The sequence below is a fragment of the Streptomyces sp. NPDC019937 genome, from assembly GCF_040631655.1.
Classification (GTDB): Bacteria; Actinomycetota; Actinomycetes; order Streptomycetales; family Streptomycetaceae; genus Streptomyces.
Genome location: NZ_JBEYAL010000008.1, coordinates 1 through 111133, shown reverse-complemented (window position 1 = coordinate 111133; position 111133 = coordinate 1). Strand labels below are relative to the sequence as shown.

Genomic DNA, 111133 nt, shown 5'->3' with positions numbered 1-111133 from the left:
CCGGTGTGGGGGTGGGTGGTCATGGTGGGTCCTCCTCGGGTGGGTCCGTGTTCAGGTCAACGCTTGCCCTCGGCCGGGGATTCCGTCTCCTCGCGGGGCCAGGGTCGGCCGTCCTGGGCTTCGACCTCGCGGTTGAAGCGGGTCAGGACCTCGCCGAAGCGGGACAGGTCCTCCGGGGTCCAGTCCTCGAGCAGCCGGGCCAGGCTGGTGCGGCGGCGGTCGCGTTCGGCGGTGAGGCATTCGGTGCCCAGGGCGGTGACGCGGAGCTTGCGGGCGAGGCCGCCGTCGGGGTCGGGGATGCGCTCGACCAGGCCGCCGCGGAGCAGGGTGCCGGTCTGGCGGTTGACGGTGGAGACGTCGAGCTGGAACGCGTCGGCGAGCTGGCCGATCGACATCGCGCCCTCCGTGTCCAGGCGGGTGAGGAGGAGGTAGGCCGAGCGGTCCAGGCGGTCGGCGCACGACTCGCCACCGGACGCCTTGCGGTCCCGGGGTGTCAGGACGTGACACCTGGCGACCAGCATCAGCTCGCGTTCCAGCCGCTCCAGCACGCTTCCTCCTCGTCGCCCCCGCTCCATGCAACAGAAGTGTGCACGATACACATCATGTGTAGGATGCACATCTCCTACTCATCCCAGTTGTACCGCTTGGAGGCCGCATCCGCATGGCCCAGTCAGCCCCACCCCGTGTCGAGGAGCCCTTGAGCGCCGCGCCGCCCGGCACGTCGCTCCCGCAGCGCGAGGTCGGTGGCGGTTTCGTGGCGGTGCTCGCGTTCTGCGGCATCGCCGTTTCGGTGATGCAGACGCTGGTCGTCCCGCTCGTGAGCGAACTGCCGCAGCTGCTGCACACCACCAGCTCGAACGCGTCCTGGGTGGTCACCGCGACCCTGCTCGCGGGGGCCGTCTCGACTCCCGTCATGGGGCGGCTCGGGGACATGTTCGGCAAGCGCCGGATGCTGATGGTCGCGTTGACGCTGCTCGTCGTCGGCTCGCTGACCTGCGCCGTCACCTCCGATCTGGTGGTGATGGTGGTCGGCCGGGCCATTCAGGGCGGGGCGATGGGCGCCATTCCGCTCGGCATCAGCATCATGCGGGACGAGCTGCCGCCGGAGAAGCTGGGCTCGGCGATGGCCCTGATGAGCTCATCGCTCGGCATCGGCGGTGCGCTGGGACTGCCGGCCGCCGCGTTCGTCGCGCAGCACACCAGCTGGCACGTGCTGTTCTACGGGGCCGCCGGGCTGGGCGCGATATCGATCGCGCTGGTGCTCGCCGTCGTCCCGGAGTCCGCCGTACGCACCCCCAGCCGCTTCGACCTGATCGGCGCGGTCGGGCTGACGGCCGGGCTGGTGTGTCTGCTGCTGCCCATCACCAAGGGCGGCGACTGGGGCTGGGCGAGCGGTACGACGCTCGGGCTGTTCGGCGCGGCCGTGGTGATCCTGGTCCTGTGGGGACTGTTCGAGCTGCGCACCGCCGAACCGCTGGTCGACCTGCGGACCACCGCGCGCCGTCAGGTGCTGCTGACCAACCTCGCCTCGATCATGGTCGGCTTCTCGTTCTACGCGATGTCGCTGATCCTGCCGCAGCTGCTGCAGCTGCCGGAGGCCACCGGCTACGGGCTCGGTCAGTCGATGGTCATGGCGGGGCTGTACTTCGCCCCGATGGGCGTGGCGATGATGCTGGTATCGCCGCTGTCCGCGCGCATCAACGCCGCCCGCGGCCCCAAGGTCTCGCTGGTCAGCGGCATCATCGTGATCGGCGCGACGTACGGCGCGGGCCTGGTGATGATCGACCACATCTGGCAGATCGTGGTGCTCTCCACCGCGCTCGGCATCGGCATCGGCATCGCGTACTCGGCCATGCCGACCCTGATCGTCAGCGCCGTCCCCGCCCGGGAGACGGGCGCGGCGAACGGTCTGAACACCCTGATGCGGTCCATCGGCATGTCCACCTCCAGCGCGGTGGTGGGGGTGATCCTGGCCCACCGGACGACGGACTTCGGCGGGGTCGCGCTGCCGAGCAAGGAGGGCTTCCAGACGTCGTTCATGGTGGCGTGCGCCGCCTCGATCGTGGGTCTGCTGATCGCCTTCTGTCTGCCCGCGCGGCGCCGGGTCTCCTCGGGGAGCGTTTCGTCCGCGCCGGCCGCGAGTGTTTCCGTGCCGGAGGAGCACGACGTCGCGGAGGACGTTCCCGCTCTCACCGGCAGCGTCATCCACGGCCGGGTCCTCGGCGCCGACGGCACCCCGCTGGCCGACGCCGCCGTCACCCTGATCGACACCGGCGGCCGCCAGCTGGGCCGTACGGTCAGCGGGAGCGACGGCGGCTACACCGTGACCGCGCCCGGCAGCGCGAGCGTCGTCCTCATCGGCTCGGCGCCCGGCCACCGGCCGCAGGCCGCCACGCTGCTGGTGTCGGACGTTCCCGTCCTGTGCGACCTGCGGCTCGCCGGAGGCGGCGGGCTGACCGGGTCCGTCCGGGCCGAGGGCGGTGGGCCGCTGGCCGGGGCCACCGCGACCGCGACCGGCGCGGACGGCGAGGTGGCGGGCTCGGCGACGGCCGACGAGAAGGGTGAGTTCGCGCTTCCGGAGCTGGCCTCCGGCACGTACGCGCTGACGCTCAGCGCCGACGGGCACCGGCCGCACGCCACCCAGGTCGAGCTGACCGCCGGTGAGCCGGTGCGGGTCGATGTGTCGCTGCGGCCCGCCGCCCGGGTCCGGGGGACCGTACGTGACCAGGGCGGACAGCCGCTGGAGGACGCACGCGTGGCGCTGCTGGACGCCTCCGGCGATGTCGTCGGGCAGTCCATCACGGGCGCGGACGGGGCCTTCGCCTTCGAGGGGCTGACCGGTGAGCACTACACGGTCGTCGCCAGCGGTTACGCCCCGGCCACCCGGCCGGTCACGGTCGGCGGCGACACCCCGGAGGCCCGGGACGTGGACCTGCTGCTGAGCCACGGCTGAGGACCGAGTCGATACGTCCGGCCGGGCCCCGGAACACGGGCCCGGCCGGACGGGCACAGCGGGCCGGACGGGCACAGCGGGCTGGACGGGCACAGCACGCATCCGCCCCCGGCGGTGCTGCTCCCGCTCTCATTCCTCGGGCAGGCTCTCCCACGCCTCACCCTTGCGGAACAGCTCGTATCCCTCCGCGTCCGCGATCGACTCCGCCTCCGCGCGGCTGCGGACGGAGATCTCGTAGGTGTGGCTGTCGACCGTCGCGTGGACACCCTTGCCGTCGGTGATCGTTTCGATCGAGTGCGTCTCGTAGATGACGCGCCCCGGCTCGGCCTTGCTCCAGACCACGTGCATGCTCACTGCCATCGGATCACTCCCGAAGACGAGCCCCCTGGTTTCAGGGTCTCACGGTGCGCGGCTACCGCCTTCCGAAGATCGCCACATGTGCCAGGGCCAGCAGCGCGAGCGCTCCGCCGAACCACATCACGCCGACGAGCGCGATCCCGTCCGCCGCCCGGCCGCCGAGCAGCGCGCCGAGCGATATCGCGATGTTGAAGACGCCGACGAACAGCGCCGAGGCGGCCTCCCGCGCGTCCGGTGCCGCGTGCAGCACCCAGGTCTGCGAGGTCACCGACACCCCGCCGTACGCCAGCCCCCACAGCACCAGCAGCGTGACCGCCCCGCCGAGGGTGCCGCCCGCCACGGGGACGAGCAGGACCGCGGTGGCCAGCACGGTGAAGATGACCATGAGGGTGCGGCGCGGGGCGCGGTGGGCGGTGGCGCCCGCCAGGAAGTTCCCGGCGATGCCCGCCACGCCGTACGCCAGCAGCAGGGTGCTGATCAGCCCCGCCCGTACGCCCGAGACGTCCTCCAGCACCGGGCGGATATAGGTGTACGCGCCGAAGTGGCCGGTGACCAGCAGCAGCGTGGTGATCAGCGCGACCCGTAGCCGGGCGTTGCGGAACAGCCCCGGCACCTCGCGCAGCCGGATGGTCTCGGTGGCGGGCAGCGGCGGCAGGGTGACGGCGAGGGCCGCGGCGATCGCCAGCGCGAGCGCGCCCATCCCGGCGAACGCGGCGCGCCAGTGGACCAGGTCGCCGATGAACGTGCCGACCGGTACGCCGAGGACGGAGGCGACGGCGATCCCGCTGAAGACCAGCGAGGTGGCGGGGCCCGCGGACTTCTCCGGTACGAGCCGTACGGCGAGCCCCGCGGCCAGGGACCACACCCCGCCGATGCACACCCCGACCAGCACCCGGGCCAGCAGCAGCACGGCGAAGCCGGGCGCGAGGGCGGAGGCCAGGTTGGCCACCGCGAGGAGCACCATCAGGCCACACAGCACCAGCCGCCGGTCGAGGCGGCCGACGGTGACGGTCAGCAGGGGCGCAGCCACGGCGGCGACCAGGCCGGGCACGGTCATGGCCAGGCCCGCCGTACCGGGCGAGACGCCCAGCGCGGAGCCGACGGAGGTGAGCAGGCCGACGGGGAGCATTTCGGTGGTGACGACGGAGAAGGTGCCGAACGCCACGGCGACGACGGCGAGCCAGGCTCTGAGCGGCGAGTGCGCGGGGGCGGCTGACCCGGATGCACCTGCCGGAGCGGTGAGTTCCGTGGTAGTGGGCGTGGTATTCGACATGACTCAAATGAACCGCCGCGCCCGGCCGGGAACAACGCCGAAGTCCTCAGTCTTCTATGAGCGGGACTCATGGATCGGTGGAGCGGCCGGCCGGGAGGAACGGGAAGGGACGGGAAGGAACGGGCCGATGGCAGGGCTGGAGATCCGCGAGCTGGAGTGTTTTCTCGCGCTCAGCGAGGAGTTGCACTTCGGCCGTGCGGCGGAGCGGCTGTACGTGTCGCAGAGCAGGGTCAGCCAGTTGCTGCGCGCGCTGGAGGGGCGGATCGGCGCCCGGCTGGTGGACCGCACCAGCCGACGGGTGCGGCTGACCCCGCTGGGCGAGCGGTTCCTGGCCGAACTCCGGCCCGCATACGACGCGCTGTACGGGGCGGTCGAGGGGGCCCGGGGCGCGGCGCGCGGTCTCACGGGGGTGCTGCGGGTCGGCTTCCAAGGGGCCGCCGACGAGCGGGTGATGGCCGCGCTGGCCGCCTTTCGGGAGCGCCATCCGGGCTGCGAACCGGAGACCGTGGAGATCCCGATGGCGGATCCGTTCGGCGCGGTGCGGGACGGTGTGGTGGACGCGGCGATCGTCTGTCTGCCGGTCGGGGAACCGGACCTGGTCCTCGGCCCGGTGTTCTCCCGGCAGCCGCAGACGCTGGTGGTCCGCGCCGGGCACCGGCTCGCGGGGGCGGCGCGGCGGGGCCGGGGCGCGGTGGACGCCGAGGAGCTGGCCGACTGCCCGCTCGTCGCCCCGTCCGGGCCCGCGCCCCGCTACTGGCGGGAGTTCATGGCCCCGCCCGTCACCCCCGGCGGCCGCCCGATCCCCCGCGGCCCGCGGGTGCGCACCCTCCAGGAGGGGCTGACGGCGGTCGCGGCGGGCCGGGGCGGGATGCTGCTGTGCGCGCCGACCGCCGCGTACCACGGCCGCCGCGACATCACGACCGTCCCGGTGGCGGGGCTGCCGGACTCGATGCTCGGCCTGGTGTGGCGGCGGGGTGGTGAGACGGCGCGGATACGGGCGCTGCGGCGGGCCGTGGACGAGCTGTGCGGGCCCACCGTCTCAGGTCACCCAGATCCGCTGGAGTGCCCGGTAGCCGACCACGGCGATGCCCTCCTCACGGAGGATGGCGCGGGCCCGCGGTGAGGTCAGGAACGCGTGGTCGGTGCTGCGGACCCGCCAGCCGCCGGGGTCGGCCGCCCGGGCGTGCGGGTCGTCCAGCCCCGGGTGTACGGCCCATTCGCTGAGGCCGGGCGGCAGGTCGCGCAGCAGCCGGGCGTAGTGGGCCGCCTTGTCGTCGAGGCCGAGGGCGAAGCTGTCCAGGAACGGATGGTCGAGGGCGGGCAGTCCGCGCCGCCGCAGCGCGCGCCGCCCGGGGTCGAGCCAGATCCGTACCGCCAGGCCGTATTCGGCGGCCAGCGCGAGCGTCAGGTCGCGGATGTCCTCGCGGCCGCCGTCGGCCAGACAGTGCCAGTCCAGGTGGGCGGGGGCGAGCCCGGCGTCCAGTACGGTCTCGATCTGGGCGCGGAACTCGCGTTCGACCTCCGCCGGTCGGGCCCGGGCCAGCAGCTCCGGTATCCCGGCGTGGTCGTACAGCTCCCCCGCCGCGTTCAGCAGCGACGGCACCCGCTCCGGCGGCGACAGCGGCCCCCAGGGGAGGCGGGGCAGGTCGCGGACGAGGGTGAGATGGACCCCGAACGGGATGTGCGGCCGCTCGCGCAGCAGTTCCCTCGCGTGCGGCGCCGCCGGGCACGGCACCATCAGGCTGCACGACGCCGCGATGCCGTGCTCGACGGCCTCGACGACCGCGGTGTTCACGGCCGAGTAGATCCCGAAGTCGTCGGCGTTGACCAGGAGCGCGCGGGCGTCTACGGCCAGGCCCAGCAGCTCGGTGGACGTGGCCCGGGGCGCGGGGTCCGTGGGCTCGGTGAGGTCCATCAGCGGGTCTCCCTGCGCATGCACACCCGTGGCCACCGGTCCAGCCCGTGTCCGGCCTCGCTGCGGCGGATCTCCCACAGCCCGGGGGTCAGTTCGTCCTCCGCCAGGGTCCGGAAGCCGCAGCGGGCCGCGTAGTAGGGGGCGTTCCACGCCACGTCCACGAAGGTGGTCAGGGTCAGCGCGGGCACACCGTCCGCGGCGGCCCGCGCCGCGACGTGTTCGATCAGCGCCCGGCCCACCCCGCGGCGGGCGCTGTCCGGGTGCACCGAGATCTGCTCGATGTGCGTGTTCCCGTCGACGGGGTCGGTGATCACGTAGGCCACGGCCCGGTCCGTGCCGTCCACCGCCACCCAGGCCCGCCCGGCGCGCTGATAGCGCCCCAGCTCCGCCAGGGTCAGGGGCTCGTCATCGGCGATTTCGTCCATCCCGATGTCACGGAAGCACCGTCCGGCGGCGCGCTCTATGTCCTGGAGACGGTGAAGTTCCTCGGTGGTGCTCGTTCGAATCCGCACCCCACCATCATCCTCCGGTGCCGTGCGGTGTCCGAGCGCCGTCCGGGATCCGACCGGAAACCCACCGGGTGGCGCATCAACTGCTCAGGTCAGCATGGGGTGTTGAGGGGCGGCGGTGTAGTCGGGGCGGTACTGGCCTGGTTGGTAGGGGCGTGGGTCCTTGTAGGGGGGCGTCGCAGTGGGCAATCACCCGTTCGGGGGATTCAATGGTTGACGCAGGAAACCACTGCCGCACAACCCTCCACGTGAAAGGCCCAGTTCCACCATGAGCGCGAACCCTCGCGACCCTGTCATGCCCGTACCGCCGGAGGACACCGACCGCACGCTGCGCTTCGCGGGGCCCGCGACGTTCGGGCGGGTGCCTCGGCTGGATCAGGTCGGGGCCGCGGATATCGCGGTGGTGGGGGTGCCGTTCGACGCCGGGGTGTCCTATCGGCCGGGTGCGCGGTTCGGCGGGAACGCGATCCGGGAGGCGTCGCGCCAGCTGCGGCCGTACAACCCGGCCCAGGACGCGTATCCGTTCCACTACGTCCAGGTCGCGGACGCCGGGGACATCACCGCCAACCCGCACAACCTCCATGAGGCCGTCGAGAACATCGAGGCGGGCGCGGAGGAGCTGCTGGCCGCGGGCACGCAGCTGATGACGCTGGGCGGCGATCACACCATCGCGCTGCCGGTCCTGCGCGCGGTGGCCCGGCGACACGGCCCGGTGGCGCTGCTGCACTTCGACGCGCATCTGGACACCTGGGACACCTACTTCGGCGCCGAATACACCCACGGCACACCGTTCCGCCGCGCGGTCGAGGAGGGCATCCTCGACACCGCAGCCCTCTCGCACGTCGGCACCCGCGGCCCGCTGTACAGCAAGGAGGACCTGGACGAGGACACCAAGCTGGGCTTCGGCATCGTCACCTCGGCCGATGTGATGCGGCGCGGGGTGGACGAGGTGGTGCAGCAGCTCAAGGAGCGGATCGGCAAGCGGCCGCTGTACATCTCGGTGGACATCGACGTCCTGGACCCCGCGCACGCCCCCGGCACCGGCACCCCCGAGGCGGGCGGGCTCACCTCGCGGGAACTGCTGGAGATCGTGCGCGGGCTGGCCGACTGCCATCTGGTCTCCGCCGATCTGGTGGAGGTGGCCCCGGCGTACGACCACGCCGACATCACCTCCGTGGCCGCCTCGCACACCGCGTACGAGCTGGTCACCCTCATGTCCCGGCAGATCGCCTTCCTGCGGTGGGTGGAGGAGCAGCAGCGGTGGTGAGTCAGCCGAGGCGGTCGCGGGCGAACAGCTCGTTCAGCTCGCCCTGCGGGATCTGGGCGTCGGCGAACGTCAGCGTCCCGCGCTCCAGCAGCTCCCGGGCGCTGTCCCGTACGAAGCCCAGCGCGGCGCGCGCGATGCTGCCGCCGAGGCTGAGGCGGGCGACGCCGGCGGAGCGCAGGGCGTCGGCGGTGAGGCTGGTGGCGCCGAGGCCCATGACCACGTTGAGCGGGCCGTCGACCTCGGCCACCAGGGTGGTGATGCTCGCGAGGTCGTTGACGCCCGGTACGTAGAGGCAGTCCGCGCCCGCCTCCCGGTACCGGTTGGCGCGCCGGATCGCGTCGGCGAGCGGGGCCGGGGAGCGCAGCATCAGGCCGTCGGTACGGGCGGTGAGCACGAAGCCGCCGCCCGCGTCCGCGGCCTCGCGGGCGGCGGCGATCCGGGCGACGGCCAGCTCCTCGTCGTACAGCCGCCCGTCCGCGAAGTCCTCGATGTTGCCGCCTGCGAGGCCCGCGTCGACGGCCAGCCGGACGGTCTCGGCGACCGCCTCGGGCTCCGCCCCGTACCCGTCCTCCAGGTCGCCGTTGACGGGCAGGTCCACGGCCGCGGTGATCTGGCGGACGCGGTCGAACATCTCGGCCCGGGAGACCGCCTTGCCGCCCTCCGGGATGGTGTGGTCGGGCCTGCCCAGGGAGAAGGCGATCCCGGCGCTGGTCGTCGCCAGCGCCTGGAACCCCGCCTCGGCCAGCACGATCGCGCTCCCGGCGTCCCAGGCGTTCGGCATCAGGAAGCCGGTGCGGTCGTCGTGGAGACGGCGGAAGGCGGTGGCGTGGCGGGTGACCATGGGGCGGTTCCTCTCCGGCGGGACGGCTCGCGCCCGTGCTCGGCGTACGTGTGCTCGGCGTGCTCGTGCTCGGCGTGCTCGTGCACTGAGGGAACCACACCGCACCGACAACGCGTCGCAGTGATCATGAATGAGGATGTGCGGGATCTGATCGACGACTGGGACTCCATCTACCAGGGCTATTACCTGGGCGATGAGGAGGAGATCGACGCGGTGGTGACGCGTTGCGCGGACCGGCTCGAAGAGGCCCGCGCCACGCACGGCGCCGGCTCTCCCGAAGTGGCGTTTCCGGCCCTCGGCCTGGTGCTCATGTACGGCCATGTGATGTGGCATTCGGCCCCCGGCGTCGCGGACCGGGCCGCCGCCTCGCTGCGCGCCGTCGCGGCGGACGGGGCCGGAGCCCCCTGTGACCATGCGGGCCACCCGAGCGACCAGGGGCTGGGCATCGGGCCGTTGGAGGCCTTTCCCACGGCTCTCGAACTGTTCGCAGACCCCGGCAGCGAGGACGTGTCCTGGGACGAACTCCACCAGTGGCCCGGCCCGGACGGGGACGAACTGCCGCTGTCCGAGCTGGAGGCCCACTGGCGCTGTCCGCGCACCGTCGCCGGATTCGCCTCGGCGGCCGCCGAAGCCATCCGTCCGGCCACCCCTGCGGACGCCTGATCCGGACGCCGCAGCCGCCTCAGTCGCCGGCCGCGCCCTGCGCGATGGCCGCCTCGACCTCGCCGGTCCGGGCGGCCTCCTCGGCGGCGAACCGCTCGGCGTCCAGGCGCTGCGCCACCTCCTCGTCCTCGTGCATCAGCAGGTCCAGGTTGCTGTCGCCGAGCTCCAGCACGCCCATGTCGACGTAGGCGCGCTGCAGGCGTTCGCCCCACAGGCCGATGTCCTTCACGCACGGCACGATGCGGCTGAAGAGCAGCTTGCGGAACATGTGGAGGTACGGGGAGCGCTCGGCGTACTCCTCGGCCTCGGCCTTCGGGATGCCCAGGTTCTCCAGGACCTCGACGCCGCGCAGCCGGTCGCGCATGAGGTAGCAGCCCTCGATGACGAACTCCTCGCGCTCGCGCAGCTCCGCGTCGCTCAGGTCGCGGTAGTAGTCGCGCAGCGCCATCCGGCCGAACGCGACGTGGCGGGCCTCGTCCTGCATGACGTACGCGAGGAGCTGCTTCGGCAGGGGCTTGTCGGTGGTGTCGCGGATGAGGCCGAACGCGGCGAGGGCCAGGCCCTCGATGAGGACCTGCATGCCCAGGTAGGCCATGTCCCAGCGGGAGTCGCGGAGGGTGTCGCCGAGCAGCGCCTGGAGGTTGTCGTTGATCGGGTAGACCATGCCGACCTTCTCGTGCAGGAAGCGGCCGTACAGCTCGGCGTGGCGGGCCTCGTCCATGGTCTGGGTGGCGGAGTAGAACTTGGCGTCGAGGTCGGGCGCCGATTCGACGATGCGGGCGGCGCACACCATCGCGCCCTGTTCGCCGTGCAGGAACTGGCTGAACTGCCAGGAGGCGGCGTGGCGGCGCGCCTCGGCCCGCTCCCGCTCGGACATCCGGTCCCAGTGGGGCGTGCCGTAGAGGGCCAGGGCCTCGTCGGGGGTGCCGAGCGGGTCGTACGGGTCGACCTCCAGGTCCCAGTCGATCCGCTTGGCCGCGTCCCACTGCTTGTCCTTGCCCTTCTGGTACAGGGCGAGCAGCCGGGCCCGGTGGTCGTCGTACTCCCAGGCGAACCGGGCGGCGCCGGCGGCGGGCACCTGCCACATCGGGTCGCCGGGATCCATGGCGTAGAGCTCCTGCGTCGACACGGCGTCTCCTTCGCCTCGCTGCGCTCCCCCGCTCGCGGCAGGCTCACACGGCCGTCGCACGGGGGTCAACAACCGGTCCGCGGGGGATTGACGGGCTTGCTGACACAGAGTCTCATAAGGGATGTCCAGCCGCGACCACTTCGACGAGGTGCCTCCAGCCATGACGACCGCGACCGAATCAGCCGCGCCCCGGGACGCGCTCGGGCTCCTCAAGGACCGGGAACGGGTGGCGGAGCGGCTGCTGCGGGCCTCCGCCCGGCACTCGTTCGACCCCGACACCGAGCTGGACTGGGACGCGCCGCTCGAACCGGACAAGTGGTTCTGGCCACCGGAGCTGGTCTCCCTCTACGGCACCCCGATGTGGCGGCGGATGTCCGAGGAGCAGCGGATGCTGCTGGCGCGGCACGAGGCGGCGGCGCTGGCCTCGCTCGGCATCTGGTTCGAGATCATCCTGATCCAGCTGCTCACCCGGCACATCTACGACAAGTCCCCGACCAGCGCCCACGTCCGCTACGCGCTCACCGAAATCGCCGACGAGTGCCGCCACTCCCGGATGTTCGCCCGGCTGATCGCCAAGGGCGGCACCACCGCGTATCCGGTCGCCCGGCTCCACCAGAACCTGGGCCGGTTCTTCAAGACGTTCTCCACCACGCCCGGTTCGTTCACCGCCACCCTGCTCGGCGAGGAGGTCCTGGACTGGATGCAGCGGCTGACGTTCCCCGATGAGCGCGTCCAGCCGCTGGTGCGCGGCGTGACCCGGATCCACGTGGTGGAGGAGGCGCGCCACGTGCGGTACGCCCGGGAGGAGCTGCGCCGCCAGATGGCGCGGGCGCCGCGCTGGGAGAAGGAGGTGACCCGCGTCGGCTCGGGCGAGTTCGCCCGGGTGTTCTCGCTCGCCTTCGTCAACCCCCAGGTGTACACGGACGTCGGCCTCGACCGGCGGGCGGCCGTGCTCCAGGTGCGGGCGAGCGGCCACCGCCGCGAGGTGATGCGCGGCGGCGCCCGGCGGCTGACCGAATTCCTCGACGACGTCGGGGTGCTGCGCGGCGTGGGCCGCAAACTGTGGCAGAGCAGCGGGCTGCTGTAGCCCCCTCGCGCACCGGGCCGCCCCTCGCCACCTGCCCGGGTGCGGTTACGCTGCCAGGCATGACGACGACCAGTGGCACCGCCCCGGCGGACGCGGACCGGGCCACCGCGGCGCCTCCGGCCACCGCGCGCCGCGGGGCGTACCGCAGGCTCAGCGTCGAGGCGCGGCGCGCCGAACTGATCACCGCCGCGCTCGGCCTGTTCGCCCACCGCGCGCCGGAGGACGTGTCGCTGGACGATGTCGCCTCGGCCGCCGGGGCCTCCCGCCCGCTCGTCTACCGCTACTTCCCCGGCGGCAAGCAGCAGTTGTACGAGGCGGCGCTGCGCAGCGCCGCCGACGAGCTGGAGGGGTGCTTCGGGGAGCCGCGGACCGGTCCGCTCAGCGGCCGGCTGGGCAACGTACTGGACCGCTATCTCACCTTCGTGGACGAGCACGACGCGGGGTTCAGCGCGCTGCTGCACGGCGGCAGCGTGGCCGAGACCTCGCGGACGAGCGCCATCGTGGACGAGGTGCGGCGGGCCGCGGCCGAGGAGATCCTGCTGCACCTGACGGCCGAGGAACCCGCCGAGAAGCCCGGCGCCCGGCTGCGGATGATGGTGCGCACCTGGATCACGGCGGTCGAGGCGGCCTCGCTGATCTGGCTGGACGAGAACAAGCAGCCGCCGGCCCGGGAGCTGCGGGACTGGCTGGTGGACCACTTCGTGGCGCTGCTGACCGCCACCGCGGCGACCGATCCGCAGGCGGCCCGGGTGATACGGGCGGCACTGGCCGCGGAGCCCGCGCACGGCCCGGTGGGCGCGCTGGTGCGGCGCGTCGCGCCGGTGTTCGACGAGGCGCGGCACCTGCTGTGAAGCCCCGGACACGGTGAGGGTGGTGGCGCGGTGAGGAGCGAGGAGACGCCGTTCGTCGGCGGGCCGCTGGACGGCCGGGTGCTGCCGGTGCTGGTCGGCGCCACGGGGCAGCCGCCGAAGACGTACGAGGTGCCGGTCCCGGACGAGGACGGCGGGCCGCCGGCCGTGTACGTCTACCGCCGCGTCCCGGCGGGCACCTCCCGGCGGCTGGGGCTGATCCGGGGGTGGGCCTACGAGTACGACCCGGAGGGCAGGCCGGGCAGCGGGCCGAAGTGGCCGTGGTCCAAGCCGGGCTGAGCGGCGCGCCCGAAGGGCGTTCCCTCGCCCGCGATCGCCCTCCACACGGGTGACCGTATTGGGCCGACTTGCCCATCATTCCCCAGAAGATACGACTGTCACGCCGCGTTCCTGCTGAGGTGGTCGTCGGACCCCGTTCCCTCAGCCGGAGGTATGAGCCCGTGTCAGGACGGATCGTAGGCTCGGTCTGCGCGGCAGCGATCACCGCCGCCGCCGCGCTCGTCCCGCCCGTCCCGGCGGCCACGGCCGCCCCCGCCCAGCCTTCCGCCCGGCCCGCCGACCGGTCGGTCGCCGGGCTGCTCACGCAGCTCAAAACGCTGTACCGGAAGGCGGAGGAGGCGACCGAGGCGTACAACGCGACCGAGGAGAAGCTGCGCAGGCAGCGGGCGAAGACCCGGGAGCTGACCGACGACCTCGCCCGCAGCCGCACCGACCTGGCCGCCAGCCGGGAGGACGCGGGGCGGCTGGCCCGTCAGCAGTACCAGGGCCACACCCAGCTCTCCGCGTACACCTTCCTGCTGACGCTGCTCACCCCGCATCCGGAGGACGCCGTCGACCAGGCGCGCGAGCTGGACCGGGCGGCGGGCCGGGAGGCCGCCGTGGTGGAGCGGCTGACCAAGGGCGAGCGGCACGCCGACGCCCTCGCCACCCGGGCCCGGGCCGCCCTGGACAAGCAGCTGTCGCTGAGCGCGAAGAAGAAGAAACAGCGCGACAAGGTCAAGAAGCGGCTCACGAAGATCGAGAAGATGCTCGCCTCGCTGACCGCCCGCCAGATCACCCAGGTGGCGGAGAAGGAGCGCGAGGAGACCGAGAAGCGGCAGCGCAAGCTGCTCGCCTCCGGGGCGCTGGGCGGGGCCACCCGCCGGGCCCAGGGCGCCGCGGCCCCGCCGCCCCTCCCGGACCCCGGCCAGGACCAGAGCCAGAACCAGGGCCAGAGCCAGGGTCAGGACCAGGGTCAGGACCAGGGCACGGGCAGCGGCACGGGCGGCGGTCAGGACACCGGCGGCGGTCAGGGCGCGGGCACCGCTCAGCCCCCGGGCAACCCGGCCGGGGACACGGGCGGCGGCGGCACGCCCACCACCCCCGTGGTGCCGAAGACCCCCGGGCGGCTCCCGATGGCCTCGGCGTCGGCCGGACAGCGGGCGCTGCAGTGGGCGCTCAACCAGATCGGCAAGCCGTATGTGTGGGGCGCCGAGGGGCCGAACGCCTTCGACTGCTCGGGGCTGACCTCCCAGGCGTGGGCGCACGCGGGCCGCACCATTCCGCGCACCAGCCAGGAGCAGTGGCGACGGCTGCCGAGGATCTCGCTCAGCCAGATCCGCCCCGGCGACCTGGTGATCTACAACAAGGGCGCGAGCCATGTGGCGATCTACGCGGGAGGCGGCCAGGTGGTGCAGGCGCCCCGGCCCGGCACCACGGTGCGGCTCTCCCCGCTGGCGTCCAATCCGGTGCAGGGCGTGGTCCGTCCGGGGCCGGCCCGGGGCTAGAGGGTCAGGAGGCTTCGGCGTCCGCCTCGTCAGGGGAGGTCAGGGAGGTGAGATAGGCCGCCGCCTTCTCCGGTTCGTAGAAGAAGTCCTCGAAGTCGGCCGGGTCGTCGAAGCCGTTGGCGATCCGGTCGGCCACCGGTGGCAGGTCGCCGCCCGCGCCGAGCAGTTCCATGATGTGCCCGGGCGGCGGGGCCAGCATCGTGTTGGTCCACTTGGTGACGTACCGGGCGGTCGCCCAGTAGCGGTCGAAGGTCTCCCTCATCCATGCCGCGTCGAACGGCCGATCGCCGTGGGCGACGATGCTGTCCAGGTAGGAGGCGGCGCACTTGGCGGCCGAGTTGGAGCCCTGGCCGGTGATCGGGTCGTTGGCGACCACCACATCGGCGACGCCGAGCACCAGGCCGCCGCCGGGCAGCTCGCCGATCGGGTCACGTACGGTCGGGGCGTACCGCCCGGCGAGCGTGCCGCCCGCGTCGGTCAGCTCGACCTTGGTGGCCCGCGCGTACTCCCAGGGGGTGAACCGCTCCATCAGCTCCAGCGTGGTGGCCAGGTGGTCGGACGGGTCGGTGACGCCGTGGAAGGCATCGGCCGGGCCGCCCGGGACGGCTTCCCAGAAGAGGATGTCGGCGCGTCCGCTGATGGTGAGGGTCGGCATGACGAACAGCTCGCCGACGCCGGGGACCAGATTGCAGCGCACCGCCTCGACGTCCGGGTGCTCGGGGCGCGGGCCGAGACCGTGCACATAGCTGACGGCCAGCGCGCGCTGCGGGGTGTCGTACGGGGAACGGGCGGCGTCGCGGCCGAAGAGCGCGACCAGTTCGCCCTTGCCCGCGGCCACCAGCACCAGATCGTGGCTCTGGGTGAAGAAGTCCAGGTCGGAGACGGCCACACCGTGGATGACCAGTTGGCCGCCGCGCTGTTCGAACAGCTCCATCCAGCCCGCCATCTTGATCCGCTGGTCGACGGACTGGGCGTACCCGCCGAGCCGGCCGACCCAGTTGATGGCGCGGGAGTGGGGCCCCTGAGGTGTCGGCGGTCCGGCGACGGACATGCCGAGGCCCTCGATGCGCGGCGCCTGCTCGTCCCAGAAGTTGAGCTTCAGGTCGCGCTCGTGCTGGAGCGCGGTACGGAACATGCATTGCGTGGACATGACGCGTCCGGAGCGGATCTCATCAGCGGTGCGGGCCGCCAGCAGGGTGACCTCGTAGCCCTCGGCCTGGAGGCCGAGGGCGAGCTGGAGGCCGGACTGACCGGCTCCGACGATGAGTATCTTCCGCATGGAGTGACTCTCTCTCAGGCTCAGGACAGGAAAAGGAACAGAGCATTCCATTCCGCGAGCGGAGCCGAGATTAGTTCACTCGGGCGAAACGTCAACGGCGTGACGTACCAACGCCAGCAGCGCGTCCACCACCGTGACCCGCCGCCGGGCGTCCATCGTCACCACCGGCACCTTCGGCGATACGGAGAGCGCGTCCCGGACGTCCTCGGGGCCGTAGAGCGGGGTCCCCTCGAAGTGGTTGACCGCGACCACGTACGGCAGGCCGAGGCTTTCGAAGTAGTCCAGCGCCGGGAAGCTGTCCTCAAGACGCCGGGTGTCGGTCATCACGACCGCCCCGATCGCCCCGCGCATCAGGTCGTCCCACATGAACCAGAACCGCTGCTGGCCCGGGGTGCCGAAGAGATAGAGCACCAGATCGGATTCGAGCGTGATCCGCCCGAAGTCCATCGCGACGGTCGTGGTCAGCTTCTCGGGCGTCGCGCCGAGGTCGTCCACGTCCTCGCTGGCCTGCGTCATCAGGGCCTCGGTCTGCAGCGGAGTGATCTCCGAGACCGAGCCCACGAACGTCGTCTTCCCGACGCCGAAACCCCCCGCTATCACTATCTTGGTGGCGATCGGCGCCCGTGAGCGGTCCGTCTGCCAGCTTTGGAGCCGTTCTTCGGCGCCGGGTATACCGGCGCCGGGTATCTCCGACACATGCGGCGGCGTCACCGTCATCGTCTCAGAGTCTGCGAAGTCCAACGAGCACCCTTTCGAGCAACGCGCGATCCGGCTGTCCGGGGCCCCGCCCGGTGCCGTACACACGGATCTTTCCCTGGTCGGCGAGGTCACTGAGCAGGACGCGCACCACGCCCAGCGGAATCTTGAGCATCGCGGAGACCTCCGCGACCGAACGCATTCTGCGGCACAGCTCGATGATGGCCCGTATCTCCGGCAGCATCCGCGCGCCAGGCGTGTTCGGTGCCGGGTCCAGTGGCCCGTCCACCGGCCCGTCCGCGGGCTCCAGCGACGCCACGAACGTCTCCACCAGCAGCACGTGTCCCGAGCGGGTGCGGCCGCCGGTGAGCGAGTACGGGCGCACCCGGGCCGGTCTGCGAGCGGCCCGGCCGGACCCTGCCGTCACTGCGCCGACTCCAGCGACCTCCGTAGTTCCGAACGCAGTTCGGGGGTGAGCACATGCCCGGCCCGGCCCACGAACAGCGCCATGTGGTACGCGACGACGGACATGTCGCAGTCCGGCGTGGCGTGCACCCCCAGCAGCGAACCGTCGCTGATCGACATGACGAAGAGACTGCCCTCGTCCATCGCCACCACCGTCTGCTTGACGCCGCCGCCGTCCATCAGCTTCGCCGCGCCGAGCGTCAGGCTGCCCAGCCCCGACACGATCGTCGCGAGGTCCGCGGTGGAGCCCTTCGGGCCGTCCTGGGTCGCCGGGCCCGCGGGGGCGGCGGTGTGCCGCGCGTCGGAGGACAGCAGCATCAGCCCGTCGGACGAGACGACCGCCACCGAGCGGACGCCGGGCACCTCCTCGACCAGGCTCGACAGCAGCCAGTGCAGATTACGGGCCTGGGAACTCAACCCGTAGGTACTACTGGGCGCATTCACCCGCGTGCCTCCTCAACCGTGCCGCCCCCGTCCTGCGCCCCCGTTTGCGCCGTGCCGCGCTGCCCGTCCGTTCCCCTCTGCCCGTCCGTGCCGCGCTGTCCGGCCGTACCCCGTGCGGCGGCCTCGGCCTCCGCGTCCCGGCGGCCGTCCCGCGCACCGCGCTGAAACCCGCCCAGCCTACGCCGCAATTCCTCCGCGTTCACCGACCCCGTGCGCTCCTGCGGGTCGGGGTCGCGGCGGGCCACGTTCCGCGGTGTCCGCTTGGGAAGTCCCTTGCCCGTGCGGGGCAGTTGGCCGGTCGCCTCCGGGGCGTGGGAGTGCTCGTCGGGGCCGATGGCGTACGGGTCGCGGGGCTGATCCCGCGGCTCCGTCGGCTCCGGCTCCTCCCGCCGCTCCGGCCGCGGCCCGGCGGGGCCGGCCGGGCCCCAGGCGTCCGCGCCCGCGGGCCGCACGGCGCGGCTGTCGAACGGCTGCTCACCGCCCGGCACGGTCAGCTCCATCGTGCGCTCGACGACGGGGTCGGCGGGGTCGGCCGGTTCGTCGGCCCTGGACGCCTTCGGGGTGCGCTTCGGCAGTACCGGCAGCTCCTCCCCCGCGTCGGGGGCCGGATGCCCGCGCGGCGGCGTGGGCTCCATGAGGTATGGGTCCTCGTCCTCGGCGCCCGCCCAGGCCTCGCCGGGGGCCGCCCACGACACCGCCTCGGGGCCCGCGTCCACGCCCGTGGCGGACGGCTCGCCGGGGGCCGGCTCCGGCTCGGGCTCTCGCTCCGTACGGTCCGTACGCTCCGCGTCGCCGACGTCCGCCGCGGCGGCCGCCGCACGGCGCTGGCCCGGTACGGCCGGTGCGGGCGCGCCCTCCGCCTCGGCGGCCGGGGCGGGGACGGACGGGCGGCCGTGGGACGGGAGGGTGTTGCCGTTCGCCTCGGCCGCGGCGCCCGGGAAGGCGGGCAGGCCGGCGCCGCCGGGCGCGCCGCCCGCGGCGGCGGGCGGGGCGGGCGGGAGTCCGGCGCCGGGCGGGCCCGCCGGGAGGATCTTGACGGGCAGGACGACGATGGCGGCCACCCCGCCCGGCTGCTGCTCGCGCAGCGACACCCGTACGCCGTGCCGTGCGGCGAGCCGGGTCACCACGTACAGGCCGAGCCCCAGCGGATCGTCCGGCTGCGGGCCCTGGCAGTACTCGGGGACCGGGTCGGCGAGCCGTTCGTTCAGCTCCGTGAGCCGCTCGGGCGTCATGCCGATGCCCTCGTCCTGGACGGAGAGCATGACCTCACCGCTCTCCAGCAGCCAGCCGGAGACCTGCACCGCCGCGTCCGGCGGCGAGAAGGTCGTGGCGTTCTCCAGCAGTTCGGCGATCAGGTGGCTGATGCTGTCCGCGGCGAACCCGGCGACCTGGGCGTGCGGCGGCAGCGACTGGATGTGCACCCGGTCGTACCGCTCGACCTCGCTGATCGAGGCGCGCAGCACGTCCAGCAGCGGCACCGGGCCCGGGTGGTTCGCCTGGTGCTCGGAACCCGCGACGATCAGCAGGTTCTCGCCGTAGCGGCGCATGCCGGTGGCGAGGTGGTCGAGCTGGAAGAGCGTTTCGAGGCGGTCGGGGTCCTGCTCCCGCTCCTCCATGGACTCGATGATCGCCAGCTGGCGTTCGATCAGCCCGAGGCTGCGCAGCGCCAGGTTGACGAAGCTGCTGTGGACCCGGGCGCGCAGCCCCTCCAGCCGGGTGGCGACCGCGTCCCGTTCGGCGCGCAGCCCGGCCGCCTCGTCCGCGAGCCGCTGCCGCTCGCCGATCAGCCGGGTGCGGTCGCCGTCGAGCCGGGTCAGCCGCTCGTGGTGGCGCAGCGCGGCCTGGTGGAGTTCGTTGACGGCCCGTACGGCGTCGGCGAACTCGTCGTCGCGGCCCTTGTAGGCGATCGGTTCCTGGGCGGCCGGGTCGGCGGCGACCCGGCGGGCGCCGCGCCGCAGCGCGGCCAGCGGGCGGGTCATCGAGCGGGCGCTGTGGATGCTGGTGCCGAGGGCGAGCAGCAGACAGGCACCGGCCAGGGCGATGCTGACTTCGAGGGCGGTGACGTCGTCGTCGCGCAGCTGTCCGAGCCGGGTGATCTCGGTGGAGGCGAGCGCGGACTCGGCCCCGCGCATCCGGTCGATGCGGGCGGTCAGGGCCGCTTCGAGGCGGCTCTTGTCGATGAACAGCTCCTGCCCGGAGAGCTGGGGCTGATCGGTGAGCCGGTCGAGGTAGCGCTCGGCGGTGGTGACCTCGGTGCCGTTGACGGTGCGGTCGTAGGCGTCGCGCGCGGAGGCCGGGGCGAGCTGGTGGAAGTCGGCGAGCGCGGACTGCTCGCGCACCCGGGTGCGCTGGGCGGCCGCGGTCAGCGGGGCCCGGTCGCCGCGGTCGGCGAGCGCGGCGAGCAGCAGCCCGCGGGTGGCGGACGCCTCCTCCACGGCGCGGCCGAGCGGGGCCAGCGCGGGGGCGGGGCCGGTGTCGGCGTCGGCCGGGAGCTTGCGGGCGAGGGTGTCGGCGACCCGGTTCAGCGCCTGGACGGCCTCGGTGTACGCGTCGAAGACGTCGAGGGACGAGCCCTTGCCGGTCAGGGCCTGCTGACGGATCTCGGGGAGGGTGCTCAAGCGCGCGGCGAGGGCGGCCGGGACCTCTCCGCGCACCTCGGCGACCTGCCGGTCGACGCGGGCGCGCTGGTCCTCGGAGACGCCGCCGCCGGCGGTGGTGGTTCGGCCCGCGGCGACGAAGGCGGTCATGGCGTCGCGTTCGTCGGCGAGGGAGTGCGCGAGGGCCACCGTGCCCCGGTTGGCCTCGGCGAGGTCGACCAGCTTCTGGGCCTCGGTGGCGTCGTCGAGGGCGCTGAGGACGGCGGGGGCACCGGCGGCGAGGACGGCGATGGAGACGAGGGCGACGGACGCGGTCAGCCGGTTGCGGACGCGCGCGGGGCGCCCCCGGGGCGGCTGCGGGGCCGGGGCCGCGGGCGGGGCGCCCACGGCTAAGGAGGCCCCGGCTGCCGGAGGGGGTCCTGCCGCCGGGGGGAGCCCGCCGGTCAGCTGCTCGTGCCCCTGCTCACGCTGATCGCGAGGCTCGCTGATGTGCTCGTGCTCGGTGCCCCGAAGCCGCTTCTTCCGCACCGGTGCTCACCATCTTTTCTCGCCCGACCGCTGTGGTTCCAGACCGCTGTGGTGCCAGAGGTGACGACACATCAACTCCTGCGTTTCCCCACCTCTGGCGGGGATTCCGACCCTTCCAGGGACGGCTCCGGGGCGGGTGCGCATCACCCACCCGGCCCACCCGAACGAGTGAACCGCATTGCGTAGTTGAGCACCAACTTTCGTCACGGACCATACCCGGCGGTCGATTTTCCCGGGCTGGAAAACGCTTGCCCGTCCTGGCAGGATGCGCATCCCCCTGCCCACCTTCCCGCGTGCCCCGTGGACCGCGCCCCGGAGCGGGAGCGACCTGCGGCCGTCCGGCAGACTGACCGCATGCGCATCGAACTCGCGACCGCCCCCGGCGATCCGCGGCGCCCCAACGAGGACTACGCCTCCGTGGCCCTGCCCGCGTCCGGGCACGGCGGCGCGCTCGTCCTGCTGGACGGGGTGACGCCGCCCGAGGGTGACGCCGGATGCGCCCACGGCGTGCCCTGGTACACCGCCCGGCTCGGTGGCGCACTGCTCGAACTGGCGGGTTCGCGGTGGGACACGGCCCTGGCCGACTGCCTCGCGTACGCGATCGCGCGTACCGCCGAGGCACATCGTTCAACTTGTGACCTTTCTCACCCCCTCACCCCGCAGGCGACCGCGGTCGCGGCGCGCTGGGACGCGGACCGGGTCGAGTACCTGGTGCTCTCCGACTCCGCCCTGCTCATCGAGCGGACCGGGGGCGGGGTGACGGCCGTGCTCGACGACCGCATCGACCGGCTGCGCGCCGAGGGGCGGCGGGTCGCCCCGCTGCGCAACGTCGAGGGCGGCTTCTTCACCGCCGCGGCCGATCCGGCCGTCGCCGCCAAGGCGGTCACCGGCAGCCTGCCGCGTACGGAGGTACGGGCGCTGGCGGCCCTCACCGACGGGGCGTCGCGCTGGGTCGAGGTGTTCCGCGAGGGCGACTGGGCCGCCTGCCTCGGGCTGCTGCGAAAGGAGGGGCCGCAGGAGCTGATCGACCGGGTGCGGGCGGCGGAGCGCGCCGACCCGGACCGGACGGCCTTCCCACGCGGCAAGGCCCACGACGACGCGGCGGCCGTCCTCGTCGAGCCGTAGCCGGAAGCCGGAAGCCGGAAGCCGCAGCCGGAGCCGTCGAACCGCGCGGGCTGACACCGGCCCATCCGGGGGCCGGGTACCGCAGTCGCCACGTCCACGTCGCCGGATCGGCGCGGCTCGCCGATCCTGACGTACATGAGCGCCCTACTGGTCCCGCTCCGCGCGGGTCGTCTGCCCGGGCTCGTCGGCTTCCTGCGTACTGTTCAGCCGGTGCAGCAGCCGCGCGAGTTCGGCGACCTCGCTGCGCTCCCAGGCGGCGAGCCGACGGGCGTACCGCGCGCGCCGCGCGATCCGGACCCGCCGGAAGCGGGCCCGGCCCTCGTCCGTCAGCTGCACCAGGAAGGCCCGGCCGTCCGCCGGGTCGGGCGCGCGGGTCACCAGCCCGAGCCCTTCCAGGGCGCGCAGCTGACGGCTCATCGTCGCCTTGCCCACACCGATGTAGGCCGCGAGGTCCGTCGCACGCTGCTCCCCCGCGTCCTCCAGGCGCATCAGCAGCCCGTACGCGGCGGATTCCAGGTCGGGGTGGACCTCGCGGGCCAATTCGCCCGAGGAGGCGCGGGCGCGGCGGAGGAAGACCGCCAATTCCCGCTCCAGCGCCAGGAACGCGTGGTCCACACCAATTCCGCCCACGGTGCCGCCCTCACCCTCCTCGGGGGGCGTTGCCCCGTTGTTGTGCACGTCAGAGCCCTCTCCGGGTTTTCACATCGTGAAAGTTTCTTGCACGCACGGCTGTTACCGCAGCTCCATCAGTATTTCGCAGGATTAGACCAACGGCAGCCCGCTCCAGCCCTTCCCCCTCGCTATCTACGCCCGTAGCGTCATTCGTGACATGGCCATTCCAATATCACCCCCCACCGCAGGTCTTCCCCGCTCCCCCCACCGAGGCTTCGGAGGCACGCCATGCCTGTGCACAGACCCGGCCCCACCCGGCGCACCCCCAGCGCGCTGATCGGCCTGCTCGCCGCCCTCCTCACCACTCTCCTCACCGCGACCCTCGCCCTGTCCGGTCCCGCGTTCGCCGACGACGACCCGGCCGTGGACGGCGGTACGAAGGCCATCCCCCACCCCGAGGACGACTGGGCGGGCTCACAGATCCTCAAGCACGAGGGCGGCTCCACGACCGGCGAACCGCCGTCCGATCTGCTCGCCACCGTAGAAGGCGTGGACGTCAGCAGCCACCAGGGCAATGTCGCCTGGTCGACCCTCTGGAGCAGCGGGGTCAAGTTCGCCTACGTCAAGGCGACCGAGGGCACCAGCTATACCAACCCGTACTTCGCCCAGCAGTACAACGGCTCGTACGACGTCGGCATGATCCGTGGCGCGTACCACTTCGCCCTGCCGGACAACTCCTCCGGCGCCGCCCAGGCCGACTACTTCGTCGACCACGGCGGCGGCTGGTCCAAGGACGGCAAGACGCTGCCGGGCGCGCTGGACATGGAGTACAACCCCTACGGCGCCACCTGCTACGGCAAGAGCGCCAGCGCGATGGTCAGCTGGATCAAGGACTTCACCAGCACCTACAAGGCGCGCACCGGCCGCGACCCGGTCATCTACACCTCCACCAGCTGGTGGACGAGCTGCACCGGCAACTCCAGCGCCTTCGGCGCCGTCAACCCGCTGTGGATCCCGCGCTACGGCTCCTCCGTCGGTGAGCTGCCGGCGGGCTGGGACTTCCACACCATCTGGCAGTACACCTCCTCCGGCCCGACGGTCGGCGACCACAACCTGTTCAACGGCGCGCTGGACCGGCTGAAGGCGCTCGCCAACGGCTGAGCCGCCGCTTTGCCCCGCGGTGCCCCTTCGCCCTCCAGTGCACGGACCGGTCTGTCTGTACGCTGGAGGGCACCGGCACCACCCGAGGAGCATGACCATGAGCGGCACCCGGCCCTCCGCCCGCGAGCGGATCCTGTCCACCGCGACCGAGCTGTTCGACGCCCACGGCGCACGGGGTGTCGGGGTGGACCGGATCATCGCCGAGTCGGGCGTGGCCAAGGCGACGCTGTACTCCCACTTCCGCTGCAAGGACGAACTCGTCCAGGCCTATCTGCGCGCGACGGACACCCACTGGCGCGGGGCCCTGACCGAGGCCGCCGAGGCGGCCGGGCCCGATCCGCGCGACCAGCTCACCGGCCTCTTCGACGCGCTGGTCGCGGCGACCGTACGGGACGGCTTCCGCGGCTGCGCGTTCGTCAGGACCGGGAGCGAGTCGGAGCCGGGCACCGACACCCACGCCGCGACGACCGAGCACAAGCAGGCCGTACGAGCCTGGCTGACCGAGCTGGCCCGGGCGGCCGGGGCCGCCGACCCCGCGCGGCTCGCCCTCCAGATCTCGCTCCTCGTCGACGGGGCGATGGCCGCGGCGGCGCTGGAGCCCCGGCCGGAGTTCGCGGAGGCGGCCCGGGAAGCCGCGGGGGCGCTGGTCGCCCAGGCGTGCCCGGCGCGGGTGTAGCACCCCGGATGCGAGAGAAGGGCCCGGCCGCGCGCGAGGCGGCCGGGCCCTTGCCGTACGTCTGTTACGCGAGGGCGAGGTCACGCTCCCGCGGCACCCCGGACGCCAGCAGCGCGCGGTAGCGCTCCTGGTGCGCGGCGAGCGCCGCGTCGTCCAGCCCGTGCGTGCCGTGGACGACGAACGGCTCCTCGTACGCCATGCCGGAGATGTTCGCGGTCGCGTCGAAGGGCTTGAGCAGCTCGGTGACCGTGAAGCGGTTGAACCCGTCGGGCCGGTACAGCTCCTCCGCACCGCCCACCGTGGTGGCGACGAGCAGCGCCTTGCCGCGCAGCGAGGTGCCGTTCGAGCCGTACGCGAAGCCGTGCAGGAGCACCTCGTCCAGCCACTTCTTCAGCAGCGGCGGCGCCGAGTACCAGTAGAAGGGGAACTGGAGCACGATCCGGTCGTGCTCGAGCAGCAGCCGCTGCTCCCGCTCGACGTCGATGACCAGGTCCGGGTAGGTGGCGTACAGGTCGTGCAGCGTCACACCGTCCACCGGCCGGGCGGCCTCGGCGAGGGCGGCGTTGACACGGGAGGCGGCGAGGTCGGGATGGGCGAGGACGACGAGGGTGGGCACGGCTTTCCTCCGCGAGGCGACACATGGGGCGGCATGCGAGGCATGCGAACAGACAGGTCTGTCTGATTCGGCGCCCACGCTACCAGACAGACCTGTCTGGTAGCCAAGGGTGTTCTCAGTCGCGGGGGAACTCGTCGGTCTTGAGCGTCAGCCCCACGACGGTGTCGGTCAGATCGAGTTCCCTGCCGAAGGACGCGGACAACTCGGTGAGGTACTCGCCGTCCTTGGGCTCGGTGAAGACGTGGCACCTGCCGATGTAGGCGTCGACGATCAGGTAGACGGGCACCTCGGCCGCCGCGTAGGCCAGCTTCTTCGGTCCGTAGTCGTTCGCGGCCGTGTCCTTGGAGATCACCTCGGCGACGAATTCGACGTCCTCGTGCCGCCAGCCGCCCTGGGGGGACATCTCGGCGCCATCCGCGATCTTGACGACGTCGGGAGCGAAGCCGTTCCCCTCTCCGGGGAAGTCGATCCGCACGTCCGACAGCACGTTCACATCCACGCCGAAACGGTCTTCAATAGCCCGCACGATGCGACGGATGATGCGCCAGTGCACAGTGCGTTGTGGTGACATGAAGACGGCCCCTTCGACGACCTCGACCTTGTAGCCCTCGGGGACGTGGCTCCGCTCCAACCAGTCGAACAGCTCGTCCAGGCTGAGTTCGTCGCTGTCGGCCATCTCGATCCTGTCAATCGGCATGACGGTCACTGTGCCGCTCCTCCCCGCCGCACACCGAAACCCGTGCGACCGGTTAGTCCAACGATACGCACGGCCGACAGGTCACGCGTGGCCCGGAACCCCGTTCGACACGGGGTCCCGGGCCACGGTCACCGGCGGCGTCCGTCACGCCGCCACCGGGACCTCCGGGGCGCTCGCCGAGGCGGGCTGGAGGGCCAGATCCAGGACCTGGCGGACGTCCGAGACGGGGTGGACGTCGAGCTTCTCCAGGACCTCGGCCGGCACGTCGTCCAGATCCGGCTCGTTCCGCTTGGGGATGATCACGGTGGTCACCCCGGCCCGGTGCGCCGCCAGCAGCTTCTGCTTGACGCCGCCGATCGGCAGCACCCGCCCGGTCAGCGAGACCTCGCCCGTCATCGCCACGTCCGGCCGCACCTGGCGGCCCGACAGCAGCGAGGCCAGGGCGGTGGTCATGGTGATGCCCGCGCTCGGTCCGTCCTTGGGCACCGCGCCGGCCGGTACGTGGAGGTGGATGCCGCGCTCCTTCAGGTCACCGACCGGCAGCTCCAGCTCCGCGCCGTGGGAGCGCAGGAAGGACAGGGCGATCTGGGCGGACTCCTTCATGACGTCGCCCAGCTGGCCGGTGAGGGTCAGCCCCGCGCCGCCCGTCTCGGCGTCCGCGAGCGACGCCTCCACGTACAGCACGTCGCCGCCCGCGCCCGTCACCGCGAGCCCGGTCGCCACTCCGGGGACGGCGGTGCGGCGCTCGGCCGGATCCTGCGCGGACTCCGGGGTGTGGTGGGGCCGCCCGATCAGCGGACGCAGCTCCTCCACGCCGACCTCGAACGGCAGCTCGCGCGTCCCCAGCTCGTGCTGGGCCGCGACCTTGCGCAGCAGCCGCGCGATGGAGCGCTCCAGGGTCCGTACGCCCGCCTCCCGGGTGTACTCCCCGGCGAGCTTGCGCAGCGCCTCGTCCGTCACCGCGACCTCGCCCGGCTCCAGACCGGAGCGCTCCAGCTGACGGGGCAGCAGGTGGTCGCGGGCGATGGTGACCTTCTCGTCCTCGGTGTACCCGTCCAGGCGCACCAGCTCCATGCGGTCCAGCAGCGCCTCGGGGATGGCCTCCAGGACGTTGGCCGTGGCCAGGAAGACCACGTCGGACAGGTCGAGTTCGACCTCCAGGTAGTGGTCCCGGAAGGTGTGGTTCTGCGCCGGGTCCAGGACCTCCAGCAGGGCCGCGGCCGGGTCGCCGCGGTAGTCGGAGCCGACCTTGTCGACCTCGTCCAGGAGGACCACCGGGTTCATCGAGCCGGCCTCCTTGATGGCCCGTACGACCCGGCCGGGCAGCGCGCCCACGTACGTACGCCGGTGGCCGCGGATCTCCGCCTCGTCGCGGACGCCGCCCAGCGCGACCCGGACGAACTTCCGCCCCATCGCGCGGGCCACGCTCTCGCCCAGGCTGGTCTTTCCGACGCCGGGCGGGCCGACGAGCGCCAGCACGGCCCCGCCGCGCCGGCCGCCCACGATCCCGAGGCCGCGGTCGGTGCGGCGCTTGCGCACCGCCAGGTACTCGGTGATCCGCTCCTTCACGTCCTCCAGACCCGCGTGGTCGGCGTCGAGCACCGCCTTGGCGCCCTGGATGTCGTACGCGTCCTCGGTGCGCTCGTTCCACGGCAGCTCCAGGACGGTGTCCAGCCAGGTGCGGATCCAGCTGCCCTCGGGGCTCTGGTCGCTGGCCCGCTCCAGCTTGTCGACCTCCTTCAGCGCCGCCTCGCGCACCTTCTCGGGCAGCTCGGCGGCCTCGACCCGGGCCCGGTAGTCATCGGACTCGTCCTCGGGATCGCCGTTCAGCTCGGCCAGCTCCTTGCGCACGGCCTCCAGCTGCCGCCGCAGCAGGAACTCCCGCTGCTGCTTGTCCACACCCTCCTGGACGTCCTTGGCGATCGACTCCGCCACGTCCTGCTCGGCGAGGTGGTCGCTCAGCCAGGTGACGGCCAGCTTCAGCCGGGCCACCGGGTCGGTGGTCTCCAGCAGCTCCACCCGCTGGGCGACGCTGAGGAAGGGCGAGTAACCGGAGTTGTCGGCGAGCTGCGAGACATCGTCGATCTGCTGCACCCGGTCCACGACCTGCCAGGCGCCGCGCTTGCGCAGCCAGCTGGTGGCCAGCGCCTTGTACTCCTTCATCAGCTCGGTGACGGCACCGGGCAGCGGATCGGGCACGATCTCCTCGACCGTGGTGCCCTCGATCCACAGCGCGGCCCCGGGCCCGGTCGTCCCGGCCCCGACCCGCACGCGCCGCACCCCACGGATGAGCGCCCCGGGATCACCATCGGACAACCGGCCCACCTGCTCGACGGTGCCGAGCGTGCCGATGCCCGCGTACGTGCCGTCGACACGCGGCACCAGCAGCACCCGTGGTTTCCCGCCATCGGACCGCGCGGCGGCCTGCGCGGCCTCCACCGCGGCCCGTACATCGTTATCGGAAAGGTCCAGCGGCACCACCATGCCGGGCAGCACGACCTCGTCATCGAGAGGCAACACGGGCAGGGTGAGCGGTGTGGACAGCGAAGCCATGATCTCCCCTTCGGCAGGCAAGTTGAGCTATGCAGACTCAATGCCTGTGAGCCCCCAGGTGTTCCCGACCCGGTGTTCGCTGTGAGCGATCACGGACTCCGGCTGCCGTGAACCGCCGAAGCGCTCCCGGGCGATAGAGGGAGCGTGAGACCGTTACGCCCCCTGGGGGCCGACCCAAGCGACGCGGAACTCCTGCGCGCGGTCGCGCGAGGCGACACCGACGCGCTCGCCACGCTGTACGACCGGCACGGCGGCTGGCTGCACGCCCGGCTCACCCGGCGCTGCGCCGACCCCGAGACCGTGCAGGAAGTCCTCCAGGACACCTTCGTCACCGTCTGGCGGTCCGCCGCCTCGCACAGCGGCGGCGAGGCGGGCGGCTGGCTGTGGACCATCGCGGCCCGGCGCCTCGTCGACGCCCGGCGCACCGCCGCCCGCACCGCCGAGGCGCGGTCCGCGCACGCCCACCACGACCCCGCCGCGGCGCGTGCGACCACGCCCTCGGCGGAGGACCGGGTGCTCGACGCGCTGGAGTACGGCACCGTCGGCGCCGCCCTGGACCGGCTCTCCCCCGAACTGCGCGCCGTCCTGCGCGCCACGGTGGTGGACGGGCTCACCACGCGCGAGGCCGCGCAGCTCCTCGGCATCCCCGAGGGCACCGTCAAGTCCCGGGCCCGGCGCGCCCGCCGCGAGCTGCGCTCCCTGCTCGCCCAGCTGTCCCCGCTCCCCACGCCGCACCCGCTGGGAGGCACCCCATGACCCATGCCTGGCACGTCACCGCCACCCAGGCCGCGTCGTACGCCGACGGCTCGCTGCCGGAACTCGACGCCTGGTCGGTCGACAAGCACCTGGAGGCGTGCACACCCTGTGCCGCCCGCGTCTCGGCCGCTGCGCGTGGCGGCACGGCGGCACCCGCCCTGGCGGCCGTACGGACCGCTCTGCTGGCCACCGCGACGGCACCGGACGGGGTGCCTCCCGTCCACCCGCCGCCCCCACGCCCCCTCCGGCCGACGGGGCGGGCCCGGCTCGCCTGGGCCGCGGGCCCCGCCCTTCGGGGGCCCTGGCTGGTCTCGCTGCTGGTCATGGCCGTCGGAGCGGTGTGTGCCGCCCGGGTCACCGGGGCCGGCGGGGTACGGCCGCTCCTGCTGCTGCTCGCACCCGTCCTGCCGTCTCTCGGCGTCGCCGTGTCGTACGGGCGGCACGCCGACCCGATGCACGAAATCGTCGTCTCCACACCGTCCGGCGGGCTGCGGCTGCTGCTGACCCGTACGGCAGCCGTGCTGGCGGTGTCCGTACCGCTGCTCACCCTCGCCGGACTGCTGCTGCCCGACGGCTCCGGGGGCCCCGGGGCCGCGGCCTGGCTGCTGCCGGGGCTCGCGCTCACGCTCGCCGCGCTCGCCCTGGGCTCGTACGTCGGCTGCCGCGCCGCCACCGGGACGGTCTCCGCGGGCTGGCTGCTCGCCATCGGCGCACCGGCGGCCGCGGAGCCCGGCGGCCCACCGGGGTCCCTGCCCAGCGGCGCCCTGGCCGACTCCCTCGCCACCGTGCTGTCCGGCCCCGCCGCACAGGGCTGCTGGGCCGCCGCCGCGGCCGGGTGCGCCGGGCTGCTGGTGCTGCGCCGCACCTCCTACGACCGCTTGGAGCGCTCATGACGACCACCGTGTCCGTCGGCGGGCTGACGGTCCGGCACCGCCGGACCACCGCCCTCGACGCCGTCGACCTCGACCTCGGCACCGGAGTGCACGGCCTGCTCGGCCCCAACGGCGCGGGCAAGACCTCCCTGATCCGCGTCCTGGCGACGGTCGCCGCGCCCACCACGGGCCGGGTGGAACTGCTCGGCCACGATGCCTCCGCGCACGCGGGGCGCACCGCCGTGCGGCGCCGGCTCGGCTATCTGCCGCAGGAGTTCGGCCACTACCCGGGCTTCACGGTGCGCGACTTCGTCGGGTACGTGGCCTGGCTGAAGGAGATGTCCGGCGCGGCCGCCGCGACGGCCGTGGAGCGGGCCGTCGCCCGCGTCGGGCTCGCCGACCGCATCGACACCAAGGTGCGCCGCCTGTCCGGCGGCATGGTCCGGCGCGTCGGCATCGCCCAGGCCATCGTCAACGAACCGGACGTGCTGCTGCTCGACGAGCCCACGGCCGGTCTCGACCCCGAGCAGCGGGTGGACTTCCGGGCCCTGCTGCGGGAGCTGGGCACCACCTCCACGGTGATCGTCTCCACCCATCTGGTGGAGGACGTCGCCGCCGCGTGTACCGAGGTGACGCTGCTGGAGTCCGGCCGGGTGGCCTACCGCGGCACCCCGTCCGCGCTGGCGGAGCTGGGCGAGGCGGCGGAGGCGGCGGACGTCGGCGGCAACCCGATCGAGCGCGGCTACGCCACGGTCCTGCGGCGTCACCGCGCCGGGGACGGGGCCGGAGCGGCGACGGGGCTGTCCCGATGAGCGGCCGGCACTTCCGCAATCCGCTGCGGGCCGAACTCACCCGCTGGTCCGGGCCCGTGGTGGGGGCGACGGTGCTGGTCACGCTGCTGGTCGCCATGGACGACAAGGCGGACCTCTGGCTCACCACCTGGATGTCCACCGCCGACCACCTGCGCACGGCCGGGCTGCTGCTCGGTGGTCCCCTGACTGCCGCCGCCGCGTGCTGGCAGGGCGGGCGGGAGCGGCGGCGGGGCACTACGGACCTGCTCGCCACCATGCCCCGTACGCCCCTGCGCCGGGCGCTGGTCGCCGCGGCACCGACCATCCTGTGGCCGGTCGCCGGGTATCTGCTCACCACGGCCGTCTGCCTGGTCGCGACCTGGCGGTACGCGAGCTACGGCCACCCCTGGCCGTCCCTGATCGCGGCGGACGCCACAGCGCTCGGGGCCCTCGGGGTGCTCGGCTTCCTCGCGGGCCGCGTCGTACCGTGGCGGCTCGCTCCGCCCGTGGTGGCCGTGGGCACGTATCTCGTCCTGGGGCTGCCTGGGTACTCCGAATCGGCTGTCACCTGGCTGTCCCCCGTCCTGGCAGACTCCTTCTTCGGGGACCGCCCGCTGTGGTGGTGCGCCCCGGTCTCCATGATGTGGACGGCCGGGCTGGCGGGCGCGGCCCTGCTGGCGTACGCCGCCCGCCGCCGCGTCACCGCGCTCGTGCCGCTCGTGGCCGCCGCCACCGCCGCGGCGCTGCTGACACAGCTGGGCACCGACGGCCCCTGGCGGCCCGACCCGGCTGCCTCGGCGCTCGTGTGCGACGACGGAACACCCCAGGTGTGCGCGTCGCGGGTGCACACCCGGATGCTGCCCGGCGCGTCGGCGGCGCTGGCGGGCCTGTCGGCGAAGCTGCGGGGCGTGCCGAACGCACCCGCCCGCGTCGTGGAGAAAGACACCTCGGCCGCCCGCGATACCGACGCGCCGGTGTCCGGCTGGGACACCTACTTCCGGCTCAACCGGATCACCGAACCGGAGCTGTTCGCGCACAACGCGGCCGCGGCCACGGCGGCTCCCGTCTCCTGTCCGGCCCCCGGCCCTCACACCCCGGCCGACGACATCAGCACGGCCGTCGCCGACTGGCTGGCGCCGATGCCGGTGTGGGACGACCCGCTCCCGGGGCCGCCGCCCCCACCGCTCTACGCCCGCACCCTCACCAGGCTGCGGACCATGACCGAGCCGGAACGCACCCGCTGGCTCGGCGGCTACCTCGCCGACGCCCGCTCCTGTCACCTGGAGCGGGTGACGGCCCCATGAGCGTGCTGCTCTACGCACGGTCGCGGGCCCTGCCGCTGACCGCCGCGTCCCTGGTCATGGCCGCCGTGGCGACCGCCTGGTGCGCCGACTGGCTGATGGCTCGACCCGCGTTCGGCGCGGGGGCGCGGCTACCGGTCGTCGTCCTCGCGCCGCTGCTCGCCTCGGCGGCGATCGGGACGAGCCTGTACGCCCACTCCGAGGAGCTGGACCGCACCGCCGTGCACCCCTGGTGGCCCCGCCGCCTGTGCCATCTTCTGCTGCTCACGGCGCTGGCGGCGGCACTGCTCGCGGCGGGGGTGCGGGGCCACCCGGAGCGGTTCGGCGCGCCCGCGATGGTCCGCAACACCGTGGCCGCGACGGGGGTGACGGCCCTCGCCGCCGCCCTGCTCGGCGCGCGGCTGAGCTGGCTGCCGGTGCTGGCGCACACCAGCGCGGTCTATCTGACGGCGGGACGCGCGCCGGACGGCCGGCGGGCGGTCTGGGCCTGGTCGGTGCAGCCGGGTCCGGAGCGGGCGGCGTGGTGGACGGCGGGCGTGTTGTTCGCCGTGGGCACGGTCGTCTACGCGGTGCGGGGCGCCCGCCCGGAGGGTCCGGCTCCGCGCCGCTGAGCCATCCGGCGGACGTACGGCCCGCAGGCGGTGCCGGTGAGCAGGGCCAGGGCGTGGCCCCAGTCCGTGAGGGGGTCGAAGTACAGCAGGCTCCCGGCGGTCAGGGCCGCGCCGATGCCGCCGATCAGGGCCCAGCGCTGCCGGGGCGGGAGCAGGCCGGCGAGGGCGCCGGCGCAGGCGATCAGGCCGTAGCTGACGCCGTAGTCGAGGCGGCGCAGCGAGCTGTCGGGGAGGTGGCCGATGGCGACGGACGCGGCGACCGGGATCTCGGTGAGCAGCGTCGCGAGGACGTGGCCGAGCACGAAGACGCCGGCGGTGCGCAGTCCGCCGACGCGGTGTTCGAGCGCGGACAGCACGAGGAGGAGGGCGACGAGATACGGCGAGGTGATGCCGCCCACCACCCACAGCGCGCTGGCCAGCAGGGTGAGCAGGGGCCGCTGGGAGAGGTTGGAGACGTCGGTGCTGGAGCCGGTGAGCAGGTCGTGGACGGTGTGGGGGTCGCCGAGGTGGGTGTAGAGGCCGGTGCCGAGGAGGATCAGGGAGTAGCAGAGGGCGAACGGGGTCCCGGTGGGGGTGGGCAGGAGGTCCCGGAGCCGGGGCCGCCACCAGGGGGCGCGGCGGGGCCCGTGGTCCGGTATCCGGGGGGTGGCGGCGTCCGGGGCGACCGGGCCCGGCCCCGCTGGGCGGGGCGCCCCCGCGACCGGTCCCGCCCCGGCCGGGCGGGCGGGGCGGGGTACCGGGCGGCCCGGGCCGTGGCGGGGGGACGTCACGTCTGCGGGCGCCCCGGTCCGTTCCACCGATGTCGTCACCACGGGCTCCTTCCTCGCCGCCGGCCGCTCCCGGCCGTATGCCGCGTATGTCCGCGCAGACGTCTCAACAATCATCGGTCCGTGAGTCATCTCACCGGTCCCGCGATGTGAAGGCCGCCACATCCGGTCCGTTGGACCGGCGGCCCGCCGCGGCGCGAGGATGGGCCGGTCAGCTCATGCGAGGTAGCCCGGGAGGACCCACCCCATGCAGTCGCCCTACGACATCGCCGACGCCCGGCCGGTCACCGTCGACCGCCGCGAGGGCCCCCATGGCGAGGTCGTGTTGCGGCGGCGGGGAGGGGACGGCGCGGCCGGCGGCGGCACGGTCGGTGAGGGCGGCCGAGGGGGCGGGGCCGTCTTCGAGATCATCGCCAATGGGTGCTTCCTCATGGACACCTCCGACGGCCGCTCCGAGCGCCTGCTGATCCGCGCCGCGCTCGGCGCGCTGCCGGCAGGGCGCCGCTCCCCCGCGCTGCTCATCGGCGGGCTCGGCGTCGGGTTTTCGCTGGTCGAGGCGGTGTCCGAGCCCCGCTGGGGGCGGATAGCGGTGGTCGAGCGGGAGGCCGCGGTGATCGACTGGCATCGGGACGGGCCGCTGGCCGCGGTGTCCGGCGAGGCCCTGGCCGATCCGCGGACGGAGATCGTCCATGCCGATCTGGTCGACCGGCTACGGGCCGGTGCGGAGGGCGCGGAGTCCTACGACGCGCTGTGTCTGGACATCGACAACGGCCCCGACTGGACCGTCACCGAGGACAACGACGGGCTGTACTCCCCCGCCGGGCTCGCCGCCTGCGCGGCCCGCCTCACCCCCGGCGGAGTACTGGCCGTGTGGTCGGCCCAGCCGTCGTCCGCATTCGAGCAAGCTCTCCGGAATGCCGGGTTCACAGGGGTGCGTACGGAAGAGATCGCCGTTGCCCGGGGTGTTCCCGACGTGGTGCATCTCGGGATTCGAGGCGCGTAGCCGAGCCGCGTAGGCTGCCCTTACGCTTGCTTGCCTACGAAAAGTGGCCGGGCAATGACCAGGCGCGGAGCGTCAGGTTTCGACACACGTGTGATGGTAGGCGGCCGCGGATTCATGGGAACGACGCAGGGGCGGGCGTATGGAGCAGATGCACAACGGCCACAACGGGGGCGCCACGACCACCCCGGGCGCACAACGCCGGATCCTCGTCGTCGAGGATGACCCGACCATAGTGGACGCCATCGCGGCCCGGCTGCGCGCCGAGGGATTCCAGGTGCAGACGGCCTCGGACGGCCCGGCGGCCGTGGACACGGCCGAGGCGTGGCAGCCCGATCTGCTGGTCCTCGACGTGATGCTGCCGGGCTTCGACGGCCTGGAGGTCTGCCGCCGGGTGCAGGCGCGGCGGCCGGTGCCGGTCCTGATGCTGACCGCGCGGGACGACGAGACCGACATGCTGGTCGGGCTCGGGGTCGGCGCCGACGACTACATGACCAAGCCGTTCTCGATGCGCGAGGTGGCGGCCCGGGTGCACGTGCTGCTGCGCCGGGTCGAGCGGGCGGCGCTGGCCGCGAACACCCCGCGCAGCGGGATCCTGCGGCTGGGTGAACTGGAGATCGACCACGCCCAGCGGCGGGTGCGGGTGCGCGGCTCGGACGTGCACCTGACGCCGACCGAGTTCGACCTGCTGGTCTGTCTGGCGAACACCCCGCGCGCGGTGCTCTCGCGGGAACAGCTGCTGGCCGAGGTGTGGGACTGGGCGGACGCCTCCGGCACCCGGACCGTGGACAGCCACATCAAGGCGCTGCGCCGGAAGATCGGCGCGGAGCGGATCCGTACGGTGCACGGCGTCGGCTACGCCCTGGAGACGCCCGCGGCATGAGGAAGCCTCCCGGGACCCCGTGGGCTCTGGACCGGCACCTCCGGCGGGTCCGGAGCCTCCCCCGGAGCGAGCGGATCCGCGCCACCTGGACCCAGGTGTGGGAGGCGCTGCGGCCGTTCGACCCGTACCGCTCGGTCAAGGCGGCGCTGGGCGCGCTGGTCATCGGGTCGGTCATCATCACGACCCTGCTGGTGTTCGCGGCGATGCACTCGGACACCGAGCTGCGCGTGATCACGGTCTTCTCGATCATCGCCTCGCTGCTGATCACGCAGTTCGTGGCGCACGGGCTGACCGCCCCGCTGGACGAGATGACCCTGGTCACCAAGGCGATGGCGCACGGCGACTACACCCAGCGGGTGCGGGCGGCCCAGCGCCGGGACGAGTTCGGCGACCTGGCCAGTTCGTTCAACCGGATGGCGGCCGATCTGGAGGCGGTGGACACCCACCGCAAGGAGCTGGTCGCCAACGTCTCGCACGAGCTGCGCACGCCGATCGCGGCGCTGCGGGCGGTGCTGGAGAACGTCGTGGACGGCGTCTCGGAGGCGGACCCGGAGACGATGCGGGTCGCGCTGCGCCAGACCGAGCGGCTCGGCCGGCTGGTCGAGCAGCTGCTGGATCTGTCGCGGCTGGACAACGGGGTGGTGCCGCTGCACGCGCGCAGCTTCGAGGTCTGGCCGTATCTGGCCGGGATCCTCAAGGAGGCCAGCATGGCCAAGGGGGCGGACGCGGGCTCGGGCAAGCACACCCGTAAGGACGTCCATCTCGACCTGGACGTCTCGCCGCCGGAGCTGTCCGCGTACGCGGACGCCGAGCGGCTGCACCAGGTCATGGCCAACCTGATCGACAACGCGATGAAGCACAGCCCGGCGCACGGCCGGGTCAGCGTGCGGGCGCGGCGCGGTGAGGGGCCCGGGAGCCTGGTGCTGGAGGTGCAGGACGAGGGCCCGGGCATTCCGGAGGCGGAGCGGCACCGGGTGTTCGAACGCTTCAACCGGGGCAGCCTCTCGCCGAACCCGGCAGGTCCGGCGGGCCCGGCGCCCGGCGCCCGGCCGCGGCCCGGTCAGGGGAGCGACGGGGGGACCGGTCTGGGTCTGGCCATCGCGCGCTGGGCGGTCGATCTGCACGGCGGCCGCATCGGGGTGGCCGAATCGTCTCGGGGCTGCCGGATCAAAGTCACCCTTCCGGGGGACGTCCAGAGATCAAAATTGACGTAAAGTCGAAGTCGGAAGCGCACATCTGAGCGGTGTGGGTGCACTTTTGCGTTCCCACATCCCGGACGGTCACAGCGGAACCACGTGTGTTTCCCGCCACGCCATGCGCTGAAACCCGCCGATGAGTGTGACTTAGACGACGATGACCAGTGCGGCCTGCACGTAAGGGGTCAAGGGGCGTAGCCTTTATTCCCGCTGTCCACCACCTTGTGAAGCGGAAGAGGGCGGTTACCGCCGTGTCGCCACAGTCCCCCAACACCTCGAGCGTCTCGACCGACGAGCAGGACGGGCAGGGCACCAGCCCTGCCGCTGCCTTCGGCCCCAATGAGTGGCTCGTCGACGAGATCTACCAGCAGTACCTCCAGGACCCGAACTCGGTCGACCGAGCCTGGTGGGACTTCTTCGCCGACTACAAGCCGGGCCAGGACACCGGTTCCGCGGTGGCCACGCCACCACAGGGAGTGACCGGAGGCTCTGCCCCGGCTCCCGCCGCTGCCCCGGCGCCCGCAAAGGCCCCGGCCGCGCCCGCGAAGCCCGCCGAGGCCAAGCCCGCGGACGCCAAGCCGGCCGCCGCCGCTCCGGCCCCCGCGAAGCCCGCCGCGGCCCCCGCGGCGAAGGCCCCGGCCCCGGCCAGGCCCGCGCCGGCCAAGCCGACCCCCGCCGAGCCCACGGCCTCCGCCAAGCCGGCGAAGGCCGAGCCGGCCGCCGGTCCCGAGCTGGTCACGTTGCGCGGCCCGTCCGCCGCCGTCGCGAAGAACATGAACGCGTCGCTGGAGCTGCCGACGGCCACCTCGGTCCGCGCGGTCCCGGTGAAGCTGCTGTTCGACCAGCGCATCGTGATCAACAACCACCTCAAGCGCGCCCGCGGCGGCAAGGTGTCCTTCACGCACCTCATCGGCTACGCCATGGTGCAGGCGCTGAAGGCGATGCCCTCGATGAACTACTCGTTCACCGAGAAGGACGGCAAGCCGACCCTGGTCAAGCCGGAGCACATCAACCTCGGCCTCGCCATCGACCTGGTCAAGCCCAACGGCGACCGCCAGCTCGTCGTCGCGGCGATCAAGAAGGCCGAGACGCTGAACTTCTTCGAGTTCTGGCAGGCCTACGAGGACATCGTCCGCCGCGCCCGCGCGAACAAGCTGACGATGGAGGACTTCACCGGCGTCACCGCCTCCCTCACCAACCCCGGCGGCATCGGCACCGTGCACTCGGTGCCGCGGCTGATGCCCGGCCAGGGCCTGATCGTGGGCGTCGGCGCGATGGAGTACCCGGCCGAGTTCCAGGGCACCTCCCAGGACACCCTGAACAAGCTGGGCGTCTCCAAGGTCATGACGCTGACCAGCACCTATGACCACCGGGTGATCCAGGGCGCCGCCTCCGGCGAGTTCCTGCGGATCATGAACCAGCTGCTGCTCGGCGAGAACGACTTCTACGACGAGATCTTCAAGGCGCTGCGCATTCCGTACGAGCCGGTCCGCTGGCTCAAGGACATCGACGTCAGCCACGACGACGACGTCACCAAGGCGGCCCGGGTCTTCGACCTGATCCACGCCTACCGGGTCCGCGGCCACGTCATGGCCGACACCGACCCGCTGGAGTACCGCCAGCGCAAGCACCCCGACCTCGACATCATCGAGCACGGGCTCACCCTGTGGGACCTGGAGCGCGAGTTCGCGGTCGGCGGCTTCGCGGGCAAGTCCATGATGAAGCTGCGCGACATCCTCGGCGTGCTGCGCGACTCGTACTGCCGCACCACCGGCATCGAGTTCATGCACATCCAGGACCCGAAGCAGCGCAAGTGGATCCAGGACCGCGTGGAGCGCAGCCACGACAAGCCGGAGCGCGAGGAGCAGCTGCGCATCCTGCGCCGGCTCAACGCGGCCGAGGCGTTCGAGACCTTCCTGCAGACGAAGTACGTCGGCCAGAAGCGGTTCTCCCTGGAGGGCGGCGAGTCCGTCATCCCGCTGCTGGACGCCGTGCTGGACGCGGCCGCCGAGTCGCGCCTGGACGAGGTCGTCATCGGCATGGCCCACCGCGGCCGGCTCAACGTCCTGGCCAACATCGTCGGCAAGTCGTACGCGCAGATCTTCCGCGAGTTCGAGGGCAACCTCGACCCGAAGTCGATGCACGGCTCCGGCGACGTCAAGTACCACCTGGGCGCCGAGGGCACCTTCACCGGCCTCGACGGTGAGCAGATCCAGGTCTCGCTGACCGCCAACCCCTCCCACCTGGAGGCGGTGGACCCGGTCCTGGAGGGCGTCGCCCGCGCCAAGCAGGACATCATCGGCAAGGCCGGCACGGACTTCACCGTCCTGCCCGTCGCCCTCCACGGCGACGCCGCCTTCGCCGGCCAGGGCGTGGTCGCCGAGACGCTGAACATGTCGCAGCTGCGCGGCTACCGCACCGGCGGCACCGTGCACATCGTCATCAACAACCAGGTCGGCTTCACCGCCGCCCCGGCCGCGTCCCGCTCCTCGATGTACGCCACCGACGTGGCGCGCATGATCGAGGCGCCGATCTTCCACGTCAACGGCGACGACCCCGAGGCCGTCGTCCGCGTCGCCCGGCTGGCCTTCGAGTTCCGCCAGGCGTTCAACAAGGACGTGGTCATCGACCTCATCTGCTACCGCCGCCGCGGCCACAACGAGACCGACAACCCCGGTTTCACCCAGCCGCTGATGTACGACCTGATCGACAAGAAGCGCTCGGTGCGCAAGCTCTACACCGAGTCGCTGATCGGGCGCGGCGACATCACCCTGGAAGAGGCCGAGCAGGCGCTGCAGGACTTCCAGGGCCAGCTGGAGAAGGTCTTCACCGAGGTCCGCGACGCCGTCTCGGCCCCGGCCCAGCCCGAGGTCCCCGAGCCGCAGCCGGAGTTCCCGGTCGCGGTGAACACGGCGGTCTCCCAGGAGGTCGTCAAGCGGATCGCCGAGTCCCAGGTCAACGTCCCCGACCGGATCACCGTCCACCCGCGGCTGCTCCCGCAGCTGCAGCGGCGCGCGGCGATGATCGAGGACGACACGATCGACTGGGGCATGGGCGAGACCCTCGCCATCGGCTCGCTGCTCATGGAGGGCACCCCGGTCCGGCTCGCCGGACAGGACTCCCGCCGCGGCACCTTCGGCCAGCGCCACGCGGTGCTCGTCGACCGCGAGACCGGTGACGACTTCACGCCGCTGCTCTACCTCTCCGACGACCAGGCCCGCTACAACGTCTACGACTCGCTGCTCAGCGAGTACGCGGCGATGGGCTTCGAGTACGGCTACTCGCTGGCCCGCCCGGAGTCGCTGGTCATGTGGGAGGCGCAGTTCGGCGACTTCGTCAACGGCGCGCAGACCATCGTCGACGAGTTCATCTCGTCCGCCGAGCAGAAGTGGAACCAGACCTCCGGCGTCACGCTGCTGCTGCCGCACGGCTACGAGGGCCAGGGGCCGGACCACTCGTCCGCCCGCATCGAGCGCTTCCTCCAGCTGTGCGCGCAGAACAACATGACGGTCGCCATGCCGACCCTGCCGTCGAACTACTTCCACCTGCTGCGCTGGCAGGTCCACAACCCGCACCACAGGCCGCTGGTCGTCTTCACCCCGAAGTCGATGCTGCGCCTGAAGGCCGCGGCCTCGAAGACCGAGGAGTTCACCACCGGTGCCTTCCGTCCCGTCATCGGCGACGAGACGGTGGACCCGGCCGCGGTCCGCAAGGTGATCTTCTGCTCCGGCAAGGTCTACTACGACCTGGACGCGGAGCGTCAGAAGCGCGGTGTGACGGACACGGCCATCATCCGGCTGGAGCGGCTGTACCCGCTGCCGGGCGCCGAGGTCCAGGCCGAGATCGCCAAGTTCTCGGGCGTCGAGAAGTTCGTCTGGGCGCAGGAGGAACCGGCCAACCAGGGCGGCTGGCCGTTCATGGCCCTCAACCTGATCGACCACCTGGAGCTGGCGGTCGGCGAGGACGTCCCCGCCGCCGAGCGGCTGGTCCGCGTGTCGCGCCCGCACTCGTCCTCGCCCGCGGTGGGGTCGAACAAGCGGCACCAGACGGAGCAGCAGGCGCTGGTGAGCGAGGCCTTCGACCTCTGACGGTCCCGTACCGCGTACGGAGGGCCCGGCTCCCGCTTCACGCGGGGCCGGGCCCTCCGGCGTACAGGTACTCAGATCGGCAGCGGTTCGAAGTCCCAGAGCGGCCGGATACGCTCACGGGCCGCTACGGCCTCGGGGTGGTGCAGCCCCAGGACGGTGGCCAGCGCCCGCCCAGCGGCCGCTTCGATCATCCCCGCCTCGTCCCGTCCGTCGCGGATCGCGAGCAGGTCGGCGGCCAGCGCGACCTGCGCGAGCAAGGTCAGCGGATGGCTCTCCCCGAGCACCTTGGCAGCTCGCCGCACGGTCTCCCGGTTCATCGCACAAGCGTCCGTGGGCCGCTGGACCGCCGACGCGTTGAGTGCGATGCCAAGCGTCCAAGGATGGCGCGGGCCAAGCGCGGAGGCCATGTCCGTCAGGGCCCCTTCCAGCTCCCGTGCCCTTTCGTCCGCTTCCGTCAGGACGAGCGCGCGATTTGCCCTGGCACCGATGGTGTACGGGTGCTGGGCCCCCAACCATGTGTCGTAGTGGACCACCAATCGCTCGCCGATCTGCGCCGCCCGGCCCGGGTCGCCTGATCGCCGCAGGGCGCGGGCAAGGCCCGAGGCGATCATCAGGGTTGGCGGGGCGTCAGCACCGAGCACCCGCCCCGCGCGCCGGCACACGTCGTGGATCCTTTCCAGTCCGGTGGACAGGTGCCCGAACGACCAGTGGCACAGCGCATGATGGTAGGCGGCCACCAGCGTCCACGGGTGGTCGTCGCCCAGGACCTCGTGATGCCGTTCGGCGCTGGATTCCTGGAGAATCAGGGCGTCCTCGTAACGGCCCGACAGCCGCAGGTCGTAGGCGAATTCGGTCTCGGACGACAGGGTCGCCAGCGCCAACGGGCCCAGCGCTTCCCGGGCGCTCTCCACCGTCCTGCGGGACATCTCCACGGCCTCGGCGTAGCGGCCGAGCATCCGCAGCGAGCGGGACAGGCTCCGCTGGACGTTGCGCGCCTCGGGGCCCTCGTCCGGGAAACGCACGGCGCACAGGTCGCGCTGCTGACAGGCCAGCGTATGGGCGTCCTCATAGCGGCCCAGTCCCCGCAGGTCATCGCCGAGCCGGGCCATGGCGAGGGGTGCGCCCGGCGCGTCGGCCTCGACGAGGTCCACCAGCACCGACCGGTCCAGCGCCTCCGCCATGGCGTAGCCGCCGCTCTCGCGCAGCAGCGTGGCGCGGCACATCAGGAGTTCTGGATCGGTGCCCACCGCGCGTTCGGCCAGGCGCAGGCCCGTCGCGTAGTCGCCGCTCAGGGTCAGATACCGCAGGAAGCCGAGCACGAGCCGGCGTGACGTGGCATCCGACGACTCCAGGGCGCCCGAGGACTCCAGGTGCGGCACGAGTTCGGCGTACCGCGGCCAGGTGGCGGGGTCATCGGGGCGGCCCGGGTCCGCAATGGCGAGGGCTGTACGTACCAACCCGCGCCGCTCCTCCGGCGCGCGCCGCCGTACCGCGTCCCGTACGAAGCGGCTCATCCACACGGCGTCGTCCGCCACCTGTACCACCGACCGCTGCACCAGCTTGCCCACGGCCAGATCCAGCTGGCTCGGGTTGTCCAGCAGCGCCGCCACCGCCGGGGAGACCTGGTCGGCCGGGACGGCGCGCAGCAGGGCGAGCGGGACCGGACCGGGGTCGAAGAGGGCGCACAGGCTCAGCAGTTCGGCCGCGGCCTTGGTGGTCTCGCGCAGCTGGGTGATCAGGTCCTTGAAGGCGGAGTGGTACGGCATCGGGTAGTCCGCCGCGGCCCGTACCGGGTTCGGCTCGCCGTCGCTCACCATGCGCACGTACTCCGCCACCGGCGTGGACGAGCCGTCCAGCCAGGCCGCCGTCTGGTCCAGCGGCAGCGGCAGGTCCTCCACGGCCGCCGCCAGTCCGTCCGCGTCCTCCGCCCCGATGCGGGGCGCCCGGCGGCGGACGAACGCGACGCTCTCCTCCCGGCTCAGCGGCGGGACGTCCAGCAGTTCGGCGTAGTGGTCGGCCCAGGCCCGGTTGCGCGAGGTGACCAGCACGTGGCCGCGCCCGGCGGGCAGCAGGTCGGCGATGGCATCCGGGTCGTCGGCACCGTCGAGGACCAGCAGCCAGCGTTCGTACGGATCGCCCCGACGCAGGGCGTCCAGCGCGCCACGGGCGGAACCGTTGTCCGGGGCGAGAGTGACCAGACGCGCCTCCAGCGTGGGCCGGTCGTTCCCGGAGGCCCACCAGACGACGTCGTACCGGCCCGCGTAACGGTGCGCGTACTCGGCGGCGAGCTGCGTCTTGCCGACGCCCGGCGGCCCGACGAGCGCCACCACCGCCGTATCGGCGGGGGTGGCCTCCAGACGGTCGTGCACGGCGACGAGCAGCGCGGCGCGCCCGGTGAAGCGCGGATTGCGGCGCGGGACTCCGTCCCAGATGGCGGGCACGCTGCCGGGGAAGCGCGGGCTGTAGGCAGCGGCCCCGGACCCCGTGGGCAGGGGCACCACCGCCAGCCAGCGCAGCAGGGCCCGTTCCGCCGCGTCCGCGCCCAGCCGCCGCAGATCGAGGGTTGCGATCGGGTCCACGCCGGATGGCGGCGCGCAGTCACCCGCCATCACGGCCATGGGGAGGTGGGCGCTGCGGAGCAGCGTGGCGATGGTGTCCTCCCAGTCGATGCCCGCGCGGGCCCCGGCGGCGAAGAAGTGCTCGCTGAACAACAGGATCTGGGTGACGTCGTCGGTGGAACGCTTCTGGAGGGCCCCGGAGGAGGCGGGGTCCCAGCGCCGTGGCACCACCCGCTGCCCGTTCGATCGCAGCACGTGCGCGATCCAGTCCGCCCAGAGACGGTCCTCGGCCGCGTGGACGACGACGAAGGGAGGGGGAGCCTGCGGAAGCGAGTCCGCCACGAGGTCGGGCCGGGCGCCGGAGCCGCCCTCCCGGGCCCGCAACCGCGCCAGCTCCTCCTCCAGCTGCCGGGCCCGCTCATACGCGAGCCGCACCCGCTGCTCCACCGGATCCTCGGCCTCAACCTGCTCCGCGGCCGCCTCCTCCTCCGTCTGCAGCTGATGCTCCAGTGCCTCGCACCGCCGCTCGGCCTCCAGCGCCTGCCGCCGCGCCTGGGTCAGTTCGCCCTGCAGGCGGGCGACTTCCTCGCGCAACCGGTCCCGTTCGGCGCGTAACCCCTCCTGCTCGCCGCGCAGCCGCTCGACCTCCGCCTCCCGCTCATCGCGCTCCAGCGAGGCCGAGAGCGCCGCCTGCCGCTGGTCGACCTCCATCTCGGCGATGCGCTGTTGCCGTACCAGCAACGCCTCCGACAGCGCCTCCGCCCGCACCTCGGCCTGCTGCCGCTGCCGGTCGGCGTCGGCGAGCTGGTCACGCAGCCGCTGCAGCTCCCAGCCCACCTTGTTGGTGACCTGCAACGCCCGCCGTTGCAGGGCGTGCACATGGGCCATCACCTCGACCGAGGAGGCCCGCCCGGTGGCCTTGGCCGCATGGGTGAGCAGCTGGTCCACGAACTCGGCGGGCGGCACGACGGTCCCGTTGAGATAGCGCGAGACGGTCCCCGCGTCGTAGTGCACCCGTACGGCGAAGACCCGCAGCGACACCCCCAGCGCGCCGAACAGCTCCCGCAGGCTCCGGGCCAGCTCCCGGCACTCCGGCTTCACCTGCTCGGGGATCGGCTTCAGATCCCCGATCCGCCGCGGCTCCGACACCAGCTCCCCGCCGACCGCCTCGTCCGTCATGGGTCCCTCCCCCGTTGCGGCCCTCTGCAACGCGTGCGGCCTGCCGCAACACCCCGGGCCCCACACATCGTGAACGTACCGCCCGGCGCCCTCGCCGGTCTCACGAAAGCAGGTCAACGATGCCGAACCGCCGCCCCACCACCCTCCTCACCCTGACCGCCGCCGCCCTCACCGGCGCCGTGCGGGCGGTGGTGTCCTGGCTCCTCAGCCGGACGGTGGAATGACCGCGCCGGGATCGCCGAGCCAGGCGGCCTGGCCGCCGGCGGTGACGGTGAGGCCGAAGTCGTACAGCTCCGGCGAACCGGCCTCCAGCCACCACCGATACGCCCGCTCCAGTTCGTCGAACAGGTCACGGGGCCCCCATTGGTACACACCGCCCTCCCGCACATACGCCCAGGAGTCGGCGGTGGCGAGCCATCCGTCGCCGTCCCAGTGGACGCCGGGCAGCAGAAGCCCGAGGGCGAAACGGGCGTGGAAGTCGATGTCCAGGAAGGACAGGTCGAGGTCGGTCCGGCTGTCGCGGCTCTCCTCCCAGGAGACGGGGGTGTACACCTCGCGGAGCGGATTGTCCGGCCGGCGCTGGCCACGCAGATCCATGAACGACATGGGCTGCCCGAAGTGGCCGCTAGCCGAAGCGCCGTCATCCGAGACGCACAGGCGCACCATCCCATGCGGCTGCAGCGTCGTCTTCCACGGGGTGACGATGAGCCCGCCGGGGCGCGTCTGCTCCACCCAGGCGAAGGGGACGCGATGGAGCGAAGCCGTGCACAGCACCCGGTCGTACGGGGCGTCGGGCGGCCAGCCGCCCTCGCCGTCCGCGGCCACCACGCGGGGGTGGTACCCGGCCTCGGCGAGCCGCCGGGTGGCCGCCTCCGCGAGCCCTGCGTCGACCTCCACGGACGTCACATTTGCTGCACCGGCGCGCTCGCACAGCAGGGCGGCGTTGTATCCCGTGCCGGTGCCGATCTCCAACGCCCGCATGCCGGGGCGCACGTCGGCGGCGGCGAGCATGGTGAACACGGCGTCGGGCGCGCTGATGGAACTGGTGGGCAGCACACCTTCGGTTTCGGCCGCCCCGTCGTCGACCTGGGTGACGACGGACGCCAGCGGATCGTGCACCAACGCGGCCCATGCTCCGCGGTCATTGGCGGCACACAGCGGGCGATAGGCATCGTCCCGCCAGATCCACACCATGTCGGGGACGAACGCATGACGCGGCACCTTGAGGAAAGCCTCCCGCATCCACGGCTCGGCGAACCCCTCCAGGCCGTCGAGCGCCTCGGCGGCCTGTGCCCGCAACTCATCGGGGCTCATTTCCGGTGCGTCCCACCTCCAGGCTTCGACACATCCGGATGCTGACCATCGCTGTCCCGTGGCGACGGCGGCTGAGGTTGCGGGTTCGGCGCCGACGGCTTCCCGCGATTGCCCATGGAGTTGGTTCCCCTTCGATTGCCCCGTGTGACCAGCGTGCCACTGCAGGGAAGGCCCCGATTCCCCATCAGGAGTATCCCCATGATAGGTACAATCCGGCTTGAGACTGTTGATATCCCCCTGTCGTCACCGAAACTTGGGAATCACATGTCCAGCGACCTCTCACCCGCCGCGCTTCCTCCCCACGTCCTCGACCGATCCGACGTACGGAGGGCTCTGGAGCGCCATGATTTCGGCGCCGTCTTCAAACTGGTCCGGCAATGGGGCGGGATCAGCTTCTCGAAGATCGCGGATGCCTGCGACATCAAGCCCGAACGCGTGGGCAAATTGGCCCGGGGCGAGGGTTCGATCACGACGTACGAAAAAATCACCCAGATCGCCGACGCATTACGCATCCCAGGACACCTGGTGGGCCTCAGCCCCCGCCCATGGGAAAGCGACCAGCCGCGAGCGGTGGCTGACGAAGCGACTCCCATCGCCTCGCTCGAACTGCTCTCCCTCGCCCCGGATCCCGATCTGCTCGACCGGTTGACGAAGACCGTGCGTGGCGCCATCCGCGCCGACAGCGCGACCCTCGACTGGCTCGACCGGCTCCTCGCCGAGCACCGCAAGGCCGAGGACGACATCGGCTCTCGCCCACTCGTCGGGATCATGCGCCAGCAGTTGAGTACGGTGGTCGGCCTCCATCCCGCGGCCTCGAGCGGTTTGGCCACCCGGGTCGTACGGCTCGCCTCCGAGCACGCGCAATTCCTCGCCTGGATGGCGCAGGACCAGGGGAACTCATCGGCTGCTCTGGCCTGGTACGACCGTTCTCACGAATGGGCCATGGAAGCGGCCGACGCCGACATGGCGGCCACGACGCTCAGCATGAAGGCACACCTGGCCTGGTCGGCGGGTGACAGCGACCGCTGCACCCGGCTGGCGCACGCCGCCCGCTGGGCATCCCCCAAGACCTCACTGGGTGTCCAGGGCATGGCGGCCCAGATGGAGGCTCGCGGATACGCGCTGCGCGGCGAGGCCGACGCGGCCCATCGCCTCCTTGACGAGGCACAACAACTCATCGCCCGCGCCGCCGAGCGACCGGAGGACGAGCCGCCGTGGATGTACTTCTACGGTGAGAACTGGTTCACCCTCCAGCGCGGCATGGCCGAGATGCATCTGCGCCGCTGGGACACCGCCGTTGATCTGCTGCGCACTGGGGTCGGCGCACTTCCCACCCAGTACCGGCGCGATCGGTCCTGGTACGGCGCGTGCCTCGCACACGCGCTCGCCGCGGCCGGGCACGCCGACGCGGCCGCGCACACCGCGCTCGGTTGCACGGCCGACGCCTCGGACGTGGGCCGACCCCACGCCTGGAACGAGTTGCACACCACCGCCGCGCTCCTCCTCCGGCGCGGGGCGCCCCAGGCGCGGGGCCTGATCGACGCACTGGGCAGCTACGGCTGAGCGGTCGCCGCGGGACGCATATCCTGGGCCGGTAGATCCACCACACCCACCCCGGAGCGACCCTTGTACTTCACCGACCGCGGCATCGAGGAGCTGGCGCAGCGACGCGGCGAGGAGGAGGTCACGTTCGAGTGGCTCGCCGAGCAGCTGCGGACGTTCGTCGACCTGAACCCGGACTTCGAGGTTCCGGTGGAGCGGCTGGCGACCTGGCTGGCCCGGCTCGAGGACGAGGACGACGACATCTGACGAGGAGTGCGGGCGGCCTCAGGCCGCGTAGCCCCCGTCGACGTCGAGGGTGGCGCCGGTGATGTACGCGGCGTCGGGGCCCGCCAGATGGGCGACGAGCCCGGCCACCTCGTCGGCCGTGCCGTAGCGGCCCACCGCGAGGTGGGGGAGGGCGGACGCCGCCCACGGGCCGTCGGCCGGGTTCATGTCGGTGTCGACGGGGCCGGGCTGGACGGTGTTGACAGTGATTCCGCGGCCGCCGACCTCGCGGGCCAGAGCGCGGGTGAAGCCCGCCACGCCCGCCTTGGTCAGCGCGTAGAGGCTGCCGCCGGCGAAGGGGACGCGGTCGGCGTTGATGCTGCCGATCGTGATGATGCGGCCGCCGTCGCCGATATGGCGCAGGGCCTCCTGGGTGGCGGTGAAGACGGCGCGCAGGTTCACGGCGGCGACGTGGTCGTAGTCCGCGTCGGTCAGGTCCTCGATCGGCCGCATGGCGGCGACTCCCGCGTTGTTGACCAGGATGTCGAGGCGCCCGAGCCGGTCGGCGACCTCCGTGACGGCCGTACGGAGGGACGTGCGGTCCGCGGCGTCGGCCCGGACGGCCAGCGCCTGCCCTCCGTCCGCGACGATCTCCTTCACCAGGGCCTCCGCGCGGTCCGCGGAGGCGTTGTAGGTGACCGCGACCGCGGCGCCCTCCCGGGCGAGACGGCGCGCGATGCCCTCGCCGATTCCCCGCGAACCGCCCGTGACGAGCGCGACCTTGCCCTGTAGCGACATCATGTCCTCCTGCTCGCTTTCTTGAATGCTCGTTCAAGATGTCACGCCCGCCGCCACCGCGGCAACTGTTATCTTGAACGCACGCTAAAAAACCAGGAGGCCCCGGCATGGCGAAGGGACGACCCCGCGAGTTCGACGCCGAGGAAGCCCTGTCGGCGGCGCTCGGCGTCTTCTGGGCCAAGGGGTACGAGGGCGCCACGATGGCGGATCTGTCCGCCGCCACCGGCCTCAAGCCGGGCAGCATCTACGGCGCCTTCGGCTCGAAGGCGGGCCTGTTCGGGCAGGTCGTCGACCACTACGCCCGCACGGTCTTCGCGTACGGCCCGAAGGCCCTGGAGGCCGGCACCGTGCGGGAGGTCGTGCGCCGGTGGCTGACGGGCGCGGTCGAGGCCACGACCGGCGCCGACACCCCGGCCGGGTGCCTGATGGTCCACGGCGCGCTGGCCACCGGGGACGCGGGGACCGAGGCGAAGGCGGAGGTGCGCACCCGCCGTCAGGCGGGGGAGGTCATGCTGACCGAGCGCTTCGCCGACGCCCGCCGGTCCGGCGATCTGCCCGGCAACGCCGAGCCGCGGGACGCGGCGCGCTACGTCCTCGCCCTCACCGAGGGGATCGCGGTGCAGGCCGCGTACGGCGCCTCCCGCGCCGATCTGGAACGGCTCGCGGAGCTGGCCCTGACCCGGCTGCCCTGGGAGCCCGAGGCGTAGCCGGAACCGGAGGCGTAGCCGTTACGCGACCACCGGGCCGCGGCCCGGGGTGCCCGCTTCGTGGTCGAGGCGGGGGTCGGAGACCAGGACGGCCTGCTGGAGGCGCTGGAGCTTGGCGGAGGGCTCCAGACCCAGTTCCTCGGTCATGGTCATGCGCAGCCGGTGGTAGACGCCGAGGGCACGGGTGCGCTGGCCGGAGCGGTGGAGGGCCAGCATGTACTGGCTGTGCAGGCCCTCGTGGAAGCGGTGCTCGACGACGAGCGAGGCGAGGTCGCTCAGCACCTCCAGATGGCCGCCGAGCCGCAGCCGGGTCTCGATGCCGCGCTCGATGACGGTGAGCCGGGACTGCTCCAGCCGGGCGACCTCGGCCTGCAGCGGGCGGCCGTGCGGGGAGACGTCGACCAGGGCGGGGCCCTGCCAGAGGGTGAGGGCCTGCCGGAAGGCGGTGTCGGCGGACCGTTCGTCGCCGACCTCCAGGGCGCATTCGGCCCGGGCGACGAGGGTGCGGTAGTCGTGGACGTCGAGCTGGCCGGGGCGCACCACTAACGCGTAGCCGCCGGGCCTGGTCTGCAGGACGTCGCGGGTGACCGTGGCGGAGGACGTACCGAGCACCTGGGCGAGCAGTTTGCGCAGGTGCAGGATGTACGTCTGCAGGGTGGTGAGCCCCGTGCGCGGCGGCTGATCCCCCCACAGCTCGGCCATCAGCGACTGCACCGGCACCATGCGGCCGTCGTTGAGGAGCAGCAGGGACAGGACTTTGCGCGGTTTCATCGCGCTGGGGACTCCGGACAGAGCGCCGTGGCGCAGGGTCAGCGGTCCGAGAACGTTCGCACGCATGGGTGCCACCTCCTCGCACGTCATGTGCGGTACGCGCGGACAATCAGGTCGGCGGCCTTCTCGCAGATGGCCGTGGCGTCGACGGCGGCGATGGGGCGGGTGCCGTACATCGACTGGTACAGGCCCTGCTGGACGATGAGGGCCACGAACTGCTGGGCGGCGGAGGCGGGGTCGGGGACGTCCAGCTCGCCCCGGTCGGTGCGGCGGCCGAGCATCTCGGCCAGGTACTTCACCAGTTGCTGGGGCTCGCCCTCGGCGCATGCGGGGCGCAGCGCGGGGTGGCGGGCGACTTCGGCGATGACCAGGCGGCGCAGCGCGGAGGCGCGTTCGTCGAGGAGTACGTCGAGGACGCGGTGGCCGAAGGCGGTGAGGGCCGCGCGGACGTCCCTCCCGTCGTCCTCCGCGGAGGGGGTGCGCAGCGAGTCGGGCGCGAAGCCCGCGGCGACCCGCTCCCGCTCACCGTCGACGGCGGCGAGGAACAGCCGTTCCTTGTCGCCGAAGTGGTTGTAGACGGTCTGCTTGGAGACCCGCGCCCGGTCCGCGATGACGTCGACGCCGGCCCGGGTGTAGCCCTCGCGCAGGAAGACGGCGACGGCCGCCTCCAGTATCGCCTGGCGCTTGGCGGGCTGCGGCCCCGCCGGCCGTCCCGCGGCGCCGCGCCGCGGACCGTTGTCCGTCCGCAACGGTCCAACCTCCTCGCTGTGAGCCGGTCTTGCCTTGATGGACCTGCGAGTCTAGCCTTCCCTCACCACGATGGACTAGGCCGTCCAGTCCATTTAATTCACCATCGCGTACGCGTCCACGCGCCGTGCACCAGTCATGAGGAGAGAGCTCGATGAGCACACCGGAGAACAGCGATGCCCTGCGGCACCTCACCCTCGCGCCGGAGGCGCAGAACCAGCTGTTCCTGGAGGCCCGCACGGCCAACACCTTCACCGACGAGCCGGTGGCCGAGGAGCAGGTCCGCGCCATCTACGAGCTGGTGAAGTACGCGCCCACCTCGATGAACCAGCAGCCGCTGCGCATCGTCATCGTGCGGTCGGAGGAGGCCCGCGGCCGGCTGGTGCCGCACATGATGGGAATGAACCAGGAGAAGACCGCGAAGGCGCCCCTGGTGGCGATCCTCGCCGCGGACCTGGACTTCCACGAGGAGCTGCCGAAGCTCGTTCCGTTCATGGAGAACCCGCAGGCCATCTTCGCGGAGCCGGGCTTCCGGGAGGCGTCGGCGAAGTTCAACACGGCGCTGCAGGTGGGCTACTTCATCCTGGGCGTGCGCGCCGCCGGGCTCGCGGCCGGGCCCATGACCGGCTTCGACCCGGTCGCCGTCTCCAAGGAGTTCTTCGGCGACGGCCGCCACCAGGCGGTCTGCGTCGTCAACATCGGCAAGCCGGGGCCGAACTCCTGGATGGGCCGTCTGCCGCGGCTGGAGTACGACGAGGTCGTCACCACCGTCTGACCAGTCCTGACCCTGGCCCCCCACAGGCGGTCGCCCGCCCTCGCGGCAACGGGGGCGGGCGGCCTGGGGATCCGCGCCGATGGCCGGTGTCAGCTGTCGATCACGTCAGCTTTCGCTCCGGTCAGCCTTCGCTCACATCAGCTTTCGCTCACGTCAGCTTCGATCAGGTCGTGGAAGGCCACGGTGTCGAAGATGTCCTCCATCCTCGTCGCCCTGCCGTCCCGCATCGTCCACGAGTGGACGAAGTCCAGGGTGGCGGTTCTGCCGCCGCGCGACGTCACCTCCCGGGTGCCGAACACCACGACCCGGTCGCCCTGCTCGATGAACTCCTGCGGGGCGAGTCTCATCCCGCCCAGCACGCTCGGAACGTGCGCCAGGAACTCCTTGATCCCCGCGTGGCCCAGCTTGGTGCCGCCGAGGCCGTACTTCGCCATCCCGGCCGGGTGGACCCACTCGACGTCCGGGTGCATGGCCGACAGGATCCCCTCGACGTCGCGGTCCCGGAACCCCGCGTAGGCGGCGCGGATGGCCTCGATGTTGCGTGATGCCACGGTCTTCGTCCCTCCTCAGGCGGCGTAGGCCGGCTTGATGTGCTCGGGATGGAGGGCCTGGAGCGTGCGGCGTACGCCCTCGCGCCAGGGCACCCGGCAGGGGCCGGTGATCTCCCGGCGGCGCGTGGGGGCGAACTGGTACGTCTCCCGCGTCACCTCACTCGGTACGAGCCGCGCCTCGATCCCGCTCAGCTCCTCCAGGTACCGCACCAGATCGGTCATCCCGACCGGTTCATCGCCGCCCCAGTTGACCAGGGTGGCGGGGGACGCCGCGGCCGCCCACAGCGCGGGCACCTGGGCGACCAGGTCGTCGGTGTGCAGCAGCGAGCACCAGTTCTGGCCCTCGACGGGCACCGGGATGGGCTCGCCCGCGAGCATCCGCTTGAAGTACAGCATCGGCACCCCGCCGTAGCCGCCCGGACCGTAGGCGATGTTGAGCCGGGCGATGGTGGTCGGCAGGTTCAGCACCCCGGCGAACGCCCGCACCGCGCCCTCGGCGGCGATCTTGCCCACGGGGTAGCAGGGCAGCCAGTCGGCCACGCCGTCGACGGGGTCGTCCTCGGCGTACGGATGGTCGAGGGTCTGCCGCTTGTAGAGCGCGCCGGTCGAGACGAACAGGAACGACTCGGCGGTGCGGCAGTGGGTCATCAGCCGTCCGCAGGCGATGGAGTTGACCTCAGCGGCGGCGTTGAAGTCGCCGTCCTCGCCGCGCCGCACCGCCGAGTGGAAGACATGGGTGAAGTCGTCCGGCAGCCCCTCGTAGCCGGACTCCCCCAGGTCGTTCATGTCCCAGCGGAAGGTGGTGATGCCCCGGGCGCGCAGCTCCTCCTCGACGCCGGGACTGCCGAACCGGCCCAGGCACCACACCTCGTTGTCCGCCGCCAGGGCCTCCGCCACCGGCCGGGCGACCTGCCCGGTGCCGCCGGTGACCAGGATCTTCTTGCCTTCCACCGTGCTCTTCTCCTCTTCCGTGGTCCTGGTCATCCGTCGCCCAGCGCGCGGTCCAGCTCCTTGCGGAGGATGGCCTGGAAGGCCGCGACGTGCTGGGGACCCATGAGGGTGTAGTGCTCACCGGGGACGTCGACATACCGGTTCGGCTCCGTGGTGTGCTCGTCCCATCGGCGGAGTTCGTTGTTCAGCCAGTCCTCCTTGGTGCCGCGCAGCGGGATGGCGTAGAAGACGGTCATGGAGCGGGTGGTGCCGCTGGGCTGGTAGGTGCGGCCCAGGCCGGTGAGCCCGTGGGCCAGCTCCGCCCAGGCGGCGAACTTGTCCATGTCCAGGTCGAGTTCGGCCAGCCGGCGCTGTGGGGCGATCCGCAGCAGGTGTGCGAGCTGTTCCCGCTGGGGCAGGGCGCGCAGCTCGTCCGGGAGGTCGAGGGACTGCTTCTTGTTGATCAGGTCGAGGAAGAAGGCGAGATTGACGGCGGTCTCGATGAAGTCGAGTTCGTCCATGCGGTACTTGATGTGCGGCGGCAGGTTGAAGCTGCCGGTGAAGTCGACGCGCTCGCCCTCCGCCTCCAGGGCCTTGGCGATCTCGAAGGCCACGGCGCCGCCGTACGAATACCCGGCGACCGCGTACGGGCCGTGCGGCTGCCGGGCGCGGATCGCCCGCACGTAAGCGTCCACCATCTCCTGGAAGCTCTCGAAGGGCTTCTCGCCCTCGTTGAACCCGCGGGCGCGCAGCGCGTAGAACGGCCGGTCGCCGACGAAGTACTTGGCGAGGTTGACGAAGACCAGGACCTCGCCGACCCCCGGGTGCACACAGAACAGCGGGGTCTTCGCGCCGCCCGTCTGCAGCGGCACGACCGGGTCGTACGCCTCGGGCGCGGACGGGCCGCCCCCGGTCAGCCGGGCGGCGAGCTGCCGTACCGAGGGCGAGGTGAGCACGGTGATGATCGGCAGATCCGCCACCCCGAGCCGCCGGGTGACCTGGTGCCGCAGCCGCAGGATGTCCAGTGAGGTGCCGCCGAGGTCGAAGAAGCTCGCCGTCGCGCTGATCCGCTCCGGGGTGGTGTCGAACATCTCGGCGTAGATTTCGGCGAGGACCCGTTCCGTCTCGCCCTCCGGCGGGGTGTGGCCGCCCAGCCGCCGGGTGGTCAGCTCCGCCACCCGCTCGATGACCTCGTCGAAGCCGCCGGACTCCAGCCGCTTCCGCATCCGCCGGCGCAGCGTCTTGCCCAGGCTGGTCTTGGGGAACGCCTCCCGGGGCAGCGGCAGGATGAGGGACGGCCGGAAGCCCCAGTGGATCACCACGGTGGAGCGCACGGCGGTGATCAGACGGTGGAGTCCGGGCTCGTCGTCGTCCGCGAGTTCGGGGTGGAGCGCGATCACCAGCTGCTCGGTGTCGCTGCCCGGGCGGCGGGTGGGGAACGCCGCGACATAGCCGCCCGCCACCCCGTCGAGCTGCTCCAGCGCGGCCTCGATCTCATGGCTGAAGTAGTTGACGCCGTTGACGATGATGCTGTCCTTGCTGCGTCCGACGAGGGTCAGCCGGCCGTCGTCGATGCGGCCGAGGTCGCCGCTGCGGAACCAGCCGTCGGGGGTGAAGGCCTCCTTGGTGGCGGCCTCGTCGTTGTAGTAGCCACCGGTGATCATCGGCCCGTTGAGCTGGAGTTCCCCGACCTCGCCCGCAGGCAGTGGCCGGTGGTCGTCGTCGGCGACCCGGATGCTCAGCCCCTCGACGGGGGTGCCGAGGTTGGCGAACTCCTGGCCCACGTCGGTGACGGGAAAGGCACGGTTGTAGATGGACCCGGCGCAGGTCTCGGTCATCCCGAAGGCGGGCCAGAGGGCGGAGGCCCGCAGTCCGTACGGGGCGTAGTGGGCGAGGAACGCCTCGCCGGTGGCGACGACATTGGCCTCGCCGCCGCTCACGATATGCCGCAGCGAGCCGAGGTCGAGTCCTTCACCGCCCGCCGATATCTCCTCGGCCAGCTCCCGGGCCGATGCGTTCAGCGGGCCGAGGAGGAAATTCGGGGTGAAGGTCATCGTGACCTTGTGGCGGGAGATGATACGGAGAAAGTTCAGCGGTTCCCCGAGGACGACCGACGCCTCCGTATGCAGTTGTTCGGCGCCGACGTACAGCGGCAGCATATGCGCTTCCAGGAGCGCGGCGACATGGTCGTAGGAAATCCAGTTGAAGGTGGTGTCGGCGTCCGTGAGTTGCTGCTTCCCGGCCTTTCCGGCCATGGCAGCGAGAATATTTCCATGGGTGAGCATGACCGCTTTGGAATTTCCGGTGGAGCCGGAGGTCAGCACCAGCAGGGCAAGGTCCTCCGGTGCGGCGATATGCGTCTCGGCCGGCGCCCCGCCGTCCGCGCCGGGCGCGCTGTCCGCGTCCCGCAGACGCTCCACCGTGGCCACGGCGAGCCCGGGCACATCGGGCAGTTCGGCGCCCATCGCGTCGGTGGTGACCAGCAGCGGACGGTCCAGAAGCCGGCCTATGTGGGAAAGCTGGGCGGCCCAGCGGGCCGGGTCGCCGGTGATCGGCACCATCGGGCACGGTACGAACCCGCCCAGCAGACAGGCCCAGAAGACCGTCAGGAATTCCCGCTGGTCCTCCAGCAGCAGGGCCACCTTGTCGCCCGGCCGCAGCCCGCACTCGCGCAGCGGGGTGAGGAGTTGGCGCGCGGAACGCAGAAGTTCCGGGTAGGTCTGGCGCGTTGCCGCGCGCTCCGCCTCGGCCGTCACGTAACGTACCCCGGAATCGGGGTGGTGGTGGGCCGCCCGCAAGAGTAACTGGGCAACAGAGCGCAGATCCTGAGAATCGCGTGGCACCGAGTATTTGAAGGGTTGTGACGCCATTACCTTCACTGCCCTCTTTCTTCCCGATTCTGGGGGCACGAAGGTAACAGTCTCGAACATTCGTACTCCATGATGCTCCACCAACGCTCTAGCGATGCTCTAGCGGAAATCCGGATACCTCCGCGCGACAAAGGCATCCGGGCCGAGGTGCCCCACCCCGGTCCGGGACGGGCTTGACTCCAGCGAACCGCGATATATCGTGTGTAGTCAGACGCGATATGTTGCGTGACCGCATCCAGCCAGGGAGGCCAGGGATGTCAGCCCGGTCAGAGTGGTCGTTCGGCGAACCACAGAAGCTCACCTTCGACGAGCCCGTCTCCGCGCTCCACGTGCGCATCGTGGACGGCACGGTCAACGTGGTCGGGACCGACGGCGGCCCCGCCCGGCTGGAGCTCTCCGACATCGAGGGCCCACCGCTGAAGGTGACCCTGCGGGACGGCACCCTGAGCGTCGCGTACGACGACCTCCCGTGGAAGGGCCTGCTCAAATGGCTCGACCGCAAGGGCTACCACCGCACCGCCCACGTCACCCTCGCCGTGCCCACCTCCGCCGCCGCCTCGATCGGGGTCGTCAGCGCCTCCGCCGTCGCCTCCGGGCTGGGCGGCCGGACGGATGTGCGCGGCGTGTCGGGCGACGCCACCCTCGTCGGGCTGACCGGCCCGGTGCGCGCGGACACCGTCTCCGGCCGGGTCGAGGCCCAGGCCGTCACCGGCGATCTGCTCTTCAACTCCGTCTCAGGCGACCTCACCGTCATCGAGGGCTCGGGCCCGGTCGTCAAGGCCGACTCCGTCAGCGGCAACATGGTGCTCGACCTCGCCCCGAGCGCGGAGCGCGCGGACATCAGCCTCACCACCGTCTCCGGTGAGATCGCCATCCGGCTGCCGCACCCCGCCGACGCCAGGATCGAGGCCAACACCGCGAGCGGGCCCGTCTCCAACGCCTTCGAGGATCTGCGGATCACCGGCCAGTGGGGCGCCAAGCGGATCACCGGGAACCTGGGCGCGGGCCGGGGCAGCCTCAAGGCCACCACCGTCTCCGGCGCGATAGCGCTGTTGCGGCGCCCGCCCATCGAGGGGGACGGGGACGGGGACGGCTTCCGTGACGGGCCGCCCGGCGGTGGCACCGAGAGCACGGCGGGAAGCCCGGCCACCACCGACGGCTCCGGCACCACCGGCGGTCCGCAGGGAAGGGTCCTCTGATGCCCCCCGTATTCGCCCACGGCCGACTCCGCCTGTACCTGCTCAAGCTGCTCGACGAGGCCCCGCGCCACGGCTACGAGGTCATCCGGCTGCTGGAGGAGCGCTTCCAGGGGCTGTACGCGCCCTCCGCGGGCACCGTCTACCCGCGCCTGGCCAAGCTGGAGGCCGAAGGCCTGGTCACCCACACCACCGAAGGCGGCCGCAAGGTCTACTCCATCACCGACGCCGGACGCGCCGAACTCGCCGACCGCAGTGGCGAACTGGCCGACCTGGAGCTGGAGATCCGCGAATCCATGGCCGAACTCGCCGCCGAGATCCGCGAGGACGTCCGCGGCTCCGCCGACGATCTGCGGCGGGAGATGCGGGAGGCGGCCCGGCAGGCCCGCACCTCCGAAGGCGGCGCGGGCGCACAGGGCCCCTGGGACGGCCCCTGGGACGGCGGCGAGAGCTGGCGGCAGGCGAAGGAGGAGATGCGGCGCGCCAAGGAGGAGTGGAAGGAACAGGCCCGCCGCGCCAAGGAGGAGAGCCGCCGCGCCCGGCAGGACGCCCAGCGCGCCCGTAAGCAGGCCAAGGACGCCCAGGAGTTCGCGCTCGAAGAGGTCCAGCGGGTCGCCCGGCGGGTCCAGGAGCAGACGCAGGAGCACATCCGGGCGGGCGACTGGCAGCGGGCGGTACGGGACGGGCTCGGCGAGGTGTCCCGCAGCATGAGCCGGCTCTCCCGGCAGGGCGTGTTCCCGCCGGGGTGGACGGGCCCGGACGAGGGGACGAGGACCGCCGCCCCGCACGCGGACGCACCGGAACCGGCGCCCGGCGCCGCCCGGCACGACGGCGGCGAGGGTGGCGGTAGCGGTGACGGGGGCGGCGCACCGGCCGAACCCGCCTGGGCCGCGGAGTTCACGCCGTCGGACAACCCCGCCCGCGATCTGGACCGGCTGCTCGACCGCTTCCGCGACGACATCCGCGACGCCGCCCGGGACCACGGGGTGACCGATGCCCAACTGGCCGACGCCCGCCGCCGGCTGGCTCAGACGGCGGCCCGGATCACCGGTCGGCTGCGCGGCCCGGTTGGCGAGTAGCCCCCGGGCGCGCGTCCGGCCGCGGGACGGGGCGCCGCAGTAGCCTCGCCGGTATGCGACTGGAGACCCCCGAGGCGCGGCGGCGCTTCGCTCGCGCCCGGGTGCTGCGGCTGGCCACCACCGACGAGGGCGGCCGGCCGCATCTCGTGCCCGCCACCTTCGCGCTCACCACCCCGGACGGCGCGGACGCCCCGGACACCCTGAGCGGCGGCCCGGACACCGTGGTCACCGCCGTGGACCACAAGCCCAAGCGGCACCAGGACCTGAAGCGGCTGCGCAACATCCACACCAACCCGGCGGTCTCCCTCCTGGTCGACCACTACGACGAGGACTGGCGGCAGCTGTGGTGGGTGCGGGCCGACGGCCGGGCGCGGATCGTTCCTGCCGAGGCGGCGCCCGAACGGGCGGACCCGGTGCGACGGCTGGTGGAAAAATACCCGCAGTACGCCGACCAGCCGCCGCGCGGACCGGTGATCGCCATCGAGGTCACCCGCTGGTCGGGCTGGGCGTACGCCGAGGAACCGGCGGCCCGCTGATCAGCCCTCTCCCTCTCCGCCCCCTTCACCGTCTTCGTCCTGGTCGCGCGGGCAGTCGAACGCACCGCTCGGCCCCCAGGTCTTCGCCTCGTCGCCGCTGTCCCGTATGCCGCACTCCAGCGCGATCTCCGGTGAGGTGCCCCTGGTGTCGTGCAGGATGAGCAGCCTCTTGTTGACGGGCGTCTTGTCGCCCTTGCCGAAGATCAGCGAACCGGTGGCCCCGCGCAGCCCCTCCGCTCCGCCCACCCCTTGCTCCAGCGCCGACTGCACCCCTCCCCGCCCGAAGGGCGCCGTGCCCGCGCTCTGGTACGCCGCGTTGATCCCCTCGGACAGCACAGCGAGCGCGTCCGCGGCGAGCGGCACCCGGGCGTCGTTGCTCCACAGGTCGCTCCCGTAGGCGGCGGCGTACCTGCGGCGGAAGTCGTCGCCCTTCACATTGGGCGAGCTGTCCTTCGCCAGCCCCTGCGCCGCGTAGTACAGCCGCAGCCTGGGGTGCTTCTCGCTGGGGCGCTGCTGCTCGACCACCGCGTTGTCGAGGTCGTTGCCGCCGAGCACGGTCGATTGGCCGTTGCAGCCGGTACGGCCGTCGAAATCGTCGAGGAAGTTCTCGAATTCATGGGCGCGGGCCGCCCAGTACACCACCGTGCGGGGCTCCTCCTTGAGCCTCCGGCAGATGCTGTCGGCCATCTGGGAGGTGTGGGAGACCCATTCGTCCCCTTGACCCGTGCGCTCCGGGGGCGGCGCGGCGGAGGGCCGCTGGACCGGATACCAGATGCGGTGGACGTCCTGGAATTCCTCGGCGAACCGGTCGCTGAGATTCGCGCTGTAGATGTCGGTCGGATCCCCGATCACCACCGCCTTCTTGGCGGGGGCGCAGGTCCCGGGCGCGGTCTGCACGATATTGGCGTGCCGCGCGAAGTCCGCCGCCACGCGCGCCTCCCGGCGGTTGTCGGGAGCGACCTGGCGGTACATCGGCGAACGCTGCATCTCCTCGGCGGTGGCCGCGGTGCCGATCATGGGCAGCCCGGCCCCGGCGAGGATGTTCCGGGCGCGGAGGGTGCCCGGGCGGCTCTGGCCGAGGCCGACCACGCCCAGGAACTCCTCACCCTGCCCGGCGCGCTCGGCGGCCTTGATCTCCTTCGCGAGTGCCGTGGCCGCCCCGGGCGCCCGGGAGAAGCCCTCGCCCGCGTCCATCAGCCGGACCTTCAGCCAGACCTTGCCGCTCTTCTGCTGATCCGCCTGTTCGTTGATCTCCTCCTGGGCCAGCGCGATGCCGCGCACCTCGGGGATGGCGCCGCTGTACATGGCCTCGCCCCAGTCGTCGGCGGTCACCGGCACCCCCAGATAGCCGACCGTCCGGACCGTGTCGCCCGACCGGGCCGCCTTGTCGGCTCGCCCGTTCTCCCGGGTGATGGCGGCCACCGCATCGCCATAGACGGCCCGCGGGCTCCGGTCCGGTGGGCGGCTCCGCCCGCCGCCGTCCCCACCGGTCCCGGACCCGGCCGGGGCCGCCGACGCGCCGCTGCCGCCGAGGCAGGCGGTGTCGCTGCTCGCCGTCACCACGGCCACGCCGTACCCGCCGAGCAGCCCGAGCACGGTGACACCCGCCACCGCCGCGACAGCGGCCTCCACCCGCGGCGCCGCGTCGGAACGGCTGCCGCCGACGGCGATCTCCGGATAGCGGCCGAGCCAGCGCGCCGCGTCCTCGTCGTCCGCATGCGGCTCCACGCCCACCCGGACCACCCGGGCGCCGCCCGCGCCGGTGGTCCCGATCCACGACTTCAGCGTGATGGCGGCCTCGGCGAAGCTCTCCGTGCGCTCCCGGCCCGGGCTCACCGCGGCCAGCAGCATCACCCCGGTGCACCCCGTCTCCTCGACCGCATGGGGGAACTGCTCCAGCAGCCGGCCGGTGTCGTCGCCGGTGGCCGGCGGCTGCGGAAAGACGAGCACGACGCGATGGCGGCGGCGCCGCCCCCAGGGCGAGAGCCGGGGGTGGCGGAAGGCCCGCTCGAGGTCGGCGAGCAGCGCCCGCAGCAGCACATCCACGATCGGCTCGCGCCGCGCGGCGCCGGGCGTGCCCACGGTCAGCCGACAGGCGTCGGCGAAGAAGCCGGGCCCGCCCTCGGGCAGTTGGGCCCAGCTGCGGTACCAGCTGCCCTTGCGGGTCATCCGGCGGCCATGGCGCCGCCCGTACCACCAGCGCGGCAGCAGGCCGAACAGCGGCCGGCGCAGCCAGTACCAGGCGGTGCCCGGGATGGTCGGCGGCGGCACCTCCCCGCCGCTCACGGCCTGCAGGGCGCGCAGGATGACCGAGTCGGCGCTGCGCGCCTCGTAGCTCCGGTTCCGCAGCTCCGTGGCCTGGGTGCCGGGCAGGCATCCGGCGAGGTCGGTCTCGACGATGCCGCGCATCAGCCGGAACTGGGGCAGTCTCAGTCTGCCGAAGCCGCCGGGCCGGTTGCGCAGCAGCTCCTCCTCGATCTTCTGGAAGGTGACCCCCACGTGCTCCTGACGCGGGGCCTCGGCCTCGCCCGCCACCTGGGCGAACGGAACGCGGGCGCGGCCGCCCGCACTGAAGCGCGCACACAGGCCGTCGGCGATCCGCCCGGCCTCGGGCCCCTCCGTCAGCTGGGTGAGCAGGATCTGCGGAGCCGGGCCGCGATGGCCCGGCGGCAGAGTGATGAGCTGTTCGAGCGCGTCGATCAGCAACTCGATTTTCGGCAACGGCGGTACTGAAGCAGTCATGTGCATCCCCCCGGCACGATTATCCGCGCCCGCTCCGGAGAGCACCAGACTCTTTACCGAGAGTGATGACAAGTCATCGCTCTCGACCGTGACCGATCGAACAGGAGTGCAATCTGCGCCAGATGTGACCGCCGGTCAGGCCGCCATGCCCCCCATGGGGGTCATGGGGGGCATGGCACCCATGACCGTCAGACCGTCAGACCGTCAGACCGTCAGCACGACCTTGCCGAACAGATCGCCGCCCGCCATCTTCTCGAACCCCTCCCGCGCCCGGTCCAGCGGCAGCACCGAGTCGATCACCGGCCGCACCCCCCGCGCCGCGCAGAAGCTCAGCAGGTCCTCCAGCTCGTCCTTGCCGCCCATCGTCGACCCGACGACCTTCAGCTCCAGGAAGAAGATCCTGTTCAGCTCGGCGGCCGGCGGGTTGGGGCCGCTGGTGGCGCCCGAGATGACGAGCGTGCCCCCGGGCTTGAGGGACTTCACCGAATGCGACCAGGTCGCGGCGCCGACCGTCTCGATCACCGCGTCCACCCTCCGCGGCAGCCGCTCCCCCGGCTCGTACGCCCCCTCGGCGCCGAGTTCGACCGCCCGCTTGCGCTTGGCCTCGTCCCGGCTGGTGGCGAGCATCCGCAGCCCGGCGGCGGCACCCAGCACGATCGCGGCGGTGGCCACGCCGCCGCCCGCGCCCTGCACCAGCACGCTGTCGCCGGGCCGTACGCCCGCGTTGGTGAACAGCATGCGGTAGGCGGTCAGCCAGGCCGTCGGGAGGCACGCGGCCTCCTCGAAGGACAGCTCCTCGGGCTTGGGCAGCAGGTTCCAGGTGGGGACGGTGACCTTCTCCGCGAAGGTGCCCTGGTAGCGCTCGGTGAGGATGGTGCGGGGCTCGCGCGGTCCGACGCCGTGGCCGCTCTGGCCGATGACCGAGTGGAGGACGACCTCGTTGCCGTCCTCGTCGACCCCGGCGGCGTCACAGCCGAGGATCATCGGCAGCGCCTCCTCGCCGAGTCCGACCCCGCGCAGCGACCACAGGTCGTGGTGGTTGAGCGAGGCGGCCTTGACGCTGACGGTCGTCCAGCCGGGCCGCGCCTCCGGCTCGGGGCGCTCGCCCAGTTCGAGGCCGCTGAGCGGCTGGTCGCGGTCGATACGTGCGGCGTAGGCAGCGAACATGATCCCGACCATAAGGCGCGGCGGGAGACGACGGAACCACGCCGCGATGTGAGTCACACCGCCCCGCCCGCGAAAAAGCGGGGCCGGGCCGCCCCGTGGGCGGCCCGGCCCTGTCAAGCCGGTCGGCGAAGGCTCAGCGGCGCGCCACGCCCTCCGCGCGGGCGGCGGCGGCCACGGCCGCGGTCACGGCCGGGGCGACCCGCTCGTCGAACGGCGAGGGGATCACCTTGTCCGCGCTCAGCTCGTCGGCCACGACGGAGGCCAGGGCCTCGGCGGCGGCGAGCTTCATGCCCTCGGTGATCCGGGAGGCCCGGACCTGGAGGGCGCCGGCGAAGATGCCGGGGAAGGCGAGCACGTTGTTGATCTGGTTCGGGAAGTCGCTGCGCCCGGTGGCGACCACGGCCGCGTGCTGGTGCGCGACCTCGGGGTGGATCTCCGGGTTGGGGTTGGCCATCGCGAAGATGAAGGCGCCGGGCGCCATCTTCGCCACCGCCTCCTCCGGCACCGTGCCGCCGCTGACGCCGATGAAGACGTCGGCGCCGTCCAGCGCGTTCTCCAGCGAACCGGTGAGTCCCGCCTTGTTGGTGAAGCCGGCCAGCTCGCGCTTGACCTCGGTGAGGTCCTCGCGGTCCGGGGAGACGACGCCCTTGCGGTCGCAGACCGCGACGTCTCCGATGCCCGCCTCGGTGAGGATCCGGGCGATGGCCACACCGGCGGCGCCCGCGCCGGAGATGACGGCGCGCAGCTGGCCGAGCGCGCGGTCGGTCAGCTTGGCCGCGTTGCGCAGGGCGGCCAGGGTGACGACCGCCGTGCCGTGCTGGTCATCGTGGAAGATCGGGATGTCGACGCGCTCCTGGAGCTTGCGCTCGATCTCGAAGCAGCGGGGCGCGGAGATGTCCTCCAGATTGACGCCGCCGAACGAGGGCGCGAGCCGGACGACGGTCTCGACGATCTCGTCCACATCCCGGCAGTCGAGCGCGATGGGCACCGCGTCCACGCCGCCGAACTGCTTGAAGAGGATCGCCTTGCCCTCCATCACCGGCAGGGACGCCTCCGGGCCGATGTCGCCGAGCCCGAGCACCGCGCTGCCGTCCGTCACCACGGCCACGACCTGGGACTTCCAGGTGTAGTCATGGACGAGTTCGGGCTGCTCGGCGATCGCGCTGCAGACCTTCGCGACGCCCGGCGTGTAGGCGAGGGACAGGTCGTCCCGGTCGCGCACGGGCACGGTCGCCTGGACGGCCATCTTGCCGCCCCGGTGCAGCGCGAAAGCGGGATCGAAGGGCTCTCCGTCGGTCACTCCGTCGGCTCCTTCGCCGCTGTCGTTTGCGTTGTCGCTGCGAGGATTCACCATCTCCGCTGCCACTTTTTGACCCCTTTGTCGTTTTTCTGTCGAGGGTAACCGCCCCAGGTTCGGAGCGGGCGGGCACCGCGTCCGGTGCCGCGCGGCAGATGCCCGCCACGCGGAATCAGATACGGACGCCGGGCGCGTCGCACTCGCGCCCTGAGCCCCGGATGAGGGGGGTAGCCGTCTGTTCTACCGGAAGCGTGCACCCAGAACGAACGGCTTCCGTAATGGTGGTGTTCGGAAACTTCTCATAACCGTCGGAAGCGGTCGAAGCAGCCTCGAATATGCATGCTGCTGTCACGCGTCATTCGCCGCATGATCACAATTTCGTACCGCTCCCCGCACCTGGGCTGTACAGCCCGGTGTCCGTTTCCTGTGCACCACGGGGATCGCCCGTTATCCGATTTTGACATGGATCGCCGCCCGAGCGTGCCCGTCCGGATGGCAAGATGCCCCAATCACACGAGATCGCGACACCCACACGCGTGTTCCCGAACCTCGGACATCCCTTCACCCCGCCGGAGGAACCAGCATGACCGCCAGCTTCACGCGTCGCCGGGTCACCACGAAGTCCCGGACGGCCGCTGTCGGCGCCGTCGTGGCCGTGGGCGCCCTGCTGCTGACGGGCTGTGGCGACCAGACCGACAAGGCGAAGACGGGAGGCTCCGGCAACGCCGCCGAGAAGGGGCCGCTCTTCAGCAAGCTGCCGAAGAAGATCCAGGACGCGGGTGTGGTCAAGGTCGGCTCCGACATGAACTACCCGCCGGTCGAGTTCAAGAAGAACGGCAAGCCCATGGGGATCGACCCGGACCTGGCGGACGCGCTCGGCAAGGTGCTCGGCGTCAAGTTCGAGTTCAACAACGCCACGTTCGACACCCTGCTGTCCGGTCTGCGCTCGCAGCGCTACGACATCGCCATGTCGGCCATGACCGACAACAAGGGCCGTCAGGACGGCGTCGACCCCGACACCGGCAAGAAGGCCGGCGAGGGCGTCGACTTCGTCGACTACTTCACCGCCGGCGTCTCGATCTACACCAAGAAGGGCGCCGACCAGGGCATCAAGACCTGGGACGACCTCTGCGGCAAGAAGATCGTCGTGCAGCGCGGCACCGTCTCGCACGACCTGGCCAAGGCCGAGTCGAAGAAGTGCGAGAAGGGCGGCAAGAAGAAGGTCGCGGTCGAGGCGTACGGCAATGACACCGAGGCCCAGACCCGGCTGCGCGGCGGGGGCGCCGCGGCGGGGGCCAGCGACTTCCCCGTCGCCGCGTACGCGGTGAAGACCTCCGGCGGCGGCAAGGACTTCCAGCTGGTCGGCGACCAGGTGGAGGCCGCCCCGTACGGCATCGCCGTCTCCAAGAACAACACCGAGCTGCGCGATGCCCTCCAGCAGGCGCTCGCCCTCATCATCGCGAACGGCGAATACGACAAGATCGTCGCGAAGTGGGGCGTCGAGGACGGCGCGGTCACCAAGGCGATCATCAACGGCGGCAAGTGACCCCGGCCGCCCTCCCGCTCGCGTGCTCGCGCTGAAAGGCACTCATCCGTGACAACGAAGATCGACAAGGCGGGGCCCGTCGGCACCCCGTCTCCCGCGCCGGAGGACATCAAGGCCATCCCGGTGCGGCACTACGGCCGCTGGGTCTCCGCGGTCGTCGCCATCGCGCTGCTGGTGACGCTCGTCTACGCCTTCGCCGAAGGCGATGTGAACTGGGCCGCCATCCCGGATTACTTCTTCGACGGCGAAGTCCTCAAGGGCGTCCGCAACACCATCTGGATCACCATCCTGGCGATGGTGCTCGGTGTGGCCCTCGGCATCGTCCTGGCCGTGATGCGGCTCTCCAAGAATCCGGTGACCTCCTCCATCGCCTGGGGTTACATCTGGTTCTTCCGCGGCACCCCGGTCTATGTGCAGCTGCTGGTGTGGTTCAACCTGGGACTGGTCTTCCACTACATCAACATCATGCCGATCTACAAGGACGAGTGGTCGGACTTCATGACCCCGTTCCTGGCCGCCCTGCTGGGCCTCGGGCTGAACGAGGCCGCGTACATGGCGGAGATCTGCCGGGCGGGCATCCAGTCCGTCGACGAGGGCCAGACCGAGGCCGCGCAGGCGCTGGGCATGAGCCACGCCAAGACCCTGCGCCGGGTCGTCCTGCCGCAGGCCATGCGGGTGATCGTGCCGCCGACCGGCAACGAGTTCATCAACATGCTCAAGACCACCTCGCTGGTGATCGCCGTCCAGTACTGGGACCTGCTGCAGGCCACCTCGGAGGTCGGTCAGAACTCCGGCGCCACCGCGGAGATGCTGTTCCTCGCCGCCGCCTGGTACCTGATCCTCACCTCGGTGCTCAGCGTGGGCCAGTACTACCTGGAGCGCTACTACGCGCGGGGCACCACCCGGAACCTGCCCGCGACGCCGCTGCAGCGCATCCGGATCAACCTGCTGTCCGGCTCCAACCGCCAGGGGATGTGAGCGTATGAACGCCATGGTGAAGGCCGAGGGCGTCCACAAGTCCTTCGGCGCCGTCCAGGTCCTCAAGGGCATCGACCTGGAGGTCGCCCCCCGCGAGGTGTTCTGCCTGATCGGCCCGTCCGGCTCCGGGAAGTCCACCTTCCTGCGCTGCATCAACCACCTGGAGAAGATCAACTCCGGGCGGCTGTACGTGGACGGCGACCTGGTCGGCTACCGGCAGAAGGGCGACAAGCTCTACGAGCTCAAAGACCGCGAGGTCGCCGCCAAGCGCCGCGACATCGGCATGGTCTTCCAGCGCTTCAACCTCTTCCCGCACATGACCGCGCTGGAGAACGTGATCGAGGCGCCGGTGCAGGTCAAGGGGGAGAGCAAGGCGGTCGCCCGGGAGCGCGCAGGCAAGCTGCTGGACCGGGTGGGCCTCGCCGACAAGGCGGGCAACTACCCCTCGCAGCTCTCCGGCGGCCAGCAGCAGCGGGTCGCGATCGCGCGGGCGCTGGCCATGGAGCCGAAGCTGATGCTCTTCGACGAGCCCACCTCGGCGCTCGACCCGGAGCTGGTCGGCGACGTCCTCGATGTGATGCGCGGGCTCGCCGAGGACGGCATGACGATGATCGTCGTCACACACGAGATGGGCTTCGCCCGGGAGGTCGGGGACTCGGTCGTCTTCATGGACGACGGGGTGGTCGTCGAGGCCGGACTCCCGCGTGAGGTGCTGACGAATCCGCAGCACGAGCGGACGAAGTCGTTCCTGTCGAAGGTGCTGTAGGAAGACGAGGCGAGGGCGGTACGGGGCTGTGAGGCTCCGTACCGCCCTCGCGCCGCTTCCGCGAGCGCTGCTCCGTGCGCCCGAGCACCTACTTGAGCCCGAGCACCATCGCGTCCGAGACCGAGCACCACACGGGTCGCGCCTCGGCGAACCCCGCCTCGCGCAGCGCGTCCACGTGCCAGCCGGCGGGCTGCACCTCGCCGTCCTCGTGGTCGCCGTCCGCCGGATTTCCGAAGATCGTGAACCGCTCGGCGACGGGCCCCGCCAGCACCGGGTCCGCCGCGGCGGCGCCCCACCAGTCCGCCCAGTCCTGGGCGCCCTCGGCCTTGGCCCGGGCCTGCCGCTCCTTGCGGTACGCGCGGTCCGCGTCGTTGAGCCGGGGCGTGTCCGGGTCCGGCATGTGGTCGGCGTTCAGGAACACCCCGCCGTCCCGTACGACCCCCGCCACCTGGCCGTACAGCGCGCGGAGTTCATCGGAGCGCAGCCAGTGCAGGGCGGTGGCGGTCAGCACCGCGTCGTACGTGGGGTGCGGCAGCCGGCCCGTCCAGCCGGGGTCGCGCAGGTCCACGCTGACGAAGGTGACGCGGCCGTCCCCCGCGAAATGCCCGCGCGCGATGGCCAGCAGCGCGGGGTCCAGATCGACGCCGGTGCTGGTGGCGCCGGGGAAGCGGCGCAGCGCCCGATCCGAGATACTGCCCGTGCCGCAGGCGAGGTCGAGGATTCTCGGCTCGGGTCCGACCAGCGCCTCGACCGCGTCGAGCATCGCCCGGAACCGCTCCTCACGATCGGGGAGGTACCACTCCTGCTGCCGGTCCCAGCTCCGTTGCCAGGCCTGCCAGTCCGCCGCGGCGAGGGTCTCCGTCATCGCGTTCCTCCATGTCGTAGCCCGTAATACCCTGGCGCGTAGAGCGCCCATTACCCGACCTGACCGAAACCGACCATAGACCGCCCCCGTAAGGACCACAAGTGGAACTGGCTTATTACTCAGATCTCGCCGTGCGTCTGGTCAACAGCGAGGAGCCCGCACGCGGCACCGACGCGCTCACCTCGGTCGAGGCCGTACGCACCCTCTTCGGCGAGAGCGGGCAGTCGGCCCGGCGCGCGACGGACGCCGACGTCACCCGGCTGCGGTCGGTGCGGGCCCGGCTGCGCGCGGTCTTCGAGGCGGCGGCGGACGGGGACGAGGTCCTGGCGGTGGACCTGCTCAACGCGCTGCTCATCGAGTTCCCGGTGAGCCCGCAGATCTCCGGACACGAGCTGCGGGACGAGGACGGCCGCCCCGACTGGCACATGCACATCGCCGACTACGCCGCCAACGCCAGCGCCGGGTTCGCCGCGACCGCCTCCATGGGACTCGCGTTCCACCTCACCGAACTGGGCGCGAACCGGCTCGGCATCTGCGAGGCCCCGCCCTGTCGCAACGCCTATCTCGACACATCGACAAACCGATCCCGGCGCTACTGCTCGGACCGCTGCGCCACTCGCGCCAACGTCGCCGCCTACCGCGCCCGTAAACGCCTCGACGCGGGCCGCCCGGCCGACTCCGCGCCCACCGCGCGCACGGCGCCCCTGGCCCGCGACCGCGAGCGCACCGGCCGCACCGCCGACACCGCCCACGACAGCAGCCCCGCCGCCGACCGCTGACCCCGGGGCCCGGTCCCTCCCGGCAGCGGCCGCACCCTCAACCACGCCCGGGCCACCACCAGCTCGTCCGGCACGGCCCCGAACTCCCGGCTGTCGTTCTCCACGTCCGGGTTGTCCCCCATCACCCACCAGCCGCCCTCACGCCGCTCCACCGCGCGCTTGACGATGAGCAGGTCCTGCCGGAAGGGATGCCGCAGCACCACCACGTCCCCCGGCCGCACGGGCACCCCGTACCGCACCACCAACTGGTCGCCCGGATACAGCGACGGCTGCATCGACGGGTTGTACACCTCGGCCAGCCCCATCCGCAGCAGGCCGTGCTGCTCGCGGTCCCTCTCCTGCCCGCGATCGTGCAGCTGCTCCTGCATCACGGCACCTCCGGTCCGTACTCCGCCATCCGCCCCACCATCCCAGGTCACACTCCCGGACACCCCGGAGTGTCACCGGACTTTTGACCTAAGCCCCCCGGGGCACCCGAGAAAAGCCTTCCCGCACGGAGTAATCTCGCACCTGAGAAGACGATCACGAATGGAAGGACAGCTCTATGCTCTCCCGCCTGTTCGCCCCCAAGGTTCAGGTCAGCGCGCACTGCGACCTGCCGTGTGGCGTGTACGACCCGGCCCAGGCCCGCATCGAAGCCGAGTCCGTCAAGGCCATCCAGGAGAAGTTCCAGGCCAACGAGGACCCGCACTTCCGCGCCCGCGCCACCACCATCAAGGAGGAGCGCGCGGAGCTGGCCAAGCACCACGTCTCGGTGCTGTGGAGCGACTACTTCAAGCCCCCGCACTTCGAGAAGTACCCGGAGCTGCACCAGCTGGTCAACGAGACCCTGAAGGCGCTCAGCGCCGCCAAGGGCTCCACCGACCCGGCCACGGGCCAGAAGGCCCTGGACTACATCGCCCAGATCGACAAGATCTTCTGGGAGACCAAGAAGGCCTGACCCGGCCCTGGGGCCCTTGAGTCCCCCTGCCCGCACCCGGCCCGCCACCCGCGGCCGGGTGCGGTCTTCTTTCGCGCCCCGCGTCCGGCACCGCCTCTGGTTGATGCCCCGCCGAATGTGGACGAGGCTGGGATACGTGGACGAAGCGGGCGCGGCGCGGGTCACCGTCAGCGGTGACGCCACGGTGACCGGCTGGAACGACGGCGCCCGGCGGCTGCTCGGCTATCCGCCGTCGGAGGTAGTGGGGCGGTCCGCCGCGGCGCTGCTGGCCGAGCCGGCCGAGGGCGTGGTGGAGCGGGCCCGGGCGGCGCGGACGCGCTGGCGCGGCACGGTGGCGGTGCGCCACCGCGACGGGCGGCGGGTGGAGGTGGCGCTGCTGGCCCACCGCGTCGGGGACAGCTGGCTGCTGGTCGCCCCGCTGGCCGCCGACGACGCCGCGGCACCCACCGACGTGACGCTGCTGACCTGGGCGTACGCCCAGTCGCCCTGCCCCATGGCGGTCTACGACACCGAGCTGCGGCTGCGCAAGGTGAACGCCGAGATGGCGCGCGTCATCGGCCTGCCCGAGGGGGACCTCCACGGTCTGCGGCTCGCGGACATCGCCGGGACACTGCGCAGCGAGGGCCTCGAGGCGCTGATGCGGCACGTGCTGCGCACCGGCGAACGGCGCCACATGGAGACGTATCCGCGCACCGGCGGCGAGGAGCGGGAGCACGCCTGGTCGGCCCACTTCGCGCCGCTGAAGGCCAAGGACGGCCAGGTGCACGGCGTATGCCTGGCGGCGCACGACATCACCGAGCAGTACCGGGCCCGGCAGCGGCTGCTGCTGCTGAGCGAGGCCAGCGTACGGATCGGCAGCACCCTCGACATCACCCGCACCGCGCAGGAGCTGGCCGAGGTGTGCGTACCCCGGCTCGCCGACTTCGTGAGCGTCGATCTGCTGGACCGGCTCGACCAGGACGAGGAGCTGCCGCCCGGCCCGCTCACCGGACCGGTCGTGCTGCGTCGCTCCGCCCAGCAGTCGATCTACGCGGGGGTTCCGGAGGCCGCGGTCGAGCCGGGGAAGGTGAACACCTACCCGGAGGCGTCCCCGATGGCCGAGTGCCTGGCGGCGGGGCGGCCCATCATCTACGCCGCAGACGATCCCCTCATCAGGGAATGGGGCGCCCTCAAGCCGGTCCGCGCCGCCAAGATCCGGGAGTTCGGCATCCACTCGGTCATGTCCGTGCCGATCCGGGCCAGGGGGACGACCCTCGGGGTGGCCGTGTTCACCCGTCACCACCGTCCCGGAGGGTTCACCCAGGACGATGTGCTGCTGGCCGAGGAGATCACCACGCGGGCGGCGGTCTGTGTGGACAACGCGCGCCGCTTCACCCGGGAGCGCGACACCGCGCTCGCCCTGCAGCGCAGTCTGCTGCCGCAGGCGGTGCTGCGGCCGTCGGCGGTGGAGGTGGCCTCCCGCTATCTGCCCGCCGGGCCGTACACGGCGGCGGGCGGCGACTGGTTCGATGTGATTCCGCTGTCCGGGGCGCGGGTCGCCCTGGTGGTGGGCGATGTGGTCGGCCACGGCATCCAGGCGTCGGCCACCATGGGGCGGCTGCGCACCGCGGTACGGACCCTCGCCGATGTGGACCTGCCGCCGGACGAACTCCTCACCCATCTCGACGACCTGGTGATCCATCTTTCGGCGGAGGCCGGGGACGAGGAGACCGCCGGGGATGTCGGCGCCACCTGCCTGTACGCGGTCTACGACCCGGTCTCCCACCACTGCTCGATGGCCGCGGCCGGGCACCCCGCGCCGGCCGTGGTCACCCCCGGCGGCCCGGTGGAGTTCGTCACCCTGCCGGTGGGCCCGCCGCTCGGGGTGGGCGGGCTGCCGTTCGAGACGATGGACCTCGAACTGCCCGAGAACACCGTGCTCGCCCTCTACACCAACGGCCTGCTGGGCGGCTGGGACCGGGACGTCGACGAGGGGCGCGTGCTGCTGGCCGACGCGCTGGCCCACCCCGCCGCCTCGCTGGAGGGCACCTGCGACTCCGTCCTGCGCGCGCTGCTGCCCGAGCACGGCGTGCTCGACGACGTCGCCCTGCTCCTCGCCCGGACCCACGCCCTGGACGCGGCGCACGTGGCCACCTGGGACGTGCCCGCCGACCCGGCCTGTGTCGCCCGCTCCCGCCGGGACGTCACCGAGCGGCTGACCGACTGGGGGCTGGACGAGGCGGTGTTCACCACCGAACTGGTCGTCAGCGAACTGGTCACCAACGCCATCCGGCACGCGATCCCGCCCATCCAGCTGCGCCTGATCCACGACCACTCGCTGATCTGCGAGGTGTCCGACGCCAGCAACACCGCCCCGCATCTGCGCCGCGCCCGCACCTTCGACGAGGGCGGCCGCGGGCTGCTGCTGGTCGCCCAGCTCAGCCGGCGCTGGGGCAGCCGGCAGACCGCGGAGGGCAAGACGATCTGGGCGGAGCAGCCCCTGCCGGGCGCGCCGCCCGACCTCGGCTGATCCGCCGTTCGCGGGGGACTGTCAGTGCCCTGTGTCAGGCTTCACGGGCAGCTCTCACCGGACGAAGGGGGACCCGCGCATGCGCGCCGGAGGATTCTCGACAGCACGGCTGGACCGGATGCGGGACGTCATGGCCCGCCATGTGGAAAAGGGCGAGGCGCCCGGGCTCGTCATGGCGCTCAGCAGGCGCGGTGAGACGCATGTCGAGGTGATCGGTACGAAGGCGGTCGGCACCGAGGACCCGATGCGCCGGGACACGATCTTCCGGATCGCCTCGATGACGAAGCCGGTCATCGCGGCCGCGGCGATGATCCTGGTCGAGGAGTGTGTGCTGCGGCTGGACGAGCCGGTGGACCGGCTGCTGCCCGAGCTGGCCGACCGCCGGGTGCTGCGCCGGATCGACGGGCCGCTGGAGGACACCGTTCCGGCGATCCGCCCGATCACCCTGCGCGACCTGCTGACCTTCCGGCTCGGCTTCGGCATGCTGGCGGGCCCGCGGGAGGACACGTATCCGGTGGCGCGTGCCGCCCAGGAGCTGGGGGTCGGGGTGGGGATGCCGGACCCGGCCGCGGCGCCGGACCCCGATGAGTGGATGCGCCGCCTGGGCACGCTGCCGCTGATGCACCAGCCGGGCGAGAAGTGGATGTACCACACCGGCTCCCAGGTGCTGGGCGTAGCTCTGGCGCGGGCCACCGGCCGCCCGCTGGAGGCGTTTTTGCGGGAGCGGATCTTCGAACCGCTGGGCATGGCGGACACCGGTTTCCACGTACCGCCGGAGAAGCTCGGCCGGCTGGCCACCTCCTACGTCGCCGACCCCGGGACGGGGAAGCTCGAACGGTACGACGGGGTCGAGGACAGCCGGTGGGCCGCGCCGCCCGCGTTCCCGGACGGCGGCGGGGGCCTGGTCTCCACGGTCGACGACTATCTGGCGTTCGGCCGGATGATGCTGGACCAGGGGCGGTACGGCGACGGCGAGCGCATCCTGTCCCGGCCGTCGGTGGAGCTGATGACGACGGACCAGCTGACGCCCGCCCAGAAGGCGGTGTCCGGGCTGCTCCCCGGCGCGTGGGACAACCTGGGCTGGGGGTTCGGGGTTTCGGTGGTCACCGGGCGGGACGGCGTCGCGGCGGTGCCGGGGCGGTTCGGCTGGGACGGCGGGCTCGGCACCTCGTGGGCCTCGGACCCGGCGGAGCGGATGGTGGCGGTCCTGCTGACCCAGCGCGCGCAGTTCCCGATGTTCTCCCCGGTCTATCTCGACTTCTGGACGCTGGCCTACCAGGCCATCGACGACTGAGGCGGGGAGACCTCAAGCACCGTCCGACGGGCCCGCGAGGCCGATGTCGGCCAGCGGGACCGGCGGACGGGCGTCGCGGATCCGCACCAGCGGGCTGTCGTTGCGCACCAGCCACTGGCGGTAGGCGTCGCTCGCCCAGGCGATCTCCAGGTACGCGTGCTCCAGGTCGGCGAAGAGCGCGTCGATGTCGGCGGAGCCGGCCGGGTCGCCTTCGTCCGGCACGCGCGAGGCCAGGTACAGCCCGACCGCCAGCGGATCCCCGTGCAGCGGCCGCACCGCCATGCCCGCGCGCGACCGGGCCGTGGGCTGGCACGGGGCGACGACCTCGCCGGAGGCGACCAGATCGCTGGCGGTCAGATAGTCCCCGTACACCACCCGCGGGTTGAGCCCGGCGGCGCTGAGGACCCGGCGCAGCCCGGGCCCTTCGCCGTCGCCCGTCGGGTCGACCATCCACTGGTCGCCGGCGAGGTCCGTGAGCCGCACCACCGGTGCGGCGGCGGCCGGATGCGTCTCGGCGAGGGCCACGAACTGCGGCTCGCGGGCCAGCAGCACCCGACGCCGCACGCTGTCGGGGACCCGCAGCGGGGCGCCCTCGACCTCGTGGACGAACGCGGCGTCGAGCTGCTGCTCGGCGACCATCTCCAGCAGGGCGTTCGCCGACACGTCGATGTGGATGGTGGTGTCGGCGTCCGGGAAGCGGGCGCGGAGCCTGCGCAGCCAGCCGACCACGGCCCGGCTGCCGGTGCTGCCGATGCGCAGACACTCGCCCGCGGTCTGCCCCACCTCCAGCCGGACCTCGCTGACCAGGGTGTTCATCTCGGCCACGATGGGCCGGGCCCGGTTGAGCAGGGACTGGCCGAGCGGGGTGGGGCGGCTGCCGGTGACCTCCCGCGAGAACAGCCGGCCACCGATGGTGTTCTCGATGCGCCGGAGCTGTGTCGTCAAAGAGGGCTGGGTCATGCCCAGCTGCCGCGCCGCCTTCCGTAGGCTGCCGGTGTCGGCGATGGCGCACAGCGCACGAAGGTGCCTCACCTCGAGCTCCACGGCGGGAGCATAACGGCGCTCTCGCGCGTCACACCAGACACTGAAACCGCGCCAATTCGCCTTTCTGTGGGGCGAGTCGGCGGGCCGGCAGGGGATACCCGTGGATCGGCCCGGCCGGCGGCGGGATATGCCATGGCGCTATCGCCGGTTGGCATCTCCGCGCCACGCCGGTTCTCCTCAAGACTCTGCGGCACCAAGAGTTCATCCCAGGGCTCCCACCGCCGCACCCCACACGGCGGCCGGGGCCCGAGGACGATGAGGAGCCCCCCACGTGACACTTCCCAAGTTGGCGCTGTCCGCGACCCTCGGCCTCGGTCTGGCGGCGAGCCTCGCCGCCGTGCCCGCGTCGGCGGCCACGCCCGGCCACACCACGACCACCACGACCGCCGCGTCCGCCGGTTACGTCCCCGGCGCCGAGGACAAGGCCGACACCGACGCCTTCATCAAGGCCGTGATGAAGTCGGCGCTGGCCAAGCGGGCGAAGGCGCCCAGCGCCACCGCCGCGGTCACCGTCACGTACAGCGCGAGCTCGGCGCCGACCTACAAGTCGGTGATAGCGAGAAGCACCCAGATCTGGAACGCCGCGGTGAGCAACGTGAAGCTGCGGGAAGGCAGCAGCCCGGACTTCACCTACCGCGAGGGCAACAGCTCCAGCGGTTCGTACGCGAGCACCGACGGACACGGCCGCGGCTACGTCTTCATCGACTACGCACAGAGCCAGCAGTACGACCAGACGCGGATCGTCGCACACGAGACCGGCCATGTGCTCGGTCTGCCGGACCACTACTCGGGCCCGTGCAGCGAGCTGATGTCCGGTGGCGGCCCGGGCACGTCCTGCAAGAACTCGCAGCCGAACGCGGCCGAGATCAGCCGCGTGAACCAGCTGTGGGCCAACGGCCTGGCCGCCCTGCAGAAGAAGGACCTCGCCAAGGCCCACTGAGCACCGCGGACCACCCATGAGCCCCTGAACCGCTGATCAGGGCACGCCGCCCGCACCCGGACCCCCGACGCCGGTGCGGGCGGCCGGTGTTTCCCCGAAAGCCTCCGCCCGGAAAGGCCCCGCCCGAAAGCGCCGCACGCGGGGCGCTCCCGCTCACGGGCGGAGGTACGGTGTATTCACCAAGGTTTCGCGCATTTCGGCCGGAATCCTCCAGGCCGGGGCCCGGCCCCAGGGAGTGAACACCATGGAGACCATCGTCACCGTGGCCGTGATCCTGGCGATGATCGCCGTGGGTGTGCTGGTGATCCACCGACTCAACGCCCAGAACGGCAACAAGATCGCGGCCGAGCGCCACAGCGAGGTCCCGGCCCGCCACCGCCACCGCTCCCGTCGCCACGGCTGGGGCCGCGGGCGGCCGCACCGCGGCCACCGGGTGGCGCCGCCACGCGTCTGACCCACCACTCCCCGGCCGACCCGCCCGGCGCGTCACTCCTCGCCGACCGCCTCCTCCAGCGTGGCCACCGCGTCGAGCGCGTCGAGCAGCCCGCCCACCCGCAGGGTGCGCAGGATCAGGGGGTCGTCGCACACCAGCCGCAGCCGGCCGCCGCGGTCGGCGACCCGCCGCAGGGCGCGGCACAGCAGCCCCAGACCGGAGCAGTCGAAGAACGTCGTGGGCCGTAAGTCCACCACCACCTCGGGCGCCCCGGCGCCCGTGGCGGCGTCCATCGCCGGGCCGACGTACCCCAGCCCGGCGATGTCGATCTCGCCGTGCAGGGCCACCACGGTGCGTCCGCCGACCCGGGACGTGCGGGCGTACGGGGGCGGGGCCGGATGGCCCGGCAGGCATAAGTCACCGGCGGCCGCGCCGGAACCCGGCGGGTCGCCCGGCGTCGCGTCCGACGTCCCCTGGGGCACGGGTGCGCCACGGGGAGCGCCTTGCTGCGACATCACGAATTCCCCTCGGAACGGCACACTGCCCCCTTTCACCGTCCTCGGACTCCCGGAAGCGGGCAGAGTGGAGCGTCGGGTGCGGATCCGCCGGGTCCTGGGTGACGTGCAGGCGAGCGTAAGGGGGTGACCGTCGGTTACAGAGAGGGGGACGCGGCATTCCCCCAGCAAAAAACCCTCGTTCGAGTGAAATTCTTTTCTTCCTATTGACGCCTGATCAGCTGCGCTACAGGCCGTATCCGCACGTCATACGCGTCTCAGGCAAGGGCGTCGCCACTCCCCCCGGCCGCCGCATTCCCCGCGCTCGCGACCGCCGGTGTCAGATCCTCCAGCACCTCGAAGGCGTCCTCCAGCCGGACCATCCGCAGCAGCCGCAGGAACCGCGGATCCACGATGACCAGCCGCAGCCGGCCCTCCCGCTCCAGCACACGATTGCGCAGGCGGCACAGTAACGACACCCCGGCGCAGTCCAGGAAAGTGACGTGCCGCAGATCCAGCACCAGATCCGGGCATCCCGTACGGGCCAGGGATTCGAGCCGTGCGGAGATCCGTCCCGCGGCGAAGATGTCCAGCTCTCCCGCGACCTCAGCGACCGTGACACCGCCCAGCACCTGTACACGGACACCGAAGGCGGGCCGATCATCGAACATGCAAGCCTCCTCGGCAGGGTGGAGGCGCGCGACACCGGAACTCTGGGGGTAACACGACGTCCGGGCGGGGTGCGTGCACCGCCGGGGTCCAGGCCGGCCCTTCAGTACATGACATACCCATCTATCGGCTGACCAGTCAAAGAACGCCACGGCACGTGTCGTTGGCCTATGTGGCATCCGGAGAAGCCCACTCCGCGCCAATCGTTACTCATCAGTAAACGCAGCGGTCTTCTCATGTCCACTGTTGAACGTGAACATGCCACCCGGCACACACTTCGACACGACGACGAGGGACGGAACCCATGACTGCAGCACGCGCGCGATCACGACGGCTCGGCGTGACGGCGGTGGCCTTGGGCCTCGCCATCGGTCTGGGCGGTACGGCCACCGCGGCCACCGCCACGACCACGTCGGCCGCCACGCCGAGCGCCACCGGCACCGCGAAGGACACCGCCGCCGCGAAGGTCGACTACGAGACCTGGAAGCGCGATGTGAAGGCCGTCATCGACCAGGCCCGGCCCTACGTCGAGCAGCGCACCCAGAACCCCGGGGACCAGAAGCAGGCCATCGTCCTCGACATCGACAACACCTCGCTGGAGTCGGACTTCACGTTCAGCTACCCGGCGCCCGCCGTGGAGCCGGTCCTCCGGCTCGCCCGCGACGCGCACACCCGCGGGGTGGACCTGTTCTTCGTCACCGCGCGCCCGGACATCCTCACGCTGCCCACCCGGTACAACCTGGAGACGGTGGGCTACCCGGTGGCCGGGCTGTACGTGCGCGGCCTCCCCGACCTCTTCCAGGACGTCGCCGCGTACAAGACGGCCAAGCGCGCGGAGATCGAGAAGAAGGGCTACACGATCATCGCCAACATCGGCAACAGCGCCACCGACCTGTCCGGCGGCCACGCCGAGAAGACCTTCAAGCTCCCGGACTACGACGGCCAGCTGTCCTGACCGAGCGACCCCGAACGCGGTGGCGGCCCTCGCGAGGAGCCGCCACCGACGGCTGGGAAGGCCGAAAGCTCCAGATCTGCGGGCGATACGTTGTCACCTGCCCGCGCACCGGACCGTCCCGTGTGCCCCAAGACTGGACCGATGACCGGATCACGCGTACGGGCGCTCGGCCACTACCAGCCCGCGAAGGTGCTCACCAACGACGACCTCGCCACCATGGTCGACACCAGCGACGAGTGGATCCGCGCCCGGGTCGGGATCCGCACCCGCCATGTGGCACGCCCCGACGAGACGGTGGACGAGATGGCGGCGGCGGCCGCCGCCAAGGCCCTCGCCCACAGCGGCCTCGCCACCACCGACATCGACATGGTGCTGGTCGCCACGTCCACCGCGATCGACCGCAGCCCCAACATGGCCGCCCGGGTCGCCGCCCGGCTGGGCCTGGCCCATCCCGCCGTCATGGACATCAACGTGGTGTGCGCCGGGTTCACCCACGCCCTGGCCACCGCCGACCACGCGATACGGGCCGGATCGGCCGCCGCCGTGCTGGTCATCGGCGCGGACAAGTTCACCGAGGCCGCCGACTGGACCGACCGCTCCTCCTGCGTCCTGCTGGGCGACGGCGCGGGCGCGGCCGTGGTGACGGCGGCCGAGGAGCCGGGCATCGGTCCGGTCGTGTGGGGTTCGGTGCCCGAGATGGGCAACGCCGTCCGTATCGAGGGCACCCCGCCGCGCTTCGCGCAGGAGGGCCAGTCCGTCTACCGCTGGGCCACCACCCAACTGCCGCCCATCGCCCGCGCGGTGTGCGCCCGGGCCGGGATCGAACCGGCGGACCTGGCCGGGGTCGTGCTCCACCAGGCCAACCTGCGGATCATCGAACCGGTCGCCCGCAAGCTCGGCGCGGTCAACGCGGTGATCGCGCGCGATGTCGTGGACTCCGGGAACACCTCGGCGGCCAGCATTCCGCTCGCCCTGTCCAAGCTGGTCGAACGCGGCGAGATCCCCTCCGGGAGCCCGGTGCTGCTGTTCGGCTTCGGCGGCAACCTGTCGTACGGCGGCCAGGTCATCCACTGCCCGTAGGGGGTGTCCCCCGGTGTCCGATCCGTTCAAGACCGGCCGGTCGCGGGCTGCCTACGCTGCCCGCATGACACCACGATTCGACGCGCTCGGCCTGGCCGTCGCGGACATGGCCGCCTCCCTCGCCTTCTACCGCCTGCTCGGCCTGGACATCCCCGCCGGCGCCGACACCCAGCCGCATGCCGAGGCCGCCCTGCCGGGCGGGCTGCGCCTGATGTGGGACGCGGCCGAGACCCCGCCGCCCAGCGGGCCGGGACGGATGGCACTGGCCTTCCTGTGCGACGGCCCGGCCGAGGTGGACGCCACGTACGCGAAGCTCACGGAGGCGGGCGCGAGAGGCTCCAAGGAGCCCTGGGACGCCTTCTGGGGCCAGCGCTACGCGACCGTCCTGGACCCGGACGGCAACCAGGTCGACCTGTTCGCCCCGCTGCCCGGCTGACGGCACACGAGGACACCGGCGGGCTACCCCAGCAGCCCGCCCAGCGGTACGCCCGCCAGCCCCCGCACCTCGCGCGCCAGGTGCGCCTGGTCCGCGTACCCGGCCACCGCCGCCACCTCGGCGAACGGCATCCCGCCGCGCGCCAGCTCCAGGGCCCGGTTCAGCCGCAGCACCCGCCCCAGCGTCTTGGGCCCGTATCCGAAGGCCACCAGCGACCGCCGGTGCAGCTGCCGGGCGCCCAGGCCCACCACGCGGGCCACCTCGGCCACGCTCCGCCCGCCCGAGAGCCCCGCCACGACCTCGCCCACCACCGGATCGACGGGCTCCGCGTCCCGCAGCCGGTCCAGCGCCACGGCCTCCAGCACCCGCCCCACCCGCCCCTCGGAGGCCCGCTCCCTCAGCCGGCGCACCTCGGCCTCCGGCCAGAGCGCGGCCAACGGCACCCGCTGGTCACGCAGTTCACAGGCGGGGGGACCCAGCACCGAGGGGCCCGTGCCCGGGGCGAAGCGCAGCCCCACGGCGCGCGTCCCCGCGGGCCCACCGGCCAGATGCGCACGGGTGTCGGGCCCGGCGACCAGCAGCTGCCCGCCGATCCAGATCAGGTCCGTACAGCCGTCGGGCAGGACCCGCTGCGGCCCGGCCCCGAGGGTGCGGGACCACACCACCGCGCCGCCGCCCAGCCGCGACGCCCGCTCCCGGTAGCCGCTCCCGCCGTCGCTCTCGCTCAAGGGACCTCGCGCAGGTACATCGCACCGCAGGAGTGGCAGAAGGGCCCGGAGTCGCCCGAGGCCCACAGGTCCGCCGCCTGCGTCTCGGCGTCCGGGGCCAGCTCACGGCCGCACATCGCGGTCGTGCCGTTGCCCCGGACCATGTGCCAGATCTTGACCGGCGCGCCCGCCACCCGCCCGGAGCTGCCTTCCTCGTACTCCGCGCGCATCTCGTGCTGCATGGCGCCACACCTCCCGCTGACACCACCATGCTCCCGCCGCCACGGGCACGGCGCCACCCTGGGGCCCGGGAAGCCGCCGGGGAAGCCGGCTAGAAGACCGACCACCCGGTCACCGTGGTGAAGTGGTCCAGCGCCGCCACCCCGGCCACCGAGTTGCCGCGGGCGTCCAGCCCGGGACTCCATACGCACAGCGTGCACCGCCCCGGGATCACGGCGATGATCCCGCCGCCGACCCCGCTCTTGCCGGGCAGCCCGACGCGGTACGCGAAGTCGCCCGCCGCGTCGTACGTCCCGCAGGTGAGCATGACCGCGTTGACCCGCTTCGCCTCGCGCCGCGACAGCAGCCGGGAGCCGTCCGCGCGCAGTCCGTGACGGGCCAGGAAGCCGCCCGCGAGGGCCAGGTCGCGGCAGCTCATCTCGATCGAGCACTGCCAGAAGTAGTGCTCCAGGACGGTGGGCACGGGGTTGTCGAGGTTGCCGTAGCTCGCCATGAAGTGCGCGAGGGCGGCGTTGCGGTCGCCGTGGCCGGACTCGGACTCGGCGACGACCGGGTCGAAGGCGAGATCGGGGTTGCCGCTCTCGGCGCGCAGGAAGTCGAGCATCGTGGTGCTGGCGTCGCCGGTGAGGCTGTGCAGCCGGTCGGTGACGACCAGAGCGCCGGCGTTGATGAACGGATTGCGCGGGATGCCGTTCTCGTGCTCCAGCTGCACCAGGGAGTTGAAGGGGTTGCCCGAGGGCTCCCGGCCGACCCGCCGCCACAGCTTCTCCCCGTCCTGCGCGAGGACGAGCGCGAGGCCGAACGCCTTGGAGATGGACTGCACGGAGAAGGGCCGCCGCCAGTCGCCGACGCCGGTGACGTTGCCGTCGACGTCCGCGAGGGCGATGCCGAAGCGGTCCGGGTCGACCGCCGCGAGCGCGGGGATGTACTGGGCCACCTGCCCCCGGCCGATATGGGGCGCCACATGGGCCGCGACCTCGTCGAGTACGTCCTGGTAGTGCATGGTGCGGTGGTTCTCCTGCGCGTCGTCGAGCGGATCAGACGCACCATAACGGGCGCTCTCAACCGCCCCTCCACCAGGAGTCGATGACCCACCGTGTTTTTGGGTAAGCATACGGTGATACAGGCGGGCCGCGACCGGCGACCGCCGCACGATCAGAACGGAGGCGGTCATGGCCTCACCCATGTCCGCGGGGGACTTCCTGGCGGCACTGGAGAACGAGGGCCTGCGCGTGGTGCAGGTCGGCGACTGGCGGAACCACAACCGCAACCACAAGGGGCCCTGGGGCCCGGTGCACGGTGTGATGATCCACCACACCGTCACCTCCGGCACCGACCTCACCGTCGAGATCTGCCGCGACGGCGACGAGGCGCTGCCCGGCCCGCTGTGCCACGGCGTGATCGCCAAGGACGGCGGAGTGCATCTCGTCGGCTACGGCCGCGCCAACCACGCGGGGCTCGGCGACGACGACGTCCTGCGCGCGGTGATCGCCGAAAAGGCGCTCCCGCCCGACAACGAGGCCAACACGGACGGCAATCGCGCGTTCTACGGCTTCGAATGCGAGAACCTCGGTGACGGCGAGGACCCGTGGCCCGAGGTCCAGCTGGACGCGATCGCCCGGGCGGCGGCCGCGGTCTGCCGCCGCCACGGCTGGACCGAGCGGTCGGTGATCGGCCATCTCGAATGGCAGCCGGGCAAGATCGACCCCCGGGGGTTCACGATGGCCTCGATGCGCGCGCGCATCCGTGAGCGGCTGAAGTAGGAGCCCGTTGGGAGCGGCGGGCCCCGGCCGGAGGCGGTCAGGGCCCGCCTTCGGCCGTCTCCTCCCGGTAGGCCGCCGCCTCCTCCAGGTCCAGTCGGCGCAGCAGCGTGCGCAGCATCTCGTCGTCGATCCGGCGCGCGTCCCGCAGCTTCACGAACACCGCGCGCTCGCTGCCGATCACCTCGCGCGCCAGCCTGCGGTAGGTGTCGTCCGCCGACTCGCCCGTCACCTCGTTGACCGTGCCCAGCCGTTCCCACACCGCGTTGCGGCGCCGCTCCAGCACATTGCGCAGCCGGTCGGCCAGGGGTGGCGGCAGCGTGTTGCGCTCGTCGGCGAGGAGTTCGTCCAGCCGGTCCTCGGCGGCCCGGGACGCCTGGGCCTGCGCCTGCGCCTCGGCGAGCGTCTCGGCCTGGAGATCGGGTCCCGGTACGCCCAGCGCGCGGATGAGGGCGGGCAGGGTGAGCCCCTGGAGGACCAGGGTCCCGATGACGGTGGTGAAGGCCAGGAAGAGGATCAGGGTGCGGGCCGGGAAGGCGCCTCCGCCGTGCACGGTCTCCGGGATCGAGAAGGCGATGGCCAGGGACACCACTCCGCGCATCCCGGCCCAGCCGATGATGACCGGCGCCCGCCAGTCGGTGCCGGGCTCCCGCTCCCGGATCCTGCGGAAGAGGGCGCGCGGCACGAAGGTCGCCGGGAAGACCCAGACGAACCGTACGGCCACCACGGCCAGGAAGACGGCGACCGCGTACCAGGCCGCCTCGCCCGCCCCGTACTCCCCCAGGCCGCCCACCACGAACCGCAGTTGCAGCCCGATCAGCGCGAACACGGCCGACTCCAGGATGAAGGCGATCATCTTCCAGACGGCCGCCTCCTGGAGCCGGGTCGCGAAGTCGACCTGCCAGGAGCGGTGCCCGAGGTAGAGCGCGACCACCACGACCGCCAGCACGCCTGACGCCTCGACCTGTTCGGCGGCCGCGTAGGCGGTGTAGGGGATCAGCAGCGAGAGGGTGTTCTGCAGCAGCGGATCGCGCAGCCGGGTGCGCAGCCAGTGCAGCGGCACCATGAGGACCAGGCCGACGCCGACGCCGCCCACCGCGGCGAGCAGGAACTCACCCGCGGCATGGGTCCAGGTGGCGCCCTCCCCCACCGCGGCGGCGAGCGCCACCCGGTAGGCGGTGATCGCGGTCGCGTCGTTGACCAGGGACTCGCCCCGCAGAACGGTCGTCAGCCGGGAGGGCAGCCCGACTCGGCGGGCGATGGCGGTGGCCGCCACCGCGTCCGGCGGGGCGATCACCGCGCCCAGCACCAGGGCGGCGGTCAGCGGCAGATCGGGCACCAGCAGATGGGCGATCCAGCCGACGGCGAGGGTGGCGAACAGCACATAGCCGAACGACAGCAGCGCCACCGGCCGCAGATTGGCGCGCAGGTCCAGATAGGAGCTGTCGAGCGCGGCGGTGTGCAACAGCGGGGGCAGCACCAGGGGCAGCACGATCTCCGGCTCCAGGGTGTAGTCCGGCACCCCCGGCAGATACGAGACCGCCAACCCGGCCGCGACCAGCAGCAGCGGCGGGGGCACGGGGGTGCGCCGGGCCGCGCCCGCGACCGCCGCGCTGCCCGCGACCAGCATCAACAGCGGAGTGACATCCATGCCCCGTCCCGTCCCGTTTCATCAGCCCGTCAGCATTTAGTCTGGCAATCATGAAGGAGTGCCCACATGTTCCGGCCCTGCCGCGCCCCGAACCGGAGCCACAGGCCACCACCTGCCGCGAGTGCCTGGCACTCGGCAGCCATCCCGTGCAGCTGCGAATCTGCCTGGAGTGCGGCTATGTAGGGTGCTGCGATTCATCGACCTATCGACACTCCACACAGCACTTCGAGGAGACCCGGCATCCGGTGATGCGCAGCTTCGAACCGGGCGAGGACTGGCGCTGGTGCTACGTGGACCTGCTGATTGTCTAGCCGTCCCCGGCCCCCGGGGCGGGGCGGACGGGCGCGCCGGGGACCGATGCGCGGGGGAATCCGCTGCCGCGTTGTCGGTGCGGCGAGCTAGCCTTCACCACATGATCCGATCAGCCACGCCGTCCGACGTCCCGGCCATCCTCGCGATGATCCGCGAGTTGGCCGCGTACGAGCGGGCACCGCAGGAGGCCAAGGCCACCGAGGAGCAGCTGCGCGCGGCGCTCTTCGGGGAGCATCCGGCGGTGTTCGCGCTGATCGCCGAGGAGGTCGGCGGCGGGGCGCCCGTGCCGGTCGGATTCGCCCTGTGGTTCCGTAACTTCTCCACCTGGACGGGCACCCACGGGGTGTATCTGGAGGATCTGTACGTCACACCGCGAGCCCGCGGCGGCGGCCACGGCAAGGCGCTGCTGGCCGAGCTGGCGCGGATCTGCGTGGAGCGGGGCTATGCCCGCTTCGAATGGTCGGTGCTGGACTGGAACGAACCGGCGATCGGCTTCTACGCGTCCCTCGGCGCGGAGCCGATGGACGAGTGGACCGTGCGAAGGCTGTCGGGAGAGCCGCTGCGGGCGCTGGCCGCCCAGGCTCCGGGCATTCGACCAGCGGTTCGTTGAGTGAGGCGACATCTCTTTCGAATTGAGACCGCAGACCCCTAGCCACGCTGCGTACTCATATGCTTACTATGAGTGATATCGGGAATGTTCATCTCGGGGGTTCACCCATGACGGGGGCCGTGCTTCGTCCGGGCGACACCGAGTGGCAGATCGCGATAGCGTCGCAGCCGAACCGCACATCGCGCCGGTCCGTTATCCCTCCACCATAAGGGCATATGGCCGACGCTCCAATCAGCTCAGCTCAAACAGCTTGTGTCACCTTGGAGGTGAGGGTGTCCCAGATCGCAGGCGAGCCCGGGACCCAGGACTTCGTGGAAGTCCGGCTGCCCGCTGCGGGGGCCTATCTGTCGGTGCTGCGTACGGCGACCGCCGGCCTGGCAGCCCGCTTGGACTTCACCCTCGACGAAATCGAGGATCTGCGCATCGCGGTCGATGAGGCCTGCGCGATCCTGCTGCAGCAAGCCGTCCCCGGCAGTGTGCTGAGCTGCGTCTTCCGATTGATCGACGACGCACTGCAGGTGACCGTGGCGGCTCCGACCACCGATGGCCGCGCTCCCGAGCGCGACACCTTCGCCTGGACGGTGCTCTCCGCACTGGCGGGCAAGGTGGATTCGACCGTCGCCGAGGACCGCACGGTCAGCATCAGCCTGTACAAGGAGCGCGGCGCCGGCCCCGGACAGCCGTGACGGAAAAAGGGGGCTCCGTGAGCACTGCATCATCGCGGGGAGTACGCACCCCGGCCATCCCGCACCCGCCGGCCCGACCGCATCCCGCGGACTCGGAGGCGGCAGGAGACCGACCAGAGCGGGCGGACCACATGGATCAGCACGAGCAGGAGCAGGTGCATCAGCAGCACGATCCGCACGACCGGAGTGGCGCGCGGGCGATGTTCGTCGAGCTGCGGGGGCTTCCCGAGGGCTCCACGGAGCGGGCCGAGCTGCGCAACAACCTCGTGCGCATGCACCTGCCCCTGGTCGAGCACCTGGCCCGGCGCTTCCGCAACCGCGGCGAGCCGCTGGACGACCTGACCCAGGTGGCCACCATCGGACTGATCAAGTCCGTGGACCGGTTCGACCCGGACCGCGGTGTGGAGTTCTCGACCTACGCGACCCCCACGGTCGTCGGTGAGATCAAGCGGCACTTCCGCGACAAGGGCTGGGCGGTGCGGGTGCCCCGCCGGCTCCAGGAGCTGCGGCTCTCGCTGACCACCGCCACCGCCGAGCTGTCCCAGCGGCACGGGCGCGCCCCGACCGTCCATGAGCTGGCCGAGCACCTGGCCATCTCCGAGGAAGAGGTGCTGGAGGGCCTGGAGTCCGCCAACGCGTACAGCACGCTGTCGCTGGACGTACCGGACACGGACGACGAGTCCCCGGCGGTGGCGGACACCCTCGGCGCGGAGGACGAGGCGCTGGAGGGCGTCGAGTACCGCGAATCCCTCAAGCCGCTGCTGGAGGATCTGCCGCCGCGCGAGAAGAAGATCCTGCTGCTGCGGTTCTTCGGGAACATGACGCAGTCGCAGATCGCGCAGGAGGTCGGCATCTCCCAGATGCACGTCTCACGGCTGCTGGCGCGCACCCTCGCCCAGTTGCGGGACAGGCTGCTGGTGGAGGAGTAGCGAGCGGTGCCCGGGGCGAGCCCCGGGCACTCCCTGAACGGGAAGGTTCCTAGGCGTCGCGCGGGCCGATGCCCAGCGCCTCGGTCGCGGTCGGGTTGATGAGCAGCCCCAGGACGGTGACGGCCGCGATGGCGGTCAGCACACCGATGGCGATCAGCCCGCCACCGTTCTGCACCAGCGTCCAGGCCACCGGCAGCGCCATCAGCTGGGTGATCATCGCGGGGCCGCGGCTCCAGCGGCGGCGCAGCCACAGCCCGCGGGCCGCCAGCAGCGGCAGCAGGGCCAGGGCGAGCACGGTGATCCCGAGCGTCTCCGCCTGCTCCGGGCTCTCCGGGTTCCCGGCCAGGCCCATGATCAGGACGTAGACACCGAAGCCCACGAGCACCAGGCCCTCGACCCCGGCGAGGGCCGCGGCCACGGTCAGCCGGACCGGCCGGGGCCCCGCGGGCGCGGCACCGGCCTCGGCGGGCTCGGCGGCGTCGGCGGGCTTGGCGGCCTTCGCGGCGGGCCGGGCGGTCTTGGTGGCCGTCTTGGCGGGGGCGGGCTTCTTCCTGCTCACCCCAGCAGCGTAGCCGCCGTTGGACCCCGGCGGGCGGCCCCGGGGTTCGGGGAACGGCCCGACGGGTCGGTAGGCTGGCGCCCATGCGCGCACTCCTCGTGGTCAATCCGGCAGCAACCACCACCAGTGCCCGCACCCGTGACGTCCTGATCCACGCGCTCGCCAGCGATCTGAAGCTCGACGTGGCGACCACGGAGTACCGGGGGCACGCACGCGACCTGGCCCGCCGCGCGGTCGACAGCGGCACCCATGAGCTGGTCGTGGCGCTGGGCGGCGACGGCACGGTCAACGAGGTCGTCAACGGGCTGCTGCACAACGGCCCCGCCCCGGGCGAGCTGCCGCGCCTCGCGGTGGTCCCCGGCGGCTCGACCAATGTGTTCGCCCGCGCCCTCGGTCTGCCCAACGACGCCGTCGAGGCGACCGGCGCCCTGCTGGACGCGCTGCGCGACGGCACCGAGCGCACGGTGGGCCTCGGCCTGACGGCCGGCACCCCGGGCACCGCGGACGAGTCGGTGCCCGCCCGCTGGTTCACCTTCTGCGCGGGCTTCGGCTTCGACGCGAGCGTGATCGGCCGGGTCGAGCAGCAGCGCGAACGCGGCAAGCGTTCGACCCACGCCCTGTACATACGGCAGGTGATGCGCCAGTTCTTCGGGGAGCCGAACCGGCGGCAGGGCACCATCACTCTCGGACGGCCCGGCCAGGACCCGATCCGGGAGCTGGCGCTGTCCATAGTCTGCAACACCTCCCCGTGGACCTTCCTGGGCAACCGCCCGGTCTACGCGGCGCCCCGCGCGTCCTTCGACACCGCCCTCGACGTGCTGGGACTCGCCAAGCTGTCGGCTCCGGCGATGACCCGCTACGCGACCCAGCTGCTGATGTCGACGCCCGAGCGGGGGCCCCACGGCAAGCATGTGGTGGGGCTCCACGATCTGACGGACTTCACCTTGCAATCCCAGGCGCCACTGCCGTTCCAGATGGACGGAGACCACCTGGGACTGCGTACGAGCGTGACGTTCACAGGCGTACGCCGTGCACTGCGTGTGATTGTGTGAGTCAGACCCCATAAAGTCCTTGTAGTCGAACGTTTAGGCTGGGATCCACCCCCGGGAAGTACGGCTGTGATACAGCCGACACCAAGGAATCAAAAAAAACTTTCCGGAAGGGGTTGTATCCGCCGCCGAGGTTTGCGAATCTCTTCTTGGCGATCGGGACGGCCCCACAGAAGGCCCCCTTGAGAGCCCGAACCCCCTCCTCAAATCCACGGGAACGCACCAGCGCCCAAACTGGCGGCGTCCCTGTCCTTGTCGAGGGATTCGTGAAAGCGTTCACATTCACAAGCAGCAAGCCCGCAATACGAGGAGATGGAGCAGCCATGGACTGGCGTCACAACGCCGTTTGCCGCGAGGAAGACCCCGAGCTGTTCTTCCCCATCGGCAACACCGGTCCTGCGCTGCTGCAGATCGAGGAAGCCAAGGCCGTCTGCCGCCGCTGCCCCGTCATGGAGCAGTGCCTGCAGTGGGCGCTTGAGTCCGGCCAGGACTCCGGCGTCTGGGGTGGACTCAGCGAGGACGAGCGCCGCGCCATGAAGCGCCGTGCCGCTCGGAACCGGGCGCGGAACGCCAGCGCCTGACCCTGAGACACCCCGTGGCCCCCGAGCCGCAGCGCGCAGTAGCCCCGATGCGCACAGCAACGTGAGCTTTTGAGCCCCGGACCATCCTGGTCCGGGGCTCAGTGCGTTGCCCGGCCCGCACGTGCCCGGCGACAGGCCTCGTGAAGGGGTCGTGAAGATGCTCAGTGCTTCTCGGCACGCACCGGTATGTCGAGGACCACACGGGTGCCGCGCTCCGGAGCGGGCACCATGTCGAAGGTGCCGCCGAGTTCGCCCTCCACCAGGGTGCGGACGATCTGGAGGCCGAGGTTTCCGGCGCGCTGGGGGTCGAACCCCTCGGGCAGCCCGCGCCCGTCGTCCTGGATGATCACCATCAGCCGGCTCTCCTCGCCGGTCCCGCCGCGCACCGCCGAGACCTCGACCGTGCCCTGCTCCCCCGGCCCGAAGCCGTGCTCCAGCGCGTTCTGCAGCACCTCGGTGAGGACCATGGACAGCGGGGTGGCCACCTCTGCGTCGAGGATCCCGAACCGTCCGGTGCGGCGGCCGGTGACCTTGCCGGGCGATATCTCGGCCACCATGGCCAGCACCCGGTCGGCTATGTCGTCGAACTCGACCCGCTCGTCGAGCGTCTGGGACAGGGTCTCGTGGACGATCGCGATCGAACCGACCCGGCGCACCGCCTCGTTGAGCGCCTCCCGCCCCTGGGCGGAGTCCATGCGGCGGGCCTGGAGCCGCAGCAGCGCGGCCACGGTCTGCAGGTTGTTCTTCACCCGGTGGTGGATCTCCCGGATGGTGGCGTCCTTGGTGATCAGCTCCCGCTCGCGGCGGCGCAGCTCGGTGACGTCCCGCAGCAGGACGAGCGAGCCGATGTGCACACCCTTGGGCTTGAGCGGGATGGCCCGCAGCTGGATGACGCCGTTCTCGCCGCTCTCGACCTCGAACTCGCGGGGCGCCCAGCCGCTGGCGAGCTTGACCAGCGCCTCGTCCACCGGACCGCGCGCCGGGGCCAGTTCGGCGGTGGTCTCGCCCAGGTGGTGCCCGACGAGGTCGGCGGCGAGCCCGAGCCGGTGGTAGGCGGAGAGGGCGTTGGGGCTGGCGTACTGGACCACGCCGTCCGCGTCGAGCCGGATCAGCCCGTCGCCGACGCGCGGCGAGGCGTCCATGTCGACCTGCTGGCCGGGGAAGGGAAACGCTCCGGCGGCGATCATCTGGGCCAGGTCGGAGGCGCTCTGGAGATAGGTCAGCTCCAGCCGGCTGGGGGTCCGCACGGTCAGCAGATTGGTGTTGCGGGCGATGACGCCGAGGACCCGGCTCTCCCGGCGGACCGGGATGGACTCCACCCGGACCGGGACCTCCTCCCGCCACTCGGGATCGCCCTCGCGGACGATCCGCCCCTCATCGTGCGCCGCATCGAGCATGGGACGGCGGCCACGGGGAACGAGATGGCCGACCATGTCGTCCTGATAGGAGGTGGGCCCGGTGTTGGGCCGCATCTGCGCGACCGAGACATAGCGGGTGCCATCGCTGGTGGGCACCCACAGGACGAGATCGGCGAAGGAGAGGTCGGAGAGCAGCTGCCACTCCGATACCAGCAGGTGAAGCCACTCGAGATCGGATTCGTCGAGGGCGGTGTGCTGGTGTACGAGATCGTTCATGGAGGGCACATGGCGAGCCTACCCGGACAAGGGATGACCCTATTCGCACACAAGCGTGGACAGACGGCACTGGTCTAGTCCAGAATGGCCATCGATGCGATCTTCCGCTCTCCCCGCACAGGAGGGCGGATCGGAGGCACACGGCGCGCTCTGCCCTGACCGCTCCGTACGCCTCTTGAAGTCGGCTGCTCGGCCGACGAGCTCCGGGCTGCGGTGCCGGGTGGGTTGAGGGTCCCGCCCCGGCGCCGCGGCCCGCGGGTGTTTTTGCGGGCCCGCCCCTGAAGCCTCATCGCGTCTCCGTGACCTTCGCCAGCGCGCGCGGCGCGTCCGGGTCCTGTCCCCGGGCGATGGTCACCTCGTACGCCAGCATCTGCAGCGGCAGGATCTCCAGGATCGGCTGGACCTCCTCGGCGACGCCCTCGGTGGGCAGGGGGAAACCGGCGGACGCCCGGTCCACCTCGGCCTGGCTGCCGATCACCACGAGATCCGCGCCACGCCCGCGCAGCCGCTCCAGGACCGGCTGCAGCGCCTGGCCCCCCTTGCCCTCGGTGACGATCGCGATCACCGGCGAGATGTTGTCGACCATGGCGAGCGGGCCGTGCAGCAGGTCGGCGCCGGAGTAGGAGAGAGCCGGGATGTAGCTGGTCTCCATCAGCTTCAGGGCCGCTTCCTTGGCGGTCGGGTAGCCGTAGCCCCGGGAGGTGAGGACCATCCGATCGGCGAACCGGTAGCGGCCCGCGAGCTGCCGCACCTCGTCCTGGCGGTCCAGGATCTGCTGGGCGAGGTCGGGCAGCGCCTTGGCGGCCGCGCCGTCGCCGCCGCGCAGCCCCTCGACGAAGAGATACAGGGCGAGGAGTTCGGCGGTGTAGGTCTTGGTGGCGGGCAGCGCCTTCTCCGGCCCGGCCAGCACGTCGATGTGGAATTCGGCGGCCCCGGCCAGCGGGGAGTCCGCGTTGTTGGTCACGGCCAAGGTGATCGCCCCGGCCGCGCGGGCGGCCTCGGTGGAGGCGACCAGGTCAGGGGAGCCGCCGGACTGGCTGACGGTGATCACCAGCACGTCGGTGAGGTCCTGCCGCGCGCCGTACGCGGTGGTGGTGGACATGGAGGTCAGGCCGCAGGCCTTGCCCAGCAGCACTTCCAGCAGGTACTTGGCGTACAGCGCCGCGTTGTCCGAGGTGCCCCGGGCGGTGAGCAGGACGAAGCGCGGTGCGCGCGCGGCGATCCGCTCGGCGGTCTCGCGGATCTTCGGAGCGCCCTGGTCGAGAATGCGGCGCAGCACCGCGGGCTGCTCGTTCATCTCGCCGGACATGATCCGGCCCGGCTGATCGCTGTTCGGGGCCGTCGTCGTGGCGGACATACTGGGTGCCTCCAGTGGGCTGTGCCGGTGGTGCGGGGATGTCAGTGCCCGGCCTCGTTGCCGGTGGTGACGCGGGTCGTGACGCCGGTGATGACTTCCGCGGCCGCCCTCCCGCAGACCCGGGCGGCGCCATGGGTCGCGATGTGCGGGGCACCGCGGGGCGGTGCCTGGGGCACTCCCATCTCCACGACGACCGTGTCCGGCCGGGCGGCGAGCAGGGTGTCCAGGACGCCCGCCATCCAGCCGTGGCGGTGGACGTCGCGTACCACAGCGACGATCCTACGGTCCGCCGCGGCGTCGAGCATCTGTGCGACCACGACGGACGCCCCCCGGTCGGCGACGTCCTCGGGGCCGTAGGCGGCGGTCGTGGTGCCGGGGAGCAGCCGGGTCAGTTCGGCGGCGACGCCCCAGGGGGTCTCGTCGCCGACGGCGATGTTGGCCACCGGGGTGAGGGCGGCGACGAGGACGGGCCCGGCCGGCGGCACGTACGCGGTGTCCGCCGGGGTGATCCGCAGGGCGCGGCGGGCGGCGGTGAGCCCCGCCTCCGGGGCGGGCGCGATGCGCCGCGCCGCGTCCGGCCCTCCGGCGGACTTCGCCCACTCCCCCAGGGCCCGGACCCGCGCCGCGGCCTCGGCCAGCCGCTCCTCGGGGAGCCGCCCGTCCGTCACGGCCGCGACCAGCGCGTCGCGCAGCCGCAGCACCGTGCCCTCGTCGGCGAGGCCGCCGCCGACGCAGATCGCGTCGGCACCGGCGGCGATCGCCAGCACGCTGCCCCGCTCGATGCCGTACGCGTCGGCGACGGCCCGCATCTCGATCCCGTCGGTGACGATCAGGCCGTCGAAGCCGAGCCCGCCCTCGGCGGCCGGGGCGCGCAGCAGCCCGTGCAGGGCGGCGCGGCTGAGGGTGGCGGGCCGGGCCGGGTCGAGCGCGGGCAGCAGGATGTGCGCGCTCATCACGGCCTTGGTGCCGGCGGCGACGGCCGCCCGGAAGGGCACCAGTTCGCGGGCGGCCAGGGTGTCGGGGTCGGCGTCGATGCGCGGCAGGGCGTGGTGGGAGTCGACGGCGGTGTCGCCGTGCCCGGGGAAGTGCTTGGCGCAGGCGGCGACCCCGGCGCCCTGCAGCCCCTCGATCCAGGCGGCGGCGTGCCGGGCGACGAGCCGGGGCGAGGCGCCGAAGGAGCGGACACCGATGACCGGATTGTCCGGGTTGGAGTTGACGTCGGCGGACGGCGCCCAGTTGAGGTTGACGCCGCATGCGGCGAGCCGGCGGCCGAGTTCCCGGGCGACGGCGTGGGTCAGCCCGGTGTCGTCGACCGCGCCGAGGGCCAGATTGCCGGGGAAGGAGGAGCCGCCGCGTACCTCCAGACGGGTGACGTCGCCACCTTCCTCGTCGATCGCCACCAGCACGTCGTCGCGTTCGGCGCGCAGCCGGGCGGTGAGCGCGGCGAGCTGTTCGGGCGAGGCGATGTTGCGGCCGAACAGCCCGACGGAGGCCAGCCCCTCGCCGAGCCGGCGCAGCAGCCAGTCGGGGGCGGAGGTGCCGGTGAAGCCGGGCTGGAGGACGGTGAGGGCGTCCCGGGCGAGGGTGGCCGGTTCGCGCGCGAGGGTCGTCATGGACGTGGATCTTCCCTTCACCGCGCCCGGGGCGAGGCGACCGACACCGGCGGCGCCGCGACACCCGTCGCCGCCACGCGCGCACACTTCACGGCCGCCTACTCCCCACATCGCCGAATGAGAGGTTTAATGGTTTAGACCACTTTACGCAGCGTGGCTCTCGACCTGGAGGGGTGTCAAGGGTGGACAAGGCCGCTTCCGGCTCCGTTACCGGACCGACATCTCTCGACATCCGGTCAGGGAAGCCACCACGAACCCATGCCGTGCCACGATGTGAGCCGCTGAAATCATCAGAGGCCGGTGACGGCAGCAGACCAGACGTCGGAAAGGGCGCGATGGAGACCGAGGGGGCAATGGCGGCGACGGCCACGACGGCCGCCGCCGAGAGCGGCAACAGCTCCGGCGGGGCGCGCACCGCGCGCGTCCCGAAGTACTACCGGCTCAAGCGCCACTTGCTGGAGATGACCGAAACCCTGCCGCCCGGCACCCCGGTTCCCCCGGAGCGCACCCTGGCCGCCGAGTTCGACACCTCCCGCACCACCGTGCGGCAGGCCCTCCAGGAGCTGGTCGTCGAGGGGCGGCTGGAGCGGATCCAGGGCAAGGGCACCTTCGTCGCCAAGCCCAAGGTCTCCCAGGCCCTGCAACTCACCTCGTACACCGAGGACATGCGCGCCCAGGGCCTCGAACCCACCTCCCAGCTGCTGGACATCGGCTACGTCACCGCCGACGACCGGCTCTCCGCGCTGCTGGACATCGCGACCGGCGGCCGGGTGCTGCGCATCGAACGGCTGCGGCTGGCCAGCGGCGAGCCGATGGCGATCGAGACCACCCACCTGTCGGCCAAGCGGTTCCCCGCGCTGCGCCGCAGCCTGGTCAAGTACACCTCGCTCTACACCGCCCTGGCCGAGGTGTACGACGTGCACCTGGCCGAGGCCGAGGAGACGATCGAGACCTCCCTGGCCACTCCGCGCGAGGCCGGGCTGCTGGGCACCGACGTGGGCCTGCCGATGCTGATGCTCTCGCGCCACTCGCTGGACGCGGCGGGCGAGCCGGTGGAGTGGGTGCGCTCGGTCTACCGCGGCGACCGCTACAAGTTCGTGGCCCGGCTCCAGCGCCCGAACGGCTGAACCGGACGGCCGACTTCGCTTCTTTCTCATACCGATATGCGGACGGGTAGTGACGACCGCCGGTCCACGGGCTTAGATTCCTGCGCATTGCACAAATGATCAGCACCGGTGATCAGCACGGATGCGCCGAGGGGACGGGAGCCCGCAGCCATGTCAGACACGTCCGCGGACAGGAGACCGGTCGTCACGCCCTCGCGTGTCGTGGCCGCGCTCTGTCTCATCGCGCCCTTCGTGGCGATGCTGTGGGTCGGCTCGTACGCGAAGATCGAGCCCACCTTCATCGGCATCCCGTTCTTCTACTGGTACCAGATGCTCTGGGTGCCCATCTCGGCCGCGCTGACGACGCTCGCGTACATCCTGGTCCGCCGTGAGCGGCGGGCGCGCAAGGGAGGCGGTTCCGCATGAAGGACGGCGTGAACGGCGTCGCGCTCGCCGTCTTCATCATCTTCTTCCTCGCCGTCACGGTGATGGGCTTCCTCGCCGCCCGCTGGCGGGCCGCGGAGAACGCCGACAACCTCGACGAATGGGGACTCGGCGGCCGCAGCTTCGGCACCTGGATCACCTGGTTCCTGCTCGGCGGCGACCTCTACACCGCGTACACCTTCGTCGCCGTCCCGGCCGCCATCTACGCGACGGGCGCGGCGGGCTTCTTCGCGGTGCCGTACACGATCCTCGTGTATCCGCTGATCTTCACCTTCCTGCCCCGGCTGTGGTCGGTGTCCCACAAGCACGGATACGTCACCACCTCGGACTTCGTCCGCGGCCGCTTCGGCTCCAAGGGGCTCTCGCTGGCCGTCGCGATCACCGGCATCCTCGCCACCATGCCGTACATCGCCCTCCAGCTCGTCGGCATCCAGGCGGTGCTGGACGTCATGGGCGTGGGCGGCGGCGAGGACACCAACTGGTTCGTCAAGGACCTGCCGCTGCTGATCGCCTTCGGTGTACTCGCCGCGTACACCTACTCCTCCGGGCTGCGCGCCCCCGCGCTCATCGCCTTCGTCAAGGACACCCTGATCTACATCGTCATCGCGGTGGCGATCATCTACATCCCGATCAAGCTGGGCGGCTTCGACGACATCTTCGCCAAGGCGGGCCACGCCCTGTCGCAGCCGGGCCCGACCGGCGCGCCCAAGGGCGCGCTGGCCAGCGGGGACAAACAGCAGTGGGGCTACGCCACGCTCGCCCTCGGTTCGGCGCTGGCGCTGTTCATGTATCCCCATTCGATCACCGCCACGCTCTCCAGCCGCAGCCGCGAGGTGATCCGCCGCAACGCCACCATCCTGCCGCTGTACTCGCTGATGCTCGGCCTGCTGGCGCTGCTCGGCTTCATGGCGATCGCGGCGGGCGTGAAGGTGGACAACGGACAGCTGGCGATCCCCCAGCTCTTCGAGGACATGTTCCCCGACTGGTTCACCGGGGTCGCCTTCGCCGCCATCGGCATCGGCGCCCTCGTCCCGGCGGCCATCATGTCCATCGCCGCGGCGAACCTGTTCACCCGCAACATCTACAAGGACTTCCTGCGGCCGGACGCCACCCCGGCGCAGGAGACCAAGGTCTCCAAGCTGGTCTCGCTGCTGGTCAAGGTCGGCGCGCTGGCCTTCGTCCTGACCATGGACAAGACCGTCGCCATCAACTTCCAGCTGCTGGGCGGCATCTGGATCCTGCAGACCTTCCCGGCCATGGTGGGCGGCCTGTTCACCCGCTGGTTCCACCGGTGGGCGCTGCTCGCCGGATGGGCGGTCGGCATGCTCTACGGCACGCTCGCGGCGTACGGCGTGGCCAGCCCCACCCAGAAGCACTTCGGCGGCAGCTCGGACGAGATCCCCGGCATCGGCGAGATCGGCTACATCGGATTCACCGCCTTCGTCCTCAACGTCGCGGTCACCGTGGTGCTCACGGTCGTGCTGCGGGCCCTGAAGGCCCCCGACGGCATCGACGAGACGTCCCCGGCCGACTACACGGCGGACGCGGGCGACCCGGGCGTCCAGGCCGACCTTCCCCCGGCCACGGCGGGCGCCCCCGGCGGCCACTGATCCCGGCAGCGTCACATGAGAGGGCCGCCGTCTCCCCCACGGGAGGCGGCGGCCCTCTCGTGCCGCTCAGTGCATCAGCTTCAGGCCCACCACACCGGAGACGATCAGGCCCAGGCAGACGATGCGCCCCGCGCTCACCGGGTCGCCGAGCGCGACCATGCCGTAGACCGCGGTGCCCACCGCTCCGATCGCGACCCACACCGCGTAGCCGGTGCCGATGGGGAGGGAGCGCATCGCGTACGACAGTCCGGCCATGCTCAGCGCGGCGGCGATGGCGAACAGCAGGGTGGGGCGGAGCCGGCTGAAGCCGTGCGAGGCGGAGAGGGCCGCCGCCCAGACCGTCTCCAGCAGACCGGACAGCATCAGAACAATCCACGCCATGACAGGAACCTCACGTAGTAATAGGCACGCTTACTACGTCGTCTTGTCGTGACCGGGTACGACGCGCTCGTCCGGGGTGCCGGGGGCACCGCGCCCCAACCTAACACCGGGCCGGGGCGACCGGGCGTGGCTGGTTGAGGTGGTGGTGGGTGGGCACTCCGTAGGGGCGCGTTGGCCGGTACGACCTTGCCCGATCCGGGAGGGCGATCATGAGCGAGCCCAGGACGAGCCCCCACATGCTCGGCATCTACCTCAACGACCACCTGGCGGGAGCGACGGGCGGAGCGGAGCTGGCCCGCCGGATGGCCCGGCAGCACCGGCGGTCGGCCATCGGCGCCGACCTGGAGAACCTCGCCGTGCAGATCATGGAGGACCGGGAGGCGCTCCGGGCCGTCATGGCCGCCCTCGAGGTGCCCGTACGCCGCTACAAGCTCTGCGGTGGCTGGCTGGGCGAGAAGGCCGGGCGGCTCAAGCTCAACGGCCGGGTGCTGCGTCGTTCGGGGCTCAGCACGCTCATCGAGCTGGAGGGGCTGCGGATCGGGGTCGAGGGCAAGGCGATGCTGTGGCACACGCTGCTGGTCGCGGCGGACCGGGACGCACGCCTGGAGCCCGACCGGCTCACCGAGCTGCTGGACCGGGCGCGGCGGCAGCGCACGGCGCTGGAGTCGCTGCACGACACCGCGGCCGCCGCGCTGTTCGCCACCGCACGGCCGGAGAAGCGGGAATCAGTGGTCGGCCCGTGACGGCTCCGCCGGACGGCACCGGCAGCCCGGGTGCGCCCCGGGCTGCCGGTGCCGTGCGTACGGATCACGTGTAGGTGTAGCCGCCGGGGACGGTGGTCGTTCCGGTGGCCGTCACCAGGGTGACGGTCGCGGGGCCGACCACTCCGGGCGGAGTGACGCCGGTGACCGTGGTGGCGGTGGCGGCCACGCTGGTGGCGGGAACGCCGTTGAACAGCACGCCCAGCACGCCGCCGAGGTTGGTGCCGGTGATGGTGAACGGCGTACCACCGGCCGCCGTTCCCGTGTTGGGCGTGATCGTGGTGGCCACCGGCGGGGGCGGAGCCACGAAGTAGGTGAAGCCGCCCGGAACGGTGACCGCGCCACCGGGGCCGGTGACGACCACGGCGGCGGTGCCGGCCGCGCCCGGCGGGGTGATGCCGACCAGTTGGGTACCGGCGGGGTTCACGGCCACGATGGTCGCGGGGACGTTGGCGAAGGTAACGCTGGTGACCGTGTTCAGGTTGGTGCCGTTGATCACGAACACCGTGCCGCCGGTGGTCGGGCCGAAGGCCGGGGTGATGGAGGTGGCGGTGGGCGGGGGCGGCGCGATGTAGGTGTACGGCTGGCTGTTGCTGGTGCCGGATACGGTGATGACGAGGACCTGGACGCTCCCGGCCGCGTGCGACGGAGCGACCACCACGACGGTGTCGTTGCCGTTCTGGCTGACGATGGCGGCGGGAACGCCGCCGAAGGTCACGCTGATGACGTTGCGCAGGTTCACCCCGGTCAGCTGGACGAGGTTCCCGCCGCTGGTGGGGCCCGAGTTGGGCACCACGGTCAGCAGCAGCGGCGGCCCCACCGGCGACGGGGGCCACCAGGGCCAGTGGTCCTCGGTGGATGCGGCTGCGGACACGAGATCGGTCGAGGTCATGATCAGTCCTCCCCGGGAAGGGTCAGGTGAGGTGCACTGGGCGCACGCGGGCCGACAGCGGAGGAAAGGAAAGCTGGTGGGCCGCCGAGCAGGGCGCAGGAGCGGTGCACGGATGAGGCGGAGAAACGGAGCGAATGCCTGGCTCCTGAATGGCTGACGAGGTATGGGGCGGCCTCGATGCCACGTTTCCAGTTATCCACGCGCATCCGCGTCACTCAAGACCTCAGAACGGCCATCACTCGTTTGGCGCATACGGGCTCGCATGGTGGCGCATTCATATGACAAACGCTCGGCTATTCGGGGGAACCCGCTGACGGGGTATCGCCTCTTGCCGCCCGTCGTGCATGTAATGAAAGGCATCGATCGAACCGACGGGGAACGATCCGATGAGCCTCGCAGCGTTCTTTCTCGCCCTCGGCACCACCTGCCGGATCACCCGCTTCATCACCAAGGACACCCTGGCGGCGGGGATCCGGATGTGGATCGCCGACCGTTTCGGCGACGACTCTCCGGTGACCTATCTGGTCAACTGCGGCTGGTGCACCAGCACATGGGTGGCCGGAGCCACCGCCGTATACGCCTTCTCCCTGGACACCACCGCGTGGTTCCAGCTACCGGCAACCGCCTTGACGCTTTCCTATCTCGCCGGTGTGGCATCGCGGTGGCTGGACTGAAAGGAAAAGCACCCATGGCCTGTAACTGTGGTGGAAGAACACCTCAACCCGTTGTCCTCTACCAATTGACGCTGCCGGACGGCACGGTCCGGCTCTACGTCACCTACCAGGAGGCCGAGGCCGCCAACAAGCGCGCCGGCTCCACGGGAGTGATCAGCACCGTCACCCAGTGACAGCCCGGTTGTCGGTACCGTGCGGCACACTGCGGTCCATGGACATCATCGTGAGACCGGCGCGGGACGAGGAGCTGGACGAGATCGGGCAGTTCACCGCGGCCGTGTACCTCGGCGACGGGCTGCTGGACTTCGGGGCCGAGGACCCCTATCTCGACCAGCTGCGCGACGCGCGGAAGCGGGCCGCCGGGTCGGCGGTGCTGGTCGCGGCGGACGCGGCGAGCGACGCGGTGCTGGGCGCGCTGGCCTTCGTCGTGCACGGGGGGACGTACGCGGAGCTGGCCCGCCCGGACGAGAGCGAGTTCCGGATGCTCGCGGTGCGGCCCGAGGCTCGGCGGCGCGGGGCCGCCGAGGCGCTGGTGCGGGCCTGTATGGACCGCACACGGGAGCTGGGGCTCGCGGGCATGGTCCTGTCCACCCACCCCCGGATGACCACCGCCCACCGGCTCTACGAGCGGCTCGGGTTCCGGCGCGCGCCCGAGCGGGACTGGGAGCCGGTCCCGGGGGTCGCGCTGTGGGCGTTCACCGTGGAGGTATAGGCGTGGAGATATAGCCGCGGAGATACGGGCCCGGCTCACCGGGCACGTCACCGCAGCCAGCCGCGCTCGCGCAGCGCCGCGGTGAAGGTGGCGTACGAGGCGTCGAGGGCGGCCTGCTCGCGCGCGTCCGGCTCGACGTCCCGGCCGGGGCGGACCATCGCGGCGGCGCTCGCCGTGAGGTCCGGGTGGAGGGTCCCGGAGGCGGCCAGCAGGGCGGCGCCGAAGGCCGTTTCGGCGTGCTCGGCGACGCGCAGCGGGCGGCCGGAGGCCGTGGCGCGGATGCGGGACCACAGCGGGCTGCGGCTGCCGCCGCCCGCGGCCCACAGCGGGCCCTCGACCGTCACGCCCAGCTCCGCCACCCGCTCCAGCGCGAGGCGTTCCAGGAAGGCCACACCCTCCAGCGTGGCGCGGTGCCGGTCGGCGTCGTCGGCCGGAGTGCCGAGGACGAAGCCCCGGGCCGCGCCGCTGACGAACGGGAACCGCTCGCCCTCACGCTGCAGCGGATACGCGACCACGGAGGCCGGGCCGCGTTCCGCGGCGGCCCGGTCGAGCGCGGGCAGCCGCTCGGACGGGAGGTGGGCGACGGCCTCGCCACCGGTGCTGGACGCGCCGCCCGGCAGCCACCAGCCGTCGGGGTGGCGGTGGCTGTAGAGCGCGCCGGAGGGATCGGCGACCAGGTCCCGGGTGACGCCCTTGAGGACGTACGTGGTGCCGAGGATCCCCACGAACTGCCCGGGCCGCACGGCCCCGGTGGCGAGTTGCCCGGCGCAGCCGTCGGTCATGCCGAGACGGACCGTGCAACCGGTGGGCAGCCCGGTCTCCGCCGCGGCGTCCGCGCTCACCGTGCCGGCCGGGGTGGCCGGTGCCCGGACGGACGGCAGCCACCGGGTGGGTACGCCGAGCGCGTCGAAGACCTCGCCCGGCCACTCCCCGGCGCGCGCGTCGTAGCCGCTCTTGAGCGCGTGCGACCAGTCGGTGGCGACCGGCCCGCCGGTGAGCCGCCACCCGAGGAGGTCGGGGGTGTGGAGGAGGTGGCGGCCCCCGCCGTGGACCGCCGGACCGCCGCCGCCCGCCAGCCAGGCGATGCGGCCCAGGGCGGCGGTCGGGCCGACCGACAGGCCGAGGGCCCGCCAGCGCGCGGCGCCCGCCTCCTGGGCCCGGGCGTTGAGCGCGGCGGCGCGGCGGTCGTCGTACATCAGGGCGGGACCGAGGGGTTCGCCCCGGCCGTCCGCGAGGACGATCGTGCCGGAGGTGGCGGCGACTGCCACCGCCACGACCTCGCGGCCGCCCGCCGGAAGCGCCCCGGTGGCCTGGCGCAGGGCCGCCGCGACGGCGGGCCACCAGGCCGTGGCGTCCTGTTCGCTGTGGCCGCCCGCACCCCGGCGCGGGGGCGGGAGTTCCGCACCGCCCCGCGCCCGTACGCGCCCCTGTGCGTCGGCGCACACCACGCGCACGGCCGCCGTGGCGATGTCGATTCCCGCGACGACCTCGGGCCGGTCGGACATCACGTATCACGCCCCTCACGCGTGGAGTTAAGTTAACGCCAATGGTGTTAAGAAGGCTCGGGCGCGATCCTCACGTCCGTACGCTCCCGCCACTCCCCCACCAGCAGGGCGTCCGCCGCGCCGTCCACCACCAGGTGGTCGAAGTCGGCCAGCGGGCGCAGCCGGTGCAGCGCCGTGCGCCGGGTCTTGGACGCGTCCATCAGCAGCGCCGTGCGGGCGGCGGCGGCCAGCATGGCGCGCTTGACCAGCACCACGTCCTGCTCCTGGTGGTACGTGGTCGCCGCGTCCATGGCCGAGGTGCTGACCAGGGCCAGGTCCACCGAGAGCGCCGCGATCGCCTCCGCGCACGGCACGCCGAGGAAGGAGTCATGGGTGTGCGAGTACTCCCCGCCGAGCCCGATCAGCCGGATCCGGGGCACCCCGGCGAAGACCTCGATCACCCGGCGGGCGTTGGTCACCACCGTCAGCGGGGCGGACTCCACCAGCAGCCGGGCGAGCGCGAGGACGGTCGTGGAGTCGTCCAGCATCACCGACATCCCCGGCTCGACCAGCCGCGCGGCGGTGGCGGCCACCGCCTCCTTCTCGGCCCGGTGGGCGCCCATCCGGTAGGCGAGGCCGGCCTCGAAGACCGACGAGGGCAGGGCCGAGACCCCGCCCCGGAACTTGCGCAGCACGCCGAGCCGGGCCAGCTCGTCCAGGTCCCGGTGCACGGTCATCAGGCTGACCCCGGTGAGGTCGGCCAGCTCCGCCGCGGTGGCGGTGGAGTGCGCGAGGACGTGCTCGGTGATGGTCTGCCGGCGGGCGTCCTGGGAGCGGACCGTGGTCATGGGCGGGGCCCTCCCGCGGCGCCGTCCGTGGGCACGTTCAGGGAGCGCAGCGCCGTGCGGTCGCCGTCGATCCCGATCTCGGTCACCGCCGCGTTGTCCAGCCGGGGGAAGACCGCGCGGTAGCGGCCGACCGGGATGCCGAGCAGGGTGCACAGGGCGGCCCGCAGCAGGCTGTTGTGCGCGACGACGAGCACGGTGCGGTCCGGATGCGCGGCGGCCAGCCGCCGCAGCGCGGCGACGGCCCGGGCCGCGGCCTCGCCGGGCCGCTCGGAGCCGGGGAAGGCGCCGGACTCGGGGTCCTCGCGGAACGCCCGGACGGCCGCCGGGTCCTCCGCCTCCATCTCGGCGAGGGTGCGGCCCTCGCCCCAGCCGAAGTCCATCTCGCGCAGGTCCTCGACGACTTCGGGGGCCAGGGACAGCGCGGTGGCGGCCGGTTCGGCGGTGTGCCGCGCCCGGCCGAGCGGTGAGCACGCCACCGCGTCGATCCCGCGACCCCTCACCCAGTGGGCGAGGGCCCGCGCCTGCCGGTGGCCGCGCTCGGTCAGCGCGATGTCCGAGGTTCCGGCGTACCGGTTCTCCGCGTGCCACACGGTCTCCCCGTGGCGTACGAGCAGCAGTCGGGCGGTCATCCGGGGCCTTTCGATGCGTCGGCCATTGCCTGATCACGTCTCAAGTGTTAAATCTAGCATCGCTCATGTGATGGAGTGCCGGGGTTCCGAGGTTTCCGGAGGGCAGCAGGCCATGCGCGTGATCGTCGGAGTGGATGTCGGCACCTCCGTCACCAAGGCCGTGGCCTTCGCCCCCGACGGGGCCGCGCTCGCCTCCGCGGCCCGCCCCAGCCGGCTGAACCGGCTGCCCGGCGGCCGGGTCGAACAGGATCTGGAGGATGTGCTCGGCACGGTCGCCGAGGTGGTGCGCGAGGTGGCCGTGGCGCTCCCCGGCCCGCCCGCCGCGCTCGCGCTCACCGGCCAGGGCGACGGGCTGTGGCTGCGCGACGAGGCGGGCCGGGCGGTCCGTCCGCCGATCTCCTGGCTGGACGGGCGGGCGAGCGGGACCGTCGCCCGCTGGCGGTCCGACGGCACGCTCGCCGCCCTCCACGCCCTCACCGGCTCGGGGTTGTTCCCGGGCTGCCACGCCCCGCTGCTGCGCTGGCTGGCCGAGCACGAGCCGCGGACACTGGAGCGGGCGGCGGTCGCGGGCTACTGCGTGGACGCGGTGGCCCAGCGGCTGACCGGCGTCATCACCGTGGACGCCTCCGACGCCTCCCTGCCGTTCCTCGACGTCACCACCCGTACGTACGTGCCGGGCGCCCTGGAGCTGTGCGGACTGGCCGATCACGCCCGGCTGCTGCCCCCGCCCGCCGCGCCCGGCACCGTCCTCGCGCTGGACGAGGAGGGGGCCCGGCTGACCGGGCTGCCGCCCGGACTGCCCGTCGTCTCCGGCCCGTACGACCTTCCGGCGTGCGCCATCGGCAGCGGGGTGCGGGACGTGGGCGACGGGTTGCTCATCGTGGGCACCACGCTGGCCTGTCAGGTGCTCACCGATCGCGTGGCGGTGGACCCGGCCGCCGATCCGGCCGGCATGTGGCTGTGCACCCCCGACCCGGACCGCTGGCTGCGCGCGATGCCCGCGATGGTCGGCACCGCCGCCCTGGAGTGGGTGCTCGATCTCACAGGGACGACCACGGCCTCCCTGGACACCCTGCTCGGCCAGAGCCCGCCGGGCGCGAACGGCGTGACCGCGCTGCCCTTCCTGTCCGGCGCCGGGGAGCGCGCCCCGTTCGTGGAGCCCGCCGCCCAGGGGCGGTTGGACGGCCTCACCCTCGCCTCCACCCGCGCCGACACCGTACGGGCCGTGTGCGAGTCCGTCGCCTACGCCGCCCGCCACTGCCTGGAGGCGGCCGGGCTCTCGGGGCGGCTCGCGCTGTGCGGCGGTGGCGCGCGTTCCGCCGCCTGGACCGAGATCTTCGCGAACGTCATCGGCCGCCCGGTGGCCCTCCCCGACGAGCCGGAGGTCGGCGCGCGGGGCGCGGTCGCGGTCGCCCGGCGGTCGCTCGGCGACCCCGGGGACGCGTCCCGCCGACGCGCGGCGTCCCGTACCGTCGAACCCCGGAGCGGGCTTCGCGGCGCCTATGAGGACGGCTACGCCGACTACCGCGACCGACTCGCCCGTGCCCTGGACGAATGGCGGGCGAGCGGCCCGGGAAGCTAGTTTTCCCTGGGATTCCGGCGCACCCAAAGCCCGCCGTGACTAGCACATCTATACGAATTCGCCCAGCTGACGACACAACATCTGGGGGCGCGTGCGCAGCACGACACAAGATGTATGCTCGTCCTCGCTGTCGCCGCAGGGGAATCCGGTGTGAATCCGGAACTGTCCCGCAACGGTGTACGTGTGCGCTTTTGCGTACCCGTGAGTCCGATGACCTGCCGATGGCCGTCTGCATACGTCCGGGCCCCGCGGGTTGGGTGGATGGACGCTGCGTGGAGTGCCGTGGAGCGGAATCGGCATGCCCGTGAGCGGCCATCGCGCACCGCCCTCGAAGGCCCCCAGCCGAGCGAGGGAGAACACTTCAGTGACCATCGCGCCCGCCGATCCGGTTTCAGAGGCAGCGGTTTCATCGGCAGCGGCCGACGCGCCCGGGACCGCCCTGCTGCGGACCCTGACCGCGCTCACCGCCGATCTGCCCGCCACCGACCCCGGCAAGGTCGCGGCCGCCGCCCTGCGCGGCCGCCATCCCGGTTCGGACGAGGCGGAGTTGCGCTCCCTGGCGACCGAGGCGGCGGCCGGACTCATCGGCGAGGAGCCGGAGTACTCCAGGCTCGCCGCGCGGCTGCTGACCCGCGCCATCGCCGAGGAGGCGGCCGGGCAGGGCGCGGACTCCTTCTCCGCCTCCGTCGCCGTGGGCCACCGCGAGGGCCTGATCGCCGACTCCACCGCCGAGTTCGTGACCGCCCACGCCGCCCGGCTGGACGCGCTGGTCGACCAGGCGCTGGCCGACGGCGCCGACGACCGCTTCGGCTACTTCGGGCTGCGCACCCTGCACAGCCGCTATCTGCTGCGCCACCCGATCACCCGTCAGGTGATCGAGACCCCGCAGCACTTCCTGCTGCGGGTGGCCTGCGGCCTCGCCGAGGACCTGACCGAGCGGGCGCTGGCGGACGTCGCCGAGCTGTACCGGATGACCAGCACGCTGTCGTACCTGCCCAGCTCCCCCACGCTGTTCAACTCCGGCACCCGGCACCCGCAGATGTCGTCCTGCTATCTGCTGGACTCGCCGCTGGACGAGCTGGACTCGATCTACAACCGCTACCACCAGGTGGCGCGCCTGTCGAAGCACGCGGGCGGCATCGGCCTGTCGTACTCCCGCATCCGCGCCCGCGGTTCGCTGATCCGCGGCACCAACGGGCACTCCAACGGCATCGTGCCGTTCCTGCGCACGCTCGACGCCTCGGTGGCGGCCGTCAACCAGGGCGGCCGGCGCAAGGGCGCGGCCTGCGTCTACCTGGAGACCTGGCACGCGGACATCGAGGAGTTCCTGGAGCTGCGGGACAACACGGGCGAAGAGGCCCGCCGCACCCACAACCTCAACATCGCGCACTGGATCCCGGACGAGTTCATGCGCCGGGTCGAGGCGGACGCCGACTGGTCGCTGCTCTCGCCGGTGGACGCGCCCGAGCTGGTGGACCTGTGGGGCGAGGAGTTCGACTCCGCGTACCGCAAGGCCGAGGCCGAGGGGCGGGCGGTCAAGCAGGTCCCGGCGCGCCAGCTGTACGCCCGGATGATGCGCACCCTCGCGCAGACCGGCAACGGCTGGATGACGTTCAAGGACGCCGCCAACCGCACCGCCAACCAGACCGCCGAGCCGGGCCGGGTCGTCCACTCCTCCAACCTGTGCACCGAGATCCTGGAGGTCACCGACGACGGCGAGACCGCCGTGTGCAACCTCGGCTCGGTCAACCTCGCCGCCCACCTCGGTGAGGACGGCCAGATGGACTGGGAGCGGCTGGACCGCACCGTCCGCACCGCCGTGACCTTCCTCGACCGCGTGGTGGACATCAACTTCTACCCCACCGACGAGGCCGGGGCCTCCAACTCCCGCTGGCGCCCGGTGGGGCTCGGCCTGATGGGCCTCCAGGACGTCTTCTTCCGGCTGCGGCTGCCGTTCGACTCCCCCGAGGCGCAGGCCCTGTCCACCCGGATCTCCGAGCGCATCATGCTCGCCGCGTACGAGGCGTCCTGCGACCTCGCCGAGCGCCACGGCCCGCACCCGGCGTGGGCCGAGACCCGCACCGCGCGCGGCGTGCTGCACCCGGATCACTACGCCGACGCCCAGGTCACCTGGCCCGAGCGCTGGGAGGCGCTGCGGCGGCGGATGGCCACCACCGGCATGCGGAACTCGCTGCTGCTGGCGATCGCGCCGACCGCCACCATCGCCTCCATCGCGGGTGTGTACGAGTGCATCGAGCCGCAGGTCTCCAACCTCTTCAAGCGCGAAACGCTCAGCGGTGAGTTCCTCCAGGTCAACAACTACCTGGTGAACGACCTGAAGAAGCTCGGCGTCTGGGACGCCCAGACCCGTGACGCGCTGCGCGAGGCCAACGGCTCGGTCCAGGACTTCTCCTGGGTGCCCCAGGAGGTACGGGACCTGTACCGGACCGCGTGGGAGGTTCCGCAGCGCGCCCTGATCGACATGGCGGCGGCCCGTACGCCGTACCTCGACCAGAGCCAGTCGCTGAACCTGTTCATGGCGGCGCCGACCATCGGCAAGCTCAGCTCGATGTACGCGTACGCCTGGAAGCGCGGCATCAAGACGACGTACTACCTGCGCTCGCGCCCGGCGACCCGGATCGCCCAGAGCGCCCGCGGGGGCGCCGCCACGGCCACCGTCCCCGCGCAAGCGGCGCCCGCCGAGGCCGAAGCGGTCGCCTGCTCCCTGGAAAACCCCGAGTCCTGCGAGGCCTGCCAGTAATGCCCACCGCATCCGAGATGACCACCGTGAACACCGCGCCGGACCAGGCCAAGAACCTGCTGGACCCCGGGTTCGAGCTGACCCTGCGGCCGATGCGGTACCCGCAGTTCTACGACCGCTACCGGGACGCGATCAAGAACACCTGGACCGTGGAGGAGGTCGACCTCCACTCGGACGTCGCCGACCTCGCCAAGCTCTCCCCCGGGGAGCAGCACCTGATCGGCCGTCTGGTGGCGTTCTTCGCGACCGGCGACTCGATCGTGTCCAACAACCTGGTGCTGACGCTCTACAAGCACATCAACTCCCCCGAGGCGCGGCTGTACCTGTCGCGGCAGCTCTTCGAGGAGGCCGTGCACGTCCAGTTCTATCTGACGCTGCTGGACACCTATCTGCCCGACCCGGACGACCGGGCGGCGGCCTTCGCGGCGGTGGAGAACATCCCCTCCATCCGGGAGAAGGCGGAGTTCTGCTTCCGCTGGATGGACTCGGTGGAGAAGATCGACCGGCTGGAGAGCAAGGCCGACCGGCGCCGCTTCCTGCTCAACCTGATCTGCTTCGCGGCCTGCATCGAGGGGCTGTTCTTCTACGGCGCCTTCGCGTACGTGTACTGGTTCCGCTCGCGCGGTCTGCTGCACGGCCTGGCGACCGGCACCAACTGGGTGTTCCGCGACGAGTCCATGCACATGGAGTTCGCGTTCTCGGTCGTGGACACCGTCCGCGAGGAGGAGCCCGACCTCTTCGACGACGAGCTGGAGCAGCAGGTCACCGACATGCTGAAGGAGGCCGTCGAGGCGGAGCTGCAGTTCGCCCACGACCTGTGCGGCGACGGGCTGCCGGGCATGAACACCGAATCGATGCGGGCGTACCTGGAGTGCGTGGCCGACCAGCGCCTGAAGCGCCTCGGCTTCCCCGCGGTCTTCGGCTCGGAGAACCCGTTCTCCTTCATGGAGCTGCAGGACGTCCAGGAGCTGACCAACTTCTTCGAGCGCCGCGCCTCGGCCTACCAGGTCGCGGTGGAGGGCTCGGTCTCCTTCGACGACGACTTCTGATCCCGGAGCAAACGTTAAGGGCCGGACCCCGCCCGGGGTCCGGCCCTTCGCCGTACGGTTGGTGACCTCAGTCGTTCGGCACCGTCTCGTAGCGCGCGGTGCCCTCGGCCATCTGCCGGAGCACGTCCTTGCGGTCGCGCTTGGAGAGCCGGTCGATGTAGAGGTAGCCGTAGAGGTGGTCGGTCTCGTGCTGCAGGCAGCGCGCGAAGTAGCCGGTGCCGCGCACCGCGATCGGCTTGCCCTCGGCGTCCCGGCCGCGCACCACCGCGTAGTCCGGGCGGGCCAGCTCGCAGTAGGCGGTGGGGACCGACAGGCAGCCCTCGTTGGAGTCGTCCAGCACCCGGCGGTCGGCGGGCAGCTCCTCCAGCACCGGGTTGCAGACCACGCCGACGTGGCGTACGCCCTCGTCGTCCAGGCAGTCGTAGACGAAGACCTTGAGGTCGACGCCGATCTGGTTGGCGGCCAGGCCCACGCCCTCCGCCGCCCGCTGGCTGGCGAACATGTCGTCGATCAGCGCCGCCAGCTTCTCGTCGAACTCGGTGACGTCCTTGCACTCCCTGTGGAGCACCGGATTGCCGACCACGGTGATCGGGCGGGCGGTGCCGCGCTCGCGGTACGCCCGCTCGCGCTCCTCGCAGTCCTCCGTGTCCACGACGAACTCGTCGTCCACCTGCTGCTTCGTGGTCCCTTGCTGCGACATCGTCCGCCGTACGCCTTCCCTGTAACCGTGATGCGTCGCCCTACAGGGTACGGCCCACCCGGAAGGCAGCGGGATCAGCGCCCGGTCAGCGGCCTTCCCCGGACGTTCAGCAGACCTCTTCCAGGTCCCGCCACTCCCGGGTGTCCGGGCTGTCGGCGACCCAGCCGTCCAGCAGCCCCCGCACCAGCCCGCTGGGCGCCGCGATCCCGCATTCGCGCTCGGCGACCCACAGCGAGCCCGAGCCCGCCGTACGGTGCCCCAGCGGCCCGGGGTGGCCCGGCTCGCTGTGGTCGTGCGGGTCCAGGTGCTCGCCCTCGCCCTCGTCGCTCGGCATCCGGCTCTCCGAACAGGAGCGGCACAGCAGCCGCACCGACGACGACCAGTCCTCGGCCGCGAAGCCCGCGTCCGCCGCCAGCCGCTCCAGGGCGTCCCGGTCGGCCTCGGTGGCCGCCTCCAGCAGCACCACCCAGGTCGGCACCGGGGACGGCGCCCACAGCTCGATCTCGTCGAACACCGGATACGCGGGCCCGGCGGCGGTGACGCGCTCCCCGTGCGGAACGCCGTCGTGCAGCACCACCTCGCCCCAGCGCCGCCCGGAGGACGGCAGCGGGATGGACAGCACCTCGATCCGGGCCGGGTCCAGCCGGCGGCCCCACACCACCTCGGCCTCGCCCTCCGGCGACAGCCGCACCGCCGCGCTGCCCAGCTCCATGCCGAGCGGCTCACCGGACGCGGACGCCTCCCCGGGCACCTTCAGCCCGTACGCCTGCCAGGCGCGGCGGGCCAGCGGCCAGTCCTGGAGGGCGGTCGCGGCGATGCCCACGTTCCACCAGTCGGGAGCGCCCGCCTCGCGGTCCAGCAGCGCGACCGCGCGCAGCCCGGCGGCCCGGGCCTGCTCCCAGTCGTGCCGGAACTTGTGCAGCAGAGCGAGGTTGAACCAGGACTCCGACAGCCACGGCTCCAGATCGGCGGCGCGCGTCAGCAGCGCGCCCGCGTCCTCGTACCGGCCATCGCCGATGAGCGTGAACGCACGGTCCGTGGCCTGCCGCCATGAGGCGGACGGCCGGTGCCGTACCTTGCCGAAGATCTTCACGATTCCCGCCTGCCGGTATCGAAGTAGTCCCGTACCAGAACCTTGCGCGGACGGCGTCGCCCTCCCTGGGAGACAACCTGCCACACATCCGCGGACATCTCAGCCCAGCCCCTCACCCTTCGGCCGGGAGACGATGCCCACCACACCTCCTTGCCACCGGCCATCGGCCCGACACCCCTCTCTCGCATCCAACCATGCCTTTTGGGAGACCCGCTCATTACCCGCGAGTTCCGGGTTCCTCACCCGGTCGCCCACCGGGTTCCTCCCCGGCCTTCCCTCCGGGTTCCTCACCGGGGACGGTCGTACGCCGGGCGGGACAGCACCGTCGCCAGCGCCTCGACCACCGCCGGGTCGAAGTCCCGCGCGGTGCCCAGCCGCAGCCGCTCCAGGGCGCGCAGCGGGGCCGCTCCCCCCTGTCCCCCGGCCGCCGGGCCGCCCGCCGCCTCGGTGTACGCGTTCACCGCGCGCACGATACGCGCGGACAGCGGCTGTGCGCGGTACGGGTCCGCCTGCCGTTCGACGATCACCGCGACTTCCGCGGGGACCCCCGTCTGCCGTACCACGGCGCCGCCCAGCCGCGCGATCCGCCGCTGCTCGGCGCGGGACAGCGGCTCGGTCGCCCCGGCCGGGACCGGGTCCACCAGGGACAGCTGCCCGATGTCGTGCATCAGCGCCGCGTATTCCAGCACAGTCAGGGCGGGCTCGGAAAGCCCCAGCTCACGGCCGACCGCCCGACTGAGCCCTGCGACCTTGCGGGCGTGTCCGGCCGGGGTGTACCCGGCGATCTCGGTCGAGCGGGCGAGGGAGGCGATGGTCTGGCGGCAGGTGGCCCGGATCGCGGCGTAGCGGCGGAACGAGTACTGGATCAGCAGCGGCGGCAGCGCCAGCACCGGCAGCGCCCACAGCCCGGCGACGGCCACCGTGAGCGCCATCACCACCCCGGTCGCGCAGATCGCCGACCCTATGCCGGTCAGCGCCCGCAGCTCGTCGCGGAGCAGCGGACCGTACGGCCAGCCGGTGCGGGCGCGGGCCAGGGCGGCGGCGAGCACCGCGTCGCACAGCGCGGTCAGGGCCAGCACGCCCAGCAAGTAGCCGACGAGGGCGGGGCCGTGCCCCAGCCAGGAGGCCAACCGGCCGGTGTGGTGCAACGGTTGGAAGCAGGTGGCCGCGAACCCCACGCTCAGCACGCGGCGGGCGGTGTGGCCCGGGTCGGCCGGGCGCCCGAGCGCCATGCGCGGCACCAGGCCCGTCAGCGAGGCCGCCACGACGACGGTGACGACCTGGAGCACCCCATGGCTGGTGGGCTCCCCGCCCAGCCGCCCCAGCAGGGCGTACCCGAGGGCGCCCGCGGCGGCGAGCGGCGTCGGCTCGCCGCGCTGCTCGTGCGCCCCGCTCGCACGCGGGAGCGCGGCCGGGGTGTCGCCGCACCGGATGGCCTCCCCGAGGGCGATGAGCAGCCCGAAGGCGAGCGCCGCCCCCGGTTCGCGTATCCCGTGCCACTCCGTCCAGGCGAGCGCCACCACGGCGAGCGTCCCGGCGGCGCCGTACACGGCGGCGAGGACGCCCCCGCGGCGACGACCGCGGTGACGGGCGGGCCGGGCAGGTCCAGCCACTGGGCGGCAGGGCCTTCCAGGGTGACGGTCGAGGTGGTCTGGCTGATCGGC

Annotated in this window: 104 protein-coding genes, 1 pseudogene and 2 riboswitches (1 of these 107 cut by a window edge); of the genes and pseudogenes, 55 read left to right on the top strand and 50 right to left on the bottom strand. The window is 72.2% G+C overall.

What is annotated here, in order from left to right; translation table 11 throughout:
* Nucleotides 1-23, bottom strand: partial view of a DUF427 domain-containing protein gene (locus ABZ562_RS10200; RefSeq protein ID WP_361476220.1) — the start only. Its footprint begins 358 nt before the window's first position; 23 of the gene's 381 nt are visible here — the first part of the coding sequence; the start codon lies at nucleotides 21-23; the stop codon falls past the left edge of the window.
* Between the two features lie 33 nt (nucleotides 24-56).
* Nucleotides 57-521 carry a MarR family transcriptional regulator gene (locus tag ABZ562_RS10195; RefSeq protein WP_361476454.1) on the bottom strand — a complete coding sequence of 155 codons (465 nt, stop codon included), beginning with the start codon at nucleotides 519-521 and terminating at the stop codon, nucleotides 57-59.
* A gap of 176 nt (nucleotides 522-697) precedes the next feature.
* Between ABZ562_RS10195 and ABZ562_RS10190 the strand changes: the two genes are divergently transcribed.
* Nucleotides 698-2953 carry an MFS transporter gene (locus tag ABZ562_RS10190; RefSeq protein WP_361476218.1) on the top strand — a complete coding sequence of 752 codons (2256 nt, stop codon included), beginning with the start codon at nucleotides 698-700 and terminating at the stop codon, nucleotides 2951-2953.
* Nucleotides 2954-3082: 129 nt separating this feature from the next.
* Here the strand turns inward: ABZ562_RS10190 and ABZ562_RS10185 are convergent, their stop codons facing one another.
* Together ABZ562_RS10185 and ABZ562_RS10180 are read right to left on the bottom strand one after the other, a co-directional pair.
* The gene (locus ABZ562_RS10185; protein ID WP_055547806.1) at nucleotides 3083-3313 is read right to left on the bottom strand and encodes a hypothetical protein; all 231 of its coding nucleotides are present in this window, start codon (nucleotides 3311-3313) and stop codon (nucleotides 3083-3085) included.
* A 52-nt stretch (nucleotides 3314-3365) separates the two neighbouring features.
* Nucleotides 3366-4583: an MFS transporter gene (locus ABZ562_RS10180; RefSeq protein ID WP_361476216.1), complete on the bottom strand. Its 1218-nt coding sequence runs from the start codon at nucleotides 4581-4583 to the stop codon at nucleotides 3366-3368.
* A 127-nt stretch (nucleotides 4584-4710) separates the two neighbouring features.
* On the opposite strand from ABZ562_RS10180, the gene ABZ562_RS10175 reads away from it, so the two are divergent.
* Nucleotides 4711-5706 carry a LysR family transcriptional regulator gene (locus ABZ562_RS10175; protein ID WP_361476214.1) on the top strand — a complete coding sequence of 332 codons (996 nt, stop codon included), beginning with the start codon at nucleotides 4711-4713 and terminating at the stop codon, nucleotides 5704-5706.
* Here ABZ562_RS10175 and ABZ562_RS10170 read toward each other — a convergent pair.
* A complete protein-coding gene (locus tag ABZ562_RS10170) occupies nucleotides 5623-6498 on the bottom strand; it encodes a ChbG/HpnK family deacetylase (RefSeq protein ID WP_361476212.1) in 876 nt (291 codons plus the stop codon). The two genes, ABZ562_RS10175 and ABZ562_RS10170, sit on opposite strands and share 84 nt — an antisense overlap.
* Nucleotides 6498-7010, bottom strand: coding sequence for a GNAT family N-acetyltransferase (locus ABZ562_RS10165; protein WP_361476210.1), 513 nt, complete (start codon nucleotides 7008-7010; stop codon nucleotides 6498-6500). The genes ABZ562_RS10170 and ABZ562_RS10165 overlap by 1 nt, the downstream gene beginning before the upstream one ends.
* 292 nt (nucleotides 7011-7302) lie before the next feature.
* On the opposite strand from ABZ562_RS10165, the gene speB reads away from it, so the two are divergent.
* Complete coding sequence (speB, locus tag ABZ562_RS10160; protein WP_361476452.1) at nucleotides 7303-8274, top strand: agmatinase; 972 nt, start codon at nucleotides 7303-7305, stop codon at nucleotides 8272-8274.
* Nucleotide 8275: 1 nt separating this feature from the next.
* Here speB and ABZ562_RS10155 read toward each other — a convergent pair whose 3' ends face one another.
* On the bottom strand, nucleotides 8276-9115 hold the full coding sequence (locus ABZ562_RS10155) for an isocitrate lyase/phosphoenolpyruvate mutase family protein (RefSeq protein ID WP_361476208.1): 840 nt from the start codon (nucleotides 9113-9115) through the stop codon (nucleotides 8276-8278).
* Nucleotides 9116-9235: 120 nt separating this feature from the next.
* On the opposite strand from ABZ562_RS10155, the gene ABZ562_RS10150 reads away from it, so the two are divergent.
* Nucleotides 9236-9778, top strand: a complete 543-nt coding sequence (locus ABZ562_RS10150) for a hypothetical protein (protein WP_361476206.1) — start codon at nucleotides 9236-9238, stop codon at nucleotides 9776-9778.
* Between the two features lie 19 nt (nucleotides 9779-9797).
* On the opposite strand, the gene ABZ562_RS10145 is transcribed toward ABZ562_RS10150, so the two are convergent.
* A complete protein-coding gene (locus ABZ562_RS10145; protein WP_361476204.1) occupies nucleotides 9798-10907 on the bottom strand; it encodes a ferritin-like domain-containing protein in 1110 nt (369 codons plus the stop codon).
* Nucleotides 10908-11067: 160 nt separating this feature from the next.
* Between ABZ562_RS10145 and ABZ562_RS10140 the strand changes: the two genes are divergently transcribed.
* From ABZ562_RS10140 to ABZ562_RS10125, 4 genes are all read left to right on the top strand, one after another.
* Entirely contained in the window at nucleotides 11068-11994 is a 927-nt protein-coding gene (locus ABZ562_RS10140; protein WP_361476202.1) for a diiron oxygenase, read from the top strand.
* Nucleotides 11995-12053: 59 nt separating this feature from the next.
* A complete protein-coding gene (locus ABZ562_RS10135) occupies nucleotides 12054-12845 on the top strand; it encodes a TetR/AcrR family transcriptional regulator (protein WP_361476200.1) in 792 nt (263 codons plus the stop codon).
* A gap of 30 nt (nucleotides 12846-12875) precedes the next feature.
* Complete coding sequence (locus tag ABZ562_RS10130; RefSeq protein ID WP_361476198.1) at nucleotides 12876-13142, top strand: hypothetical protein; 267 nt, start codon at nucleotides 12876-12878, stop codon at nucleotides 13140-13142.
* A 161-nt stretch (nucleotides 13143-13303) separates the two neighbouring features.
* Nucleotides 13304-14629, top strand: a complete 1326-nt coding sequence (locus ABZ562_RS10125; RefSeq protein ID WP_361476196.1) for a C40 family peptidase — start codon at nucleotides 13304-13306, stop codon at nucleotides 14627-14629.
* Nucleotides 14630-14633: 4 nt separating this feature from the next.
* Here the strand turns inward: ABZ562_RS10125 and ABZ562_RS10120 are convergent, their stop codons facing one another.
* The 5 genes from ABZ562_RS10120 to ABZ562_RS10100 all read right to left on the bottom strand — a co-directional run bounded on the left by ABZ562_RS10120 (nucleotide 14634) and on the right by ABZ562_RS10100 (nucleotide 20497).
* The gene (locus ABZ562_RS10120; protein WP_361476194.1) at nucleotides 14634-15908 is read right to left on the bottom strand and encodes a styrene monooxygenase/indole monooxygenase family protein; all 1275 of its coding nucleotides are present in this window, start codon (nucleotides 15906-15908) and stop codon (nucleotides 14634-14636) included.
* Nucleotides 15909-15983: 75 nt separating this feature from the next.
* Nucleotides 15984-16625, bottom strand: a complete 642-nt coding sequence (locus ABZ562_RS10115) for an ATP/GTP-binding protein (protein WP_361476192.1) — start codon at nucleotides 16623-16625, stop codon at nucleotides 15984-15986.
* 4 nt (nucleotides 16626-16629) lie between these two features.
* Nucleotides 16630-17031 carry a DUF742 domain-containing protein gene (locus ABZ562_RS10110; protein WP_361476190.1) on the bottom strand — a complete coding sequence of 134 codons (402 nt, stop codon included), beginning with the start codon at nucleotides 17029-17031 and terminating at the stop codon, nucleotides 16630-16632.
* Complete coding sequence (locus tag ABZ562_RS10105) at nucleotides 17028-17513, bottom strand: roadblock/LC7 domain-containing protein (RefSeq protein ID WP_361476188.1); 486 nt, start codon at nucleotides 17511-17513, stop codon at nucleotides 17028-17030. Before ABZ562_RS10105 ends, ABZ562_RS10110 begins: the two co-directional genes overlap by 4 nt.
* Nucleotides 17510-20497 (bottom strand): nitrate- and nitrite sensing domain-containing protein, encoded by a 2988-nt coding sequence (locus ABZ562_RS10100; protein WP_361476186.1) that lies wholly within the window; start codon nucleotides 20495-20497, stop codon nucleotides 17510-17512. Before ABZ562_RS10100 ends, ABZ562_RS10105 begins: the two co-directional genes overlap by 4 nt.
* A 495-nt stretch (nucleotides 20498-20992) precedes the next feature.
* Between ABZ562_RS10100 and ABZ562_RS10095 the strand changes: the two genes are divergently transcribed.
* Nucleotides 20993-21763, top strand: coding sequence for a hypothetical protein (locus ABZ562_RS10095; RefSeq protein WP_361476184.1), 771 nt, complete (start codon nucleotides 20993-20995; stop codon nucleotides 21761-21763).
* Between the two features lie 144 nt (nucleotides 21764-21907).
* Here ABZ562_RS10095 and ABZ562_RS10090 read toward each other — a convergent pair whose 3' ends face one another.
* Nucleotides 21908-22393 (bottom strand): MarR family transcriptional regulator, encoded by a 486-nt coding sequence (locus ABZ562_RS10090; RefSeq protein ID WP_107097019.1) that lies wholly within the window; start codon nucleotides 22391-22393, stop codon nucleotides 21908-21910.
* 270 nt (nucleotides 22394-22663) lie between these two features.
* On the opposite strand from ABZ562_RS10090, the gene ABZ562_RS10085 reads away from it, so the two are divergent.
* Complete coding sequence (locus tag ABZ562_RS10085) at nucleotides 22664-23536, top strand: lysozyme (RefSeq protein WP_361476182.1); 873 nt, start codon at nucleotides 22664-22666, stop codon at nucleotides 23534-23536.
* 97 nt (nucleotides 23537-23633) lie between these two features.
* Nucleotides 23634-24212 (top strand): TetR/AcrR family transcriptional regulator, encoded by a 579-nt coding sequence (locus ABZ562_RS10080; RefSeq protein ID WP_361476180.1) that lies wholly within the window; start codon nucleotides 23634-23636, stop codon nucleotides 24210-24212.
* 64 nt (nucleotides 24213-24276) lie between these two features.
* Here the strand turns inward: ABZ562_RS10080 and ABZ562_RS10075 are convergent, their stop codons facing one another.
* From ABZ562_RS10075 to lon, 3 genes are all read right to left on the bottom strand, one after another.
* Complete coding sequence (locus ABZ562_RS10075; RefSeq protein WP_361476178.1) at nucleotides 24277-24828, bottom strand: NAD(P)H-dependent oxidoreductase; 552 nt, start codon at nucleotides 24826-24828, stop codon at nucleotides 24277-24279.
* Between the two features lie 115 nt (nucleotides 24829-24943).
* Entirely contained in the window at nucleotides 24944-25534 is a 591-nt protein-coding gene (locus ABZ562_RS10070) for a Uma2 family endonuclease (protein WP_361476176.1), read from the bottom strand.
* A 135-nt stretch (nucleotides 25535-25669) separates the two neighbouring features.
* Nucleotides 25670-28078, bottom strand: a complete 2409-nt coding sequence (lon, locus tag ABZ562_RS10065; RefSeq protein WP_361476174.1) for an endopeptidase La — start codon at nucleotides 28076-28078, stop codon at nucleotides 25670-25672.
* Between the two features lie 144 nt (nucleotides 28079-28222).
* Between lon and ABZ562_RS10060 the strand changes: the two genes are divergently transcribed.
* The 5 genes from ABZ562_RS10060 to ABZ562_RS10040 are packed head-to-tail and all read left to right on the top strand — an operon-like array spanning nucleotide 28223 to nucleotide 32409.
* Nucleotides 28223-28834 (top strand): RNA polymerase sigma factor, encoded by a 612-nt coding sequence (locus ABZ562_RS10060; protein WP_361476172.1) that lies wholly within the window; start codon nucleotides 28223-28225, stop codon nucleotides 28832-28834.
* Nucleotides 28831-29727, top strand: coding sequence for a zf-HC2 domain-containing protein (locus ABZ562_RS10055; RefSeq protein ID WP_361476170.1), 897 nt, complete (start codon nucleotides 28831-28833; stop codon nucleotides 29725-29727). Before ABZ562_RS10060 ends, ABZ562_RS10055 begins: the two co-directional genes overlap by 4 nt.
* Nucleotides 29724-30518 carry an ATP-binding cassette domain-containing protein gene (locus tag ABZ562_RS10050; RefSeq protein ID WP_361476168.1) on the top strand — a complete coding sequence of 265 codons (795 nt, stop codon included), beginning with the start codon at nucleotides 29724-29726 and terminating at the stop codon, nucleotides 30516-30518. Before ABZ562_RS10055 ends, ABZ562_RS10050 begins: the two co-directional genes overlap by 4 nt.
* A complete protein-coding gene (locus ABZ562_RS10045; RefSeq protein ID WP_361476166.1) occupies nucleotides 30515-31801 on the top strand; it encodes a hypothetical protein in 1287 nt (428 codons plus the stop codon). Before ABZ562_RS10050 ends, ABZ562_RS10045 begins: the two co-directional genes overlap by 4 nt.
* The gene (locus ABZ562_RS10040; protein WP_361476164.1) at nucleotides 31798-32409 is read left to right on the top strand and encodes a hypothetical protein; all 612 of its coding nucleotides are present in this window, start codon (nucleotides 31798-31800) and stop codon (nucleotides 32407-32409) included. Before ABZ562_RS10045 ends, ABZ562_RS10040 begins: the two co-directional genes overlap by 4 nt.
* Here ABZ562_RS10040 and ABZ562_RS10035 read toward each other — a convergent pair.
* Entirely contained in the window at nucleotides 32361-33218 is an 858-nt protein-coding gene (locus ABZ562_RS10035; RefSeq protein ID WP_361476162.1) for a rhomboid-like protein, read from the bottom strand. The genes ABZ562_RS10040 and ABZ562_RS10035 overlap by 49 nt on opposite strands.
* Before the next feature lie 205 nt (nucleotides 33219-33423).
* Between ABZ562_RS10035 and ABZ562_RS10030 the strand changes: the two genes are divergently transcribed.
* The 4 genes from ABZ562_RS10030 to ABZ562_RS10015 all read left to right on the top strand — a co-directional run bounded on the left by ABZ562_RS10030 (nucleotide 33424) and on the right by ABZ562_RS10015 (nucleotide 40343).
* Entirely contained in the window at nucleotides 33424-34179 is a 756-nt protein-coding gene (locus ABZ562_RS10030; RefSeq protein ID WP_361476160.1) for a spermidine synthase, read from the top strand.
* 139 nt (nucleotides 34180-34318) lie between these two features.
* Nucleotides 34319-35059, top strand: a complete 741-nt coding sequence (locus ABZ562_RS10025) for a response regulator transcription factor (protein WP_055547848.1) — start codon at nucleotides 34319-34321, stop codon at nucleotides 35057-35059.
* Nucleotides 35056-36273, top strand: coding sequence for an ATP-binding protein (locus ABZ562_RS10020; RefSeq protein ID WP_361476157.1), 1218 nt, complete (start codon nucleotides 35056-35058; stop codon nucleotides 36271-36273). The genes ABZ562_RS10025 and ABZ562_RS10020 overlap by 4 nt, the downstream gene beginning before the upstream one ends.
* Nucleotides 36274-36506: 233 nt before the next feature.
* Nucleotides 36507-40343, top strand: coding sequence for a multifunctional oxoglutarate decarboxylase/oxoglutarate dehydrogenase thiamine pyrophosphate-binding subunit/dihydrolipoyllysine-residue succinyltransferase subunit (locus tag ABZ562_RS10015; protein WP_361476155.1), 3837 nt, complete (start codon nucleotides 36507-36509; stop codon nucleotides 40341-40343).
* Between the two features lie 71 nt (nucleotides 40344-40414).
* Here ABZ562_RS10015 and fxsT read toward each other — a convergent pair whose 3' ends face one another.
* Together fxsT and ABZ562_RS10005 are read right to left on the bottom strand one after the other, a co-directional pair.
* Nucleotides 40415-44080 (bottom strand): FxSxx-COOH system tetratricopeptide repeat protein, encoded by a 3666-nt coding sequence (gene fxsT / locus ABZ562_RS10010; protein WP_361476153.1) that lies wholly within the window; start codon nucleotides 44078-44080, stop codon nucleotides 40415-40417.
* A gap of 204 nt (nucleotides 44081-44284) precedes the next feature.
* Entirely contained in the window at nucleotides 44285-45394 is a 1110-nt protein-coding gene (locus ABZ562_RS10005) for a methyltransferase domain-containing protein (protein WP_361476151.1), read from the bottom strand.
* A 264-nt stretch (nucleotides 45395-45658) separates the two neighbouring features.
* Here ABZ562_RS10005 and ABZ562_RS10000 point away from each other — a divergent pair, with 264 nt between their 5' ends.
* Both ABZ562_RS10000 and ABZ562_RS09995 read left to right on the top strand, forming a co-directional pair.
* Nucleotides 45659-46957: an XRE family transcriptional regulator gene (locus tag ABZ562_RS10000; RefSeq protein ID WP_361476149.1), complete on the top strand. Its 1299-nt coding sequence runs from the start codon at nucleotides 45659-45661 to the stop codon at nucleotides 46955-46957.
* A gap of 63 nt (nucleotides 46958-47020) precedes the next feature.
* The gene (locus ABZ562_RS09995) at nucleotides 47021-47203 is read left to right on the top strand and encodes a DUF6104 family protein (RefSeq protein ID WP_361476147.1); all 183 of its coding nucleotides are present in this window, start codon (nucleotides 47021-47023) and stop codon (nucleotides 47201-47203) included.
* 18 nt (nucleotides 47204-47221) lie between these two features.
* Here ABZ562_RS09995 and ABZ562_RS09990 read toward each other — a convergent pair whose 3' ends face one another.
* On the bottom strand, nucleotides 47222-47959 hold the full coding sequence (locus ABZ562_RS09990) for a 3-oxoacyl-ACP reductase family protein (RefSeq protein WP_361476449.1): 738 nt from the start codon (nucleotides 47957-47959) through the stop codon (nucleotides 47222-47224).
* A 107-nt stretch (nucleotides 47960-48066) separates the two neighbouring features.
* Here ABZ562_RS09990 and ABZ562_RS09985 point away from each other — a divergent pair, with 107 nt between their 5' ends.
* Complete coding sequence (locus ABZ562_RS09985; protein WP_361476145.1) at nucleotides 48067-48666, top strand: TetR/AcrR family transcriptional regulator; 600 nt, start codon at nucleotides 48067-48069, stop codon at nucleotides 48664-48666.
* A gap of 21 nt (nucleotides 48667-48687) precedes the next feature.
* On the opposite strand, the gene ABZ562_RS09980 is transcribed toward ABZ562_RS09985, so the two are convergent.
* Together ABZ562_RS09980 and ABZ562_RS09975 are read right to left on the bottom strand one after the other, a co-directional pair.
* Entirely contained in the window at nucleotides 48688-49503 is an 816-nt protein-coding gene (locus ABZ562_RS09980; protein WP_361476143.1) for an AfsR/SARP family transcriptional regulator, read from the bottom strand.
* A 20-nt stretch (nucleotides 49504-49523) separates the two neighbouring features.
* The gene (locus ABZ562_RS09975; RefSeq protein WP_361476141.1) at nucleotides 49524-50186 is read right to left on the bottom strand and encodes a TetR/AcrR family transcriptional regulator; all 663 of its coding nucleotides are present in this window, start codon (nucleotides 50184-50186) and stop codon (nucleotides 49524-49526) included.
* Between the two features lie 152 nt (nucleotides 50187-50338).
* Between ABZ562_RS09975 and ABZ562_RS09970 the strand changes: the two genes are divergently transcribed.
* Complete coding sequence (locus tag ABZ562_RS09970; RefSeq protein ID WP_361476139.1) at nucleotides 50339-50959, top strand: malonic semialdehyde reductase; 621 nt, start codon at nucleotides 50339-50341, stop codon at nucleotides 50957-50959.
* Between the two features lie 137 nt (nucleotides 50960-51096).
* On the opposite strand, the gene ABZ562_RS09965 is transcribed toward ABZ562_RS09970, so the two are convergent.
* The 3 genes from ABZ562_RS09965 to ABZ562_RS09955 are packed head-to-tail and all read right to left on the bottom strand — an operon-like array spanning nucleotide 51097 to nucleotide 55196.
* Nucleotides 51097-51510, bottom strand: a complete 414-nt coding sequence (locus tag ABZ562_RS09965) for a nuclear transport factor 2 family protein (protein WP_361476137.1) — start codon at nucleotides 51508-51510, stop codon at nucleotides 51097-51099.
* Nucleotides 51511-51525: 15 nt separating this feature from the next.
* Nucleotides 51526-52494, bottom strand: coding sequence for an NAD(P)-dependent oxidoreductase (locus ABZ562_RS09960; RefSeq protein WP_361476135.1), 969 nt, complete (start codon nucleotides 52492-52494; stop codon nucleotides 51526-51528).
* Entirely contained in the window at nucleotides 52491-55196 is a 2706-nt protein-coding gene (locus ABZ562_RS09955) for a non-ribosomal peptide synthetase (protein ID WP_361476133.1), read from the bottom strand. Before ABZ562_RS09955 ends, ABZ562_RS09960 begins: the two co-directional genes overlap by 4 nt.
* A 368-nt stretch (nucleotides 55197-55564) precedes the next feature.
* Between ABZ562_RS09955 and ABZ562_RS09950 the strand changes: the two genes are divergently transcribed.
* Genes ABZ562_RS09950 through ABZ562_RS09940 form a run of 3 tightly spaced genes read left to right on the top strand, consistent with a single transcriptional unit; the run spans nucleotide 55565 to nucleotide 58121 of the window.
* On the top strand, nucleotides 55565-56509 hold the full coding sequence (locus ABZ562_RS09950) for a DUF4097 family beta strand repeat-containing protein (protein ID WP_361476131.1): 945 nt from the start codon (nucleotides 55565-55567) through the stop codon (nucleotides 56507-56509).
* Entirely contained in the window at nucleotides 56509-57585 is a 1077-nt protein-coding gene (locus ABZ562_RS09945) for a helix-turn-helix transcriptional regulator (protein WP_361476129.1), read from the top strand. Before ABZ562_RS09950 ends, ABZ562_RS09945 begins: the two co-directional genes overlap by 1 nt.
* Nucleotides 57586-57638: 53 nt before the next feature.
* Nucleotides 57639-58121, top strand: a complete 483-nt coding sequence (locus tag ABZ562_RS09940) for a TIGR03668 family PPOX class F420-dependent oxidoreductase (RefSeq protein ID WP_361476127.1) — start codon at nucleotides 57639-57641, stop codon at nucleotides 58119-58121.
* Here the strand turns inward: ABZ562_RS09940 and ABZ562_RS09935 are convergent, their stop codons facing one another.
* The 3 genes from ABZ562_RS09935 to ABZ562_RS09925 all read right to left on the bottom strand — a co-directional run bounded on the left by ABZ562_RS09935 (nucleotide 58122) and on the right by ABZ562_RS09925 (nucleotide 63396).
* Nucleotides 58122-60863 (bottom strand): hypothetical protein, encoded by a 2742-nt coding sequence (locus ABZ562_RS09935; RefSeq protein WP_361476125.1) that lies wholly within the window; start codon nucleotides 60861-60863, stop codon nucleotides 58122-58124.
* 204 nt (nucleotides 60864-61067) lie between these two features.
* A complete protein-coding gene (locus tag ABZ562_RS09930; RefSeq protein ID WP_361476123.1) occupies nucleotides 61068-62030 on the bottom strand; it encodes a zinc-binding dehydrogenase in 963 nt (320 codons plus the stop codon).
* Between the two features lie 133 nt (nucleotides 62031-62163).
* Entirely contained in the window at nucleotides 62164-63396 is a 1233-nt protein-coding gene (locus ABZ562_RS09925; protein WP_361476121.1) for an NADP-dependent malic enzyme, read from the bottom strand.
* Between the two features lie 514 nt (nucleotides 63397-63910).
* Here ABZ562_RS09925 and ABZ562_RS09920 point away from each other — a divergent pair.
* Genes ABZ562_RS09920 through ABZ562_RS09910 form a run of 3 tightly spaced genes read left to right on the top strand, consistent with a single transcriptional unit; the run spans nucleotide 63911 to nucleotide 66617 of the window.
* The gene (locus ABZ562_RS09920; protein ID WP_361476119.1) at nucleotides 63911-64873 is read left to right on the top strand and encodes an ABC transporter substrate-binding protein; all 963 of its coding nucleotides are present in this window, start codon (nucleotides 63911-63913) and stop codon (nucleotides 64871-64873) included.
* 48 nt (nucleotides 64874-64921) lie between these two features.
* Nucleotides 64922-65851: an amino acid ABC transporter permease gene (locus tag ABZ562_RS09915; RefSeq protein WP_361476117.1), complete on the top strand. Its 930-nt coding sequence runs from the start codon at nucleotides 64922-64924 to the stop codon at nucleotides 65849-65851.
* A 4-nt stretch (nucleotides 65852-65855) separates the two neighbouring features.
* The gene (locus ABZ562_RS09910; protein WP_055547882.1) at nucleotides 65856-66617 is read left to right on the top strand and encodes an amino acid ABC transporter ATP-binding protein; all 762 of its coding nucleotides are present in this window, start codon (nucleotides 65856-65858) and stop codon (nucleotides 66615-66617) included.
* An 88-nt stretch (nucleotides 66618-66705) separates the two neighbouring features.
* Here ABZ562_RS09910 and ABZ562_RS09905 read toward each other — a convergent pair whose 3' ends face one another.
* Nucleotides 66706-67482: a class I SAM-dependent methyltransferase gene (locus ABZ562_RS09905; protein WP_361476114.1), complete on the bottom strand. Its 777-nt coding sequence runs from the start codon at nucleotides 67480-67482 to the stop codon at nucleotides 66706-66708.
* A gap of 101 nt (nucleotides 67483-67583) precedes the next feature.
* Between ABZ562_RS09905 and ABZ562_RS09900 the strand changes: the two are divergent.
* Nucleotides 67584-68072 (top strand): annotated as a pseudogene (locus ABZ562_RS09900) (CGNR zinc finger domain-containing protein); the annotation flags it as partial.
* A gap of 44 nt (nucleotides 68073-68116) precedes the next feature.
* Here the strand turns inward: ABZ562_RS09900 and sodX are convergent.
* Entirely contained in the window at nucleotides 68117-68629 is a 513-nt protein-coding gene (gene sodX / locus ABZ562_RS09895; protein ID WP_361476112.1) for a nickel-type superoxide dismutase maturation protease, read from the bottom strand.
* A 176-nt stretch (nucleotides 68630-68805) separates the two neighbouring features.
* Between sodX and sodN the strand changes: the two genes are divergently transcribed.
* The 3 genes from sodN (at nucleotide 68806) to ABZ562_RS09880 (ending at nucleotide 73004) form a co-directional block, all read left to right on the top strand.
* Entirely contained in the window at nucleotides 68806-69201 is a 396-nt protein-coding gene (gene sodN / locus ABZ562_RS09890) for a superoxide dismutase, Ni (protein ID WP_055547886.1), read from the top strand.
* Between the two features lie 115 nt (nucleotides 69202-69316).
* Nucleotides 69317-71710, top strand: coding sequence for a SpoIIE family protein phosphatase (locus ABZ562_RS09885; protein WP_361476110.1), 2394 nt, complete (start codon nucleotides 69317-69319; stop codon nucleotides 71708-71710).
* A 79-nt stretch (nucleotides 71711-71789) separates the two neighbouring features.
* On the top strand, nucleotides 71790-73004 hold the full coding sequence (locus ABZ562_RS09880; protein ID WP_361476108.1) for a serine hydrolase domain-containing protein: 1215 nt from the start codon (nucleotides 71790-71792) through the stop codon (nucleotides 73002-73004).
* Nucleotides 73005-73016: 12 nt separating this feature from the next.
* Here the strand turns inward: ABZ562_RS09880 and ABZ562_RS09875 are convergent, their stop codons facing one another.
* Nucleotides 73017-74048 carry a LysR family transcriptional regulator gene (locus ABZ562_RS09875; protein WP_361476106.1) on the bottom strand — a complete coding sequence of 344 codons (1032 nt, stop codon included), beginning with the start codon at nucleotides 74046-74048 and terminating at the stop codon, nucleotides 73017-73019.
* Between the two features lie 271 nt (nucleotides 74049-74319).
* On the opposite strand from ABZ562_RS09875, the gene snpA reads away from it, so the two are divergent.
* Complete coding sequence (snpA, locus tag ABZ562_RS09870) at nucleotides 74320-74988, top strand: snapalysin (RefSeq protein ID WP_361476104.1); 669 nt, start codon at nucleotides 74320-74322, stop codon at nucleotides 74986-74988.
* 244 nt (nucleotides 74989-75232) lie between these two features.
* Nucleotides 75233-75442: a hypothetical protein gene (locus ABZ562_RS09865; protein ID WP_055548733.1), complete on the top strand. Its 210-nt coding sequence runs from the start codon at nucleotides 75233-75235 to the stop codon at nucleotides 75440-75442.
* Nucleotides 75443-75474: 32 nt separating this feature from the next.
* On the opposite strand, the gene ABZ562_RS09860 is transcribed toward ABZ562_RS09865, so the two are convergent.
* Both ABZ562_RS09860 and ABZ562_RS09855 read right to left on the bottom strand, forming a co-directional pair.
* A complete protein-coding gene (locus ABZ562_RS09860) occupies nucleotides 75475-75936 on the bottom strand; it encodes an STAS domain-containing protein (RefSeq protein WP_361476102.1) in 462 nt (153 codons plus the stop codon).
* A 257-nt stretch (nucleotides 75937-76193) separates the two neighbouring features.
* The gene (locus tag ABZ562_RS09855) at nucleotides 76194-76586 is read right to left on the bottom strand and encodes an STAS domain-containing protein (RefSeq protein WP_361476100.1); all 393 of its coding nucleotides are present in this window, start codon (nucleotides 76584-76586) and stop codon (nucleotides 76194-76196) included.
* Between the two features lie 302 nt (nucleotides 76587-76888).
* On the opposite strand from ABZ562_RS09855, the gene ABZ562_RS09850 reads away from it, so the two are divergent.
* The 3 genes from ABZ562_RS09850 to ABZ562_RS09840 all read left to right on the top strand — a co-directional run bounded on the left by ABZ562_RS09850 (nucleotide 76889) and on the right by ABZ562_RS09840 (nucleotide 79055).
* Entirely contained in the window at nucleotides 76889-77539 is a 651-nt protein-coding gene (locus ABZ562_RS09850) for an HAD family acid phosphatase (RefSeq protein ID WP_361476098.1), read from the top strand.
* 141 nt (nucleotides 77540-77680) lie between these two features.
* Nucleotides 77681-78619: a beta-ketoacyl-ACP synthase III gene (locus ABZ562_RS09845; RefSeq protein WP_361476096.1), complete on the top strand. Its 939-nt coding sequence runs from the start codon at nucleotides 77681-77683 to the stop codon at nucleotides 78617-78619.
* Nucleotides 78620-78683: 64 nt separating this feature from the next.
* Nucleotides 78684-79055 (top strand): VOC family protein, encoded by a 372-nt coding sequence (locus ABZ562_RS09840; protein WP_361476094.1) that lies wholly within the window; start codon nucleotides 78684-78686, stop codon nucleotides 79053-79055.
* 23 nt (nucleotides 79056-79078) lie between these two features.
* Here the strand turns inward: ABZ562_RS09840 and ABZ562_RS09835 are convergent, their stop codons facing one another.
* From ABZ562_RS09835 to ABZ562_RS09825, 3 genes are all read right to left on the bottom strand, one after another.
* Nucleotides 79079-79783: a helix-turn-helix domain-containing protein gene (locus tag ABZ562_RS09835; protein WP_361476092.1), complete on the bottom strand. Its 705-nt coding sequence runs from the start codon at nucleotides 79781-79783 to the stop codon at nucleotides 79079-79081.
* Nucleotides 79780-80004, bottom strand: a complete 225-nt coding sequence (locus tag ABZ562_RS09830; RefSeq protein WP_055547913.1) for a hypothetical protein — start codon at nucleotides 80002-80004, stop codon at nucleotides 79780-79782. The genes ABZ562_RS09835 and ABZ562_RS09830 overlap by 4 nt, the downstream gene beginning before the upstream one ends.
* An 89-nt stretch (nucleotides 80005-80093) precedes the next feature.
* Nucleotides 80094-81005 carry a glutaminase gene (locus ABZ562_RS09825; RefSeq protein WP_361476090.1) on the bottom strand — a complete coding sequence of 304 codons (912 nt, stop codon included), beginning with the start codon at nucleotides 81003-81005 and terminating at the stop codon, nucleotides 80094-80096.
* A 169-nt stretch (nucleotides 81006-81174) separates the two neighbouring features.
* On the opposite strand from ABZ562_RS09825, the gene ABZ562_RS09820 reads away from it, so the two are divergent.
* The gene (locus ABZ562_RS09820; protein ID WP_361476088.1) at nucleotides 81175-81765 is read left to right on the top strand and encodes an N-acetylmuramoyl-L-alanine amidase; all 591 of its coding nucleotides are present in this window, start codon (nucleotides 81175-81177) and stop codon (nucleotides 81763-81765) included.
* A 37-nt stretch (nucleotides 81766-81802) separates the two neighbouring features.
* On the opposite strand, the gene ABZ562_RS09815 is transcribed toward ABZ562_RS09820, so the two are convergent.
* Nucleotides 81803-83413: a Na+/H+ antiporter gene (locus tag ABZ562_RS09815; protein ID WP_361476086.1), complete on the bottom strand. Its 1611-nt coding sequence runs from the start codon at nucleotides 83411-83413 to the stop codon at nucleotides 81803-81805.
* A 50-nt stretch (nucleotides 83414-83463) separates the two neighbouring features.
* On the opposite strand from ABZ562_RS09815, the gene ABZ562_RS09810 reads away from it, so the two are divergent.
* The 4 genes from ABZ562_RS09810 (at nucleotide 83464) to ABZ562_RS09795 (ending at nucleotide 85950) form a co-directional block, all read left to right on the top strand.
* Nucleotides 83464-83724, top strand: a complete 261-nt coding sequence (locus ABZ562_RS09810; protein ID WP_361476084.1) for a UBP-type zinc finger domain-containing protein — start codon at nucleotides 83464-83466, stop codon at nucleotides 83722-83724.
* 101 nt (nucleotides 83725-83825) lie between these two features.
* Nucleotides 83826-84335, top strand: a complete 510-nt coding sequence (locus ABZ562_RS09805) for a GNAT family N-acetyltransferase (protein ID WP_361476082.1) — start codon at nucleotides 83826-83828, stop codon at nucleotides 84333-84335.
* 272 nt (nucleotides 84336-84607) lie between these two features.
* Nucleotides 84608-85021: an anti-sigma regulatory factor gene (locus ABZ562_RS09800; protein ID WP_009715155.1), complete on the top strand. Its 414-nt coding sequence runs from the start codon at nucleotides 84608-84610 to the stop codon at nucleotides 85019-85021.
* Nucleotides 85022-85077: 56 nt separating this feature from the next.
* Entirely contained in the window at nucleotides 85078-85950 is an 873-nt protein-coding gene (locus tag ABZ562_RS09795) for an RNA polymerase sigma factor SigF (protein ID WP_055548740.1), read from the top strand.
* A gap of 49 nt (nucleotides 85951-85999) precedes the next feature.
* On the opposite strand, the gene ABZ562_RS09790 is transcribed toward ABZ562_RS09795, so the two are convergent.
* Entirely contained in the window at nucleotides 86000-86509 is a 510-nt protein-coding gene (locus tag ABZ562_RS09790) for a hypothetical protein (RefSeq protein WP_361476080.1), read from the bottom strand.
* Nucleotides 86510-86592: 83 nt separating this feature from the next.
* Here ABZ562_RS09790 and ABZ562_RS09785 point away from each other — a divergent pair, with 83 nt between their 5' ends.
* Nucleotides 86593-87561: a diacylglycerol kinase family protein gene (locus ABZ562_RS09785; RefSeq protein ID WP_361476079.1), complete on the top strand. Its 969-nt coding sequence runs from the start codon at nucleotides 86593-86595 to the stop codon at nucleotides 87559-87561.
* Between the two features lie 320 nt (nucleotides 87562-87881).
* Nucleotides 87882-88139, top strand: coding sequence for a WhiB family transcriptional regulator (locus tag ABZ562_RS09780; RefSeq protein ID WP_003953983.1), 258 nt, complete (start codon nucleotides 87882-87884; stop codon nucleotides 88137-88139).
* Nucleotides 88140-88300: 161 nt separating this feature from the next.
* On the opposite strand, the gene ABZ562_RS09775 is transcribed toward ABZ562_RS09780, so the two are convergent.
* The 3 genes from ABZ562_RS09775 to ABZ562_RS09765 all read right to left on the bottom strand — a co-directional run bounded on the left by ABZ562_RS09775 (nucleotide 88301) and on the right by ABZ562_RS09765 (nucleotide 92743).
* The gene (locus ABZ562_RS09775; RefSeq protein ID WP_361476077.1) at nucleotides 88301-89773 is read right to left on the bottom strand and encodes a PAS domain-containing sensor histidine kinase; all 1473 of its coding nucleotides are present in this window, start codon (nucleotides 89771-89773) and stop codon (nucleotides 88301-88303) included.
* 286 nt (nucleotides 89774-90059) lie between these two features.
* Nucleotides 90060-91130, bottom strand: a complete 1071-nt coding sequence (locus ABZ562_RS09770) for an SIS domain-containing protein (protein ID WP_361476075.1) — start codon at nucleotides 91128-91130, stop codon at nucleotides 90060-90062.
* 41 nt (nucleotides 91131-91171) lie between these two features.
* Complete coding sequence (locus tag ABZ562_RS09765; protein WP_361476073.1) at nucleotides 91172-92743, bottom strand: glycoside hydrolase family 3 protein; 1572 nt, start codon at nucleotides 92741-92743, stop codon at nucleotides 91172-91174.
* A 353-nt stretch (nucleotides 92744-93096) separates the two neighbouring features.
* On the opposite strand from ABZ562_RS09765, the gene ABZ562_RS09760 reads away from it, so the two are divergent.
* The 3 genes from ABZ562_RS09760 to mctP all read left to right on the top strand — a co-directional run bounded on the left by ABZ562_RS09760 (nucleotide 93097) and on the right by mctP (nucleotide 95903).
* A complete protein-coding gene (locus ABZ562_RS09760) occupies nucleotides 93097-93870 on the top strand; it encodes a GntR family transcriptional regulator (protein WP_361476071.1) in 774 nt (257 codons plus the stop codon).
* A 150-nt stretch (nucleotides 93871-94020) separates the two neighbouring features.
* Nucleotides 94021-94275, top strand: a complete 255-nt coding sequence (locus ABZ562_RS09755) for a DUF3311 domain-containing protein (protein WP_361476069.1) — start codon at nucleotides 94021-94023, stop codon at nucleotides 94273-94275.
* Entirely contained in the window at nucleotides 94272-95903 is a 1632-nt protein-coding gene (mctP, locus tag ABZ562_RS09750) for a monocarboxylate uptake permease MctP (protein WP_361476067.1), read from the top strand. Before ABZ562_RS09755 ends, mctP begins: the two co-directional genes overlap by 4 nt.
* A gap of 66 nt (nucleotides 95904-95969) precedes the next feature.
* On the opposite strand, the gene ABZ562_RS09745 is transcribed toward mctP, so the two are convergent.
* Nucleotides 95970-96284, bottom strand: coding sequence for an SMR family transporter (locus tag ABZ562_RS09745; protein ID WP_361476065.1), 315 nt, complete (start codon nucleotides 96282-96284; stop codon nucleotides 95970-95972).
* A 32-nt stretch (nucleotides 96285-96316) separates the two neighbouring features.
* A riboswitch (guanidine-III (ykkC-III) riboswitch) is annotated at nucleotides 96317-96378 on the bottom strand.
* Nucleotides 96379-96493: 115 nt separating this feature from the next.
* On the opposite strand from ABZ562_RS09745, the gene ABZ562_RS09740 reads away from it, so the two are divergent.
* Nucleotides 96494-97027: a hypothetical protein gene (locus tag ABZ562_RS09740; RefSeq protein ID WP_361476063.1), complete on the top strand. Its 534-nt coding sequence runs from the start codon at nucleotides 96494-96496 to the stop codon at nucleotides 97025-97027.
* A 64-nt stretch (nucleotides 97028-97091) separates the two neighbouring features.
* On the opposite strand, the gene ABZ562_RS09735 is transcribed toward ABZ562_RS09740, so the two are convergent.
* The gene (locus ABZ562_RS09735; RefSeq protein ID WP_361476061.1) at nucleotides 97092-97937 is read right to left on the bottom strand and encodes an IPT/TIG domain-containing protein; all 846 of its coding nucleotides are present in this window, start codon (nucleotides 97935-97937) and stop codon (nucleotides 97092-97094) included.
* Nucleotides 97938-98323: 386 nt separating this feature from the next.
* Between ABZ562_RS09735 and ABZ562_RS09730 the strand changes: the two genes are divergently transcribed.
* Together ABZ562_RS09730 and ABZ562_RS09725 are read left to right on the top strand one after the other, a co-directional pair.
* Nucleotides 98324-98611 carry a hypothetical protein gene (locus ABZ562_RS09730; RefSeq protein WP_361476059.1) on the top strand — a complete coding sequence of 96 codons (288 nt, stop codon included), beginning with the start codon at nucleotides 98324-98326 and terminating at the stop codon, nucleotides 98609-98611.
* Nucleotides 98612-98822: 211 nt separating this feature from the next.
* Nucleotides 98823-99323 carry a GNAT family N-acetyltransferase gene (locus ABZ562_RS09725; protein ID WP_361476057.1) on the top strand — a complete coding sequence of 167 codons (501 nt, stop codon included), beginning with the start codon at nucleotides 98823-98825 and terminating at the stop codon, nucleotides 99321-99323.
* Nucleotides 99324-99370: 47 nt separating this feature from the next.
* Here the strand turns inward: ABZ562_RS09725 and ABZ562_RS09720 are convergent, their stop codons facing one another.
* The 3 genes from ABZ562_RS09720 to ABZ562_RS09710 are packed head-to-tail and all read right to left on the bottom strand — an operon-like array spanning nucleotide 99371 to nucleotide 102284.
* Complete coding sequence (locus ABZ562_RS09720) at nucleotides 99371-100828, bottom strand: FGGY family carbohydrate kinase (protein ID WP_361476055.1); 1458 nt, start codon at nucleotides 100826-100828, stop codon at nucleotides 99371-99373.
* A gap of 47 nt (nucleotides 100829-100875) precedes the next feature.
* Nucleotides 100876-101655, bottom strand: a complete 780-nt coding sequence (locus ABZ562_RS09715; protein ID WP_361476053.1) for a DeoR/GlpR family DNA-binding transcription regulator — start codon at nucleotides 101653-101655, stop codon at nucleotides 100876-100878.
* Nucleotides 101652-102284 carry a histidine phosphatase family protein gene (locus tag ABZ562_RS09710; RefSeq protein ID WP_361476051.1) on the bottom strand — a complete coding sequence of 211 codons (633 nt, stop codon included), beginning with the start codon at nucleotides 102282-102284 and terminating at the stop codon, nucleotides 101652-101654. The genes ABZ562_RS09715 and ABZ562_RS09710 overlap by 4 nt, the downstream gene beginning before the upstream one ends.
* Before the next feature lie 112 nt (nucleotides 102285-102396).
* Here ABZ562_RS09710 and ABZ562_RS09705 point away from each other — a divergent pair, with 112 nt between their 5' ends.
* The 3 genes from ABZ562_RS09705 (at nucleotide 102397) to ABZ562_RS09695 (ending at nucleotide 107676) form a co-directional block, all read left to right on the top strand.
* The gene (locus ABZ562_RS09705; RefSeq protein ID WP_361476049.1) at nucleotides 102397-103866 is read left to right on the top strand and encodes an FGGY-family carbohydrate kinase; all 1470 of its coding nucleotides are present in this window, start codon (nucleotides 102397-102399) and stop codon (nucleotides 103864-103866) included.
* A gap of 97 nt (nucleotides 103867-103963) precedes the next feature.
* A riboswitch (cobalamin riboswitch) is annotated at nucleotides 103964-104104 on the top strand.
* A 126-nt stretch (nucleotides 104105-104230) separates the two neighbouring features.
* A complete protein-coding gene (locus ABZ562_RS09700; protein WP_361476047.1) occupies nucleotides 104231-106627 on the top strand; it encodes a ribonucleoside-diphosphate reductase subunit alpha in 2397 nt (798 codons plus the stop codon).
* A 17-nt stretch (nucleotides 106628-106644) separates the two neighbouring features.
* A complete protein-coding gene (locus tag ABZ562_RS09695) occupies nucleotides 106645-107676 on the top strand; it encodes a ribonucleotide-diphosphate reductase subunit beta (RefSeq protein WP_361476045.1) in 1032 nt (343 codons plus the stop codon).
* A 67-nt stretch (nucleotides 107677-107743) separates the two neighbouring features.
* Here the strand turns inward: ABZ562_RS09695 and def are convergent, their stop codons facing one another.
* The 3 genes from def to ABZ562_RS09680 form a co-directional block, all read right to left on the bottom strand.
* Entirely contained in the window at nucleotides 107744-108376 is a 633-nt protein-coding gene (gene def, locus ABZ562_RS09690; RefSeq protein ID WP_361476043.1) for a peptide deformylase, read from the bottom strand.
* A gap of 106 nt (nucleotides 108377-108482) precedes the next feature.
* Complete coding sequence (locus tag ABZ562_RS09685) at nucleotides 108483-109469, bottom strand: hypothetical protein (RefSeq protein WP_055547955.1); 987 nt, start codon at nucleotides 109467-109469, stop codon at nucleotides 108483-108485.
* A gap of 287 nt (nucleotides 109470-109756) precedes the next feature.
* Nucleotides 109757-111019: an HD domain-containing protein gene (locus ABZ562_RS09680; protein ID WP_361476447.1), complete on the bottom strand. Its 1263-nt coding sequence runs from the start codon at nucleotides 111017-111019 to the stop codon at nucleotides 109757-109759.
* Between the last annotated feature and the right edge of the window lie 114 nt (nucleotides 111020-111133).

Coding starts and splice junctions, on each gene's coding strand:
- ABZ562_RS10095 (WP_361476184.1), top strand. CDS start 20,993: ATGCGCATCGAACTCGCGACCGCCCCCGGCGATCCGCGGCGCCCCAAC.
- ABZ562_RS10030 (WP_361476160.1), top strand. CDS start 33,424: ATGCAGTCGCCCTACGACATCGCCGACGCCCGGCCGGTCACCGTCGAC.
- ABZ562_RS09715 (WP_361476053.1), bottom strand. CDS start 101,655: ATGACCACGGTCCGCTCCCAGGACGCCCGCCGGCAGACCATCACCGAG.
- ABZ562_RS09735 (WP_361476061.1), bottom strand. CDS start 97,937: ATGACCTCGACCGATCTCGTGTCCGCAGCCGCATCCACCGAGGACCAC.
- speB (WP_361476452.1), top strand. CDS start 7,303: ATGCCCGTACCGCCGGAGGACACCGACCGCACGCTGCGCTTCGCGGGG.
- ABZ562_RS09695 (WP_361476045.1), top strand. CDS start 106,645: ATGACCACCGTGAACACCGCGCCGGACCAGGCCAAGAACCTGCTGGAC.
- sodN (WP_055547886.1), top strand. CDS start 68,806: ATGCTCTCCCGCCTGTTCGCCCCCAAGGTTCAGGTCAGCGCGCACTGC.
- fxsT (WP_361476153.1), bottom strand. CDS start 44,080: ATGACGGACGAGGCGGTCGGCGGGGAGCTGGTGTCGGAGCCGCGGCGG.
- ABZ562_RS09785 (WP_361476079.1), top strand. CDS start 86,593: ATGCGCGCACTCCTCGTGGTCAATCCGGCAGCAACCACCACCAGTGCC.
- ABZ562_RS09985 (WP_361476145.1), top strand. CDS start 48,067: ATGGCGAAGGGACGACCCCGCGAGTTCGACGCCGAGGAAGCCCTGTCG.
- ABZ562_RS10155 (WP_361476208.1), bottom strand. CDS start 9,115: ATGGTCACCCGCCACGCCACCGCCTTCCGCCGTCTCCACGACGACCGC.
- ABZ562_RS09740 (WP_361476063.1), top strand. CDS start 96,494: ATGAGCGAGCCCAGGACGAGCCCCCACATGCTCGGCATCTACCTCAAC.
- ABZ562_RS10170 (WP_361476212.1), bottom strand. CDS start 6,498: ATGGACCTCACCGAGCCCACGGACCCCGCGCCCCGGGCCACGTCCACC.
- def (WP_361476043.1), bottom strand. CDS start 108,376: ATGTCGCAGCAAGGGACCACGAAGCAGCAGGTGGACGACGAGTTCGTC.
- ABZ562_RS09860 (WP_361476102.1), bottom strand. CDS start 75,936: ATGTCGCAGCAAGGCGCTCCCCGTGGCGCACCCGTGCCCCAGGGGACG.
- ABZ562_RS10120 (WP_361476194.1), bottom strand. CDS start 15,908: ATGCGGAAGATACTCATCGTCGGAGCCGGTCAGTCCGGCCTCCAGCTC.
- ABZ562_RS10005 (WP_361476151.1), bottom strand. CDS start 45,394: ATGAGCCCCGATGAGTTGCGGGCACAGGCCGCCGAGGCGCTCGACGGC.
- ABZ562_RS10175 (WP_361476214.1), top strand. CDS start 4,711: ATGGCAGGGCTGGAGATCCGCGAGCTGGAGTGTTTTCTCGCGCTCAGC.
- ABZ562_RS10025 (WP_055547848.1), top strand. CDS start 34,319: ATGGAGCAGATGCACAACGGCCACAACGGGGGCGCCACGACCACCCCG.
- ABZ562_RS09940 (WP_361476127.1), top strand. CDS start 57,639: ATGCGACTGGAGACCCCCGAGGCGCGGCGGCGCTTCGCTCGCGCCCGG.
- ABZ562_RS10195 (WP_361476454.1), bottom strand. CDS start 521: ATGCTGGTCGCCAGGTGTCACGTCCTGACACCCCGGGACCGCAAGGCG.
- ABZ562_RS10040 (WP_361476164.1), top strand. CDS start 31,798: ATGAGCGTGCTGCTCTACGCACGGTCGCGGGCCCTGCCGCTGACCGCC.
- ABZ562_RS09910 (WP_055547882.1), top strand. CDS start 65,856: ATGAACGCCATGGTGAAGGCCGAGGGCGTCCACAAGTCCTTCGGCGCC.
- ABZ562_RS09815 (WP_361476086.1), bottom strand. CDS start 83,413: ATGGATGTCACTCCGCTGTTGATGCTGGTCGCGGGCAGCGCGGCGGTC.
- ABZ562_RS09905 (WP_361476114.1), bottom strand. CDS start 67,482: ATGACGGAGACCCTCGCCGCGGCGGACTGGCAGGCCTGGCAACGGAGC.
- ABZ562_RS10050 (WP_361476168.1), top strand. CDS start 29,724: ATGACGACCACCGTGTCCGTCGGCGGGCTGACGGTCCGGCACCGCCGG.
- ABZ562_RS09780 (WP_003953983.1), top strand. CDS start 87,882: ATGGACTGGCGTCACAACGCCGTTTGCCGCGAGGAAGACCCCGAGCTG.
- ABZ562_RS09770 (WP_361476075.1), bottom strand. CDS start 91,130: ATGTCCGCCACGACGACGGCCCCGAACAGCGATCAGCCGGGCCGGATC.
- ABZ562_RS10000 (WP_361476149.1), top strand. CDS start 45,659: ATGTCCAGCGACCTCTCACCCGCCGCGCTTCCTCCCCACGTCCTCGAC.
- ABZ562_RS09710 (WP_361476051.1), bottom strand. CDS start 102,284: ATGACCGCCCGACTGCTGCTCGTACGCCACGGGGAGACCGTGTGGCAC.
- ABZ562_RS09830 (WP_055547913.1), bottom strand. CDS start 80,004: ATGCAGCACGAGATGCGCGCGGAGTACGAGGAAGGCAGCTCCGGGCGG.
- ABZ562_RS09745 (WP_361476065.1), bottom strand. CDS start 96,284: ATGGCGTGGATTGTTCTGATGCTGTCCGGTCTGCTGGAGACGGTCTGG.
- ABZ562_RS09755 (WP_361476069.1), top strand. CDS start 94,021: ATGTCAGACACGTCCGCGGACAGGAGACCGGTCGTCACGCCCTCGCGT.
- ABZ562_RS09775 (WP_361476077.1), bottom strand. CDS start 89,773: ATGAACGATCTCGTACACCAGCACACCGCCCTCGACGAATCCGATCTC.
- ABZ562_RS09845 (WP_361476096.1), top strand. CDS start 77,681: ATGACCGGATCACGCGTACGGGCGCTCGGCCACTACCAGCCCGCGAAG.
- ABZ562_RS10140 (WP_361476202.1), top strand. CDS start 11,068: ATGACGACCGCGACCGAATCAGCCGCGCCCCGGGACGCGCTCGGGCTC.
- ABZ562_RS10115 (WP_361476192.1), bottom strand. CDS start 16,625: ATGACGGTGACGCCGCCGCATGTGTCGGAGATACCCGGCGCCGGTATA.
- ABZ562_RS09990 (WP_361476449.1), bottom strand. CDS start 47,959: ATGTCGCTACAGGGCAAGGTCGCGCTCGTCACGGGCGGTTCGCGGGGA.
- ABZ562_RS09930 (WP_361476123.1), bottom strand. CDS start 62,030: ATGTTCGCTGCCTACGCCGCACGTATCGACCGCGACCAGCCGCTCAGC.
- ABZ562_RS09705 (WP_361476049.1), top strand. CDS start 102,397: ATGCGCGTGATCGTCGGAGTGGATGTCGGCACCTCCGTCACCAAGGCC.
- ABZ562_RS09885 (WP_361476110.1), top strand. CDS start 69,317: ATGTGGACGAGGCTGGGATACGTGGACGAAGCGGGCGCGGCGCGGGTC.
- ABZ562_RS10185 (WP_055547806.1), bottom strand. CDS start 3,313: ATGGCAGTGAGCATGCACGTGGTCTGGAGCAAGGCCGAGCCGGGGCGC.
- ABZ562_RS10135 (WP_361476200.1), top strand. CDS start 12,054: ATGACGACGACCAGTGGCACCGCCCCGGCGGACGCGGACCGGGCCACC.
- ABZ562_RS09850 (WP_361476098.1), top strand. CDS start 76,889: ATGACTGCAGCACGCGCGCGATCACGACGGCTCGGCGTGACGGCGGTG.
- ABZ562_RS09855 (WP_361476100.1), bottom strand. CDS start 76,586: ATGTTCGATGATCGGCCCGCCTTCGGTGTCCGTGTACAGGTGCTGGGC.
- ABZ562_RS10045 (WP_361476166.1), top strand. CDS start 30,515: ATGAGCGGCCGGCACTTCCGCAATCCGCTGCGGGCCGAACTCACCCGC.
- ABZ562_RS09730 (WP_361476059.1), top strand. CDS start 98,324: ATGAGCCTCGCAGCGTTCTTTCTCGCCCTCGGCACCACCTGCCGGATC.
- ABZ562_RS09810 (WP_361476084.1), top strand. CDS start 83,464: ATGAAGGAGTGCCCACATGTTCCGGCCCTGCCGCGCCCCGAACCGGAG.
- ABZ562_RS09880 (WP_361476108.1), top strand. CDS start 71,790: ATGCGCGCCGGAGGATTCTCGACAGCACGGCTGGACCGGATGCGGGAC.
- ABZ562_RS09805 (WP_361476082.1), top strand. CDS start 83,826: ATGATCCGATCAGCCACGCCGTCCGACGTCCCGGCCATCCTCGCGATG.
- ABZ562_RS09820 (WP_361476088.1), top strand. CDS start 81,175: ATGGCCTCACCCATGTCCGCGGGGGACTTCCTGGCGGCACTGGAGAAC.
- ABZ562_RS09765 (WP_361476073.1), bottom strand. CDS start 92,743: ATGACGACCCTCGCGCGCGAACCGGCCACCCTCGCCCGGGACGCCCTC.
- ABZ562_RS09950 (WP_361476131.1), top strand. CDS start 55,565: ATGTCAGCCCGGTCAGAGTGGTCGTTCGGCGAACCACAGAAGCTCACC.
- ABZ562_RS10020 (WP_361476157.1), top strand. CDS start 35,056: ATGAGGAAGCCTCCCGGGACCCCGTGGGCTCTGGACCGGCACCTCCGG.
- ABZ562_RS09980 (WP_361476143.1), bottom strand. CDS start 49,503: ATGCGTGCGAACGTTCTCGGACCGCTGACCCTGCGCCACGGCGCTCTG.
- ABZ562_RS09865 (WP_055548733.1), top strand. CDS start 75,233: ATGGAGACCATCGTCACCGTGGCCGTGATCCTGGCGATGATCGCCGTG.
- sodX (WP_361476112.1), bottom strand. CDS start 68,629: ATGCAGGAGCAGCTGCACGATCGCGGGCAGGAGAGGGACCGCGAGCAG.
- ABZ562_RS09945 (WP_361476129.1), top strand. CDS start 56,509: ATGCCCCCCGTATTCGCCCACGGCCGACTCCGCCTGTACCTGCTCAAG.
- ABZ562_RS10085 (WP_361476182.1), top strand. CDS start 22,664: ATGCCTGTGCACAGACCCGGCCCCACCCGGCGCACCCCCAGCGCGCTG.
- ABZ562_RS10080 (WP_361476180.1), top strand. CDS start 23,634: ATGAGCGGCACCCGGCCCTCCGCCCGCGAGCGGATCCTGTCCACCGCG.
- ABZ562_RS09935 (WP_361476125.1), bottom strand. CDS start 60,863: ATGACTGCTTCAGTACCGCCGTTGCCGAAAATCGAGTTGCTGATCGAC.
- ABZ562_RS09760 (WP_361476071.1), top strand. CDS start 93,097: ATGGCGGCGACGGCCACGACGGCCGCCGCCGAGAGCGGCAACAGCTCC.
- ABZ562_RS09920 (WP_361476119.1), top strand. CDS start 63,911: ATGACCGCCAGCTTCACGCGTCGCCGGGTCACCACGAAGTCCCGGACG.
- ABZ562_RS09960 (WP_361476135.1), bottom strand. CDS start 52,494: ATGACCAGGACCACGGAAGAGGAGAAGAGCACGGTGGAAGGCAAGAAG.
- ABZ562_RS10180 (WP_361476216.1), bottom strand. CDS start 4,583: ATGTCGAATACCACGCCCACTACCACGGAACTCACCGCTCCGGCAGGT.
- ABZ562_RS09720 (WP_361476055.1), bottom strand. CDS start 100,828: ATGTCCGACCGGCCCGAGGTCGTCGCGGGAATCGACATCGCCACGGCG.
- ABZ562_RS09825 (WP_361476090.1), bottom strand. CDS start 81,005: ATGCACTACCAGGACGTACTCGACGAGGTCGCGGCCCATGTGGCGCCC.
- ABZ562_RS09840 (WP_361476094.1), top strand. CDS start 78,684: ATGACACCACGATTCGACGCGCTCGGCCTGGCCGTCGCGGACATGGCC.
- lon (WP_361476174.1), bottom strand. CDS start 28,078: ATGGCTTCGCTGTCCACACCGCTCACCCTGCCCGTGTTGCCTCTCGAT.
- ABZ562_RS10055 (WP_361476170.1), top strand. CDS start 28,831: ATGACCCATGCCTGGCACGTCACCGCCACCCAGGCCGCGTCGTACGCC.
- ABZ562_RS09970 (WP_361476139.1), top strand. CDS start 50,339: ATGAGCACACCGGAGAACAGCGATGCCCTGCGGCACCTCACCCTCGCG.
- mctP (WP_361476067.1), top strand. CDS start 94,272: ATGAAGGACGGCGTGAACGGCGTCGCGCTCGCCGTCTTCATCATCTTC.
- ABZ562_RS09725 (WP_361476057.1), top strand. CDS start 98,823: ATGGACATCATCGTGAGACCGGCGCGGGACGAGGAGCTGGACGAGATC.